Origin of the sequence: Actinomadura sp. NPDC023710 (assembly GCF_040639875.1) — a bacterium.
GTDB classification, from domain to species: Bacteria; Actinomycetota; Actinomycetes; order Streptosporangiales; family Streptosporangiaceae; genus Spirillospora; species Spirillospora citrea.
Map to the genome: position 1 here is coordinate 56,857 of NZ_JBFAGB010000024.1, position 97,332 is coordinate 154,188.

The window sequence follows — 97,332 nt, forward strand, 5'->3', positions numbered from 1 at the left end:
CTCCCCGTCCAGCCATGCCCGCAGGGCCTGGCCGAGCTCGGGATCGGTGCGCTCGTGCTCCAGCATCTCCTCGGCGATCGGGCGGGCCGCGAGGTCCCATTCGCGGGCCCTCTCCGCGGCGACCTCGTCCAGGGCGACCGGCGGACCGGGAATGCCGCCGCGCCTCGGATGGATGTGCTCACGCCACTCGACCGGGATCTCCACCGTCTCGCCCATGGCCCCGCAAACTAGCGGCGGCGTCCGACATCCTGATCACCGATCGCGCACGCGGCGCGGGCGCCGCGGCGCTTCGCAGAACACCCGCTCTGTGGGGGTATTGGCGTTTTGTGGCTTATGGACCGGATCGTGCGGCGGGTGCACACTGCGTCCATGGCCAATGCGCGGCATCTGCTGGGGCCGGACGGGATACGGGTCGACGTGGTCGCCCTCGACGACGTCGACCTGGTCTTCGCCCAGGCCCGCCACCGCGACGCCCGCGCCGGCCAGCTCTGGTTCGTGGTGACCCGGCGGGGACGCCTGGTGGCGTACTGCCGCGACATCGAGGCGGTCGCCGAGCACGTCGAACTCGCCGACCTCCAGGGCCCCGAGGAGGCGTCCCAGGACACCGGCTAGCCGCGGCCCCGGCGGCGCCTCGGCTCAGGTCCTCTCGCGGGACTTGTGGTCCCATCGCGCCGGGTCGGCCTCCAGCGCGGCGCGGTCCCAGCCCGCGAGATCGGCCGCCGCCTCGTAGGTGCCCTGCAGGAACTCCAGAAGGGCCCGGTCGGGGTCGGGGTCCTCCCGCACCACCTCGTACGGGAGCAGGAACTGGCCGTTCTCCCTGCTGTAGAAGGCGCCGGACGGGCCCACGGGACGGTCGGCGAACCCGGCGGGCTCGGGATAGGCATAGGCGTAGAAGGACCCCTCCTCGCCGCCGCCCGGCCAGAACCCGCAGCTGCTGAGCTCCCGCGAGTACCCCTCGACCATCACCCAGTCGCCGCAGTTCGGGGCGCCGCCCGGGTGCTCGGGCGCGTCCCGCCCGGAGAAGCGCGTGCAGGCGAGGTCCATGGCGCCCCAGAAGAAGTGCACGGGGCTGACCTTGCCGATGTAGCGGGACCGGAACTCCCCCAGCACACGAGCGGCCTGGAGGAGTTGGCGCCAGAACAGGTGCGCCGCATCGGGATCGTAGGAGGCGTGCTGGTCGTCCTCCTCGAACGGGATCGCCGGGTCGACCTCGTTCGGGCGCGCCTGGATGTGCGTCTCGATCCCCAGCTCGTGCAGGGCGGCCATCGTCCGGGCGTAGAACCGCGACACCGGCATGGGCGCGAGCTCGAACTCCCGGAGGCTGCCGTCCGAGGTGCGCAAGCGCAGCCGGTGGTCGACGAAGTCGAACTCGATGTCGAACGCGCCCCCGCCGTACGGGATCGCGGACGTGGTCAGCCCGCGCGGGCTGACGTACAGCGTCACATTCCACCAGTGGTTCACCAGCGGCGCGTGAGCCAGCCGCACCTTGCCGATGATCTGCGTCCACATGTGCAGCGTGTCGCGCGTCCGCGTCCAGTCGGCGACGCGCAGCCTTGGCCAGGCCTGTCGTTCCACCAGTGCCCCCTTCCAGCCGGAACACCCGGGTCATGCCCCGGATCCGGCCTCCGCAACAGTGCGGGACAGGGCATTCCGCATGAGGCTTCGGCCGGGTCGTGGCCGCGGGAGCGTCAGTCCGGTCGGGCGCCCGGCTCGAGGTCCCGCCGGATGGCCTGCCCTGCCGCGCGGTGCTCGGCGGCCGCGGCCGGGTCCGTCGCGTCCAGGACGGCGGCGATCCCCTCGCGGGCCAGCGCCTCGGCGTACCGGTACCCCAGCTTCGGGGCCAGTTCCAGCGCCTGCCGGTGCAGCCGCAGGGCCTCCTCCGGCAGGCCCGCCAGCCGGCACGTCTCGGCATGGCCGTGGAGGAAGTGGATCTTCCAGTGCTCCTCGAAGAGCTCGTCCAGCAGGGCGAAGGCCCGGCGGTGCGCGGCCAGCGCCTCCTCGTACCGGCCCGCCTGCCGCAGGGCGACGCCCAGGCAGTTCAGGCACCAGGCCTCGTTGTGCCTGTGCCCGTCCTCGCGGGCCAGCGCGAGCGCCTGCTCCAGGTGCCCCATCGCCTCGCCGGGCTCGTCGCCGGCGATGGCGACGCCGAGCGTGATCCGGGCCGTCAGCGCGGGAGGCCAGGCGGGGTCGGCGTGCGGGATCTCCAGCACGGTGCGGGCGAGCCGCGCCGCCTCCTCGCGGTGCCCGAGTTGCAGCGTCGCCCACGCCTCGTACGCGGTCGCGTGGGCCGTGCCCGTCGGGCAGCCGGCGTGCTCGAACAGCCTGCCCGCCCGCCGGAAGAGGTCGAGCGGCTCCTCGACCAGGCCCTCGTCCCACTTCAGGTAGCCCCGGCGCATGGTCAGCTCGGCCTCGGTCCTGACGTTCCCGGCCCGGGACACCAGCGGTTCCGCCGCCTCGTACGCGGCGTCCGCCTCCGCCATCCGCCCCGCGTTGTAGCGGGCGAAGCCGAGGTCGCTGTGCGCCTCGGCCAGTTGCAGCGGATCGTCCAGGCGCCGCGCGGCGACCAGCGAGTGCTCGAAGAGGACGTTGAGGTGCGTCGTGCCGCAGCGCCGCGCGAAGAAGGCCCGCATGTGGCGGGGCAGCTCGCACACGTGCGCGTCGGCTCCGGCGGCGACCGCCGCCTCGAAGACGGCCATCAGGTTGGTGTACTCGGTGGCGAACCAGAGGAGCGCCGCGTGCTTGCCGGTGAACTCCGGCAGGTCGGCGGGCCGCCGGCCCGCGGAGACCTCGGCGCCGGGGGGCAGGTACGACACCACGGCGTCCGCGGCGGCCGCCGCGTGCACGTAGTAGTCGAGGACCCGGCCGAGGGCCCGCTCCCGCTCGGCGGGCGCGTCCTGCTCGTCGGCGGCCCGGCGCGCGTGCTGGCGCACCAGGTCGTGCAGCCGGTAGCGGCCGGCCGCGGGCTGCTGGACGAGGTGCGCGTCGAGGAGGTCCTCCAGCATCGTCCGGGCGCTGCGCAGCGGCACGTCCGCCAGTGCCGCCGCCACGTGCTCGTCGAAGGTCGAGCCGGGCACCAGCCCCAGCAGCCGGAAGAAGCGGCGCCGCTCCCGGTCCAGCTGCCGCACCGACATCGCGAACGCCGTGTCGAACTCCGTGGCGCCCTCGGCCATCCGCTCGACGAGGATGCCCACGGTCCAGCCCGGGCGGTGCCGCAGCCGCGCCGCCGCCAGGCGCAGCGCCAGCGGCAGGTGGCCGCACCGCCGCAGGACCTCGGCGGCGGCCTCCGGCTCGCGGGCCAGGCGGCCGTCGGATCCGCCCGGGTCGCCGCTGGCGCGGGCCAGCAGCTCGGCGCCCTCCCGCGGAGTCAGCACGTCCAGCGACACCGGGGGCACCTCCTCCAGGCCCAGCAGCCGGTTGCGGCTGGTGATCAGCGCGACGGACGGGCCGGCGCCGGGCAGCAGCGGGCGGACCTGGTCGGCGTCCACGGCGTTGTCGAGGACCACGACGGCCCGCCGGTGCGCCAGTTCCGACCGCCAGCAGGCGGCCAGCGGCTCGATGCCGCCCTCCTGCGGGATCTTCTCCGACGGCACGTCCAGGGCGGCGAGGAGTGTCCGCAGCGCGGGGTCGGGGTCGAGCGGCTCCCTCCCGGCGGTGAAGCCGTGCAGGTCGACGTAGAGCTGGGCGTCGGGGAAGTCGGCGGCGAGCCGGTGCGCGGCGTGCACCGCCAGGCAGGTCTTGCCGACGCCCGCCATGCCGTCCAGGGCGACCACACGGCCGTCCTCCACCGCGGCGAGCACGGCCGCGAGCTCGGCCCCGCGTCCGGTGAAGTCGGGGACGTCGCGCGGCAGATCGTTGCGGGGCGGGCGCGGCAGGCCGGCGGGCGGCGCCGGGGGCTGGACCTGGCGGCTGGTCTTCGGCGGCGCGGGCAGCGGGCTGGAGGCCCGCTCCCAGAGGGGTCGCAGCGGGCGGGGATCGCGCTTGAGGAGTCGGCAGAGCGCGATCACCGCCGTCCAGGGCGGCACCGTCTGGCCGCCGAGGTAGCGCGACAGCGACGACGAGCTGAGCCCGGCGTCCCGCGCGAGGGCCCGGACGCCGCGTCCGGACACTTCCTGCAGCATGCGCAGCCGGGCCGCGAGCTCCTCCTGCGGATCGGCCTTCTCCGCCCGATGCTGGTGCACGACCACCGCTCCCCCGCCTTCCGTCCCACCGCGGCCGGACTCCTTCGGGGTGCGTCGCCGCTGCTCAAGGCCGTTGCAACTGTCCCACGGTGTCCCACCGACGTCGTCATCGTAGGCCGCTGCGGCTGTGATGGGGACATGCCCCCGAGGGAAGGGGGCGCGACCGCAGAGGAGAGACGCAGATGCAGTCCCGTATGAAGAACCCCGCCATGGTCCTGTCCGGCGCGATGCAGCCCATCCAGGAGATCTTCAAGGCCGTGCACTCCGGCGGCGTCTCGGCGGAGACCCTGGAGCTGGTCCACCTGCGGGTCAGCCAGATCAACGGCTGCAGCGCCTGCGTGGACGCCGGCGCCAAGACGGCGCGCAAGGCCGGGGTGACCGACGAGCGGCTGGCCACCGTCGCCGCCTGGAGGGAGGCCCCGTACTTCACCGAGGAGGAGCGCGCGGCGCTGGCGCTGGCGGAGGCCGCGACCCGGCTGGCCGACCGCGCCGACGCCGTGGGCGACGACGTCTGGGACACCGCCGCCACCTACTTCGACGAGAAGCAGCTGGCCGCGATCGTCCTGATGATCGGCGTCACCAACATGTTCAACCGGCTCAACGCCACGACCCGGCAGATCGCCGGCGCGTGGGGCTGAGCGCCCCCGACCGAAGACGACTCACTCGCCGACCAGGAGGATCCCGCCATGAGCGACACGAAGAAGGCCACCGCGAGCACCGCCGCCGGCGCGAAGTTCGACGGCTTCACCGACGAGGAACGGGCCGCGATGAAGGACCACGCCCAGGAGCTGAAGAAGGCCGCGCGCCGCAGCCCGGGCAAGGCCAAGGCCGACGGGGAGAGCGACGTCCTCTCCAAGATCGCCGAGATGGAGGAGTCCGACCGCGCCATCGCCGAGCGGGTGCACGAGATCGTCCGGGCCGCCGCGCCGGACCTCGTGCCGAGGCTCTGGTACGGCCAGCCCGCCTACTCCAAGGACGGCAAGGTGCTCTGCTTCTTCCAGGCCAAGGCGAAGTTCAAGACGAGGTACGCGACCCTCGGGTTCAGCGACGTCGCGGCCCTCGACGACGGCGCCCTGTGGCCGACCTCCTTCGCCCTGCCGGAGCTGACCGCCGAGGGCGAGGCGCGGATCGCCGACCTGGTGAAGCGGGCCGCGAGCTGAGGACGCGCCGGACGCGGCGAGCGGCGCCCCGCTCGCCGCACCGCGTGCCGGTACAAGGCACCCGGGCCTCCTTGCTACGCTGACTTTAGATCTAAACTCAAGAAGGTTCGACATGGCGCGCACGATCGTGGTCACCGGCGGCGGCACCGGCATCGGCAGGGCGGTGGCGGCGCGCTTCGCGACCGGCGGTGACCGGGTGGTCGTCATCGGCCGCCGCACGGAGGTGCTGGAGAAGGCGGCCGGAGAGATCGGGGGCACGGCTTTGCCGGCGGATCTGGGAGACCCTGCCGAGGTCGAGCGCGTCCGCGCCGAACTGGCCGAGCGCTTCGGCTCGGTCGACGTGCTGGTCAACAACGCGGGCGGCAACGCCGACAACCACGGCGGGTCCGCCGGCGTCGCGGAGCGGTGGACGAGCAACTTCCGCATCAACGTCCTGACGTCGGTCCTGCCGACCGAGGCGTTCCGCGACCTGCTGAACCCGTCCGGGACGGTCGTGTTCATCTCCTCGATCGCGGCCCTGCGCGGCTCGGGCGGCACGTCCTACGGCCCGATGAAGGCGGCCCTGCACCCCTACGCCTGCGATCTCGCCGCCGCCCTCGGGCCCCGCGGCGTCACCGTCAACGTCGTCGCCCCGGGCTTCATCGAGGACACCGAGTTCTTCGGCGACGTGATGAGCGACGAGCGGCGCGCGGCCCAGATCGCGCAGACCCACACCGGGCGGGCCGGGACGCCGGGGGACGTCGCCGAGACCGTGCACTGGCTCGCCTCGCCCGGCGCCGGGCACGTCACCGCACAGATCATCCAGGTCAACGGCGGGGCCGAGCGTGGCCGCTGAGCCGCCGCGCGACGGCGCCGACGCCATCCAGGACGCCTGGCGGCGCGAGCTGCCGGGCGTCCCGGTGGAGTCGATCGGGGTCGTCACCAGGATCTGGTGGGCCGCCAAGGTCTTCGGCGACGAGCGCCGCCGCCTCCTGGCGCGTCTGGGGGTGGACGTCGCCACGCTGGACCTGCTGTCCACGCTGCGCCGCTCCGGCCCGCCGTACCGGATGAGCCCGGGCGAGCTGGCCGACGCCTGCATGGTGACGCGCGGGGCGATCACCCAGCGGGTGGAACGGGCCGCCGGTGCCGGTCTGGTCGAGCGGACCACCGCCGGATCCGGCTACCACGCGCGCGCGGTCACCCTCACCGCGCAGGGCAACGCCCTGCTCGACCGCGTCGTCGCCGACCTGCTCGCGGCCGAGGACCGGCTCATCGGCCACCTCGCCCCCGACCGCCGCGAGCAGCTCGCCGGACTGCTGCGCGACCTGCTCGCCGGGCTCGGCGGCCCGAGCCCGGCGGGGCAGGTCGGGGACTGACCCTCGGGCGCGGCGGTGTCAGCCGCTCGTGAGGCGGTGTCAGCCGCTCGTGAGGATGACGAGTTGCCGGGTCGCCCGCGTCATCGCGACATAGCGGTCGACCGCGCCTTCGATGCCCTCGCCGAACCCGTCCGGGTCGATGAGCACGACGAGGTCGAACTCCAGCCCCTTGGCCAGCTCCGGGGTCAGCGACCGGACGCGGGGCCTCCCCGGGAAGGCGGGGTGGCCGATGACGCAGGCGACCCCGTCGTCGTGCGCGGCGAGCCAGGCGTCGAGGACCCGGTCCAGGTCCGCGACCGGTCCGTGGCCGACGGGGACGCCGCTGCCGCGGATGGAGGTCGGCACGTTGGCGTCCGGGAGCGCGGCCCGGATGACCGGCTCGGCCTCCGCCATGATCTCCTCCGGCGTCCGGTAGTTGACGCTGAGGGACGCCAGCTCGATCCGGTCGAGCCCGACCCGTTCGAGCCGTTCCCGCCAGGACTCGGTGAACCCGTGCCTGGCCTGTGCGCGGTCCCCGACGATCGTGAAGCTCCGGGACGGGCAGCGCAGCAGCAGCATCTGCCACTGCGCGTCGGTCAGCTCCTGCGCCTCGTCCACGACGACGTGCGCGAACGGCCCGGCGAGCTGGTCGGGGTCGGTGCTGGTCAGCGCGCTCTCGTCGACGAGGGCGTCATGGAAGTCCTCGCCGCGCAGCATCGTCACCAGCCCCGTCCCGTACTCGTCGTCGGCCACCTCGATGAGGTCGTCCACGACCCTCTCCATGCGCTCGCGCTCGGCGGAGACGGCGGCCACGTGGCGGCGCCTGCGCAGCGACGCCTCCGGGTCGCCGAGGCGCTGCCGCGCCGCGTCCAGGAGCGGCAGGTCCGACACCGTCCAGGCCTGGGCGTCCTCGCGCTGCAGCATGCGGATCTCGTCCCTGCCGAGCCAGGGAGCGCACAGCCGCAGGTAGGCGGGCACCGACCACAGGTCCCCGACGAGGTCGGACGCCTCGATGAGCGGCCACGCCCGGTTGAAGGCGGCGCGCAGTTCCCGGTCCTGGCGAAGCGACCTGCGGAGCAGGTCGGGCGACACCGCGCCCTCGTCCTTGTCCGCGCCCTCGTGCTTGTCAGCGAGGATCGTGACCAGCTCCTCCCAGATCTGGTCGCGCGCCTCGTTGTGCGGCGTGCCGGGTTCCGGCGCCTGGAACGCCTCGGCCCAGTCGGCGGGGCTCAGCCAGACGTCGGACCAGTGGGTGGTGACCTCCATCCCCTCGGTGGGCGGGTTCTCGTAGAACCCGACGGCCTTCTCTATCGCCTTCACCAGGTCCGCGGACGACTTGAGCCGGGCCACCTCCGGGTCGGACTCGACCGCCGCCCCTGCCCCCTCGGCGACGAGGTCGCGCAGGGTGCAGATCTGCACGCCCTCCTCCCCGAGGCTGGGGAGGACGTCGGACACGTAGGCCAGGTAGGGCTGGTGCGGCCCGACGAACAGCACGCCGCCCCGGTGGTGGCCCAGGCGGGGGTCGGAGTAGAGGAGGTAGGCGGAGCGGTGCAGGGCGACGACGGTCTTGCCCGTCCCCGGGCCGCCGTCGACGACGAGGGCGCCGCGGGACCCCGCGCGGATGATCGCGTCCTGGTCGGCCTGGATGGTGCCGAGCACGTCGCGCATCCGGTCGGACCGGTCGCTCCCCAGGCTCGCGATGAACGCGGACTGGTCGTCCAGGGCGGCGTGTCCGGCGAACCCGTCCGCGGTGAACACCTCGTCCCAGTAGTCGCTGATCCGGCCGCGGGTCCAGCGGTACCTGCGGCGGCTCGCCAGCCCCATCGGGTCGGCGTGGGTCGCCCCGAAGAACGGTTCGGCCGCGGGCGAGCGCCAGTCGAGCAGCAGCCGGCGGCCCGTGCTGTCGGTGAGACCGAGCCGTCCGATGTAGACGGGCTCGGAGCCGTCCGCGACGGCCATGTGCCCGAGGCAGAGGTCCAGGCCGAAGCGGCGCAGCGTGCGCAGGCGGGCGGTCAGCCGGTGGATCTCCATGTCCCGGTCCATCGCTCCCTGGCCGATCCCGCCGGGCGCCCTGCGCTCGGCTTCGAGGCGGTCGGACAGGTCGGAGATCGTCTGGTCGAGGGTCTCCGCGATGGCCGCGAAATGCCGCTCGTCACGCTCGATCAGCGCCGGGTCGGCCTTGGGGGACAGACGCTCGGGGAGGTCGAACACGCTGGCGGTCAAAGGATTCACGTATCGGCTCCGGCTCGTGATCGCTGGTCGTGGTTCCGGCGAGTCCCCGCGACCGCCCGGGAGCTCGCAGGCGGACCGCCGTCCCCGCGCGAATCGCGCGGCGACGACGCCCCCTGCACTGCGCCCCCAGGTTCCCGCAGGTTCTGGCCTCGGCCGACGATTCTGCGGCACGACCCGGGTCTTGCCGCAAGCCCCCGGGTGCGCTATACGTTGAGAGTGGCGGGGAGAGTCCTCCTTCTCGCGCCCTCCGCCGCCCCTCCCCCCGGATCCCCGGCCGCCTGCTCAGACCATGTACTGGTCGTGGCGGTGGTAGAGGTCGGCCCACTCTCGCTCGCTGAGCTGCCGCCCGCTGCCCACGATCTCCGCCAGCTCCTCGAAGTAGGCCTCACGCGGAGCCCCCGGAGCGAACAGGACCAGCATCGAAGCCGCCCCGTGCGGGTTGTCGAACGCGTGGATCCCGCCCGGCGGGACGAACAGGAAGTCGCCGGGAGGGGCGTCGACCCAGCGGTCCCCGTCATACAGGGCGACGGTGCCGGACAGGACGAAGAACGACTCCGACATCGTCTTGTGGAAGTGCGCGCCCGCGCCGCGACCGGGCTCGGCGCCCATGTCCCACCGGTAGAGCCCGTACTGCCCGCCCGTGGACTCGCCCGTGGCCAGGTAGTGCACCTTCGAGCGCGTGCCGATCAGCAGGTCGGGTGCGGAGCCGCCCTTCCACAATGTGCCGCTGACCTCGCCCTCGTCACCGTGGAAGAGCTCTTTCGGGTACGACATTCCGGCCTCCTCGTCGACTGTCCCGCCCCATCGTGGCGTCCGGCCCTGACAAGCATGCGCGACAGCACGGGCCTGTGACGTACACCACCGACCGGGCCACGCCCCGGTTGACGGACGTGCCGGGCGTGGTCGTTAGAGCCGGGTGTGGCCGGGTAGCCGTATGCGGTGGCCGGAGGAGCCGGCGACTCATTCGACACCGAGGGGGCGGAGTTGACCACGCCGGAGGAGAACGCTCCGAAGACCGAGGACACCGATCAGGTGGAGCCCGACGAAGAGCGCGAGTCGCGACCCGACGTGCGCACCGAACTCGGCGCCGAACTCGAGGACAAGATGGCCGAGAAGGGGCTGTCGCGGGACGACTTCTCCGAGTCCTGAGGTGGTCCCGGAGCCCGGAGCGCACCTCGACCTCGCGACCTGATCTCACCGGGGGCGTCGGAGAAGGTCCGCGGGGGACGACGGTACGGGTGAGGGACGAGGAGGACCGCGTGATCGGCACGTTGTACGAGCGGTGGCTGCTGGAGATGTGGGCCGGGGACTTCGGACTCGCCCGCGAGCTGGTCACGCCGGATTTCGTCGGGCACTGGCCGGGTCAGGAGGTGCGCGGGGCCGAAGAGCTGATCGACATTCTGCGGCAGGGGCACGCACCCTTCGAGGGCGTCACCGTGACGCTGGACGTGGGCCCGATCGTGGACGGGAACCGGGTCGCCGCCCGGTGGACGTTCGCCGGACGGTTCAGGGGCGGCATGCCCGGAGCGACCGCCCCCGAGGGCACGGCGGTGTCGTTCAGCGGCCACGACGTCCTGCGCGCCGAAGACGGCCGGTTCGCGGAGTACTGGGTGATCTCCGATACCGAGTCCCTCGCCCGCGCACTCGGCATGGAGTGATCTCCGCCGAGCACTCCCCCGGGCCGTCACTCGGGCAGGGGCTGAAGGGTCGGGTCGCAGAGGCGGCAGCCCAGCATGCCTTGGTAGATGCCGTGCTCCGGGCAGCGCTCCAGGAATCCGGGAGGTGGCGGGACGCTCCAATCGGGCCGCGTCGCCGGAGTCCCCACGGCGACGGGGGCGGGCCATCCGTCCACCATCGCGCGGTATCGGCGCAGGTAGTCGAGGGCGAAAGGAGGCTCGTAGGTGAGAAGGCCCCAGCCGTGCCGTGTCATCGCCAGGTCGAGGACGCGCAGCAGGAACGCCTTCTCGGCCGGCCAGTCCGCCGTCCACGGCAGGGAGTTCAGATCGAATCCGTCCGTACCGCGGCCGAGGCGATGTCCGTCCGCGAACAGCAGCACGAGATTGCTCTCCCAGACGGACTCGGCGAGGGCGCACCCGGCCAGGGTGAGCACGTCGAAGAAGACGTCCGTCCCGCCATTGGACAGATACAGATCGCCCCCGGACGTCCCCAGCGCTTCGAAGGTGTTGCCCACGCCTCGTCACCTGTCTCTCGGGGTTGCATGGACGGCCTCGGCTGTTCCGGCGTTCCGCGGGTGGCGGGTGAAGCGGGTGGGCCACCACACCTTGGGGCCGATCATCCGGACGAGCGCCGGGACCAGCAGGGACCGCACCACGAGCGTGTCCAGCAGCACGCCGAACGCGACGATGAACGCGATCTGCGCCAGGAACGACAGCGGGATGACGACCAGGGCGGCGAACGTGGCGGCCAGCACGACTCCCGCCGAGGTGATGACGCCGCCGGTCGCCGTCAGGCCGCGGAGCACGCCTTCCCGCACGCCCCAGCGCCGCGTCTCCTCCCGGACCCGCGACATGAGGAAGATGTTGTAGTCGACGCCGAGCGCGACCAGGAACACGAAACCGTAGAGCGGCACCGAGGCGTCCAGGCCGGTGAAGCCGAACAGGTGACGGAACACCAGGGCCGCGACACCGAGCGTGGCGACGTAGTTCAGCGCGACGGTCGCGATGAGCAGGACGGGCAGCGGCAGCGAGCGCAGGAGCAGCACCAGGATGACCAGGATGATCGCCAGGACGACCGGGATGATGACCGTCCGGTCGTGGGCGGCGGTCTCCTGGGTGTCGTACTGCTGGGCCGTGTAGCCGCCGACCAGCGCGTCCGCCCCGGGGACGCCGTGCACGGCGGCGCGCAGGCGCTTGAGGGCGGCCTTCGCGGCGTCGCTGTCGGCGGCCGCCTTCAGCGTCGCGTCGATCCGGACCCGCCCGTCCACGACCTTCGGCGGCCCGCCGGGGCGGCCGGACTCGCCGACGGGCGCGGCGTCCGCGACGCCTTCCGTCCGGACGGCGGCATCGGTGACGGCCTGGGCCCGCGCCGCGTCGGCGATGATGATCGCCGGCTGGCCGGAACCGCCGGGGAAGTGCTCGGAGAGCGTCCGCTGCGCGGCGACCGAGGGCGCGTCGTTGGTGAACGTCTCCTCCAGCGGGACGCCGTGGGCGCGCAGCCCCGGGGCGAACGCGGCGCAGGCGATGAGGGCGATGCCCGTTCCGGCGACGACGCGGCGCGGGTGCAGGTCGACGAGGCCGGCGACGCGGGCCCAGAGGCCCCTTCCCCCGCGGGCGCCTTCGGCCGGGGGCCGGGGTTTCGCGGGCCAGAACGCGATCCGTCCGAGCACGACGAGGACCGCCGGGAGGAACGTCAGCGCGCTGAGGACGGCGCAGGCGATGCCGATCGCGCCCACCGGCCCGAGGGCCCGGTTGTTGGTGAGGTTGCTGAGCAGCAGCGCGAGCAGGCCGAGCGCGACGGTGGCTCCGCTGGCGACGATCGCGCTGAACGATCCGCGCACCGCCGCCCACCCGGCGGTGAAGCGGTCCCGGCCGGCCGCCGCCTCCTCCCGGAAGCGGGCCGCGAGCAGCAGCGCGTAGTCGGTGGCGGCGCCGATGACCAGGATCGACAGGATGCCCTGGACCTGGCCGTCGACCCGGACGAGGTCGTTCTTGGCCAGCGCGTAGACCACCGCGCACGCCAGGCCCAGCGCGAACACCGCCCCGAGGATGATCACCAGCGGGAGCAGGACGCTGCGGTAGACCAGCAGCAGGATGACCAGGACGGCGATGAGCGCGACGCCCAGCAGCAGGCCGTCGATCCCGGCGAAGGCGTCCGACAGGTCCGCCCGGGTGGCGGCCGGCCCGCTGATCTGCGCCGTCGCCCCGGGGACGGTCTTCGCCGCCGCACGGACCCGGTCCAGCACGGCCGGCAGTTCGTCGTCGAGGTCGGGGCTGAGCGGGACGACGCCCTCCATCGCCCGGCCGTCGTCCGAGCGCAGGGCCGGCGACGGTGTCCCGAGCGTGCCGGGCGCGCCCCGCAGCCCGGCGAGCGCGCGGGTCGCCGCTTCCCGCTGGGCGTCGGAGACGCGGCCGTTCACCGTCCACACGACGATGGCGGGGACGGTCTCCTTCTCATCGAAGGCCTGCTGCGCCCGCAGGACCTGGGTGGACTCGGCACTGCGCGGCAGGAAGGCCGCCTGGTCGTTGGTGGAGACCTCACCGAGCTTCCCGGCATAGGGGCCGAAGGCGCCGCCGACGGCCAGCCAGACCAGGAGCAGCACTGCCGGGATCGCCCAGCGGATCGGGCGCGGCGGTGTTCGCATCGGTTCCTCCCAGCGAGTTCGACCTGCCGCGGCCATACCCACAAATACCTCAATCATTAACTATCTCAATGATTGAGTTATTGTAATCTGATCGGCATGGCCGAGGGAGCGGAGGAGACGGAGGGTCCCGCCGGCCTCCGGTCGTTCGCCGTCGAGCTGCGCCGGTTGAACTCCGAGTTCAACCGGATCGCGCACGAGTTCGCCCATGCCAGCGGCCTGCACCCGACCGACGTCCAGGCCCTGGTCGCGATCATGGACGCACGGCAGCGCACCCCCGACCGGCCGATGACCCCGGGGCGGCTGCGCGAGGAGCTGAACGTCACCTCCGGCGCGGTCACCGCCTGCCTCGACCGCCTCGAACGCCTCGGCCACATCACCCGGGCGCGCGACCCGGCCGACCGGCGGGTCGTCCATCTGCGGTACGAGCCGTCCGCCATGACCATGGCCCGCGAGTACTTCCGCCCGCTGGCGGAGAGCACCGAGGCGGCGCGGGGCGGGTTCAGCGAGGAGGAACTGCGCCTCATCCTGCGCTTCCTCCGCGCGATGAACGAGGAACTGTCCAAGCTCCGCGCTCACGGTTCGGGCCGCTAGGCCGACGGCGCGTTCTGGGCGGGACCGAGCAGGTCCCAGCGGTTTCCGGCGAGATCGAGGAAGACGGCGACGCGTCCGTAGGGTTCGGATCGGGGCCGGGTGACGAACTCCACGCCCGCGATCGTCATGCGTTCGTAGGCGGCGTCGAAGTCCTCCACCCGCAGGAAGAACCCCACGCGCCCCGCGACCTGGTTCCCGACCACGGCGGCCTGGTGCGGGCCGTCCGCGCGGGCGAGCAGGATGCCCGTCTGAGCACCCGGCGGCCGGACCACCACCCACCGCTTGGGACGGCCGTCGTTGGTGAGCGAAGGCGAGTCCTCGACCATGTCGAACCCGAGAGCGCCGGTGAAGAACGCGATGGCGTCGTCGTAGTCGTCCACGACGATCGTGATGAGATCGAGCCGCACCGTCATGAGGGTACGGTGCGGTCGTCCGAGCGATCACGCGGCCATGGAACGAAGGGACACCCGGCATGGACAAGACGCAGGGCAGCCGTACCGCCGTGCTCGTCTGCCAGGCCCGGGCCGTGGCGCACGGCCGTCTGGCCCCCGACCGGTTCGACGATCCCACCGCGTCGGTGCTGCTCCGCCCCGAAGAACTCGTCGCGGTGGAGCAGGCCCGCTCGGGCGTGCCTCCCGAGGGCTGGGGACCCCGGCTGGAGTACGAGTTCCTGCGGGCCACGGCCGAGGGGCTGGTGCCCCGCACGGTCGCCATCGACGACGCCGTCAGGGAGCGCACCCACCCGCAGGTCGTGATCCTGGGCGCCGGCCTGGACGGACGGGCGTGGCGGATGCCCGAGCTCGCCGGAACCGCCGTCTTCGAGGTCGACCACCCAAGTTCCCAGCAGGACAAGCGGCAGCGCGCCGCGGCCCTCTCCTCGCCCGCCGGGAAGGTCACCTTCGTGCCCGTCGACTTCACCGCCGACAGGCTCGACGACTCCCTGAAGGCGGCCGGGTACCGGACCGGCCGGCCCACCACCTGGATCTGGGAAGGCGTGGTCCCCTACCTGACCCGCGCCGAGGTGACGGCCACGCTACGAGCCGTCGCCGAGGCCTCCGCGCCGGGGAGCCGGCTCGTCGTCAACTACCAGTCACCGTCGCTGGTCGCCTCGCTCGGCCGGCCGGCGGCCCGTGCGATGAGGCGGCTGTCCCGGCAACCCGACCCGATGGCGCGCGAACCGTGGAGGTCGGCCTGGACACCGGCCGCCATGCGCGAGCTGCTGACCGGGCAGGGCTACGCGGTGGCCCGCGACACCGACCTGCTCGCCTTGGCCGGCGCGCTCACCATGCCCGTGCGCGGCCGGCGGTCCCTCCGTTCCGGCCGCGTCCTGATCGCCGACCGCTAGCCCCGGCTGCCGGGCCGGGCACGTGGCCTTCCGGTTGCGCTCGGCCTTCCTCGTATGCCGGGTGACACGCGCACGGCCGGTGGCGCGAAGGAGATGTCGGCGGCCGGTCGCGTGGCCCGCCGGCGCGGGCCCCGCCTCCCGACACCGCCGGTCAGGCGTGGGACAGGGCGAACGCCGCCAGGAACCCCACGACGATGATCAATCCGGTGAGCAGGTGCGTGTCCTCGTAGGCCTCGGGGATCATCGTGTCGGTGATCATGGTGAGGATGGCGCCGCCGGCCAGCGCGGTGATGCCGGCCAGGACGTCGGCGGAGGCGTCGCCGAGCACCGTGTAACCGAAGACCGCCGCCAGGGCACTGATCACCGCGATCCCGCTCCACAGCCCGAAGACGTAGCCGCGGCCGCGTCCCGCCCGGCGCATCCCCGAGGCGCTGGAGAGCCCTTCGGGCACGTTGCTGATGAACACCGCGACCACGGTGACCAGGCTGACCGCGCCGCCGCCCAGAAGACTCGTGCCGATCACGATGGACTCGGGGACGCCGTCCAGCAGCGCGCCCAGGGCGATCGCGCTCCCCGATCCGGGCTGCTGCTCCTCCGACGGCTGCTGACCGCCCGAGCGCTTGCGGTGCCGCGCGCCCCTCCAGGCCAGGACGGTGTCGGCGCCGGCATAGAGCACCGCGCCGATCAGCGCACCGATCACCGTCGGGGTCAGCCCGCCCCGCTCGTTCGCCTCGGCGATCAGGTCGAACGACACCGCCGACAGCAGGACACCGCTGCCGAACGCCATCACGCCCGCCACGATCCGCGCCGGAACCGGCACGAGGAAGCCGGCCAGGGCGCCCATCACCAACGCCGACCCGGCAAGCAGGCCCCACCCGCCGGCCTGCAACGCTCCCTGCACGGCTCTCCCTTCGACCATGACCCGAACGCCGGACGCGATGCCGTCCGACGCGCCGCATCGGCTACCCGGCGGGCTCGGCTGAAACGTCCCGGAGCTCAGACCCGGTCAACGGCGCCGGCCTGGACGGGGGTCACCCGTAGGCGTATTCGTCGACGTCCAGTTCGGCTCTCGTCAGCCGGAGGAACTCCAGCGTCCGCCCGTCGAGGTGCCAGCCCAGCAGCCGGTGCTGACCGGCGAGTTTCTCCAGGCCCTCGACCGGGCCGGTCAGGTCGTCCTCCTCACCCTGCGGATCCTCGAACACCCGGACCACCTGCAGCGTGCCTGCATGGATCTCTCCGTCCGCGCGGTCGAGCTCCGCTACCAGGGTGCCGATGGTCCCGGCGTGCTCGAACAGCCTGTCCACGACCCGCGCGATCTGCTCGTCCACGGTCAGGTGCGGCTTCCGGCAGACGACCCGCCAAACGTGCCTGGCCGGACGGGGCGGGCGCGCATCGCGGCCGCCGCGCACGACCCTCTCGTCCGGATCGATGCCCAACCGCGCCGTGATCTCGTCCGCTGACATCCGTCTCGATTTCACGGCGAAGTAGGCGTACTGGGAGATCCGCACGCGGGCACGATACCGGCGTCCGGCGCCGGGCTCCGCGGCGAAGCGGGACGGGGCCGGGCGCCGTCGGCTAGTAGGGTCGGCCGCATGCCCGCTCGTACCCACGCCTCTTCCCCCGTGAGAGAGCCCAAGACGCCGCGGATCCCCCGCAGGCTCACGCCCGCCGGAAAGGTCGAGCGGCACATCCGGCATGACGGGAAGTACCTGTCGCTGGAGTACGGCGCGGACACCCTGTCCATGGACGACCCGGACGGTGTCGAGGACGTCGGGTTCGAACGCTGCCGGTTCACCCAGACCGTCTTCTCCGGGCTGGTCCTGCACCGGGCCGGGCTCGCGGACTGCGCGTTCAGCGACGCGGACCTGGCGAACCTGCGGGCGTTCAACTCCCGGATGTTCAACGTGCAGATCACGAACGCGCGGATGACGGGGATGCAGCTCGCCGAGAGCGGCCTGCGGGACGTGCTGGTCGAGGGATGCCGCGCCGACCTCACCGGCTTCAGGTTCGCGCATCTGCGGGACGTGGTGTTCCGCGACTGCAACCTGACCGAGGCGACGTTCCAGTCCGCCGAGATGACCGGCGTCCGCTTCGAGAACTGCCGGCTCGGCGGCGCCCAGTTCTCCGGGGCCGAGATGAGAACGGTCCGGTTCCGCGGCTGTGACCTGCGCGGCGTCGCCGGCCTGGACTCGTTCCGGGGGGCGATCGTCGCGAGCGGTGACGCGATGAGCCTCCTGGACGCGTTCGCGGCGGAACTCGGCATCACCATCGAGGACTGACCGGCCCCGGGCATGCGTCGCGGGAGCTCCACGGGGAAGGCACCTCTTAGGGGGAGCATCATGAGCTACGCGATCAGCGTCCGGCTTCACCGGCCGTACGGCGAGGCCGTCGAGCAGGTGCGCGCGGTCCTGAAGGTCCAGGGCTTCGGCGTGCTGACCGAGATCGACGTGCGGGCCACCCTGCGCGAGAAGCTCGGCGAGACGATGGACGACTACCTCATCCTGGGAGCCTGCAACCCCCGGCTCGCGCACCGGGCACTCGGCGTCGACCAGCGGATCGGCCCGCTGCTGCCCTGCAACGTGGTGGTGCGCGCCGACGGCGACGACACCGTCGTGGAGGCGTTGGACCCGCAGGTCATGGTCTCGGTCAGCGACCGTCCCGATCTGGAGCCGGTCGCCGACGAGGTGGCGGAGCGGCTCGCCACCGCGCTGAGGCGGCTGGACGCCTGATCCCGGCACCGCGCTCAGCGGTCGGGGAACTCCATCTCGGCGGCCTCGTCGGCGGCGAGCAGGAAGTACCCGAGGAAGGTCACGCCGTCCTCCTCGGCGTCGAAGCGCGCGATGCGGGCGCCCTCGGGCTCGTGGAACACGTCACCGGGGCCGAGGACGGCCGCCGCTTCGCCTTCGATCTGGTAGACGGCCGAACCGGTCTCGATGCTGCCGAACACCGGCCCGTTGTGCACGTGCAACCCGGCCGCGTGGCCGGGCGCGATGGTGATGCGCCGGACCTCGACCCGGTGCGTGCTGCGGGGTCGCGACAGCGGCTGGTCGAGCACCACCGTCCGGGTGACCTGCGGGACGTCCTCCGCGAGGCCGCCGTGGTACTCACTGTCGCCGACCGGCTCCCCGGCCTCGGCGGAAGTACCGTCGTCCGGTATCGGCTCGATGGCCAGATGCGTCATCGGGACGGCGGGTGCGGCTCCATGCCAGTGCCACTCGCCGGGCGCGATGCGCACGATGTCGCCGGCCCGGATCGTCTCGACCGGCCCACCACGGCGCTGCACACGCCCGGTGCCCTCGGTGACGACGAGCACCTGTCCGAGCGGGTGCCGGTGCCACACGGTGCGGCTTCCGGGGGCGAAGCGCACGCTGTCGCCCTGCGTCCGTGCCCCGGGTTCGGCCACCGGCGCGATCCAGGCGTCACCGGTGAACCATTCCGCCGGGGCGGCGGTGCCGCCGACGGGTCCACGGGTTATCTGCATGCGTTTCTCCAAGGTCAGCGGACGGTGCGCGCGGCGAGCAGCGCGAGGATTCCTTCGATCGCCTGGTCGAAGGGCTCCGGGGAGTCGGCGGCGCGCGCGAGGACGTAGCCGCCCTGGAGTGTGGCGACGATCGCGGCCGCGGTGGACGCAGGTGCCACCGAAGACTCCAGTTCTCCGCGATCCACCCCTTCCTGCACCACCGCCGCCAGTCGGGCTCGCAGCCAGGCGAAGGTCTCCTCGACGGGTTCGCGCAGCGTGGGCGTGGCGATGACGTCGGGGTCCTGAGTCAGCCGACCCATGGGGCAGCCCCGCAGGACGTCCCGTTCCCGGTGCAGGTAGGCGGCGATGCGCTCGACGGCCGCACCCGGCTCGGACAGCTGGACGTCGATGGCGGCCCGCATCTCCTCGGCGGTGCGGTCGATCGCGGCGCGAGCAAGTTCCTCCTTGCCCGCGAAGTGGTGGTACATGCTGCCCTGACCTGCCTCGGCCCGCTGCTGGATCGTCTTGGGGCTGGTCCCCACGTACCCGCGCTCCCACAGCAACTCGCGCGCACTCTCCACCAGCCGTTCTCTCGCACTCACCCCGCCAGTGTACATACCAATAGGTACAGAAGCGAGCCCGTGTCGACGTTCCCTTCCCGATCACCGCGGCGGGGCGGGGCGCCCTCCCCGCCGCGGACCCGTGCCCGGGCCGCTGATCGAGGGCTACGGCGCGGAGGCCGTCGACCGCGAGGCACCCCTCCCGCGTCGCGACGGCACTGGACGCTTGTTGATTATCCGCCAATAGTGCGCGGCGACCATGACGTCGCGAACCCGCCAGACCTGCGCGGGCGACGCCTGTTGAGTGGGCGATCACCACAACTGCCCCTCACAGGACGGAACCGATGTCCACAGCGACCTCTTTGACCGAAGGCTCCTCCGCGTCGAGGCGGTCGGCGGTGGCCAACTGGCCGGCGGTGCTCTCGGTGATGATGGGGATCTTCGCGATCGTCACCACCGAGATCCTGCCGATCGGGCTGCTGACGTCCATCGGCTCCGGCTTCACCGTCTCCGACGGGACGGCCGGGCTGATGATGACCATGCCCGGATACCTGGCGGCGGCCGCCGCGCCCACGGTCACCGTCGCGACGGCGCGGATCGACCGGCGGCTCATGCTGTGCGCCTGCATGTTCCTGCTGGCGTCGGCGAACTTCATCGCCGCCGCCGCCCCGGCGTACTGGGCGATGCTCGTGTCACGCGTCCTCGTCGGCGCGGTCATCGGCGGCTTCTGGTCGATCGGGGCGGGCCTGGCCGACCGGCTGGTCCCGGCACACGCGACGCGCCGGGCGACCGCGGTCGTCTTCTCGGCCGTCCCGCTGGGATCGGTCCTCGGCGTGCCGCTCGGGACGCTGATCGGAGATCTCGCGGGGTGGCGGACCAGTTTCGCGGTGATGGGCCTGCTGTCGGTGGCGGTGCTCATCGCGCTCGCCGTGCTGGTCCCCCCGCTGCCCGCTGAGAGGGCCACCCGCCTCACCGCGCTGCGCACCATGATGCGGGGCCTCGACACCCGGTTCGCGCTCGTGGTGACCGTCCTGGTCGTCCTCGCGCACTTCGGCGCGTACACCTACGTCACGCCCTTCCTGGAACGGGTGACGCATGTGTCCTCAGGGCTGATCACGGTGTTCCTGCTGGCCTACGGCGTGGCGGGCGTCCTGGGCAACTTTCTCGCGGGCACGGCTCTGGCCCGCCATCCGCACGCCACCTTCGCCGTGGCCGGAGGTCTGATCGCCTTCGCCACCCTGGCGCTTCCTCTGCTGGGGCGGTGGGATCCGGCCGCCATCGCGCTGCTCGTCCTGTGGGGTGCCGGCTATGGCGCCGTTCCGGTCTGTTCGCAGACCTGGTTCGCCAGAGCGGCCCCGGACGCCCCGGAGGCGGCCTCCGTACTGTTCACGGCCTCGTTCCAGGCGACGCTGTCGACCGGCGCCCTCCTCGGCGGAGTCGTCATGGACCGCACATCCCCCTCGACGATCATGATTCTCGGCGGAGCCGCCGCGATCGTCATGGTCGTGACCGTGGTCAGCCGGGCCTGAGTGATCGGCTCACGTCGGCGGGACGGGGGTGTCGCCGGTCAGCCAGCGATGGAGGCCGACGAGGGGGACGTCGGCTCGGACGATCTCCAGCAGGGTGATCTTCAGGCCCCACTCGCCGACGGCGTCGTCGAGGTCGGCGGTCAGTGGGGGCGTCCGGCCCGGGATCAGGTCGCCCAGTTCGTTCAGGCGCCGCTCCGCCACATGGCGGCGCAGATGGCCCTCCACGATGACGCTGATCGCCGCCGCCTCTGGAACCGGCCGCAACGCGTAGCGGGCGGGGTCGAACACCGAGATCAGGGCCACGGCCTTCAGCCGCAGGAGCACCCCGTCGCGCGTGGGGGCCTCCAGCCATATGTCGAGGGGATCCCACTTCCTCGGGACGCGGACCCATCGGTCGATGCCCGGCACCACCAGCATCCGGCCGGGTCCGCGCACCGTGGCGGGACCGCCGAGGCGGGAGATCACGAGGCGTTCTCCTTCAGGGACCACCCGCAGCGACGCGATGGCCAGCACCGTGATCAGGACGAGGCACGTGAGGAGGGCCAGCGACGTCCAGGTGAGGAAGCCGGGCAGCAGTTGGTCTCTCGGAAGGCCCTCGGTCACGCATCCTCCCCTGCCGGTCCGGTGGCTGGCGGCCTGTGCTTCCATCGTGACCGCCGGGCGGCCGCCTGGCCATCGGGTGCGACCACCAAATCAGCGGGACCGGCCCTGCAGAAGCCCGCCGTCAGTCGTGTCGGCGTCAGGGTGGTGTGGCTCGGGCGCGAGGGTCACGCCGCGCCGGCGGTGACGCGGTCCTGCTGTGGCGCTCCCCTGTCTTGGGGGCGCTGGGGAAAGGGGGCCCAACCATGGCCGGAACCCCTTCTCAGAGAATGCGCGCCGGCACTGCGGCACACACAATCTGACGCGCAGTCGGGTCAGTTCTCCCAGAAGTAGCTGACCCGGACGCGCAGGTTGGTGTTCCATTCGATGTTCGCCCAGACCTGTACGCCTCCCTGGTACGGCCGGACGTTGTGAATGGTCATTCGGGCCGATCCGATGAACGGGACGCCGGCATTGTCGATCTCGACGATGGAGGCGACGACGCGCGTGCCGGCGGTGAACACGTTCGAGGTGGCGTTGAGGATCACCTGGCCGTGCGCGACGAAGACGGCGGTGCCGGTGAAGACGGCGTCGGCGGAGCGCTCGGACGGAGTCTCGACACTCGACTGGATCGTCTGTAGGTCCATAAGGTTCCTTCCTTTCGGAGTGTAGGAACATTATGCGCCCATGCCGTTACTCACAGTTATACCCTGCAGGTCACAATACGCTCGCGCCGTCCAACGGAGTGGTGAGCGAGGTCCACCGGAAAGGGCGCGCTCGATTTGGCTGGGAAAGGATTTTCCTCAGCGGGCCACCGGTGCTCCAGTGGCATGAGTTCCTGGTGCGGCAGTCGTCAGCGGAGGAGGGGGTGGCGGCGGATCAGCGGGAGCCGTTCCCAGAAACGTCCGAGCCCGAGCGGCCTTCCGGCGTCGGCGAGCGCGGCGGAGATCAACATGGCGGCGTAGATCCAGTGCATGTCCATGAAGGGATTGGCGTCCGGCCAGAGGGACGCCGCCCACAGCATGGCGAGGAGGACGGTGCCGCCGATCGCGGCGAGGCGGAGGCAGATCCCGAGGAGCAGCGCGATGCCGAGGCCGCCGAGCCCGAACATGAAGAGGGCGTCGACCCAGACCATGCCGGCCATCGCGTGAAAGATCTCCTTGAACGGGCCTTGGGTGTGGCCGAGGAAGCCCTCGGACGGCGAGACGCCGGCCAGCCAGCCCTTCTCCGCGGGCCTGCCGAGGCCGAAGAGCTTGTCGACGAAGGCCCAGAAGAAGGTCCAGCCCAGGAAGAGCCGTCCTGCCGCGAGGGCGTAAAGGGCCGGGCGCTCGGATGCCACGGGCGGCGAGGGCCGCAAGGGAGTCTCTACCGACATGGGGAGTCCTAGGGGCGGGGGGCTATTGATAGTTAAGTTTCCTATTAATAGCCCGGCAGGACAAGCAAATCGAGAGAATTCGATGCCCCATAACCGAGTATTGGTCGGTCCGCTCCTATTAAGACAGCCGGTTCAGTTAAACGAACCCCTCCAGTGCAGCCCCGATGTGCGGCATCGCCCTGCCGCCGAACACGTGATCAGCGGATCAGGCAGATCTCGGCGCCGTTGGTCACGGGCCGACCGGGGCTGGCGTTGAGCGCGGAGACGGTGCCGGGTTTGTGCGCGGTCAGGGGTTGCTCCATCTTCATCGCCTCCACCACGACGATGGTGTCGCCGGCGGCCACGGTGTCGCCCTCTTCGACGAGGACCTTCACGATGGTGGACTGCAGCGGGCAGACCAGGGCGTCGCCGTTGTCCTCCTTGGCCTTGGCCCTGCGGGGCCGGGGGCGGGAGGGCGCCGCCGGAGCGTCGGCGGACGAGTGCAGGACGACCTCGACGCGTTTGCCGTCCACCTCGACGGTGACGGGCTTGCGGACGGGCGGGGCGGGGGCCTCGGAGGAGTCCGGGCAGGGAGGGACCGAGGGCGACTGGTCGGACTCGATCCAGGCCGTGTGGACGTCGAAGGGCTCGCCGGTGAAGGCCTTCTCCTCGACGACCGCGCGGTGGAAGGGCAGGACGGTCGGGATCCCGGCCACCTCGAACTCCGCCAGGGCGCGGCGGGCGCGCTGCAGGGCGATGTCGCGGGTCGGGCCGGTGACCACGAGTTTGGCGAGCAGGGAGTCGAACTGGCCCGGGATCTCCTGGCCCTCGGCGCAGCCGCCGTCCAGGCGAACGCCCGGGCCGGAGGGGGGCCGCCAGGCCGCGAGCGTCCCGGTCGCGGGCAGGAAGCCGCGGCCCGGGTCCTCGGCGTTGATCCGGAACTCCACCGCGTGGCCGCGGGGGGCGGGGTCGCCATAGCCGAGCGCTTCACCCTCGGCGATCCGGAACATCTCCCTGACCAGGTCGATGCCGGTGACCTCCTCGGTGACCGGGTGCTCGACCTGGAGCCGGGTGTTGACCTCCAGGAACGACAGCGCGCCATCGGCGGCGACCAGGAACTCGCAGGTGCCCGCGCCCACGTAGCCGGCGGCCCGCAGGATCTTCTTGGACGACTCGTACAGCGTCCGCCGCTGCTCTTCGGTGAGGAAGGGCGCGGGGGCCTCCTCTACGAGTTTCTGGTGGCGGCGCTGCAGGGTGCAGTCGCGGGTGGACACCACGACGACGTTCCCCTGCCGGTCGGCCAGGCATTGGGTCTCGACGTGCCGGGGACGGTCGAGGTAGCGCTCGACGAAGCACTCGCCGCGCCCGAACGCCGTCTCGGCCTCGCGGACGGCCGACTCGAAGCGATCGGGGATCTCGTCGAGGGTGCGGGCCACCTTGAGGCCCCGGCCGCCGCCGCCGAACGCGGCCTTGATCGCCACGGGCAGGCCGTGCTCGCGTCCGAACGCCACGGCCTCGCCGGCGCCGGACACCGGCTCGGGCGTCCCTGGGGCGAGCGGGGCGCCCTGCTCGCGGGCGACGCGGCGGGCCTGCACCTTGTCGCCGAGCAGGTCGATGGCGGACGGGGGCGGACCGATCCAGACGAGGCCCTCGTCGATGACGGCCCGGGCGAACTCGGCGCTCTCGGACAGGAACCCGTAGCCGGGGTGCACGGCGTCGGCGCCCGCGTCCGCCGCCGCCTTGAGCACCTTGCCGATGTCCAGGTAGGTGTCCGCGGGGGTGGCGCCGCCGAGCGCGTACGCCTCGTCGGCCATCCGCGCGTGCGGCGCCCCGACGTCCGGATCGGCGTACACGGCCACGCTGGCGAGGCCCGCGTCGCGGCACGCCCGCACGACGCGGACCGCGATCTCGCCCCGGTTCGCGATCAGGATCTTGCGCACGGTCTCCTCCGGATCAGGCTCGGCAGGGCAGCGGGCCGCCGTGGTAGGTGATCATTTCTTCGAACATCGCGGCGACGTCCATGCGCTCGCCGGGCGGGGCGCCGCGCTCCTCGGCGCAGGCGCGGCGCAGGTTCGGGACGAGGCGCTCGGGGTCGAGCAGCCGCCGGTCCGGCTCGGCTCGGCGCGCGATCTCCAGGGGGTCCAGCCCGTCGGAGAGGCCCCGCTGGGCCAGTTCTCGCGTCCAGCGGAGGTAGTGCTCCGTCTCGTCCAGCAGCTCGGGCCCGCCGACGGGTCCGTGGCCGGGCACGACGACGGCCGGCTCCAGGCCGCGCAGCGTCTCGATCGCGCGCAGCGAGCCCTCGACCGAACCCATCATGCAGAACGGGGTGACGCCCGACATGACGAGGTCTCCGGCGAACAGGACGCGCTGGTCCGGCAGCCACACGACGGTGTCGTCGCGGGTGTGGGCGGGGCCGAGGCGGAACAGCTCGGCGCGCAGGTCCCCGGCGTGCAGCGTCATCCGCCGCTCGTAGGTGAGCGCCGGCGGCTCGAGGCGCAGGTCGCCCCACTCGACGTCCGGCCAGAGGCCCGTGAGGTGCAGGTCCGCGAGGATCGCCTCCTCGCGCGTGCCCTGGTGGGCGAGCACGACGGCCTCCGGCGTGAAGACGCAGTTGCCGAAGGTGTGGTCGCCGTGGAAGTGCGTGTTCACGACGAGGCGCGGCGGCGCGGACGCCACCCGGCGCACCGCGTCCCGCAGGGCCAGGGCGCGTCTCATGGTCGCGGCGGTGTCCACCACGATCGTGGTGTCGCCGGAGGCGATGACGCCGGCGTTGTTCAGGCACCATCCTCCGTCCGGCTGGACGTAGGCGTGCACACCGGCGGCCAGCCGTTGCAGTCGCGGCTCGGTCATCGTGGTCTCCCGAAGATCTCGTCGAGGAAGAAGGCGCGGAGGTCGGCGGCCAGCAGGTCCGGAGCCTCCAGCGCGGGGAAGTGGCCGCCCCGCCCGAACTCCGTCCACCGGACGACCGTGTTCGCGCGCTCGGCGAACGGCCGGACGGCGTGGTCGGTCGGGAAGACCGCCACCGCCGTGGGCACCGGGGAGCGGCCGGCAGGCTCCCCCTGGTCGTGGAACCGCTCGTAGTAGCTGTGCGCCGCCGAGCCCGCCGTGCCGGTGAACCAGTAGACGCTGACGTCGGTCAGGACGGCGTCCCTGCCGAGTGCGTCGTCCGGCAGGTCGGCGGTACCGGACAGGTCGCGGTACCGCTCCGCGAACCAGGCGAGCAGCCCGGCGGGCGAGTCGTGGTGGGCATGCGCGAGCGTCTGCGGGCTGGTGCCCTGGACGCGCAGGTAGGCGCCCTCGTTCTCCTGCCACCGCCGCATCGCCTCCAGCCTCTCGCGGTCGGCGGCGTCCAGCGCCTCGACGTCCTCGTCGTCGCCGGGCACCGTGACCAGGGCGTTGACATGGACACCGCGGACGCGGTCCGGGGCGTCCATGCCCATGCGCGGCGCCACGAACGCGCCGACGTCGCCGCCGTGCACCCCGTACTCGGCGTATCCGAGGCGGCGCATCAGCTCGTTCAGCGCCCTGGCGGTCCGCTCGTCGGTCCATCCCGGTTCCGGCGGCGGCCCCGGGAACCCGAAGCCGGGCAGGGAGGGCACCACCAGGTGGAAGGCGTCCCTGAGAGCGCCGATCAGGGTGTGGAAGTCGGCGACCGACCCCGGCCAGCCGTGCAGCAGCACCAGCGGGACGGCGCCGGGGTTCGCGGAGCGCTCGTGCAGGAAGTGCACGGCGGTCCCGTCGATCTCGGTGACGAACTGCGGGTGGGCGTTCAGGTCCGCCTCGTGCCGCCGCCAGTCGTAGCCGTCGGCCCAGTAGGCGGCGAGGCGGCGCAGGTAGGCGGTGGGGACGCCGCGCGACCAGCCGGTGCCGGGCGGATCGGGCGCCCACCGGGTGGCGCGCAGCCGGCGTCGCAGGTCGTCGAGCCGGGACTCGGGGACCGCGACCCGGTACGGCCTGATGTCGGACATGCGGGACTCCCTCGGTGAGCAGGGCTACGGCGCGGTGAGCACGGCCGCCGAGGCGAAGCCGCCGCGCCCCCGGGCCAGGACGAGCGCCGTCCCGAGCTCGGCGGGCCGCGGCTCGTCCACCACCAGGTCGATGCGGTCGTCGGCGCGGCCGGGACGGGTGCCGACGGTCGGCGGGATCACCGCGTCCCGCAGGGACAGCAGGGCGGTCGCCAGGTCCAGCGCCGCGCCGCCCGACAGCAGCCGCCCCGTCATCGACTTGGGCGCGGTGACCGGGACGGCGCGCGCCCCGAACAGCCGGGTCAGCGCCGTCGCCTCCCCGTCGTCCAGGTCGCGGCGCCCCGCCGCGTCGGCGAACACCACGTCCACGGCCTCGGCGGGCACCCCGGCGTCGTCGAGGGCGGTCCGCGCGGCCCGGTACAGGCCGTCGGCGCAGCCGGGCTCCGGGTCGAACGCCGCGCCGTGCCCGGCGACGGCGCCGTAGATCTGCGGGGCGCCGCGCTCCCGCGCGTCGTCGCGGTCCTCGACGATGAGGATCGCTCCGCCCTCGCCCGGGACGCAGCCGCCCGCGCCGGCGTCGAACGGCAGGTAGGCCCCCTCGGGGTCGGTGCACGGGCTGAGCTCTCCGCTCGCGGTCTGGATCGCGATGCCGTAGGGGCAGAGCGTGCCGTCCACGCCTCCGGCCACCATCATCGTCGTGCCGGCACGGATCTTCCGGCGGGCGAAGGCCAGCGTGTCCAGGCCGCCCGACTGCTCGGAGGCCAGGACCCCGCCGGGGCCCCGCATCCCGTTCTGGATGGAGATCTGGCCGGTGTGCACCGCGTAGTACCAGGCGAAGGACATGTAGGCGCTCACGTCGCGCCAGCCGCTCCCCCACAGCTTCTGCAGTTCGCGCTGCCCGAACTCCAGGCCGCCGGACGTGCTCGCCGTGACGACGCCCATCTGGTATTCGGGCACGTCGCCCGGCTTGACCGCCGCGTCCCGCAGCGCCTGCTCGGCGGCGACGAGGGCGAGCCTGGTCACCCGGTCGCTCTGCGGCAGGAGCCGCTCGGGCAGGTCCCGTTCGGCCGCGCACTCGGGGATCTCCCCCGCCAGCGCCACCGGGTAGCCGGACGCGTCGAACCTGGTGATCGGGCCGATGCCGCTCCGCCCGCCGCGGACGGCGTCCCAGTAGTCGTGGGCGCCGATGCCGTTCGGGGCGGTCACACCGATGCCGGTCACCACCGCCTGGCCGCTCATGCGCCACTCCCTTCCTCGTCGCGGGCTCGCTCCGGATCGCGGAACACCATCGCGCTCTGGAACCCGCCGAACCCGCTGCCGACGGTGAGCGCGCCGCGCACGCGGTGTTCGCGCGCGTCGAGCGGCACGTAGTCCAGGTCGCATTCGGGGTCGGGCTCGCGCAGGTTGGCGGTCGGCGGCACCACGCCGTGCGCCATCGCCAGCGCGCACGCGGCGATCTCGATGGAGCCGATCGCGCCGAGCGAGTGGCCGACCGCCGCCTTGATCCCGCTGACCGGGGTACGGCGGGCGTGCTCGCCGAGGGCGCGCTTGAACGCCGCCGTCTCGTGCCGGTCGTTCTGCTTGGTGCCCGAGCCGTGGGCGTTCACGTAGTCCACGTCCTCGGGGTTCATCCGGGCCTCGCCGAGCGCGGTGGTGATCGCCTCGCCCATCTCCCGGCCGTCGGGCTTGAGGCCGGTCATGTGGAAGGCGTTGCACCGGGACGCCGCGCCCGCGACCTCGGCGTAGATCCGCGCGCCGCGCCGCCGGGCGTGCTCGTACTCCTCCAGCACCAGGACGGCGGAGCCCTCGCCGAGGATCAGTCCGCGGCGGGTGCGGTCGAACGGGCGGCAGGCGCGCGGCGGCTCGTCGTTGTAGACCGACTGCGCCTTGATCACGTCGAAGCAGGTCACGGTGATCGGCGAGATCGGGGCGTCGCTGCCGCCGGTGACGACCACGTCGGCCGAGCCGTCCCGGATCACCTCGGCGGCGTGCGCCACCGAGTCGATGCCGGAGGTGCAGCCGGTCGACACGACGGTGGCCGGCCCGCGGGCGCCCGTGGTGAGCGCGACCTCGGCGGCCACCGAGCTGGGCAGGAAGTAGTCGTACATGTGCGGGCTGACGTAGGCCGGGTCGACCTTCCAGTGCGCGCCGCCGTCGCTGAGCACGACGTACTCGCTCTCCATGCTCTTGGTCCCGGCGACCGCGCTGCCCATCGCGACGCCGGTCCGTTCGGCCAGGCGCCCGTCGATGGACAGGCCGCTGTCGTCCACGGCCTCCCGCGCGGCCACCTTCGCGAGCTGGACGAACCGGTCGCTGCGCCGGATCTCCCGCGGCGTGAGGCCGGCCTCGGCGGGGTCGAAGTCGCACTCGGCGGCGACCTGGCAGCGGTGCGCGGACGGGTCGAACTGGGTGATGCGGCGCGTCGCCGTCCGTCCCGAGGTGATCAGCTCCCAGAAGGGCCCGGTGCCGATCCCGCCGGGGGCGACCACGCCGATCCCGGTGATGACGGTTCTCCTCCTCGACATCAGACGGCCTCCCGCAGCGTCTCGGCGAGCAGGTCGAGCTGCTCCTGCCCGGCCGCGCAGGGCACCAGCACGAGCTCGTCGCATCCGGCGTCGGCGAAGGCGCGAGCGGCCTCGCGCAGCCGCTCGGGCGTCGTCAGAGCGCCCTTGATCATCATCTCGGCGAGCCGTCCCGCGAAGGAGTAGTAGTCGCCGAGGTGCTCGCGGACGTGGGCGTCCGCGTCCGGGCCGAGGGCGTAGTACGCCTGCGCGACCACCCGCGGGGCGCCGGGGCGCCCGGCCTCCTGCCAGCGGCGGCGGACGTCGCCGGCGCGCTCGGCGAAGGTCTGCGGCGGCCCGGCGGCGGCGAAGTAGCCGTCGCCGTGCGCGACGGCCCGGCGCAGCGCGCCCGGCGCGCGGCCGCCGACGAGGATCTCGGGATCGCCGCCGGGCGGCTCCGGGCCGATATCGCCGCCCGCCCAGATCTTGCGCATCTCGGCGAGCATCGTGTCGAGGCGGCGGCCCCGGTCGCCGAACTCGGCGCCCGACGCCGCGTAGTCGTCCGGCCGGGCGCCCACCGCGACGCCGAGGGTGAGCCGCCCGCCCGACAGGTGGTGGACGGACGCGGCCTGCTTGGCGACCAGCGCGGTGTTGCCCCGGTACGGGGCGATGAGGATCCCGGTGGTGAGCCGGATCCGTTCGGTCACGGCCGCGGCGGCGGCCAGGGTGACCAGGGGCTCATCGTTGCCGTACACCAGGCGGTCGAGCACCGCCAGGTCGGCGAGCCCGGCCGTCTCGGCCCGGCGGGCCCAGTCCAGCAGGTCACGCCCCTGGACGCCCCGGACCATGGTGGGCAGTGCCACTCCGTATTCCATCGTCGACTCCTTTCCGGGTCACTTGTGGGGGGACGACCCCCGATCGACGTCGGGGGGTCAGGTGCGCTTGGCCAGCGCCTCGACGAAGCCGGACGCGGCGCGTTCGGGGCGCAGCGCGGCGTGCGAGCAGCCGACGGTGACGTCCCGCCAGCACCGCTGGAGCGGCGCGCTCCGGTCCTGTGCCGCGGTGCCCGCCGACTTCATCAGCGCGTTGACCGCCTCCACCAGCAGGGACGCCGCATAGGAGGCGCGGTTGGCGTTCTCGAACGCGCGCGGGCGGCCCTCTCCGGCGTCCAGCGCCGACACGACCTGGTCGATCAGCAGTTCGGCCGCCTCGATCCGCGCGGCGGACGTCGCGAGGTCCACCGACGCCGCGTCGCCGGCCGGCGGCGGGCCGCCGGTGCGCGGGGCGCCGGCCGGCGGGCCCGACGCGCGCTTGGCCGCGGCGGTGCGGGTCGCGGACGCCAGGGCGCCGCGCGCCGCGCCGATCAGCGCGGAGATGCAGGTCAGGCCGCCGACGGCGGGGAGCGGGGTGTTGTGCTGCGGCGCCTGCGAGGTGTGGTTCATCCCGCCCATCACCTCCTTGAACAGCGCCGTGCGGTGGGCCGGCACGAACGCCTCGTCCACCACGAGGGTGTGGCTGCCGGTGGCGCGCATGCCGACCGCGTCCCAGCTGGGTTCGAAGGTGAAGTCGGCGCGGGGCACCGCGAAGAAGCGCGGCTCGATGCCGCCGCCCGCGGGCCCGGAGATGAACGCCCAGTCGGCGAACTCGACGCCGCTGACGTAGCGCCAGCGCCCGCGCAGCAGGAAGCCCCCCTCGGTCTCCTCGGCGGAGCCGGCGGGCACCAGGCCGGGGACGAGCAGCGTGCCCGGCGTGCCGTCCCACAGGTCGCGCTGGCCCTCGATCGGCAGGTGGGCGGCGAACCGGCCGGTGTAGGCGAGCATCGCGGCGCACCAGGCGGTGGACGCGCACGCCTCGCCGAGCCGGACGACCGCGGCGGTCAGCTCACGGAACGTGGACTCGGCGCCGCCCCAGCGGGCGGGCACGAAGTGGCGGGGCAGGGCGGTCGCGGCCACGGCGGCGACGGCCTCGTCGCTCAGCCGGCCGGTGCGGTCGGCCTCGTCGGCGTGGTCGGCGGCGGCCCGCACGGCGGCGTCCAGGGCCGTGCTCTCGTCGGTCATGGTGGTGGTCACGTTCATCACTCCAGACGGGTCACCAGGTGACGGGCAGCGCCTCGACGCCGTACACGAGCCCGCCGTCCTTGAAGGACAGCTCCTCGAACGGGACGGCGAGCCGCAGTCCGGGCAGCCGGCGGTAGAGGGTGCGGAAGACGACCTCCAGCTCCAGCCGGGCCAGCTCCGACCCGAGGCACAGGTGGCGGCCGTGGCCGAAGGCCAGGTGCTTGCGGGACCCGCGGGTGATGTCGAGCTCGTCGGGGCGCTCGAACGCCTCGGGGTCCCGGTTGGCGGCGGCGGTGAGCGGGAAGACGCCCTCGCCCTCCCGCACCGGCGTGCCGGAGATCGTCAGGTCGGTGCGCGCGACGCGCGCCGTGGTGAGGTCGGTGACGCTGAGGTAGCGCAGCAGCTCCTCGACGGCCTGCGGCGCGAGGTCGGGGTCGCCGCGCAGCAGGTCGAGCTGGTCCGGGTGGCGCAGCAGCGCGAGCGTGCCCACCGCGATCATGCTGGCGGTGCTCTCGTGCCCGCCGTTGAACAGCAGCCGCGTCAGGTGGACGAGCTCGTCGAAGTCGTCCTCGCGCGGGAACGCGCCGGTGAGCTTGGAGACGAGGTCGTCGCCGGGGTCGTCGTACTTGGCGGCGACCAGGTCGCGGAAGTAGGCGTCCAGCTGGTTGACCGCCTCCTTGCGCTCGGCGGCCGTGGCCGTCCCGCCGAACATGGTGCGGGTGCGCACGTGGAGGAAGTCCTTGTCGCGCGGCGGGATGCCCAGCAGCTCCATGATCACCGAGATGGTGATCGGCAGGGCGAAGCCGGCGAGCAGGTCGCACGGCGGGCCCGCGTCGGCCAGCGCGGCCACCTGCCCGTCCACGATCTCCTCGACGCGGGGCCGCAGCAGCTTGACGCGCCGGACGGTGAAGTCCTTGGCGACGCGCTTGCGGTAGTCGGTGTGCCGGGGCGGATCCATGCCGAGCAGGGACGAGTTGAGCGTGAAGTCCTTGGGGATCGGGAACGGCGCGGGGAACCCCGGGCGGCCCCGGTCGTTGCCGAGCCGCTCGTCGTTCAGGGCCTCGCGGACCTCCGCGTACCGGGTGACCACCCAGGTCGGCTCGCCCGCCGACCGCGGGACCCGGGTGAGGCCCGGCGCCTCGCGGCACTCGCGGTGCCGGTCGGGCGGGGCGAACGGGCCGGGGCGGCGCCAGGGGAAGGGCGCGCCGCGCGCCTCGGCCTCGTGCGGGTGCTCCTGGTCGGGCATGTGCTCGTGGTCAGGCATGGTCTTCTCCTGAGGTGAGGGTGGCGGCGAATCTCGCGAGCGTCTCGCCGGGGCTCGGGCCGTCGATGGCCGCGCGGATGCGCCCGGCGGCCTCGCCGTGCCGCGCCAGCTCGACGTGGGCCAGTTCCACACGGGTCGACCCGGGCCCGCGCGGGGTGAAGGTCACCTCGACGCGGCTGGCCCGCTCGTCGCCGTCGATGGGACGGAAGGCGCCGTCGATGCGCCACGTCAGCACGAGGCGGCGCGGCGGGTCCCAGGCGAGCACCCGGCCCCAGTCGAGCTCGGAGCCGTCGGTGGAACGCTCGTACCAGCGGCCGCCCACCCGGGGTTCGAAGATCACCCGTTCCCGCCGGGCGACCAGCACGTGGCTCTCCGGCCACCAGTCGGTGGGCCGGCGGGTGAAGTGCGCGAAGGCCCGGTCCGCCGGCACGGAGACGTCGACGGACTTGCGGACGGGAGGGACCGTGGTGGAGGTCGCTGACTGGCTCGCATCCATGGCCCCAATCTCGCCCGCGTCCGTCGACGTCCTGTCGGGATGCTGTCGAGGCGGGGTCAGCCGCGCGCGGCCCGCTCCTCGTCCGGGCGGATCCTCGGGACGGCGAGGGCGGCGGCCACGCCCAGCAGCGGGAACAGCGCCGAGACCAGCAGGGCGCGGTCGAAGCCCTCGGCGAGGGCCCGGGTGGTGACGTGGGCGCCGTGCGCGACGTCGGAGGTGTGCGCGGCCGCGACGACGGCGAGGATGCCGAGCCCGAGCGCGCCGCCGACCTGGCGGCTGGTGTTGAGCAGCCCGGAGACGAGGCCCTGCTCGCGGTAGCCGACCTCGGACGTGCCCGCGACGGTCATCGACGCCGACACCAGGCCCTGGCCGATGCCGAGGACGAGCGTCGGGCCGAACAGGTCGGTCAGGAAACCGGCGCCGGCTCCGGCGCGCGACAGCCAGGCCAGGCCGGCCGCCGACAGCAGCAACCCGGCCACCAGCAGGGGGCGAGGGCCGACCTTCGGCACCAGCGGGGCGATGCCGCGCGCCGCCGCGACGATGCCGAGGGACAGCGGCAGGTAGGCGAACCCGGTCTCCAGGGGGCTGTAGCCGAGGACGAGCTGGAGCAGCAGGGTGAACAGGAAGAACGTCCCCCACAGAGCCGCGGTGCTGGTGAACGCGACCAGGTTGGCCACCGTCACCGAGCGGTTGCGGAAGATGCCGAGCGGCACCAGCGGGTGGCTCCTCCGGCGGGCCTCGTTCACCGCGAACAGGGCCAGGAGGACGACGGCCACACCCAGGCTCGCGACGATCTGCGGCGAGTCCCAGCCCTCCTTCTCGGACCGGACGATGCCGTACACGAGCAGGATCAGCCCGGCCGTGATGGCGAGGGCGCCGGGCAGGTCCATCCGCCGGTCGTCGTCCTCCTTGCGGGACTCGGTGACCGCGTACACCGCGCCCACCGTCAGCAGGACGCCGACGGGGACGTTGACGAGCAGGATCCAGCGCCAGGAGAGCCACTCGGTGATGGCCCCGCCGACGAGCGCGCCGATCGCGCCGCCTCCCGCGGCGACCGCCCCCCAGAGCCCGAACGCCCGGGCGCGACGCTCCCGGTCGGTGAAGGTGGTGCCGAGGACGGTGAGCGTCGCCGGCGCCATGATGGCCGCGCCCAGTCCCTGGACGCCCCGCGCGGCGAGCAGCGAGGCCGGGTTCCAGGCCAGGCCGCCGGCCAGGCTCGCGAGCGTGAAAACGGCGATGCCGCCGAGGAAGACCCGGCGCCGCCCGTAGATGTCGGCGAGCCGTCCGCCGAGCAGCAGGAAACCCGCGAACACGATGGTGTACGCGTTGATGATCCATTGCAGCGAGTCGGTCCGGAAGTGCAGCGCGGTCTTGATCGAGGGCAGCGCGACGTTCATCACCGAGGCGTCCAGCACCACCAGGAACTGGCCGGCGCAGCAGACGGCGAGGACGAGCCCGAGCCGCTCCGACGTGCCCTTCTCGGCAACCGTCGTTTCTGTCGTCACCGAGGATCACTCCTCTTCGGTCGACGAGGCGTTCTCTGACGTCGCGCTTGATAACCGAGCGCCGAAGGCGGAAACGCGTTCGCACCGACCGCGGAGTACTCCTTTCGATACCCCCGCTCGGACCGGAAGGAGCATGCGGCGGTCGACGTTCGGGTCCCATTCCCCACCGAACGACGATGGCGCGGTTAGAAAGCGTCTTCCTGGCAAAAAGCGGCGAATGCCGTGAATAACCGCGAACAGATCGACGGAGGGCGAAACTCAGATGCTCCGCTTCAAGCTGCTCGGCCCGCTGGAGGTCGTGGGCGGCGGCGGATCGGCGTTCGCACCGACCGCGCCGCGCGTGCTGAACACGCTCGCGCTGCTGCTGGTGCGCGCGGACCGCGTCGTGCCGCTCGACACGATCATCGAGGAGCTGTGGGGCGATGACCCGCCGCGCAGCGCGGCCCGCACCGCCCAGACGTACGTGTACCAGATCCGGCGCTGGCTGACGGCCGAGGCGACGCCCGAGCGGGACGGTGACGGGGACAGGGACGTCCTGCTCACCCGCCCGCCCGGCTACATGCTGGGGGTCTCCCCCGAGCAGCTGGACCTCAGCCGGTTCGACCGGCTGCTCGCCAGGGGCCGCGGGCTGCTGCAGGACGGCCGCTCCGCCGAGGCCGTGGAGCCGCTGTGCGACGCGCTCGACCTCTGGACCGGTCCCCCGCTGGCCAACGTCGAGCTCGGCCGGGTGCTGGAGAGCCACGCGGCGGCGCTGGACGAGCACCGAGCGCACGCGCTGAACCTGCGCATCGAGGCCGACCTGCGGCTCGGCCGGCACCGCGAGCTCATCGGCGAGCTGCGCTCACTGGTCGCCCTCAAGCCGTACGACGAGTGGTACCACGCTCTCCTGGTGTGCGCGTTGGCACGTTCCGGGCGCCGCTACGACGCGCTGGAGGCCTTTCACTCGGCCCGCACCATCCTCGCCGAGGATCTCGGGCTCAGCCCGTCTCCCGAACTCAACGAGGTGCACGCCGCCGTCCTGCAGGGCGAGCAGCCCAGGACGCCGCTGACGTGCACGGCGCCCAAGGCGGCGACGGCCCCCGGGCCGGCGCCGGCCGCGACCGCCGTGCCGAATCCGCGGGCCCCGCGAAACGCCGGGCACCCGCCCGCGCAGACCGTCCGCTGACGGGAACGCGACCCCGCGGCACGACTCCCGCAACACGACTCAAGGAAGGACGCAGCATGCCGACCACCGCGCCGACCACCGTCGCGCCCGCCGAACTGCGGGCCGACATCGACAACTTCTACGCCTGGCACATGCAGCTCCTCGACGCCGGAAGGGTCGAGGAGTGGGCGGGCGCCTTCACCTCCGACGGCGTGTTCGACGCCCAGGGCCATCCCGAACCCGTCCGCGGGCGGGAGAACATCCGGTCGGCGTCCCGAGCCGTCGCCGACAAGCTCGCCGAGGCGGGGATCGTCCGGCGCCACTGGCTCGGGATGAGCCACATCTCCCCCGGGGACGGGAGCGTCCGGGTCGTCAGCTACGCCCTGGTGTTCCAGTCGAGCAAGGAGAAGGGGACCCTTCTGCACGCGAGCACGACCTGCGAGGACATTCTGGTTCCGGACGGCGGTTCCTGGCTGATCCGGGAGCGGGTCGTCCGGGTCGACGGGATCTCCTGACCGGCGATTCCCCGATCATCGGGAAAGGCGCGCGAAAGAGCCGGTGGCCCGCACGGGCCACCGGCTCTTTCGCACGCAGGGATCCTCAGGATCCGAGATCTACACCGTCTCCCCGATCCTGGCGTTGACGAAGTCCAGGTATTCCCGCGGCGTCTTCAGCTCGGCGGTCTCCTCCTCGGGCAGTTCGATGCCGAGCATGCGCTCGACCTGCGCGGTGGTCTCCATGACGGCCAGCGAGTCGTAGCCCAGCTCGGAGAACGGCACCTCCAGCAGGTCGGCCGGATCGTCGAGGTTCTCCGCCTCGCCCGCCGCCGCGCGCAGGGCGTTCTTCAGGTCGTCCAGGGTCAGTTCCTTCACTTTCCGCTCCTCTCGTTCTCCGCGTACCGCTTGGCGGCGCGCAGGGTCGCCCTGCTGTTGGCGCCGAGCGTTTCGCGGATCTTCTCGCGCACCGCCGGCAGGTCCATCCCGCCGGCGGCCGGTCCCGGCAGCGCCTCCGGGTCGATGACGACCGTGTGCCGGGACGTGACGCGCACCGCGCCGCCCCCGGCGTCCTCGAACAGCCACTCGCCGTTGTGCGTGCGCATGACCGGCGGCGTCGTGGTCTGCTTGTAGACGATGCGCTCGCCGGGCACGCACACCCGGCCGGACGCGGTGGTGTGCGCGGAGCCGTCCGGCGACCGGGTGTCCATCTCCATGAACTGGAGGCCGGGCTCGTCCTCGGTCAGGGCGACGCGCAGCACGTGCGGAAGCCTCTCGGGCCACCGGTCGCACTCGTTGACGAAGTCGTACGCCGCCTCCAGCGGTCCGTGGACGAGCTCGCCGTCGCTGAACTCCAGGGTCAGGCCGTCGCCGTCGCCGTCGCCGATCTCCGCCGCGCGCCTGAGCGCGTCCAGCTCCGCGGTGCTGTTGCCCTCGACGGCCCGGTCGATGAGTGCGAGGGCGTCCGGGTCGTCGTCCACGGCGGCGTAGTCGTGGATCAGGGCGACGCTGGAGCCGCCGTCCCCGTCCGGCGTGATCCGCCAGGTCCCGCGCATCTCGGCGACCGGGGCGCTCGGCTCGGCCTGCGCGAACTCGACGGTCCGCGCGCCGGCGTCGAGGGCGCGCCGCGACACCCAGGTGCGGAGCGCGCCGTTGGCGAGCGCCCAGATCCGGATGCGCTCCGCCCGGTCGTCGCCGGACACGCGGACGGCGTGCACGGTCGGCGGGAAATGCACCGGCCAGGACGTCACGTCCGCCACGATCCGGTAGACCGCGTCCGGCGGCGCCGCGATCCGCGTGGTGTGCTCGGTGTGCCGGATGGTCGCCGCGGTGTCTTCTCGCAGGGTCATACGCCGCTCCTCAGAAGTTGCCGAGCCCGCCGCAGACGTTGATCGCCTGGGCCGTGACCGCGCCGGTGTCGGGACCGGCCAGGTAGGCGACCATCGCGGCGACCTCCTCGGGCGTGGTGTAGCGGCCCAGCGGGATCTTCGCCTCGAACCGGGCCAGCACCTCGCCCTCGGTGACGTCCCAGTAGCCGGCGTAGCCGCGCCGGATGTTCTCCGCCATGGGCGTCTCGACGTAGCCGGGGCAGACGGCGTTGACGGTGACGCCGCTCTTGGCCAGTTCCAGGCCGAGCGCCTTGGTGAAGCCGACGACGCCGTGCTTGGACGCCGAGTACGGCGCTCCGAGGACGACGCCCTGCTTGCCCGCCGTGGACGCGATGTTGATGACGCGTCCCCACCCGGCGTCCTTGAGACCGGATGCCAAGAACGCGCGCGTCACGCGGAAGACGCTGGTCAGGTTGGTGGCGATGACGTCGTCCCACAGTTCGTCGGGGATCTCGGCGGTCTGCCCGCCGCCGCCCCTGCCGACGTTGTTGACCAGGACGTTGACCCGTCCCGCCGCGTTGGCCTCCTCGACCACGGAACGGACCTGGCCGGCGTCGCGGACGTCGCAGGGGGCGCCGTCCACGTCGCCGCCCGCGTCCCGCAGCTCCTTGATCGTTCCGGCGACGGCGTCGGCGTCGCGCGCGCAGATGAACACCCGCGCGCCCTCGCCGGCCAGCCGCTCGGCGACCGCGCGGCCGATGCCGCTGGTCGCCCCGCTCACGAAGGCGTGGCGGTCGCGCTGCTCGCTCATCGTCCCTTCTCCTTCCCATCGGCGTCCGGTTGCCCGGGCGGTAGCGCCGCCCGGATGACCCCGGCCAGTTCGGCGGGGGTCGGGTTGTCCATGACCGCGGTGGTCGGCAGCTCGATCCCCAGCTCGCGGTTGACGCGGTTGCGCAGGTCCACGCTGAGCAGGGAGTCGAAGCCGAGTTCCTTGAACGCGTCGTCCGGTCCGACGCCGCCGGGCTCGGGGTACCCGAGGATCTCCCCGGCGGTGTCGCACACGGCCGCGGTCAGGACGCGTTCCAGGTCGTCGCCGGACGCGCCGCGCACGCGCTCGGCCAGGCCGTCGCCCGACGCCTCCTCCGGCCGGGCCGGCTCGGGTTCGTCGCCGACGAGGTCGGCGAGCATCGGGACGGTGCCCGGCCGCACCTCGCGGACGTCCAGGTTCACCGGGACCAGGTGGTCGCGCGACGCCCGCAGCGCCGCGTCGAACAGGGCGAGCCCGCGTTCGGCGGGCAGCGGCGCGATCCCCGTGCGGCGCAGCCTGCCGACCTGGTCGTCCGACAGGTGCCCGGTCATGCCGCCGCGCTCGTCCCACAGGCCCCAGGAGAGCGAGACGGCGGGCAGCCCCTCGGCGCGCCGCCGCTGCGCCAGGGCGTCCAGCCAGGTGTTGGCGGCGGCGTAGTTGGACTGCCCGGGCGCGCCGAGCACGCCGACCGCCGAGGAGAACGTCACGAACGCCGTCAGGTCCATCTCCCGGGTCAGCTCGTGCAGGTGCCAGGCGGCATCCACCTTGGGGCTCAGGACGGCGTCCAGGCGTTCACCCGTCAGCGTCGCGGCCAGGCCGTCGTCCAGGACCCCGGCGGCGTGCACCACGGCGGCCGGCGGGTGCTCGGACAGCAGGCGGGCCACGGCGTCGCGGTCGGCGGTGTCGCAGGCGGGGAAGGCGACCTCGGCGCCGAGGCCGGTCAACTCGGCTTCGAGCGCGGGGACGACGTCGGCGGAGCGTCCGCGGCGGCCCGCCAGGACGAGCCTGCGCACGCCGTGCTCGCGGACGAGGTGCCGCGCCAGCAGGGCGCCCAGCGTCCCCGTGCCGCCGGTGATGAGGACCGTTCCGCCGGGCGCGAAGGGCGCCGGGGGCGGGACGGCCAGGACGAGCTTGCCGACGTGCTCGGCGTGCCGCAGGGTCCGCAGCGCCTCGGGCGCCCGCCGCACGTCGTGGACCTGGAGCGGGAGGGGCCGCAGCGCGCCGTCCTCGTGCAGGGCGAGCACGGTCCGCAGGACCTCGCCGACCCGTTCGGGCTCGACGCTGAGCAGGTCGTACGCGGCGTACCGCACCTGGGGGTGTTCGGCCTCCACCGCGCCGGGGTCGCGGAGGTCGGTCTTGCCGATCTCCACGAAGCGGCCGCCGGGGCGCAGCACGCGCAGCGAGGCGTCCACGGTCTCGCGGGCCAGCGAGTTGAGGACGACGTCGACGCGTCCCCGGAACCGCTCCTCGAACGCCACGTCGCGCGAGGAGGCGATGTGGTCCTCGTCGAGGCCGAGCCCGCGCAGGACGTGCTGCTTGCGCGGGCCGGCGGTGGCGTACACCTCGGCGCCCAGGTGCCGCGCGAGGTGGAGGGCGGCCAGCCCCACGCCGCCGGTCGCCGCGTGGATCAGCACGCTCTCCCCGCGCCGCAGCTCGGCGATCTCGACCAGGCACTGGTAGGCGGTGGCGAAGACGATCGGCACCGACGCGGCGCGGGTGAACGTCCAGCCGGGCGGCATCGGGACGACCTGGCGGGCGTCGGCGACCGCGACGGGACCGTGGGACCGCTCGAACACGCCCGTGACCCGGTCCCCCGGGCGGAGCGCGGTGACGCCGGGTCCGGTCTCGGTGACGATCCCGGCTCCTTCGCTGCCCATGGTCCGTTCGGTGGAGACCAGGCGCAGGGCGACGGCGATGTCGCGGAAGTTGAGTCCGGAGGCGCGGACGGCGATGCGGACCTCGCCCTCGCCGAGCGGCCTTCCGGCCTCGGGGGCGGGGACGAGCGCCAGGTCGCGCAGCGAGCCCCGGCGGGTGACGTCCAGCCGCCAGGCGGTCCCGTCCGGCGGGGTGAGGTCGTCGTCGCCGGGCCGGGCCAGCCGGGGCGCGTACAAGCGGCCCCGCCTGACCGCCAGTTCGGATTCTCCGGTCGCGAGCGCCTTGGGCAGCGCCTGTTCGGAGAGCCGGTCGCCGTCTCCGTCGATCAGGACGAGGCGGCCCTGCCGTTCGGCGCGGACCGAGCGCACGAGCCCGGTCACCACCGCCTGGGGCAGCCCTGAAACCTCGTCGCCCGGGAGGACGCGTTGCGCGTTCCTGGTGATGACGACGACGGCGTCGGAATCTGGGGTCTTCTGGAGCTCGTCCAGGACGGCACGTGCGGCGCGGTGAGCGTCGTCCGGCATGAGGCCGTCCAGGTCGGGGACGCGCACGACGTGCACCTCGGACGCGTCGCCGTCCGGCTCGTCCGTCACCTCACGCCATTGAGTCCCATAAAGGTCGCCGGACGCGTCCTCGGCGAGCGGCCGCAGGTCGAGCGACTCGACGGCGGCGACCATGCGTCCTTCGGCGTCGGCGGCCTCCAGACTCACCGTCCCGTCGCCGTCGCGGCTCAGCCGCACGCGCAGCGCGGACGTGTCGGCGGGACGGCAGGTGACGCCCTTCCAGACGAACGGCACCTCCGGCGGTCCCTCACCGGGCAGGAGCAGCGGGTGCAGGGCCGCGTCCAGCAGCGCGGGATGGACGCGGTGCGCGCCCCGGTCCTGCTCGGAGACGACCTCGGCGTAGACGTCGTCACCGTCCCGCCAGGCACGGCGCAGACCGCGGAAGGCCGGGCCGTAGGCGTAGCCGCGTTCGGCGAGCCTGTCGTAGGCGCCGTCCAGGGACACCGGTTCCGCGCCGGGCGGCGGCCACTCCTCGGCGCGCCCCGCGGGCTCGGCGTCGTCCTCCAGGCTTCCGGTGGCGTGCCGCGTCCAGTCGCCCCCGTCGCCGGGGCGCGACTCGATGACGACCGACAGGTCCGCGCCGGCCAGCAGCCGGACCTCGACCTCCTCGGAGGCGGGAACGGTCAGCGGGCGTTCCAGCACCAGCTCGCGCAGGCGCCCGTGGCCGACCCGCGCGCCCGCCGAACAGGCCATCTCGACCTGGGCGGTCCCCGGCAGCAGGATCGCCCCGGCGACCTCGTGGTCGGCGAGCCACGGGTGCCGCGCGACGGACAGCCGGCCGGTGCGCAGGAGCCCGCCGCCGGGCAGTTCCACCTCGACGTCCAGCAGCGGATGCCCTGCCTTCGCCGCACCCGCGACGCCCGCCGCGCCCCCGGTCCCGGCGGACCGCCAGTACCGCTGGGGCTCGAACGCGTAGGTCGGCATCGGCACGATCCGGCCCTCGGGGACGAACGCGCCCCAGTCCACCGGCATCCCGTCGACGTAGGCGGCGGCGACGCAGGTGAGGAACTGCGCGAGCCCGCCGTCGTCGCGCCTCAGCGTGCCGAGGACGGTCACCTCCCCGTCGCCCGCCGTGCCGGCGATCGCGCGGGCCAGCACGGGATGAGGGCTGACCTCGACGAACCGCGTATGCCCGGCGTCGACGAGCCCGCGCACCGCGTCCCGGAACCGCACGGTTCCGCGGATGTTGTCGAACCAGTAGTGCTCGTCCATCGTCCGGTCGAGCGGCCCGCCGGTCAGCGTGGACCACAGCGGGACGTCCGGGGCGGCCGGTGCCAGCCCGGCCAGGTCGGCGAGGAGCGGGTCGCGCATCGGTTCCATCGCCTCGGTGTGGGAGGCGTAGTCCACGTCCACGCACCGGGCGTCGACGCCCTCGTCCTGGAGCCGGGCGACGAACTCGTCGAGCGCGCCGGCGTCCCCGGCGACGACGGTGGAGGACGGCCCGTTCACCGCCGCCGTCCACACCCGGCCGGGCAGTTCGATCTCATCGGCGGGCAGCGGCACCGAGGCCATGCCGCCGCTGCCCGCGACCTTCCGCAGCGCCCGGCTGCGCAGGCACACCACCTTGGCGGCGTCGTCCAGCGACAGGGCCCCGGACACGCAGGCCGCCGCGATCTCGCCCTGCGAGTGCCCGACCACCGCCCCCGGACGCACCCCGGCCGACTCCCACAGGCGGGCGAGCGACACCATGACGGCGAACAGCGCCGGCTGGACGACGTCCACCCTGTCCAGCGGGTCGTTCTCCAGCACGTCCGCGAGCGACCAGTCGCAGTGCTCCGACAGGGCCCGCTCGCACTCGGCCATCCGCTCGCGGAACACCGGGGACTCGCGCAGCAGCTCCAGGGCCATGCCCCGCCACTGCGCCCCCTGGCCGGGGAACACGAACACCGGATCGGAGGCGTCGCGCGCCTGGGCCCGGACCAGGGCGGGCGACCGGTAGCCGCGCACGGCCGCCGGCACCTTGCCCTCGCCCGCCAGCGTCTCCAGGCCGTCCATGAGGTCGTCGCGGGTGTCCCCGACCACGGCGGCGCGCCACCGCATCGGCGTGCGGGCCGCCAGCGTCCGGGCGATGTCGGCCAGCTGCTCCTCCGGATGCGCGGCCATGAACTCGCGGGCCCGTCCGGCCTGCGCGCGCAGCGCCGTGTCGGTGCGCGCCGACAGCGGCAGCGCGAAGGCGGCGGGACGGTCCGGCTCTCCGGCGGGCCGGTCCTGCCGTCCGAGCGGCCCGGCCTCTTCGACGATGATGTGCGCGTTGGTGCCGCTGATGCCGAACGAGGAGACGGCGGCGCGGCGGGGGCGGTCCGCGCGCGGCCACGGCACCGGCTCGGTCAGCAGGGCCAGGCCGCTGGCGTCCCAGTCGACGTGCGGGGACGGCGCGCGCAGGTGCAGCGTGCGGGGCAGCCGCCCGGCGCGCAGCGCCTCCACCATCTTGATCAGGCCGCCGACGCCCGCGGCCGCCTGCGCGTGCCCGATGTTGGACTTGAGCGAGCCCAGCCGGACCGGGTCGCCTCCGGCGCGGGCGGCGCCGTAGGTGCGGGCCAGGGCGCCCGCCTCGATCGGGTCGCCCAGCGCGGTCCCGGTTCCGTGCGCCTCGACGGCGTCCACGTCGGCGGGGCCGATACCGGCGCGGTCCAGCGCGTCGCGGATGACCTGCTCCTGGGCGGTGCCGTTCGGTGCGGTGAGCCCGTTGCTGGCCCCGTCCTGGTTGACGGCGCTGCCGCGCAGGACGGCCAGGACGGGACGTCCCGCCCGCCGGGCGTCGCCCAGGCGCTGCAGGACGACCAGCCCGGCGCCCTCGGCCCAGGCCGTCCCGTCGGCGTCGGCGGAGAACGCCTTGCAGCGGCCGTCGGCGGCGAGCCCCTGCTGGCGGCCGAAGTCCAGGAACATGCCGGGGGTCGCCAGTACCGTCACGCCTCCGGCGAGCGCGGTGTCGCACTCGCCCTGCCGGATCGCCTGCGCGGCCATGTGCACGCTGACCAGGGACGCCGAGCACGCGGTGTCGACGGTGACGGCGGGACCGCGAAGCCCGAGGACGTAGGCGATGCGTCCGGAGGCGACGCTGGGGGTGGTGCCGGTGAGCCGGTGGCCGCGGGTGCCGTCCTCGGGTTCGGCGAGGCGCGGGCCGTAGTCCTGCGCGGTGGCGCCGACGAAGACGCCGGTACGGCTGCCGCGCAGGGTGTCACGGTCCAGCCCCGCCCGCTCGAACGCCTCCCACGCGGTCTCCAGCAGCAGGCGCTGCTGCGGGTCGATCCCCGCGGCCTCGCGCGGCGAGATCCCGAAGAACGCGGCGTCGAACTCGGCGGCGCCGTCGAGGAACCCGCCCATGGCGGGGCCCTCCCGCAGCTCGTCGAGATCCCAGTCCCGGTCGTCCGGGAACGGCCCGATCGCGTCGGTTCCGGCGTCCACCAGCCGCCAGAGATCCTCCGGCGAGCGCACGCCGCCCGGATAGCGGCAGCCCATCGCGACGACCGCGATGTCGTCCTCCCGCTCGCCGGACGCGTCGCGCTGCCCGGGCCGGGCGACGGGGGGACGGGGCGCGGCGGGACGGGCCGCGGGTTCCGTCCGCAGGGCGTCGGCCAGTTCCGCGGCGGTGGGATGGTCGAAGAGCAGGGAACCGGGCAGGTCCCGGCCGAGGGCGGCGGCGAGGCGGTCGCGGATCACGACGGCCATCCGCGAGTCGACGCCCAGTTCGCGGAACGGCACGTCGGGGCCGGCCTCCGCGCCGGTCCCGAGCACCTGTTCGAGGGTCTCGGCCACCAGCCGCCGGGTGTCGGCGTCCGGCGCCGCCGGAGCCGGTTCGTCGTCGGCGGTGTCGAGCCAGTGCCGGTCGCGCTGGAACGCGTACGTCGGCAGGTCGACCGGGCGGGCGCCCGTCCCGAAGAAGGCGCGCCAGGCGACCCGGCCACCGGCCAGGTGGACACCGGCCAGGGCCGTCACCACGCCCTGCACCTCGTCCTGCTCGCCGGGCATGCAGGGCAGGGCGGTCACGGCGGGATCGGAGACGTTCGCCGGCAGCAGGTCGGTGAGCGCGGTGCCCGGGCCGGCCTCCACGAACCGCCGCGCGCCCAGGGCGTGCAGTGTCCTGAGGGCCTCGCCGAACCGGACGGTCCTGCGCGCGTTGGCGGCCCAGTGTTCGGGGTCCGCGAGCCGGTCGGCGTCCGTCCGCGTGCCCGTCACCGAGGAGACGACGGCCGGGCCCCCGTCCGGCCGCCGCCAGTCGAGCCCGGCGGCCACGGAGCGCAGGTCGTCCAGCAGCGGTTCGACGAGCGGCGAATGGACGGCGCGTCCGATGCGCAGCCGCTTCGTGCGCCGCCCGGAACCGGCGAAGCGCTCGGCGACCGCGGTCACGACCGCCTCCTCCCCCGAGATCACCACCGAGCGGGGGCCGTTCACGGCGGCGACGTCGGCGTGGTCCGGACGGTCCGCGAGCGCGGCGCGGGCCTCGTCCTCGCCCGCCTCGACCGCGACCGCGAGGCCGGGCGGCAGCCCTGCGAACAGCCGTCCCCGCGCCGCGACGAACTCGGCCGCGTCGGCGAGCGGGAGCACCCCGGCGACATGCGCGGCGGTGATCTCGCCGAGGGAGTGGCCCGCGACGGCCTCGGGCCGGACGCCCCACGACTCCAGCAGGCGGAAGAGCGCGACCTCGACCGCGAACACGGCGGGCTGCACCAGCTCCTGGCGGTCCTGCCGGTCGTTCCACATCGCCTCGGTGATCGGAGCGCCGATCGCCGGCTCCAGCGCGGCGCCGACCTCGTCGAGCGCCCGCGCGAACGCCGGATACGTCTCGTACAGGTCGCGGCCCATGCCCGCGCGCTGCACGCCCTGGCCCGGGAACACCAGTGCGGTGCGGCCGTCGCGCCGCCTGACCCGGACGGCTCCGGGCGCGTCGCGCCCCGCCGCGAGGGCGCGCAGGCCCGCCAGGTGGTCGCCGGTCACGACGGCGCCGTGCTCGAACGCGGTCCGCGAGAGCGCGAGCGCGCAGCCGACGTCCCAGAGGTCGGGTCCCGTCTCGGCCAGGTCGGCGAGCCTCCCGGCCTGGGCGCGCAGCGCCCGCTCGGATCGTCCGCTCACCACCCACGGGACGGGCCCGCGGGACGGCGCCGATGCGGAGGCGCCCCCGGCGCCGGCGCGCGGCGGCCCGGCGAGGACGAGGTGGCAGTTGGAGCCGCCGAGGCCGAACGCCGAGACGCCCGCGACCCGCTCCCCGCCCGGCCAGTCGCCGGGACGGTCGTGGACCCGCAGGTTCAGGCCCGCGAGGTCGATCTCAGGGTTGGGGGCGACGAAGTTCGGCGTCCCGGGGAGCCGCCCGCGCGACAGTCCGGCGGCCGTCTTGACGAGCCCGGCGATCCCGGCCGCGGCTTCCAGATGGCCGATGTTCGACTTCACCGACCCCACCAGCAGCGGCTCGTCCGGCGGACGCGCGGCGCCGAGCACCCGGCCCAGCGCGGCCGCCTCCACCGGGTCGCCGCGCCGCGTCCCGGTGCCGTGCAGCTCCACGTACCGGACCGCGCCCGGATCCACGCCGGCCCGCTCGCAGGCGAGCCGCAGGACCTCTTCCTGCGCCTCGGCACTGGGCGCGGTCAGACCGGGCGTGGCGCCGTCGTTGTTGACCGCGCCGCCGAGGATCACGCAGTGCACGCGGTCGCCGTCGCGCAGCGCCGCGTCGAGCGGCTTGAGCACGACCGCGCCCCCGCCCTCGCCGCACACGAAACCGTTGGCCTCCGCGTCGAAGGGACGGCAATGCCCGTCCGGTGACAGCGCGCCCAGCTCCCGCAGCGCCTCGTGGCTCTCCCGCGCCAGGTTCACCTGCACGCCGCCCGCGACGGCCAGCTCGCAGTCGCCGTCCCGCAGGCTCTGCGCCGCCTGGTACACCGCCACCAGGGAGGACGACTGGGCGGTGTCGACGGTGACGCTGGGGCCGCGCAGGCCGAACACGTGCGACACGCGTCCGGAGATGAAACCGCGGCGCGTTCCGGTCAGCGTGAAAGGCGACGCTTCGGCGTCGCCCCTGCGGGCCTGGAGGAGCCCGTAGTCATCGGCCATCGCGCCGACGAAGACGCCCGTACGGCCCCCGCGCAGCGAGGCGGGCAGGACGCGGGCGTCCTCCAGCGCCTCCCAGGTGAGTTCGAGCATCAGGCGCTGCTGCGGGTCGAGTTCGGCGGCCTCCCGCGACGGGATCCCGAAGAACGCGGCGTCGAAGCCGTCCACCCGGTCGAGGAAGCCGCCGCGGCCGGGCGCGCCCTCGCGGCCCTCGGGGGCCGGGCGGATCGCCTCGTCGCCCCGCCACAGCAGCGACCAGAACTCCTCCAGGCCCGGGCCCCCGGGGACGCGGGCGGACATGCCGATGACGGCGATGGGGGTGCTCATTGCGGTTCCAGCTCCTCCGACGTCTGGCGAGATCGGGCCCGGCGGCGGGCCCCGGGGTCAACGGCGCGTCAGCACCCGTTCGGTCGCCGACCGCACGGCGTCGCGCTCGGCGCCGTCGCCGCGGCGGTCGGGCGACATCGCGATCACCTGGCTGCGGCCGGCCGCGACGCGGGGATGGCGGCGGGCGAGCATCGTGAGGCTCTGCCCCGGGCCGGTCTCCACGAGCAGGTGGTCGCCGTCGTCCAGGAGCCGGTCCAGCGCCCCGGCGAAACGGACGGTCCGGGCCGGCTGCCCGATCCAGAAGGACGGGTCGCACGCCCGCTCGGCGGTCAGCGGCGCGGCGTCGTAGGCCGAGTACAGCCGCACGGCGGGCGGCCGCAGGGTGACGCCGGTCCAGCGGTCACCGGCCTGGGCGGACGCCGCCTCCACGAGCGGACTGTGGAAGGCCTGCCGGGCGGGGACGCGCCGGACCGTCCTCCCGTCGGCCCTGAGCCTGGACATGGCCCGCCGGAGCGGCGCCTCCGCCCCGGCGAGCAGCAACTGCCGCGGCGCGTTGACGGCCGCCAGGTGGACGTCCTCGCCGAGCAGGGGCTCCACGTCCCGCACCGAGGCCGCCACCGCCAGCATCCCGCCCGGCTCGGTCGCGGCCAGCTCCGGGAGCCGCTCCATCATCAGCCGCATGCCGTCGGCGAAGTCGAAGACCTCGGCGAGCGCGCCGGCCACCATCTCGCCGGCCGAGTGGCCGAGCAGCGCGTCCGGCCGCCCGCATCGGTCCACCAGCGTCCGCCCGAGCGCGTACCCGACCGCGTACAGCAGCGGCTGCGCCACCGTGACGTCGTCGAACTCCGGCGGCGGCCGCTCGGCGAGCCACTGCGCGCGCACGTGCGGACCGCGCGGCCCCATGAGCTCGAACGCCTCGTCCATCGTGCGGGTGAAGGAGGGGACGGTGCCGTACAGGGACGCCGCCATCCGCGGATGCTGCGCCCCCTGGCCGGGGATCAGCAGCGCGATCGGCAGCGGGCGTCCGGCGCCGGCGGAGCGGTCGCCTGTCATGCCGCCTGTCCCTGTCATGCCACCCGCCCCTGTCCTTCCATCTGCCCGAGTCATGCCCCCATGTCTAGGCCGCCCGCGTCGAGGCTCGGCCTAGGGTCATTCGGGCTCGGCGGTGCGGGAGGGCCGGGACGACCTGTCCTCGACAGCTTCCTGACGGGCGGTTGCGATCCTCGCGGCATGGAGTACGAGGACATCCACGTGACGGGAATCGGCCGTCACCTGCCCGACGCGATCGAGATCGCGGACGCGGAGGCACGGGGCCTGTGCGCCCGCAAGGACGTCTGGCGCACCGGCATCGAAGCCGTGTGCGTCGCGGAGGAGGCCCCACCGGACATGGCCGCGGCCGCCGCGCGGCGCGCCCTCTCGGACGCCGGCGCGAAGCCGTCCGACATCGAGCTGATCCTGCACGCCAGCGTCCACTACCAGGGCCACGACCTGTGGGCGGCCGCCTCGTACGTGCAGCGCGAGGCGGTCGGCAACACCTGCCCCGCCGTCGAGGTGAACCAGCAGTCCAACGGCGGCATGGCGGCGATCGAGCTGGCCGCCGCGTTCCTGGCGTCGAGACCCGGGGGCCGCGGGGCGCTGGTGTCCACCGGCGACCGGTTCGCCCCGCCGGGCTTCGACCGCTGGCGCACGGACCCGGGAACGATCTGCGGCGACGGCGGCACCGCGATGGTCCTGTCGCGCGGCGGGACTCCGCGGGACGGGCGGGGCGCCCTCAGGCTGCGCAGCGCGGTCTCCGTCTCGGACCCGGACCTGGAGAGGCTCGGCCGGGGCGCGCGGCCGTTCGCGGACGCGCCGCTGGAGGCGGCCCGCCCGATCGACGCCGAGACCCCGCGCGAACAGGCGGTCTCCGAACTCGGGTTCGCCGAGGTCCTGCGGCGGCTGCAGGAGGGGCAGGCGCGCGCCGTCGAGGACGCCCTGTCCGAGGCCGGCGTCAAGCAGGCCGACGTGGACTGGTTCGTCCTGCCCCATCTGGGCCTGCCGAAGATGAACGTGCAGTTCTTCGAGCCGCTCGGGATCGAGCGGGAGCGCACGACCTGGGACTGGGGGCGCCGGATCGGCCACCTCGGCGCCGGGGACCAGATCGCCGGGCTCGGCGAGCTCGTCGAGTCCGGCCGCCTCGCACCCGGGCAGCGGTGCCTGCTCGCCGGGGTCGGCGCGGGCTTCACCTACTCCGCGGCCGTCGTGGAGCGGACGCGGGACGCGGCGGGCTGAGACCCTCGGAGTCCCAGCGCGGCCCGGGCCGCCGCTCCGCCTCCCGCGGAGCGGCGGCCTCCTTCCCGCCGGGGCCCTCGTGCGCCCCGTGCTCCACGAGCACGGCGACGAGCGCCGCCAGCTCCCGCTCGTCCAGACGGCCCTTCACGATCTCGAAGTCGGCGCTCATCGCTGCCCGCTCCCCCACCGGACGGTGCTCACTGCGGCTGGTTGCCGTGCTTGCGGCCGGGACGGGGCACGTACTTGTCGGCGAGCATGTCCAGCGCGTCGACGATCCGGGCGCGCGTCTCGGCCGGGTCGATCACCTCGTCCACCAGGCCGCGCTCGGCGGCGTGGAAGGGCCCCATCAGCTCCCGCCGGTAGTCCTCGACCCGGGCCCGGCGCTCGGCCTCGGGGTCGTCGGCGGCGGCGATCTCCCGCCGGTACACCACGTTCACGGCGGCCTCGGCGCCCATCACGGCGATCTCGTTCGTCGGCCAGGCGAGGGACACGTCCGCGCCGATCGACCGCGAGTCCATCACGATGTAGGCGCCGCCGTACGCCTTGCGCAGGACGAGCTGCACGCGGGGCACGGTCGCGTCGCAGTAGGCGTAGAGCAGCTTGGCGCCGTGCCGGATGATCCCCCCGTGCTCCTGGTCGACCCCGGGCAGGAAGCCCGGAACGTCGACCAGCGTCACGAGCGGAATGTTGAACGCGTCGCAGAACTGGACGAACCGGGAGGCCTTCTCCGCGGCCGTGATGTCCAGGACCCCGGCCGTCTCCGCGGGCTGGTTGGCCACCACCCCGGTGACCCTGCCCGCGAACCGGACGAACGCGCACACCACGGTCGTGCCCCACATCTCGTGGATCTCGAACGTCTCGCCGTCGTCGACGATCTCCTCGATGACCGCGCGCACGTCGTAGGCGGCCTTGGGATCGACGGGCACCATGTCGCGCAGCGCCGGGCAGGGCCGGTCCGGCGGGTCGTCGGTGGGCTGCTCGGGCGCGAACCGGGTGTTGTCGGCCGGCAGCAGCGTCAGCAGGTGGCGCACGTCGGCGAGGCACTCCTCCTCGTCCTCGTACATCGCCTCGGCCACGCCGGTCCGCGACGCGTGCACCTCGGCGCCGCCCAGCTCCTCATGAGTGATCGTCTCGCCGGTGACGGCGCCCACCACGTCCGGGCCGGTGATGAACATCTGCGCGGTGTCGCGCACCATGAAGACGAAGTCGGTGAGCGACGGCGAGTACGCCGCCCCGCCCGCGCACGGGCCCAGCATCACGCTGATCTGCGGGATCACTCCGGAGTTGCGGACGTTGCGCCGGAAGATGCCGCCGTACCCGGCGAGCGCGGTCACGCCCTCCTGGATGCGGGCGCCCGCCCCGTCGCACAGCCCGACCAGCGGCGCGCCCGCCCTGGCCGCCAGATCCATGATCTTGTGGATCTTGCCGGCGTGCGCCTCGCCGAGGCTGCCGCCGAAGACGCGGAAGTCGTGGGCGTAGGCGAACACCCGCCGTCCCCCGACCAGGCCCCAGCCGACGACGACCCCGTCCGTCGGCGGGCGCCTGCGCTCCATGCCGAAGCCCTGCGCGCGGTGCCGCCGGAACGTCTCGATCTCGGTGAAGGTGCCCTCGTCGAACAGCAGGTCGAGCCGTTCGCGCACGGTCAGCTTCCCTTTGGACTTCTGCGCCTGGGTGGCCCTGTCGCCGCCGACCTCGGCGGCGGCCCGGCGCTCGGCCTCCAGCCGGGCCACGCGATCCCGCATCTCAGACACTTCCATAACCTCCGTCGGCGAAGACCAGCGGTTTGGCGTCCCGGAGGCAGCCCGCCGCCACCACCAGCCCCACGACCACGCGGTGGTCGCCGAGCTCGGCGGCGTCCACCATCCGGCAGTCGACGAAGCCCGCCGCCTCGGCGAGCACGGGCGAGCCGGTCGCCGCGGTCACGACCTCCTGCCCGGCGAACCGGTCCACGCCGGGCGCCGCGAACCGGCGCGCGAGGGGCTCCTGGTCGGCGCACAGGAAGCTCACCGCGAAACAGCCCGCCCGTTCCACCACCGGCCACGTCCGCGAACCGCACCCGATGCAGAACAGGACGAGCGGCGGTTCCAGCGAGACCGAGGTGAACGAGTTCATCGTCGTTCCGGTGGGACCGTCCCCCGAGTCGGCGGCGGCCACCGTCACTCCCGTGGCGAAGCCGCGCATCACCGAGCGGAACTTGCTGGCCTCCACGGGCTGGATCTGGCGAAGCACGGCGCTCCCTCCGCTGGGCGAACGGTCGCCGACAACGTAGGCCGCCCGCGTCGAGCCCGGTTCGCGTCCCGTCAGAGCCCGCCTCTAGGGCTTGGTGCGGGGCGGATCGATGAGCCCTGCGAGGGCCGCGCGGTTGACCGCGTCGAGCCGCGATCCCGCGCCGAGCTTGGCGAAGATGTTGCGCAGGTGGCGCTTGACCGTGGCCTCGGTGAGCGAGAGCCGGTTCGCGATCTGCCGGTTGGTCAGCGCCCGCGCGGTGAGTTCGAGCACCTGCCGCTCCCGCTCGGTCAGCTGGACCGGCTGCGCCCCGTCGTCCTCGGGAAGGCTGCGCCGCGAGACGCTGAGCACGATGCGCTCGGGGTCCTCCACCGCCTGGATCGCCGCGACCAGTTCGTTGCGCGACACCGTCTTCAGCAGGTAGCCGCGGATGCCCGCCTCCAGAAGCGCGCGCAGCAGTTCGGGCCCCTCCTGCATGCTGAGGATGATGACCTTGGTGGCCGGCGAGTGCCGCCGGATGCGCCGCACCGTGGTGACGGGGTCCTGGCCGGAACCCCCGACCTCCAGCAGGACGACGTCGGGCCGCAGGTCGGCGACGACCGTCAGGGCCTCGTCGCCGTTGCCCGCCTCGCCGACCACCTTCAGACGGTCGTCCTCTTCGAGGATCTCCCGCACGCCCTGCCGGACGAGGGTGTGGCTGTCGACGATCAGAATGGTCCGCAGCGTCAAGACCGCCCCCGGAATGCGGCGGGCTCGCGTTCCGGGCGAGGGCGGCGCTTCACTAAGCATCCGGCGGCATGCTCTTTCGGCCATTCGCTCATGAAGGCTCCGATCGGCGCGGTCTGGTCGCAGTCCGAGTCCGGATGCGGCCGCCCGCCACCCATCCCACCGTATTGCGAAATTCAATCTTCAACCGACTGGAGAAACACGCCCCGTTGCCCGTCTGCGAGGCAACGGTAACACGCACCGATCTGGTCCGCCACCCGCCGATCGCCATTCCGATTCCGGCCCGGATACCGGTCGGCGCGGCCTTCTGAACGGCCGACTTCTCCGCGGCCGGCCCTCTCGCCAAACTCCCGCCCGCAGTCGACGGTCCCGGGCGCGGCGGCGCCTCGGCACGGGTCGCCCGGACGCCCGGCCGACCCCGTCTCGGGATGCGGGGCCCGCGCGACCGCCGCCTCATCGCCACCAGCACGCCCACCACCTGCCGGAACGCCGGTCAGCACCCTGAATGGGCGCCTCTCGACCCGGATCCCTCGCTCATCTCACCAAGGCACCTGTTGCCAATTCTGGCCTCGTCAATCATCCATCCGGAAACCGATCACGGGTCACAGGATGGCCTCGACAGTGCGCACCGCGTGACATCTCGCAGACTAACGAACGTCCATCGCCGGCCGGGGTTCCCCTCCAAGAGCCTCGATTGCCACTCCGGACACTGAAATCCTGTAAGTCCCGCACCCCTCTTCGCGGACGTTTCCCCTTGCGCGAAGTGACGGCATCCGGTAATACCGCCTACCGCTGCGGCCGCGGCCCTCACGTCCTCCGCGGGGCCCCCGATAAAGATCGAAATTCTCCGGCCGGCGCGCGTGATCCCAGGAGGGCGCCGCACCTGGGATCACGGGGGTCCGGACGGCGGGACCGCCCGGGGGGTTCAGCTGCCCGTCGCCCACAGGTCTGGGCCGAAGACCTCGTAGTGAACGCGTTCGTCCGAGACTCCGGCGCCGGCCAGTCCGCGCCGGATCTCGCGCATGAACGGGATCGGCCCGCACATGAAGACGCGGGCCTTGCGCGGCAGCGGCAGTCGGGTGACGTCGATCCGGCCGGGCCGGACGTCCTGGTCCTCTTCCCCGCCTGTGTCCTCGTACCAGGTCAGCTGCTGGAAATCGGTCATCCTGGCGCCCGCTTCGGCGATCTGCCGCCGCAGCGCGTGGGTGCGGGCGCTCCGGTCGGCGTGCACGGCCAGGACGCGGCGGCCCGGCTGCTCAGCCGCCAGGTGGTCGATCATCGCGGCGACCGGGGTGATGCCGATCCCCGCGCTGATCAGGACGAGGGGATCGCCGTCGTCCTCCATCACCACGTCGCCGAACGGCGGGGACATCTCGACGACGTCGCCGACGGCGACGTTCTCGAACAGGAACGTCGAGACGGCGCCGTCGGGGGCGGTGGTGTCGCCGCGCACGCGCCGCAGGGTGATCTGGACGGTGTCCCCGGTCGCTCGCGACAGCGTGTACTGGCGGGGCTGGCGCAGCCCGTCCGGCAGCGTGACCGCGAGAGAGACGTACTGGCCCGGCCGGTGCGCGGGCACCCTGCCGCCGTCGGCGGGGGCGAGGACGAGGGAGACGGTGTCCTCGGCCTCGTCCCGCCGCTCGGTGACCCGCCACGGCCGGAACGGCGCCGCCGGGTCGCAGGCGGCGTCCCGGTACAGGCGTGCCTCCTCCGCGATCAGCAGCGTCGCGAAGAGCCAGTACACCTCGGACCAGGCCGCGTGCACCCGCGGTGTCACCGCGTCGCCGAGCACCTTGGCGACCGCGTCCATCAGGTGCCGGCCCACGATCGTGTACTGCTCGGGGCGGATGCCGAGCGAGGCGTGCTTGTGCGCGATCCGCGAGAGGATCTGCTGGAAGGGGATGGCCGACTCCTCCGTCACCAGGTGCTCGGCGAACGCGGCCACCGAGCCGGCCAGTGCCCGCCGCTGCTCGCCGTTGGCCTGGTTGCCCTGGTTGAACAGGTGCCGCAACTCGGGGTGGGCGGCGAACATCGCGGTGTAGAACTCTCCGGTGATCGCGGTGCCGTTGGCGGTGACGGCGGGCAGCGTGGCCCGCACGATCTCGGCGTGGTCGGACGAGAGCATCAGCAACCTTCCTCTGCGGGGGTCGGCGCGCCGGCGGACGCCGGCGGCGCCAGGGAGAGCAGGACCGGTCCGGTCGGATCGGCCACCAGCTCACGCAGTCGCACCTGGTCCAGCGACGCCAGGAAGGCCTCCTGCGCCGCCCGCAGCGCCCCGCGCAGGCGGCAGCCGCCGCGCAGCGGGCAGGGCGGGCTGTCGCACTCGACCGCTTCGCCGGGTCCTTCCAGTACGCGGACGATCTCGCCGACCGGGAGGTCGGTCACCCCGTCGGCGAGGACGACGCCGCCTCCGCGGCCGCGGGTCGTGCTGACGTACCCGTCCCTGCGGAGCCGCTGGACGATCTTCGCCATGTGCTGCGGCGCGACCCGCAGGCGCTCGGCCATCTCGGCGGCGGACCGCCGCTCGTTCCGCGCGCCCAGCAGCATCAGCACGCGCAGGGCCAGGTCGGTCGACTGGGTCAGGTGCACGGCTTGATCATAGTTTTAATCGGAATCACAAAGTCTGATTTAGCTCTGTGGGGATCGCCACAGGCCCGGCCGTGTACGTCGTGACGTGCGGCGGTACCGCGGGTGCGCGTCACCGCCGTCCCCGGCCGGCCCACCTCCCCTGGTTTCGGTCGGATCCGCGAGGCGGATTCGGGCATCCGGAGCCGGGTAGGGGACCGGCGCGAGAGTCACGGCGGGGGAAATCGCGAATCAGGATGAGTCTTCTCGGAATGGCCGTCGCGGTGGTGGCGGCCTGCCTCATCGGTCTGGGCTTCGTGGCGCAGCAGCACGCGGCCTTCCAGGAGCCGTTGGGACGGATCCTGCATCCGAGCCTGCTGCTGGACCTGCTGCACAGCCGGCTGTGGCTGGCCGGGATCGCGCTGATGATCGCCGGTCAGCTCGTCTTCGCGTTCGCGCTGGACCTCGTCGGCGTCTCCCAGGCCACGCCGGTGCTCACCGTCAACCTCGTCTTCGCTCTGATCGCCGCGCATGTGATCTACCGGGAGCCGTTCGGCGTCAGGGCACTGGTGGGGTCACTGATGCTGACCGGCGGGGTCGCGCTGTTCCTGGGCGTCGGGCAGCCGCACGGGGGCACGCCGCCCGGCACGCACTCCCTTCGCTGGTTGGGCGGGGCGGTCGTGCTGGTCCTCGCCGTGCTGGTCGCGGTGGGAGGAGGCCACCGGGACCTGAGGGTCCGGGCGATGCTGCTCGCCTCGGCCGCCGGGCTGCTCTTCGGCCTCCAGGACACGCTGACCCGCAGCGTCGTGCTGCTGTTCGCCGGTGGCGTGGCCGATGCCTTCAGGACGTGGCAGCCCTATGGCCTGGTGTGCGTCGGGGCTCTCGCCCTGCTGTTCGCGCAGTCCGCCTTCGACGCGGCGCCGCTGCGCATCTCGCTGCCCGCCAGTACGGCGGCCGAGCCGCTGACCGCGATCGCGCTGGGTGTCGTGATCTTCGACGAGAAGATCCGGCTGTCCGCTCGTGACCTGGCCCTGGAGGCGCTGGGCCTGGCGGGCATGGTGGCGGGCATCGTCGTCCTCGGCCGGTCGCCGTATCTCGGCAAACCAGGCGAAATGGCATCGCGGGACGGGAGTGCGGGCCAATGATCGCCGTCATCCTGGGACTGCTGGCCGGCGCGGCCAACGCCCTGGCGTCGGTGCTCCAGCGGCGGGCCGCCAGGACCGCGCCCGAAGCCGACGCCTTCAAGCCGTCCCTCATCCTCGACCTGCTGTGGCAGCCCCTCTGGCTCGGCGGGGTGGGCGCGCTCATCGCCGCGTTCCTCCTGCAGGCCGCGGCGCTGTCGATCGCGGGGCTGGCGCTGGTCCAGCCGCTGCTGGCCTCCGAACTGCCGTTCACCATGATCCTCATCGCCCTGCTGCCGCCGCGCGGGCTGCGCCAGGTGCCGTGGACGGGGGTCACCGTCCTCACCGTGGGCCTGGCCGGGCTGCTCGTCGCCGCCGCTCCCAGCGAGGGCCTGGGCGCGCCGGGCCCCGGCGAGTGGCTCATCGCGACGGCCGCCACGGTGGGCTGCGCCGCCGCCCTGGTGGCGGCGGCCTGGTCCATCCGCGGGCCGATCCGCGGCGTGCTGCTGGGCGTGACGACGTCCCTGGGCTTCGCGCTGACGGCGGCGTTCATGAGGACGGCCACGCGCGCCTTCTCCGGCGGTTTCGTCGCCGTCCTCACGACCTGGGAGCTCTACGCGATGGCCGTGGCGGGGGTCGCGAGCCTGTTCCTGCTCCAGAACGCGCTGCAGAGCGGCAGCCTGGTGGCCGTGCAGCCCGCCCTGACGGTCACGGACCCGGTCGCCAGCATCCTGCTGGGGGTCGGGCTCTTCGAAGAGAGCATCCGGACCGGTCCGTGGATCGCCGCGGAGATCCTGAGCATCGTGCTGATCCTTCTCGGCAGCGGCGCCATCGCCCGGTCCCCCCTGCTGCACGACGACCGCGCCGTCACCCCAGCGCGGCGCGAATGACATGCTCGGCCCGGACGGCGTCGAACAGGACGTCCACCCGCCGTGCCCGGGCCCTGCGGACCCGCTCGTTCCCGAGCCCGTCCAGCATCTCCAGGAGTTCGGCGGGCGACCGCGCGAGAGCGCTCAGCCCGGCCCGCTCCATCGCCTCGGCGCCGTCGCGTCCGTGGCCGGGGATGGGCCGGTAGGAGACCACCGGCAGCCCGCACGCGAAAGCCTCCCGGCACGTCTGCCCGGCCGCGTTGTCGACCAGCGCGTACGCGCCCGACATCAGGCCGGGCATGTCGTCCCGCCAGCCGAGGGCGTGCCCGGCCCCGGCGGCCCGGATCCGGGCGCGCAGCCGCCGGTTCCGTCCGCACAGCACGACCGGCAGGTACCGGCCGGACGCCGCGAGCCCGCGGGCCGTCTCGGTCACCCGGCCGACGCCCCAGGCCCCCGCGGAGATCAGCACGATCCGCTCCCCGGGCCGCGCGCCGACCGCGTCCCGCAGCCGTCCGCCGTCGTCCGCACGCCCGAATCCGGGCCGCACCACGGGCGCGACCCGGCCGGCCGGACGTCCCGTCCGCTCCGCCACCGCCCGCGCCGAGGCCTCGTCCGGGCACAGGAAGCGGTCGTTGCCCGGGTGCGCCCACATCCGGTGCGCGACGAAGTCGGTCACCAGCACGAGCGACGGCGCATCCAGCCGCCCCCGCAGGCGCATCCACCCCGCGACCTGCGCCGCGACATGAAAGGTCGACACCACCACGTCCGGCGGCGGTTCCGACGCCCGCCGCTCCAGCCTCCTGGCGATCAACACCGTGAGCGGCGACGCGGGCGGGGGGTGCGGCGCCACGAAGAACGCCCGGTAGATCCACTCGTACAGCCACGGCGCCCCGCGGAGCATCGCCCCGTACGTCCGCCTGAGCCCGCCCCCGAGGCGCAGCGGGACCAGGTCCAGCACGTCGACGACGCACACCTCCACGCCCCACGGCGCGATCCGGCGCGCCAGTTCCCCGGCGACCGCGTCGTGGCCCGCGCCCATGGCCGCCGTGAGGATGAGGAGCCGTTTGCCCATGCGATCGTTCCCCCTGTGAGACTGGTCCCATGTCGCATCTGACGCGGGGTCTCGCCGGGGTCCTCCTGGCGCACGCCCTGCCCGCCGCGACCTGGCTTCCGCCCGTCCGCCGCCTGACTCCCCGTCTCGCCGGCCGCGGCGGAGCCCGCCATGTCGCGCTCACCCTGGACGACGGGCCCGATGCCGCCTCCACGCCCCTCTTCCTGGACGAACTGGCCCGCCTCGGCTGTCATGCGACCTTCTTCGTCCTCGGCGCGATGCTTGAGCGCAACCCGTCCCTGGGGCGGCGCATCGTCGCCGACGGCCACGAGATCGCCGTCCATGGATGGCACCACGACAACGCCCTGAAGACCCGCCCCGGCCGTGTCTCCGCCGAGGTGCGCCGCACCGTCCGCCTCATCGAGGACGTGTGCGGCGCCACCCCCTCCTGGTACCGCCCCCCGTACGGCGTCTTCAGTGCCGAAGCCCTCTTCGCGGCCCATCGCGACAACCTGCGGCCCGTCCTGTGGACGGCTTGGGGCAGAGACTGGACGGCCTCCGCGACGCCTCGTTCCGTGTTGGCCACGCTCTCCCCCGGCCTGGACGGCGGCGCGACGCTTCTTCTGCACGACAGCGACGCCACCTCGACACCGGGCGCATGGAGAGCGTCCCTCGGCGCCCTCCCCGGCGTGGTGGCGACCTGTCGCGCCACCGGCCTGACCGTCGGCCCGCTGCGCGACCACGAGGTCTACTCCTCAAGGACGTCACCTGGTCACTCATAACCAGACGGCGTCCGTCCATGCTGGCGTGCCGCCGTGGCCTCCTCGGACGGTTCCCGCGGCGCGGCCTCCGCGGGACGGGTCAGCGGGCCGCGGGGCAGGAGCACGCCGCAGACGAGGGCGCCGGCCGCGAAGATGCCGGCGCACCACCAGAACACCGTGGTGTAGCCGTGGACCGCCGCGAGCTGGAGCATCTGCGGCGTCGGCCGCCCGTGCAGATGGTCGGCCAGGTAGCCGCTGGTGGCGCCGGCCGCGATCGTGTTGAGCAGCGCCGTGCCGATCGAGCCGCCCAGTTGCTGCCCGGTGTTGATGCTCGCCGAGGCCACCCCCGCGTCCCGCGGCTCCACGCCGAAGGTGCCGGTGGCGGCCGCCATGCCGAAGATGAGGCCCATGCCGGCGCCGATGACCATGAGCGGGCCGAGCAGCGCCGGCCCGTAGCCCGAATGGGCGCCGATCCTCGTCAGCCACACCATGGCGCCCGAGCTGAGCAGCATGCCGGCGACGACCATCGGCCCGGGGCCGAACCGCGGCATCAGCCTGGTGTTGCCCAGGACGGCCATGGCGCCGCTGAGCACCACCATCGGCAGCATGGCCAGCCCCGACCTGACGGCCGAGTACCCCAGGGTCACCTGCATGTAGTAGACGAGGAACAGGAAGACGCCGAACGTGCCGGCCCCGCTGATCAGGATGGTGAGGTAGGCGCCGGCGCGGACGCGGTCGAGCACGATGCGGGGCGGCAGCAGGGGGTGCGCGGTGCGCGCCTGCCAGGCCGCGAAAACGATCAGCAGGACGACACCGATCGCGAGGAAGCCCCAGGTCGAGGGCGTGCCCCAGCCGTGGGACGCGGCGTTGGAGAAGCCGTAGACCAGGCAGAGCATCCCCCCGGACACCGCCACCACGCCCGGAACGTCCAGGCGGCCGCCCGGCGTCCTGTGCTGCCTTCCGATCAGCAGCGCTCCCCCGATGATCGCGATCGCGGCGAAGACGAGGTTGACGTACATGCACCACCGCCAGGACAGGTAGGACGTCAGCGCACCGCCGAGTAGCAGCCCGAGGCCGCCGCCGGCGGCCGCGACCGCGCCGTAGACGCCGAACGCCCTGGCCCGCTCCCCGGGGTCCCGGAAGGTCGTGGTCAGCAGCGACAGGGCGGACGGCGCCAGCAGGGCGCCGAAGGCCCCCTGGCAGGCGCGCGCCGTCACCAGCATCGAGAAGTCGACCGAGGCGCCGCCGACGGCGGAGGCGGCCGCGAAGCCGACGAGCCCGGTCAGGAAGGTCGCCTTGCGGCCGGCCAGGTCGGCCAGGCGTCCGCAGAACAGCAGCAGACTCCCGAACGACAGCGCGTACGCGGTCACGACCCACTGCCTGTCGGCGGTCGAGAAGTCCAGCGCGCGCTGCGCCGACGGCAGCGCGAGGTTCATCACGGTCAGGTCGAGGACGACCATGAGCTGGGCGGCGGCGATGACGGCGAGGACGAGCCACCGTCTCGGATCCAGGTCCGTCGTCCCGGCCGCGCCGGCCCCGGGCCCGGCCACCGGGACCGCACTGCGTGCAGGCATGATCATCTCCTTGTCGCTTCGAGCGGAGTCACGTCGAAGGTTCGACGACACGGGCCCCCGGAATGTCAGGCCCCGCGGCGACGTGACATTCCGGGGCGCCGTCTCGTCGGAGTGGTGTGAGCACATCCGAGCCAGGGAGCCACGGGGACATGACCGACCACTCGACCGACCACTCGCCACCAGGACACGACCTGCCCGACGCGGGCCTGAGCGCGATCATCAGCGAGCGGCGCCGGCTGATCGGCCTCTCCTACCGGCTCCTCGGCTCCCTGGCCGACGCCGAGGACGTCGTGCAGGAGACCTACGCCCGCTGGTACGCCATGTCCCCGCGGCGGCGGGAGGCCGTCGCCTCCCCCGGCGCCTGGCTGTCGAAGGTCGCCGGCCGGATCTGCCTGGACGTGCTCGGCTCGGCTCGCGCGAGGCGGGAGCGCTACGTGGGCGAGTGGATCCCCGAACCGCTGCCCGAGCCCGAGCGGTGGATCGGCGGGCGGCCGGGCGCCGCCGCGTCCGACCCGGCCGACCGGATCACCCTGGACGAATCGGTCGCCATGGCCTTCCTCGTCGTACTCGAATCGATGACCCCGGCCGAACGGGTCTCGCTCATCCTGCACGACGTCTTCCGCTACCCCTTCGCCGAGGTGGCCGAGATCACCGGCCGCACCCCGGCGGCGTGCCGCCAACTGGCCTCGTCGGCCCGCCGCCGCATCCGCGCCTCCACGCCGCCCGCGGCCCCGGCCGCCGGCCGCGCCGGCGTCGTCAGGAACTTCAAGCAGGCGCTGGAGACCGGTGACGTCGACGCCCTGATCGGCCTTCTCGACCCGGGCGCCGTCCTCACCGCCGACGGCGGCGGCGTGGTCAGGACCGTCCTGCGTCCGATCGAGGGCGGCGAGCGGATCGCGCACGCCATCGCCGAACTCGTCCGGCGGGTGACCGGCGTGACGCTCCTGGAGCGCACGGTCAACGGCCAGCCCGGCCTCATCGCCCAGCAGGACGGCGCCACCGTGACGGTGTACGCGTTCGAGATCACAGGCGATCGGATCAGGCACATCTGGGCGGTCCGCAACCCCGAGAAACTTCGCCCCTGGACCAGCGCCTGAGACACGACCCCACCGCAACGGGCTCGGAGTGACTATTCCGTCGTGCGGCGGCAAGGCAGTCCTGCCACCCCGTTTCGGTGGTGACCCACCGCTTTCCTGATATCACTTGCCGTGACTACAAGAGAGCGGAAGGTGACGATGGCGCATTCTGACGGAAGAGCCGGTTCCCGCAACGAAGTGCTCTGCCTGGCGGCCGGGGTCGCCGATGTGGTGGCGGAGGGGTTGCGAGGCCTGACCCGGCGCATGCCCGGTCCGGCCGACGTGCGGCAGGAGCTTCGCGCACGCGGTGAGCTCGCGCTGCGGCGCAACGGCGTGGCTCCGGAGGCGCACATGGAGGTCCTGGCCCGTCAGGCCGCCGCCCGGCCCCAGGATGGCTGACCTTCGCACCCGGGTCGACCGGGCGCTGGCGGAGTTCGTCGAGGCGGAGGTCGCCGAGCTGCTGGCCCTGGACGGCGATCTGGCGCCCGTGGCCGACCAGTTGCGGATCTCGGTCGACGGCGGCAAGCGGATCCGCCCGGCGTTCTGCTACTGGGGGTGGCGCGCCGCGGGCCAGCCGGACACCGACGCCATCGTCCGCGCGGCGGCGGCGCTGGAGCTGGTCCACGCCGCGGCGATCGTCCACGACGACGTCATCGACCGCAGCCCGATGCGCCGCGGACGGCCGAGCGCGCACGAGAGCCTCGGCGACGCCCTCGCCATCATGGTCGGCGACCTGCTGGTGGCGTGGTCCGCGCAGCTGTTCCACTCCTCGGGCCTGCCGAGGGCCTTCCTCGGCCGGGCGGTGCCGCAGTGGACCGCGATGGGCCGCGAACTGGTGGCGGGCGAGTGCCTGGAGATCCTGCGGACCGGGGCGGCGCCGGACGTGGCCCGTTCCCTGACGATCGTGCGGTTCAAGACCGGCTCCTACACCGTCGAGGGGCCCCTGCGGATCGGCGCGGTGCTGGGCGGGGCGGCCGCGCCGACACTGGCCGCGCTGGCCGCCTACGCCCGTCCGCTCGGAGAGGCCTTCCAGTTGCGGGACGACCTGTGGGGCGTGTTCGGCGACCCGCGCCGAACCGGCAAGTCGCTCCTGGACGACCTGGCGGGCCGCAAGCCCACCGCCCTGCTCGCGCTGACCCTGACCGAAGCCGGCGAACCCGACCGCCGGCGCCTGCGGGACCTGCTGGACGGACCGCTCACCCCGGCCGGCGCCGCCGAGATCCGGGAGATCATGCTGCGCGCCCGGGCGCCGGCCCGCGTCCGGCAGATGATCGACGAACGCGCGCACGCCGCGCAGGCGGCCCTCGCCGGCACCCGGCCGGACGCCGCCGACGCCCTGGCCCGACTGATCTGCGAGGTGACCGCCGATGACTGACTACACCGACCGGTACATGGACGCTCTGCGGCTGAAGGGCGACCCGCTCGCCGACGCGACCGTCGAAGCCCTGTTCAGCTCCGGGCAGGTGGGCGAGTACAACACCCTCATGCGCTGGTTCACGACCTCCGGCCAGGCGCTCCCCGACGGACTGCCCGACGCGGCGCGCGACTACCTCCAGGCGACCGCGACCCCGCCGGACTGGATCGACTGGGGCGTCATGGAACAGGCGCGCCAGTTCTTCATCGACAACGACGTGCACGTCTCCACCGCCCTGTCGTTCGCGGCGATGCCGGCCTGCTACGTCGTCCCGCACGTGGCCAAGCTGCTGTCGGCCACGCACTCGCTGGCCTACCCCTCACGCCGGATGGCCGAGACCGGGCAGTTCACCGTCTACCTCATGCAGCCCGAGGCGTTCCAGGCCGGCGGGCGGTTCCTTCCGGCGGCGCAGAAGGTCCGGCTGCTGCACGCCTCCATCCGCCGGCACCTGAAGGAGCAGGGCCACTGGCCCGAGCCCGTCGCGATCTGCCAGGAGGACATGCTCGGCGGGCTGATGATGTTCAGCATCCAGGTCCTGGACGCCCTGCACCGCATGGGCATCCACATCACCGCCGAAGGCGCGGACGCCTACTACTACGCCTGGCGCGTCGTCGGCGTCATCCTCGGCATCGAGCCCGACACCATCCCCCCGGACCTTCAGGCGGCCCGGGAGTTCTCCGACCGGTACATGGTGCGCCACATGGGCCCCTCCCCCGAGGGGGTGCACCTGACCCGGCAGCTGATCGACCTGTACGAGGAGGTCGTGCCCGGGACGCTGCTCGACCCGGTCGTGCCCGCGCTCATCCGCTACCTCATCGGCGACACCTCCGCGGACTGGCTCCAGGTCCCCCGTACGCGGTTCGACTCCCTCATCAGGATCGCCCCGGCCCTGCTGGGCGCCCTGGAATGGGTCGAGGACCGCGGGCCGTGGGCCGAGCACATCTCCGACCGGCTCGGCCACCTGGTCACCATGCTGGAACTGTCCTCCCTGACGCGGGGCCGCGTCATGCACTACGCCATCCCCCAGGAACTCAAATCCGACTTCGGGGTGCCCTCGAAGAATGCGCGCTGGACCCCGCCCCCGCCGACCCTCGTCTCCTAGCTCAGGCGGGATCGAGCGCTTCGCGCGGGGGGCGTCCCGGGTCAGGGCTCGAAGCGGTAGCCCATGCCCGGCTCGGTGATCAGGTGGCGGGGGTGGGCCGGGTCGGGTTCCAGCTTGCGGCGCAGGTGCGCGAGGTAGACGCGCAGGTAGTTCGTCTCCTTGTCATAGCCCGGTCCCCATACCTCGTGGAGCAGCTGCCGCTGGCCGACGAGGGCGCCGGTGTTGCGGACCAGGAGCTCCAGGATGTTCCACTCCGTGGGCGTCAGGCGGATCTCCCGGCCCGCCCGGGTCACCCGCTTGGCCCCCAGGTCGATCGTGAAGGCCCCGGTCTCGACCACGGTGGCGGCCTGCTCGGCCGGGGCCGCCCGCCGGACCGCCGCGCGCAACCGGGCCAGGAGCTCGTCCATGCCGAACGGCTTGGTGACGTAGTCGTCGGCGCCCGTGTCCAGGGCCCGGACCTTCTCCTCGGAGGCGTGCCGCGCGGAGAGCACGATGATGGGGACGTTCAGCCAGCCGCGCAGCCCCTGGATCACCTCGACGCCGTCCATGTCGGGCAGACCGAGGTCGAGCACCACCACGTCGGGCCTGCGCCGGGCGGCCAGGTCGAGGGCGGTGCGGCCGTCGGGCGCGGCGTCCACCTCGTAGCCGCGCGTCCTCAGGTTGATCCGCAGCGCGCGGACGAGTTGCCGCTCGTCCTCGACGAGGAGTATCCGCGTCACGGTGATCCCCTACCCTCGTCGCCGGATGCGGAGACGTCCCCGCGGGCGCCGGCGGCCGGCAGCGCGAAGACCATGGTGAGGCCGCCTCCGGGGGTGTCCTCGGCCCGCAAGGTGCCGCCCATCGCCTCGGTGAAGCCCCGGGCCACGGCCAGGCCCAGCCCCACCCCGGCGCCTCGGGGAGAGTCCCCGAGGCGCTGGAACGGCGCGAAGATCTGCTCCTTGGCGGCCTCCGGCACTCCGGGGCCCCGGTCCGCGACCCTGATCTCGACCCGCGGGGGCCGCCGGTGCGTCCGCAGCTCACCGGCCGACAGGGTGACGGCGCCGGTGCCGTACCGGACGGCGTTCTCGACCACGTTGGCCAGCGCCCGTTCCAGGAGGCCCGGATCGGCCAGGACCGGCGGGAGCGTCTCGGGGACGTCCACCTCGACGCGGCCCGCCGGCACGCCCTGGAGGGCGGGCGGCACCACCTGCTCCAGGGAGACCGGCTGGGTCAGCGGGGAGACGACCCCCGTCTGCAGGCGGCTCATGTCGAGCAGGTTGCCGATGAGGCCGTCGAGCTTGTCGGCCGACTCCTCGACGGTGGCCAGCAGTTCGGCCTCGTCCTCGGGATCCCAGTCGACGTCGGTCTGGCGCAGGCTGCTCACGCCGGCCTTGATCGAGGCCAACGGGGTGCGCAGGTCGTGGGAGACCGCGGCGAGCAGGGCGGTACGGATCTTGTCGCCCTCGGCGAGCCGCCGCGCCCGCCCCGCCTCCTCGGCCAGCCGCCGCCACTCCAGCGCGGCGGCGGCCTGGGACGCGAACGCCGACAGAACCCGGCGGTCCGCGGCGGGCAGGACGCGTCCGCGCAGGGCCAGCACGGTCTCGCCGCTCCGGTCCGCCCCCTCGCCCGCGCCGACCCCGGCCTGCGCGTCGGCGCGGTCGGGGTCGGGGCACGGGTCGGAGCCGGTCGAGCCCAGGACGGTCCAGCCGTCGCCCGCTCTCTCCAGCAGCGCGACCGAGGCCACGCCGAAGGTCTCGCGGATCCGCTCCAGCAGGGCGGGCAGCGCCTTCTCGCCGCGCAGCACACTGGTCGCCAGCATGCTCAGCGTCTCGGCCTCCGCGCTGCTCTGCGCCGCCTGCCGGGAGCGGCGCGCGGCGAGGTCGACCACCGAGGCGACCGCCGCCGCCACGCCGACGAAGATCACCAGCGCGAGGGCGTTGTCGCGGTCGCCGATGGTGAGGGTGTGGAAGGGCGGGGTGAAGAACCAGTTGGCCAGCAGGCTGCCCAGCACCGCGGCGGCCACGGCCGGCCACAGCCCTCCCGCGAGCGCGACCCCGACGGTGAGCACCAGATAGAACAGGATGTCGGTGACCAGGCCGAACTCCAGGCCCGCACCGGCCAGCAGGCCGGTCAGTGCCGGCGGGCCGGCGACGGCGAGCGCCCATCCCGTCCCCCTGCGCCGGCGGCTCAGCGCCGGACCGCTCGCGCGGGTGATGCCGGGGCGCTTCCGGGCGTGCCCGTGGCTGACGATGTGGACGTCGACGTCGCCGGACTCCCTGGTCACGGCGGCCCCGATGCCGGTTCCGAACATCCGCCGCCGACCGGAGCGGCGGCCGGCCCCCACGACGAGCTGCGTGGCGTTGACGGCGCGGGCGAACTCCAGCAGCGCCGTCGCCACGTCGTCGCCCACCACCTGGTGAAACGTCCCGTTCATGCTCTCCACCAGGGCGCGCTGCCGCGCGAGTGCCGCCGCGGAGCCCTCGTCGAGGCCGCCGCTGCGCATCACGCGGACGGCGAGGAGGTCCGCGCGCCCGGCCCGGGCGCCCATGCGGGCCGCGCGGCGGATCAGCGCGTCGCCCTCCGGGCCGCCGCCCAGCGCCACCACGATGCGCTCGCGCGCCTCCCAGGGCTCGGTGATGCCGTGCTGGTCGCGGTAGCGGGCGAGGCCCTCGTCGACGCGGTCGGCCACCCACAGCAGGGCCAGCTCGCGGAGGGCGCTGAGGTTGCCCGTCCCGTAGTAGCCGGCCGGCGCGGCGCCGGTCTCGTCCGGCGCGTGGACGTTCCCGTGCGCGAGCCGCCGGCGGAGCGCCTCGGCGGTCATGTCGACCAGCTCGATCTGGTCCGCCCGCCGGACGACGGCGTCCGGGACGGTCTCGTCCTGCCGGACCCCGGTGATGCTCTCCACCACGTCGCCGAGCGATTCCAGATGCTGGACGTTGAGAGTGGAGATCACGTCGATGCCCGCCCGCAGGAGTTCCTCGATGTCCTGCCATCGCCGGGCGTTGCGGCTTCCCGGGGCGTTGGCGTGGGCCGGTTCGTCGACCAGCGCGACCTCGGGACGGCGGGCCAGCAGGGCGTCCACGTCCAACTCGGTGAGCCACGACCCCCGGTAGGGCGTCCGGCGGGCCGGGACGACCTCCAGGTCGCCGATCTGCTCGGCGGTCCGGGAGCGCCCGTGGGTCTCGACAAGGCCGACGACCACGTCCGTGCCGCGCCCGGCACGCCGTCGGCCCTCGTTCAGCATGGCGTAGGTCTTGCCGACCCCGGGCGCCGCGCCCAGATAGATGCGCCATGTGCCCCGCCTGCCCATGCCGAGCGCCGCCTCCCCTCGCCTGAATCGTCCCTTTATGGGGCCTGGCGAAATCTAGCAAAGCCTGGTGGGCGCCCCTGTGCGGTCCGTCCCCGCGGATCAGGAATTGACGTTTTCTTAACGGCCGCCGGGCTTTCCGTATTCTCCGGGAACGCTTCGAGGCGGCTCCGGCGCGGGCGACCGGCCGGTCCGCAGGGTGACCACCATGGTCAGGCCGCCGCCGGGGGTCTCCTCGGGGAGCAGGGTGCCGCCCATCGCCTCGGTCAGCCCCCGCGACAGCGCCAGCCCGAGGCCGACGCCGGTGCCGTTGTCGCGGTCGCCCAGCCGCTGGAAGGGCACGAAGACCGCGTCCCTCTCGGACGCGGGGATGCCGGGGCCGCGGTCGATCACGCGCAGCTCGACCCGGTCCGCGTGGGCGCTGGCGGTCACCGTGACGGGCTCCCCGGGCGGGTTGTGGCGGACGGCGTTGGCGACGAGGTTCGCCAGCACCCGTTCGAGCAGGGCCGGATCGGCCGACACCTCGGGCAGCTCTGCGGCGATCCGGATGCGCACGCCGGTCGCGTCGACGTGATCGAGGGAGGAGACGGCGCGGGGCACGACGTCCTCGACCGCCAGGGGGCGCGGGAGGACGCCGAGCACGCCGGCCTGCAGGCGGCTCATGTCGAGAAGGTTGGCCACCAGCCGGTCGAGCCGCGCCAGGGACTCGGCGGCGGTGTCGATCAGTTCGTCCCGGTCCTCCTCGATCCAGGTGACGTCGGGGCTGCGCAGGCTGTCCACCGCGGCCTTCGCCGCGGACAGCGGCGTCCGCAGGTCGTGGCCGACGGCGTTGAGCAGGGCGGTGCGGATCCGGTCGGCCTCGGCCAGCGGGCGCGCCTGCTCGGCCTCGGCGGTCAGCCGCTGCTGCCGCAACGCGACCGCGGCGTGCGCGGCGAAGGCCTCCAGCACCCGCCGGTCCTCGGCCCGCAGCGTCCGGCCGCGCAGCACGAGGACGAGGTCGTCGTCGATCGGGATCTCGGTCTCGCCGGCCTTCGGGGCGGTGCAGGGCGGGCCCCCGGCCGTCGACACGATGCGCCAGCGGTCCGGATCGCTGTGCATTCCGAGCGCCCCGGCGGCCTCCGGCCCGCGCTCCAGCAGGGTCACCGCCGTGAGACCGAAGGTCCGCCGCAGGTCTTCGAGGATGTCGCGCGGCGTGTTCTGGCCGCGGAGCACCCCGCCCGCCAGGCCGGACAGGACCTCGGCCTCGGCCCGGGTCCGGGACGCCTCCCGGCTGCGCCGGTAGTTCAGGTCGACGACGGCGCTGACGACGGCGGCCACCACGACGTAGACCACCAGGGCCAGCAGGTTCTCCTGCTCGGAGATCGTGAACCGGTCGAGCGGCGGCGTGAAGTAGTAGTTCAGCAGGAGGGACCCGAACACCGCGGTGAAGAGCGCGGGGTACAGACCGCCGGCCAGCGCGACCCCGATGACCACGACGAGGAACAGCAGGATGTCGCTGGGCAGGGAGAACTCCCCCCGCAGATGGTGGAGCACCAGGGTGAGGAGCGGGAGGAGCGCGGCGGCCAGCACGAAGCCCGCGGTGCGCCGCCGCCGGGTGAGGCCGCCGCGCGACGGCCGGGCCCGGCGCCCCTTGCTGACCTCCTCGTGCGTGACCAGGTGGACGTCGATGGGGCCGGAGTGGGCGGTCGTCGTCACGCCGACGCCCCGGGAGAACAGCTGCGCGACCCGCCCCCGGCGGGAGGCGCCCAGGACCAGCTGGGTCGCGTTGACGCCCCGGGCGAAGTCCAGGAGGGCGGTGGGGATGTCGTCGCCGACGACCTGGTGGTAGGTGCCGCCGAGATTCTCCACGAGGGCCCTCTGCCGCACGAGGTGCGCGGGGTCGGTGCCGGTGAGGCCGTCGCCGGGGAGGACGTGGACGGCCAGCAGGTCGGCGCCCTTGGAGCGGTCGGCGACACGGGCGGCCCTGCGGACGAGCGTGTCGCCTTCGGGGCCGCCGGTGAGGGCGACCACGACGCGTTCGCGCGCCTCCCAGGTGCCGCGGATCTCGTGGTCGGCGCGGTACCGGTCGAGCTGGTCGTCGACCTTGCCGGCCAGCCACAGCAGCGCCAGTTCCCGGAGGGCGGTCAGGTTCCCGACGCGGAAGTAGTTGCCGAGCGCGGCGTCGACCTTCTCGGGGGCGTACACGTTGCCGTGGGCCATCCGGCGGCGCAGCGCCTCGGGCGCCATGTCGACCAGCTCGACCTGGTCGGCGCGGCGGACCACCTCGTCTGGGACGGTCTCGCGCTGCGGCACACCGGTGATCTGCTCGACGACGTCGTTCACCGACTCCAGGTGCTGCACGTTGACGGTGGAGATGACGTCGATCCCGGCCTCCAGGATCTCCTCGACGTCCTGCCAGCGCTTGGCGCGGCGCGAGCCGGGCACGTTGGTGTGCGCGAGCTCGTCGACCAGCACGACCCGTGGGCGCCGGGCGATCACCGCCTCGGTGTCGAGTTCGGTGAACGCCGTACCGCGGTACTCCAGGGTCTTGCGGGGAAGCGTCTCCAGCCCGGCGAGCCGCTCGACGGTCAGGGGCCGGCCGTGGGTCTCCACACAGCCCACGACCACGTCGGTACCGCGGGCCCGCCTCCGGTGCGCCTCGGCGAGCATCGCGTACGTCTTGCCCACACCCGGGGCGGCCCCCAGGTAGATGCGGAGCCGCCCACGCGTCATGATCAGTCCCTCCTAGGCCCGGTACGGGTGGTCACGGTCCAGTGCGAGGTTGAGCCGGACGACGTTCACCACCGGCTCCCCCATGAACCCGAGCGCACGGCCGGTCTGGTCGTGCCGGACGGCCGCCAGCACCTGCGCCTCGGAGATGCCGCGCGCCTTGGCGATCCGCGGCGCCTGAAGCCTCGCGTAGGCGGGCGTGATGTGCGGGTCCAGGCCGCTGCCGCTCGCGGTGACGGCGTCGGGCGGCACCTGCGGCTTCGCGGGCGCGTTCCCTCTGACCGGGACGGTCAGGCCCGAGGCGAGGTCCTCGCCCGGCCTGGCGCACTCGACTCTGGTCCCCTTGTAGGCGGCGATGAAGGGCGCGGCGGGGCATGACTGGTTGGCGCTGACGACCCGGGTGGGCTTGGGGATGGTCCCGTCCGGGGCCCTCGTCCCGAACACCTTGAGGACCGCGCCCACCCCGTCCGGCGTGCAGTACGGCCGCCCGCCGTCCACGCCTTCGAGATCGCCGACCGCCTTGCTCCGCGAGCAGACCTGCGTGAGGAGGCTCTTCTCGGCCTCGACCCCGGTCGCCGGGACGGCGAGCGTGTCCAGGACGTCCTCGGGCCCGAGGTTGCTCGCGGCCGTCGAGGTCGGGTCGTAGCCGTCGCCGGCGGCCGAGGGGCGGCTCTGGAAGTACTGCCTGAGCGGACTCCCGTCCTTGCCGGTGAAGGACTGGCCGATGAGCGCGCTGCCCGCCGCCCTGCCGTCGGCCGTCCTCACGATGCTCCCGTCGGCCCGGCTCTTCAGCCCCGGGATCTGGGCGACCGCGAAGACGGCGAGCGGGTAGGCGACGCCGAGCACGACGGTGAGGACCAGCAGCGCTCGGGCCGCGGCCACGTGCTGGCGGATCCAGATTGGCATACGCATGTCAGGACATCCCCGGAAGGAACTGGACGATGAGGTCGATGATCTTGATACCGACGAACGGTGCGACGACGCCGCCGAGGCCGTAGACGCCGAGGTTGCGCGAGAGCAGCCGGGAGGCGTTGCTCGGCCGGTACTTCACCCCGCGCAGCGCCAGCGGGATCAGCGCGACGATGATCAGCGCGTTGAACACGACGGCCGACAGGATCGCCGACTGCGGGCTGGACAGCCGCATGACGTTGAGGGCGTCCAGGCCTGGGAAGAGCGTCACGAACAGCGCCGGGATGATCGCGAAGTACTTGGCGATGTCGTTGGCGATGGAGAACGTCGTCAACGCGCCCCGCGTGATCAGCAACTGCTTGCCGATCTTCACGATCTCGATGAGCTTGGTCGGGTCGGAGTCGAGATCCACCATGTTCCCGGCCTCCTTGGCGGCGGAGGTGCCGGTGTTCATCGCGACGCCGACGTCGGCCTGGGCGAGCGCCGGAGCGTCGTTGGTGCCGTCCCCGGTCATGGCGACGAGGCGGCCGCCCTCCTGCTCCTTCCTGATGAGGGCGAGCTTGTCCTCGGGCCGGGCCTCGGCCAGGAAGTCGTCCACGCCCGCCTCGTCCGCGATCGCCCTGGCGGTCAGCGGGTTGTCACCGGTGATCATGACCGTGCGGATGCCCATCGCCCTCATCGCGGCGAACCGCTCCCGCATGCCCTGCTTGACCACGTCCTTGAGGTGGATCACGCCGAGGACGCGTGCTCCCCCGCCGGCGGACTCGCCGACCACGAGCGGTGTCCCGCCGGAGGCGGAGATGCCGTCCACGATCTGGCCGAGCATCGGCGGCACGGTGCCGCCCTGCCGGCGGACCCAGTCGGTGACCGCGCCGGCCGCTCCCTTGCGCAGCGACCGCTTCGCGCCCTCGTCCAGGTCGACGCCCGACATCCGGGTCTGGGCGGTGAACGCCACCCAGTCGGCGTGGGACAGCTCCCCGGGCGTGCGCTCGCGGAGTCCGTACCGCTGCTTGGCCAGGACGACGACCGAGCGGCCCTCGGGCGTCTCGTCGGCGAGGCTGGCCAGCTGCGCCGCGTCGGCCAGTTCCTCCTCCGGCACCCCGGCGAGCGGGAGGAACTCCGCCGCCTGCCGGTTGCCGAGGGTGATGGTGCCGGTCTTGTCCAGCAGCAGGGTGTCGACGTCGCCCGCGGCCTCCACCGCGCGTCCCGACATCGCCAGCACGTTGCGCTGGACGAGACGGTCCATGCCCGCGATGCCGATCGCCGACAGCAGCGCGCCGATCGTCGTCGGGATCAGGCACACCAGCAGCGACACCAGCACGATGCCGGTGACCCCGTGGGCGTCCAGGGCCGGCGAGTCCGGCACTCCGGGATTGGCGTCCCTGGAGTAGATCGCCAGCGGCTGCAGCGTCGCGGCGGCGAGCAGGAAGATGATCGTCAGCGCGGCGAGCAGGATGTTCAGCGCGATCTCGTTCGGCGTCTTCTGCCGGCTCGCCCCCTCCACCAGCGCGATCATCCGGTCGATGAAGCTCTCGCCGGGCTTCTGCGTCACCTGCACCACGATGCGGTCCGACAGCACCCTGGTGCCGCCGGTCACCGCGCTGCGGTCGCCGCCGGACTCCCGGATCACCGGGGCCGACTCCCCCGTGATCGCGGACTCGTCCACGCTCGCGATGCCGTCCACGACGTCGCCGTCCGCCGGGATGATCTGCCCGGCCTCGACGACCACGATGTCGCCCTGCGCGAGCCGCGGTGCGGGGACCGACTCCTCCCGCACGTCCACGGCCGCGGGACTCCAGCCGACCAGGCGCCGGGCCGTCATGTCCCGCTTGGCCCGCCGGAGCGTGTCCGCCTGGGCCTTGCCGCGGCCCTCGGCCACCGCCTCGGCCAGGTTGGCGAAGACCACCGTGAGCCACAGCCAGACGACGACCAGCCATGCGAACCAGGTCGGATCGGTGGCCGCCAGAATCGTGGACCACACGGCGCCGATCTCGACGATCAGCATCACCGGGTTCCGCCACAGCGTCCGGGGGTCGAGTTTCCGGATCGCGTCCGGGAGGGACCGCAGCATCTGCCGCGGGTCGAGCAGGCCGCCCCGGACGCGGCCCGAGGGTTCGGGAACGGGTGACTGCGCGGGCGTCCGCGCGGTCTGCGTCGTGGACATCAGTGGATTCCTTCTGCCAGCGGCCCGAGCGCGAGCGCGGGCAGGAACGTGAGCGCGACGAGGACGACGGTGACGCCCGCGACCAGCCCGACGAACTGGGGCCGGTGCGTGGGCAGGGTGCCGTCCGATTCGGGGGTGTGCCCCTGGCGGGCCAGCGAGCCGGCCAGCGCGAGCACGAAGATGATCGGCAGGAACCGGCCGAACGCCATGCAGAGGCCCAGCGCCGTGTCGTACCAGACCGTGTTGACGGTGAGGCCGGCGAACGCCGAACCGTTGTTGTTCGACGCGGAGGTGAAGGCGTACAGGACCTCCGACAACCCGTGCGGTCCGGAGTTCAGCAGGCCCGCGCGGCCGCTCTCGGTCGCCATCGCCGCGGCGCTCCCGGCCAGCACGAGCGCGGGCGTGACCAGGAAGTACAGCGCGGCGAACTTGATCTCCCGGGATCCGATCCGCTTGCCCAGGTACTCGGGCGTGCGGCCGACCATCAGCCCCGCCACGAACACCGTGATCACGGCGAGGACCAGCATCCCGTACAGGCCCGCGCCCACGCCGCCGGGCGCCACCTCGCCGAGCATCATGTTGAACAGCGTCATCATGCCGCCGAGGCTGGTGTAGGAGTCGTGGAAGGAGTCCACGGCGCCGGTCGACGTCAGCGTGGTCGCCGCGGCGAAGACCGCGGAGTCGAGCACCCCGAAACGCGTTTCGGTGCCCTCCGTCGCCGCGCCGACCGCGGTCGGCACCGTGCCGTGGTGCATGCTCTGGAAGATCATCGTGAGCGAGACGCTCACCAGGGCGAGGACGCCCATGACCGCTGCGATCGCGTACCCCTGCCGCACCTGGCCCACCATGCGGCCGAAGGTCCGGGTCAGCGCGAACGGGATGACCAGGATCAGGAAGATCTCCAGCCAGTTCGTCCACGACACCGCGTTCTCGAACGGGTGCGAGGAGTTGGCGTTGTAGAAGCCGCCGCCGTTCGTCCCGAGTTCCTTGATCACTTCCTGGGACGCCACCGGGCCGCCCGTCAGCGTCTGGGTGCCCCCGGCGATCGTGTCCACCGTGTGGTGTGCCGGGTCCCAGAAGTTCTGCACCAGTCCGCCGGACACCAGGACGACGGCGCCGACGAAGGCGATCGGCAGCAGGATCCGCAGCGATCCCCTGGTCAGGTCGACCCAGAAGTTGCCGAGGTGATCGCTCTTGCGGCGCGCGAACCCGCGCACCAGCGCGACGGCCACGGCCATGCCCACGGCGGCCGAGACGAAGTTCTGCACCGCCAGCCCGGCCATCTGCACCAGATGGCCCATCGTCGACTCGCCCGAGTACGACTGCCAGTTGGTGTTGGTCACGAAGCTGACCGCGGTGTTCCATGCCTGGTCGGGCTTGACCGGGTCGAACCCCAGGCTGAGAAGGAGGTGGTTCTGCACCCGCTGGAAGCCGTAGAGGAACAGGACGCCGACGACCGAGAAGGCCAGAACGCCGCGCGCATAGACGCCCCACCTCTGCTCGGCGTCGGGATCGACCCCGACAAGCCGGTAGAGCACGCGCTCCACGCGCGAATGCCGGGTCCCGGAATAGACCCTGTGCATATAGTCGCCCAATGGCCTGTACGAAAGGGCGAGGGCGAGCAGGAGAGAGCCGAGGAAAAGGACCCCGGCGGCCGTCGGACTCACTAGAAACGCTCCGGGAAAAGAAGGGCCGCGACCAGGAAGGCGACCAGCACCACGGCCAGCGCCAGGCCGATTCCGTTCTCTACGGTCACAGTCGCTCGACCGCCTTCACGACCAGTGCGAACACGGTGAAGACCGCCACCGTGAGCAGGATGAACGCCAGATCTGACATCTCTCGGTTCCTTGGAAGGCGGCGCGCGGCCGCCATGGAGCGCCGGGTGCTCGTCGCACCCGCACCCGCTGTGGGGGTGCATCAGGAAGTAAACGGCACTTTCCCGGCATCTCCCCGAGCCGTTGACGCGTTCTTAGCGCGCAGGACGCCGCGCTTAACGCATCTTTAACGCCGCCGCATTCCGGCGTCCGCCGAGGGCGCGGTCCGGCTTCCTCGACCTGCCGCCGGCCCCTCTGCTCCCCCGCACCCGCCTGCCGGCTTCAGGCCCTTTCCGGCATCGCGATGAAGCGGTCGCTTTGCGGGACGGCGGTCACCGCTGGTCGAAAAGGCGGGTTCGGTGGGCCCAGGCGGCGGCTTCCAGACGGGTCGTCACCGTCAGCTTGGCCAGGATGTTCGACACGTGGACGCCGGCGGTCTTGGCGGAGATGAACAACCGCTCGCCGATCTGGCGGTTGCTCAGGCCGGCCGTCAGGAGTTCCAGTACTTCGAGTTCGCGGCCGGTGAGCCCGGCCGGGGTCTCCCGCCGGGCGGGTGAGGCGGTCGCGCCGGCGGGCAGCCGGGAGCGCTTGGCCAGCTTCTCGACCTCGGCGCGCAGAGGTGCCGCCCCGAGGTCGGCCGCGATCGCCGCCGCTTCGGCCAGGAGCACGGCGGCCTGCTTCCTGTCCCGGGCGGACAACGCGGCGCGGCCGGCGCGCAGCAGCGTCTCGGCCAGGGCGTGCGGCTGCTCCAGATCGCGCCATGCCGCCGTCGCCCGGTGCCACGCGTCGAGGCCGTCCTGCCACGTCTCGGCGTCGAACGTCACCCGGTACGCCCGCTGGAGCCGGCCGGTGACCGTGAGCTTCCCGCTCCAGGTGATCAGCCGCTCCATCGGGCCCCCGCCCCGCCGGTGGTCGTTCAGGCCCTGCGCGGCCGCGAGCAGCAGAGGCCAGCCGTACCGGGGGCTGACCAGCAGATCGTGGTCGTCCAGGACGTGGCCGATGATCGCGGTCACCGCGCCGGCGTCCTGCGTGACCCGGGCCAGCCTGCAGTCCAGCAGGTCGGGCTCCAGGCACGACTCCTCGCCGCGGCTGTTGCCGCGCAGGGCGGCCCTGGCCTGCCCGGCCGCCGCCCGGGCCCGGTCGAGGCGTCCCGTTCTGAGGTCGACGGTCGCCTGGATGACCCGCAGGTACGCCTGGTAGAGCGGCGGCGGCGCCAGACTCAGCGCGTTCCGGTCGACCTTGCTCGCCTCGGCCCAGCGGCCGAGCGAGAGCAGCGACTCCGCCAGGTTCGGCGCCAGGAGCGTGCCGCGGGTACGGCCCAGTCCCAGGCCGTCCGCGAGGGCCATGCCCTCTCGCGCGACCTGCGCCGCGCGGGCGTGCTCGCCGGCGGCCTCCAGGGCGTCCGACTCGGTGACCGCCACGAGGAGCCGGGTGTCATGCGCCCCGGCGTCGGAGGCGGCCGCGGCGGCCTGGCCGAACAGGTCGCTCGCGGTCGCCAGGTCCGCGTTCGCCGCGGCCAGCGCGGCGAGCGTGACGAGCGCCTTCGCCTGGACGACGCGGTCGTGGGTCCGTCGCCCGATCTCCAGTGCCTCCTCGGCCGACGCCCGGGCCGGCGCGAGCCGACGGTGGTTGCGCTGGGCGGTGGCCAGTTCGGCCAGCACCCGGCCGCGCACCGCCGTGGGCGGGGCGGGCGGCAGCAGCCGGGCGGCCCTCATCAGGTCGGGCAGCGGATCCTCGCCGTTGCGGTCGCGCAGCGCCGCCCGCGTCTCCAGCAGCGCGGCGGCGCGCTCGGGGTCGGGCGACCCGTCCAGCGCGGCGGTCGCCACCGCGATCCCGGCGTCCAGTTCACCTGCGTTCAGGCAGGCTTCGGCGGCCATCTCCATGACCGTGGACCGGTCGGCGCCGATCCGGTCCGGCAGGTCCGGCAACCGGTCCCACAGCCGCAGAACGCGGTCGAGCATGCGGTGGCGCTCCGCGTACGCGTACGCGCGGCCGGCCGACTCGGCGGCCCGCCAGGCGGCCTCGGCGGCGCGGGCGTCCTCGCCGGCCGCGTGCCAGTGCACGGCGATCTCGACCGGTGCGCGATCGGCGGGGACCAGCCGCCGGTCGGCGCTGATCGCCTCGGCGCAGCGCCGGTGGAGCCGTACGCGCTCGCCGGGCAGCAGCCCGTCGTAGACCGCCTCGCGGATCAGGTCGCGGCGGAAGGCGTACCCGCCCTCGACCACGTCCAGGAACCTCCGGCGCACGAGCGGCCGGAGCGCGTCCTCGAACTCCAGGTCGTCCATCCCGGTGAGCGCGGCCAGCAGGCCGTGGTCCACGGGCCCGGCCGCCACCGCGGCCGCGTGCACGACCCGCCGGCTCGGCTCGGGCAGGCGCTCGACGTCCGTCCGCAGCAGTTCGCGCAGCGACCGGGCCGGGGTGTCCCCGGCGTCCACCAGCGCCTCGACGAACAGCGGGTTCCCCCCGCTGCGGCGGAAGATCCGCTCCACCCGCGGCTCGTCGGGCTCGTGGCCGAGCAGCGCGCCGACCTGCTGCGCCACCGCGTCCCGGGGGAGCCCGGTCAGCGCGATCCGGTGGACGTTCTCCACGCGCGAGACCAGCGGCCGCAGCGGATGCGTGGCAGTGATCTCGTCGGGCCGGTACGTCCCGACCAGCAGCAGGCCGGGACCGCTGACGTTCTGCGCGAGGAAGGCCAGAAGTTCGCCGGTGGACCGGTCGGCCCAGTGCAGGTCCTCCAGCACCACGACCAGCGGCCGGTCGGCCGCACCGCCCTCCAGCAGCAGCAGGACCTCCTCGAAGAGCCGGGCACGGCCGAGGGCGCGGTCCGGATCCCCGTCGTCCTCGCCCAGCTCCGGCAGCAGCCGGGCCAGCCCGCGCCGGCCGCCGCCCGGAAGCAGGCTCGTCGCCGCGGGGACGCCCATCGCCCGCACCAGCCGGCGCAGGGCCGTCACGAAGGCACCGAACGGCGGCCCGTCGACGCCCAGGTCGGTGCACCCGCCCGCCACCGTGCGCGCGGAGGAGCCCAGTCCGGACGTGAACTCCCGCACCAGCCTGGTCTTTCCCATGCCGGCCTCGCCGCCGACGAGCACCACGGTCGCCGCATGCCGGGCCTCGCCGTGCGCGGTGAGCAGTGCCGCACGTTCCGGCCCTCTGCCCACCAGAACCGGGCTCACCAAACGGCTCGCCATGGCCACAGAATAGCCCGTGCCCGAAATCTAAAGAGAGGTCGCCGGTTCGCCTTGGGCATCAGCCCAATGTGCCCGGTCCCCGCGCCCGAGATCCTGGACGGACACCAGACCGAAAGGGACACCTCATGCGCATCCGTACGCACATCGCCGTCAGCGTCGACGGTTTCATCGCATCGGCCGAGGGGCTGCCCACCATCCTGACCGCGCCGGACTTCGAGTCCGGCGTCTCGCACGGCCATCCGGAGTTCATCGCCGACTGCGGCGCGGTGGTCATGGGCCGCAACACCTTCGCGCCCGCGGTCGGGTCGTCGCACTGGCCGTGGCCGAACCTGCGGGTCTTCGTGCTGACGAGCCGGCCTCTGCCGGAAGGGACGCCGGCCGAGGTCGTGTCCGCCTCGGACCCGGCCGAACTGCTCCGCCTCATGCGGGAGGCGGACTTCGCCGGCGACGTGCATCTGGTCGGCGGCCGGCAGACCGTCCAGGCCTTCCGCGACATCGACGCACTGGACGAACTCGGCGTGGTCGTCATGCCCGTCCTGCTCGGCGACGGCCTCCGTCTGACCCTGGAGAAGAGCGCCACCACCCCCCTTCAGCTCGCCGGCTCCCGCACCTTCCCGGACGGCTCCGTCGAGCACCGGTACACCCTGGTCCGCGACCGCGACTGACCCGGTGACAGGAGCGCGGGACCGCGGTGGCCCGTCGAACGGGCCGCTGCGCCGGCCGTCTCGGGAGCGTCCCGCCGTGTCGCCGATAAAGGCGTCACCGCAATCAACGCATGGCGCCGAGGGTGGTGACGGTAGCGGAATTCGGGTTATGTTGATCTCCAATTCCGCGCGGACGGGTCCACCTTTCCCGAAGATGTGACGGTGGTGCAGACATGGCCATGACCTCCGCGAACTACCGCGACCGCGGCTGGTGGCGGGACGAGACGTTTCTCGACGACCTCCGGCGGCATGTGCGCGACAGGCCGGGGAAGACGGCGGTGGTCACCCGGCGCCAGTCCGACAGTCGGACGCACCGGCTCGACTACGAGCGGCTCGCCGCCGCCGCCGACAGGTGCGCCGGCGCCCTGGTCGAGCTCGGGCTGCGCCCCGGAGACGTGTTCGCGGCCCAGCTCACCGACCGGTGGGAGCTCGCCGCGATCACGCTCGGCTGCATCCGGGCCGGGGTCGTGTACTGCCCCCTCATGAAGACCTACCGGCGCCGCGAGCTCGACGTCATGCTGCGCGTCACCGAGGCGCGGGTCCTCGTCACCATGGAGGAGGACAACGGCGACCGGCTGGGCGAACTGGGCGCCGAACTGGCCGCGGAGCTGCCGTCCCTGGAACGCGTGTTCGTCGCGGACGGCCAGGGGCCGGAAGGCACCGAGGACTTCGAGTCCTTCTTCTTCGGGACCGCATGGGAGGAGCGGCACGGCCACCTGCTCGACGAGCGGGAGCTCGGTCCCGACGACCCGTACCTGGTGCTGTTCACCTCGGGCACGACGAGCGATCCCAAGGGTGTCCTGCACAGCCAGAACACGCTGTACGCCGCCATTCGCGGCGAGGCGGAGACCTTCGGCCTCGACGAGACGCTCGTCATGTACACGACCGCGCTCTACACGCACTACACCGGTGTCGTGCAGGGCATGCTGATGCCGCTGGCGCTGGGCGGCACGATGGCGTTCCAGGACGCCAAGGACCCCGGTGACGCTCTCGACCTCATGGCCCGCCAGGGGGTCACGTTCTTCTACTGCGCGCCCTTCTACCTGCTGAGCCTGATCAAGGAGCAGCGGTCCGCGCCGCGCGCCCTGCCCGCGTTGGCGTGGCTGGTCAGCGGTTCCGCGCCGATACCCCCCTACTTCATCGGCGAGACCGAGAGCGTCTTCGGGCTCCGGTTGTACTCGCTGTGGGGCATGACCGAGAACGGGCCGGTGACGATCACCCGTCCGGACGACCCCGAGGACTGGGCCGCCCACAGCGACGGGAGCCCCATCTCCGACATGGAGCTGCGGATCGACCCCGTGTCGGACCGCACCGAGGGCGAGGGCGTGCTGTGGGTGCGGGGGCCGACGCAGTGCCTCGGCTACTACCGGCGGGACGAGCTGTACGCGGCCGACCTCGATGAGGGCGGATGGTTCAACACCGGCGACCTGGCCCGACCGGACGGTCGCGGCGGCATCCGGATCACCGGCCGGGCCAAGGACATGATCCTGCGCAACGCGAACATCGCGCCGGTCACCGACCTGGAGTCGATCATCGGCAGGCACCCCGGCGTGCGCGACGTCGCGGTCATCGGCCTTCCCGACGAGCACGAGGACGAGACGATCTGCGCGGTGGTGGCGCCGGTCTCCGCGACCGCCCCGGTCACCCTGGAGGAGTTGCAGAGCTCGCTGGACGAGGCCGGGATGACCAAGGCGTACTGGCCGCGGCGGCTGGAGCTCCTGGAGGTCCTGCCCACGACCGCGACGGGGAAGATCCGGAAGGAGGACCTGCGCCGGCGCTACTCGCGAGCGGAGCGGACACGATGACGGCCGCGGCGCCCGCGGCCGTCCGGCGTCACGTCACGACGCGGACCCGGGTGAGCCACCGGTTCAGTTCGAGGAGGTAGGACAGGCCGATCGCGGAGGTACGGGCGGTGATCGGGCCGGGCAGCGCGTCCAGGTCGGAGGTGACCGCCTGGCGGACCTTCGCCCGGTCCATGAGGTCGAAGAGCGGGGCTCCCGGTTCGTCGATCGTCTCGATGACCAGGTTCTTCAGCGTCTCGACGTAGCCGGGGTCCCGGCTGGCCGGGTAGGCGCTCTTGGGCCTGTTGACGATCTCCTCCGGCAGCAGGTCCGCGCACGCCCGGCGCAGCACCGCCTTCTCCGTCCCCCCGTCGGCCTTCATCTCCGCGGGCACGTTGAACAGGTACTCGGCGAGCCTGTGGTCGGCGAAGGGGACCCGCACTTCGAGGCCGACGGCCATGCTCATCCGGTCCTTGCGGTCCAGCAGCGCGCCCAGCCAGCGGGTCAGACCGAGGTAGAACACCTCCCGCTGCCTGCGTCCGGTGCGGTCCTCGCCGTCCAGGTGCGGGACCTCCCCCAGCGCCTCCCGGTAGCGGTCGGCCTCGTACTCCTCCGGCCGGATCGCGCGCCTCACCTCCTCGCGGAGCAGGAACTGCGGCTGGCGACGCGCGTACATCCAGGGAAACGACGTGTGCCGGACGTACCTGTCGTCGACCTGCCAGGTGTAGCCGCCGAACATCTCGTCGGCGGACTCCCCCGACAGCGCCACCGTGCAGCCTCCCCGGACCCCGCGGAACAGGTGGTACATCGAGATGTCGAGATCGCCCCAGCCGGGAAGGTCGCGCGCCCGCAGGCCGCGGTCGATCCCCTCGACGAGGCTGTCGGTTCCGACCTGGACCACGGAATGCTTGAGGCCGAGCCGGTCGGCGACCAGGCGCGCGTACGGCTCGTCCGGGCTGGGCCGCCACAGGTCGCTCCCCGGCCGGGCGGGCGCCGGGACGCTCACCGAGTAGCTGGTCAGCTCTCCCTCGAACTCGCGGGCGGCCAGGGCCGTGATCGCGCTGGAGTCGATCCCTCCGGACAGCAGCGTGCCGACCGGCACGTCCGCCACGACCTGGCGCCTGACGATGTCGGTGAGCAGGGAGCGGATCTCGGCCGTCGTCGTGCGGAAGTCCTCGGTGTGGGGCCGGGCCTCCACCTGCCAGTACCGGCTCTCGCGGCATCCGGAGGGGTCGGCGACGACGAGGCATCCCGGCTTGAGCTCCCGCATCCCGCGGTAGACGGCGTGGCCGGGCGTCCTCGCGCGCGGGACGGCCGTCAACTCGGCGAGGCCCTCCAGGTCCACTTCGGCCTTCATCTCGGGATGGGCCAGCAGCGCCTTGGGCTCCGAGCCGAAAATGATTCCGTCGCCCAGCCGGGCATAGTAGAGCGGCTTGATGCCGAGCCGGTCCCTCACCAGAAGCAGTTGCCGCGCGTGTTCGTCCCAGATGGCGAACGCGTACATTCCGTTGAGCCGCGTGACGAGATCCGCGCCCCACTGGAGATAGGCCGTCAGCAGCACCTCGGTGTCCGATCGGGTGCTGAACGACCAGCCGGCCGAACGCAGCTGCGCACGGAGCTCGTGGAAGTTGTAGATCTCGCCGCTGAACGTGATGACGACCGGCTCGCCGCCGCGCCCCTCGCGCAGCATGGGCTGCCGCCCGCCCTCGATGTCGATCACGGCGAGCCGCCGGTGGCCGAGTGCGGCGTGGCGGGAGAGCCACGTCCCCTCGTCGTCCGGGCCCCGCGGGGCCTGCGTTCGCGTCATGCCGGTCACGACGGGGCCCTGCTGGGAGAGGTCCCGCGTCCAGTCGGCCCATCCGGTTATGCCACACACGTGCGCTCCTTCCGTTGTCCTCTTGGTGGTGCGCGCAGATCAGGCGGAAAGGAGACGGCTCCGCGCGAACGCGAAGAGATCGGGAAGGCCGGCGTTGACGAACTCCCAATCGTGCCCGCCGGGCCGTTCCCGGTACCGGTGGGGAACGGAACTGGCCGCAAGGGCCTCGCGCATTCTCCGGTTCATGTCGATCATCCGGGGATAGTCGTCCAGGCCGACGTCGAGATGGACGTCGATCGGGTACTTCGCGTCCCGGTCCCGGACCGCGCGGTACGGGTCGTACTCGCGCCGGACCTCGCTGCCGACCGGCCCCCAGACGCGCTCGTGGTCCCTCGTGGTCGGCATGGCCAGCCTCTGCCCGTCCCGCAGGTGGCCGTAGGGATCGCCTTCGCGCAGGGGGGCCTCGAAGGCACCGGCGTTGCTGCACACGACCGAGAACACCTCACCGTGCCGCAGCGCCTGGTAGAGGGCCGCCGCCCCGCCCATGGAGAACCCTCCGATGCCTCGCCCGTCCCGGGACGCCACGGTGTTGAAAGCGTCATCGACGTGGCCGACGACCTCCTCCACCAGGTAGTCCTCGTAGCGCCGCCCCCGCGCGTCGTTGATGAACCACGAGCGTCCGGACTCGGGGAGGACCACGACCAGCCCGGCCGAATCCACAACGGTCGACAGATCGTCGCACTGGAGCCACGTGCTCCGGTTCCCTCCGAAGCCGTGAAGGAGGTACAGCACCGGAAAAGCTCGGCCGGCCGACGAGTACCTGGACGGCAGAAGGACGTTCACCGACTTCTCCCGGCCGATCGACTCGCTCCGCCAGGTCTCCGTCAGGACCTTCATCGCGGATCCGCCCGGGTCTCCCCCAGCCGCTTCCGGTCGATCTTCCCGGTGCCGGTGACCGGGAACGCGGTCCTGACATGGAACCGCTCCGGAACCATGTAGCGAGGGATCTCGGTCAGGCAGTGCCGGCGCACCGCGGAGACATCGAGCGGGGGCGCCTCGGGCACCAGGTACGCCTCGATGACCCGTTCCCCGGTGCCGTCGTCGACCGCGACGCACGCGGCCTCCCGGACATTGTCCGCGGCCGACAGGACCGCCTCGATCTCACCGATCTCGACACGGTGCCCGCGTACCTTCACCATGTCGTCCTCACGGCCGCAGAACACGTAGTTCAGCTCGTCGTCGAGCCGGACCAGATCCCCGGTCCGGTACGCGTCCAGCGGCTCGGCGCCGTCCCGGGGAATCCGCACCGTCTTCGCCGCCGTCTCGTCGTCGTCCCGCCAGTAGCCGAGCATCACCGAGTCCCCGGCGACGCAAAGCTCCCCGGACGCCGCCGGCTCGTGCGCCACCGGGCGTCCGGCCGCGTCGACGATGAACGTCGCCGCGTACGGGCAGGCACGTCCGATCGGCACGGGGTGCCGGCGCTCTTCCGTGACGTCCGACCCGCGGACGCGGTGGAAGACGCAGACGTTGGTCTCCGTCGGGCCGTAGAGGTTGTAGAAGTCCGCATCGGCGATGAGCGAGTGCAGTTGCCGGAGCCGGGCGATCGGAAACGTCTCACCGGCGAACAGGACGACCCGCAGCCGCGACCCGGCCAGCAGCCCGCTGTTCTTCGCGGCGAGCATCCGGGTCAGCGCGCCGGGGACCGAGTACCAGACGGTGATGCGCTGCTCGACGACGAACCTGTTGAGGGCGCCCCCGAGCCCGACCTGGCTCTCCGGCACCAGCACCACGCAGCCGCCCGCCATGCACGTCGCGAACAGATCCAGCACGGACAGGTCGAAGTGCAGGGGCGCGTGGCTGGAAACGCGGTCGGAGGGGCCCAGGCCGAATTCGGCGACCGCCCATTCCACGAACGCGCGAGCATTGCCATGGGAGAGCACAACGCCCTTGGGGACGCCCTTCGATCCCGAGGTATGGAGGATGAAGGCCGGGCCGTGGAGATCGGGGAGCGGTCCGCGCGCGTCTTTCGCCGGGACGGCGGCGAGCGCCTCCTCCCAGCCGATGACGGACGCGTCCGCCGCCGGGCCGACGGACACGATCCGGCAGGAGGAGTTCTTCCGCAGCCATTCGACCCGGTCGTCCTGGGCGATCACACAGGCGACCTCGCAGTGCGCGATGATGTGGCCGGCCCTCTTGAAGGGCGCACTCGGGTCGATGGGCACGTACGCCGCACCGGCCTTCAGCACTCCGTGAACGGCGATGACCGACTCGATCGACTTGTGCAGCCACAAGGCGACCCTGTCACCGGGAACGACTCCGCCGTCGATCAGCGTCCGGGCCAGTGCCGAGCTGCGCCGATCCAGCTCGCCGTAGGTGATCGCCTCGCCCTGGAACTCGACCGCCGGAGCCTCCGGACGCTTTGCGGCCCAATGGCGCAGGCAGTCGCCGAGACCGTTCACCTTTCCTCCCCGCCTCCCCCGGTGTCCGGCCAGGCGAGGCCGAGCTTCCCGGAGATGATCACTCGCTGCATGTCCGACGTGCCCGACGAGATCGTCATGCCGAGGGCGTCCCGGAGATTGCGTTCGGCGCGCCCTTCGGAGGAATAGCCGAGCGCCCCGTACACCTGCATCGCGCTGGTGAAGATCTCCGCTGCCGCCTCGCTCGCGTACAACTTGCCGACCTCGGGAAAGATGGTCGCCTGCGGGCCGTCGAGTTCCGCCGCGGCGCGGCGCACGAGCATGCGGGAGATCTCCCAGCGGATCCGCATGTCGACGATCCGGTTGGAGACCGATTGGTAGCTCCCGATGTGCTTGCCGAACTGGCGGCGCCGCCGGCAGAAGCGCGTGCATTCCTCGATCTCGCGCTGCATGACGCCGAGCCACGGTGCCAGGAGAAGCGCCCGCTCCCATGCCATCGTCCGCGCGAAGACGGCGGATCCCTGCCTCTCGGCACCGAGCCGCCGAGAGGCGGGAATCCGGCACGCGTCCAGCTCGACCTCTCCCCAGCGGGCGGTGCGAAGGCCCATCTTCCCGGCCTGCTCTTTCACCGAGACGCCGGGATCGCCCCGCTCCACCAGAAAGGCGGTGACGCCGGTGAATCCGAGCTCCGGGTCGACGGTCGCGTACACGATGAAGACATCGGCGACCGGCGCGTTCGTGACGTAGCGCTTGCGTCCGGTCAGAAGGTAGGAGTCGCCGTCGCGCTCGGCCGTGGTGGCGAGCGCCAGCGCGTCCGACCCGCTTCCCGGCTCGGTCATCGCGTTGGCCCCGATGAGGCGGCCGGCGGCGAGCTCGGGCAGGTACCTGCGCCGCTGCTCCTCGTCGCCGAACTTCCACACCGGCACCTCGACGGCCAGGATGTGGGCGCCGATCGCCATCATGAGGCCGTTGTCGAGGCAGCCGTGGCCGAGCCCCTCCATCGCGTGCACGTAGTCGAGGGGACCGCATCCGGATCCCCCGTACTCGGACGGCAGGATCAGGCCGAGCACGCCCTGTTCGGCGCAGCGCGACCAATCGTCGCGGCCGAACACCCCGGCCCTGTCCCGCTCGGTCACGTCCTTGCTCAGCGCTTCTTCGCCGAACGCGCGGAAAACGCGGTACAGCCCGTCCTGGCCACCGTCCCATTCGAACCGCATGGCTCTCCAATCCCCCAAGCGGGATGTCATGCCATATCGAGAATCGCCGGATGACCGCCTGCTTTACAACAGCGGCGTCACGGCCGTGTACCCGGCGACGCACGGGCTGCACATTGGCGTGACGGTGCCACTACCGCGCGGAATCGCAAGCGTCGCCCCTCCGGTCCGCCAGGCGGCCACGGGAAACCCGGCCGCGCCGCACCGATCGCTGTCATTGTGCATCCGTGAAGCGATCTTGAAAAGCCCAACTTCTGCCAAATGGGCTCTGCGGGGAGCTCCGTACGGCCTCTTGCGCCCCCTGGGCGCCTGTCGTACGGTACGGACCGTCAACCAATCGAAGCGGAAAACGTTCCGGCCATGGACGGCCCGCCACCGGTTCGTCGGCGAGAACCGAGGTTCGGACGGCCAGGTCGCCGGTAAACGATGCGCCGTTCCCCCTAGCGGGCACCCTCGATCCGCGAATATCGATTCCCGCCGAGCCGACTCGCCTTTACCTTTCCCGGGCCGACGCCCAGACGAGGTGCATGCCATGGATCGTGCCAACAACGTGGACCTGGCGGCGCGGATCAAAAGCATCATGATCCGCGTTCTCGATTTGGACATCACTCCCGAGCGGCTCGACGAGAAGGTCTCGCTCTACTCGCCGATCGTGGGAATGGACTCGCTGAGCCTGCTGCACACCCTCGTGGAGATCGAGAAGGAGTTCGGCATCGAGATCGACGACGAGGACGTCATGCTCGCGGAACTGAGGAACGTGGGAAGCCTCGTCGACATGATCAGCGGAATCATCGAGGCGGAGGGCGGAAAAGCGTAACATGCGCGAGGCTTTCGAACTGGACCGGGACCGGGTTCCCACGCACTGGTACAACATACTCGCGGACCTTCCGATCGAGGTGCCCCCGGCGCGGCCGGCTCCGCCGAGAAGCGGCGACGCGGCGCCGCTGCAGCCACAACTGCCGTTGTCGATGTACCGCCAGAGCATCGGCCGTGAACGCTACGTCGAGATCCCCGGCCCCGTTCGGTCCGAATACCAGCGCTGGCGCCCGACGCCCCTTTTCCGCGCGTCCAGGTTGGAGAGCGCCCTCGACACCCCGGCGCACATCTACGTCAAGTACGAAGGCACGAGCCCGTCCGGCAGCCACAAGATAAACACCGCGCTCGCACAGGCCTTCTACTACGGCAGGTCCGGCGTCAGGGAGATGGTGACGGGAACCGGCGCGGGCCAGTGGGGCACCGCGCTCGCGATGGCATGCCACCCGTACGGCATGGCGTGCACCGTCTTCATGGTGCGGTCCAGCTACGAGCAGAAGCCGTACCGGGGCACCCTGATGCGGTTGAACGGCGCCGAGGTCATCCCGAGTCCCAGCACGAGGACGGAGGTGGGCAGGGCCGCCCTGCGCGCCGACCCGCGGTCGCCGGGCACCCTCGGGATCGCGAACGCCGAGGCGATCGAGTACGCGAACGGCCGGAGGGAAGCACGCTTCTCGATCGGCAGCGGAGAGAACCACGTCCTGATGCACCAGACGGTCATCGGTGAGGAGGCGCTGCTGCAGATGAAGCTGGCAGGCGAGTTCCCCGATGTCGTGATCGGCGCCATGGGAGCGGGCAGCAACTTCGCCGGCCTGACCTTCCCCTTCTACCGGGCGGCGCTGACCGAGAACACCGGGACGCGGTTCCTGGCGGTCGAGCCCGACGCGTGCCCCAAGATGACCAGGGGCAGCTACATGATGGATTACACCGACTACTCCGGTGTGACTCCCGCGGTCAAGATGTACACCCTCGGGCACACGTTCACGGCCTACCACATCCACGCCGGGGGGCTGCGCTACCACGGCGCCGCCCCGATCGTCAGCGCGATGTACGACCACGGCATGGTGGAGGCGGCCTCCTACTCCCAGAGCCGCGTCTTCGAGAGCGGCGCCGCGTTCGCCAAGGCCGAGGGGCTCGTTCCCGCCCCCGAATCGGCCCACGCCGTCGCCGCCGCGATCGACGAGGCGGTACGAGCGCGCGAAGAGGACCGGGAGCGGGTCGTCCTGGTCGGTCTCAGCGGCCATGGGCTGCTGGACCTCGGCGCCTACGAGAGCCACCTCTCCGGAGAGACCGTCGACGTCGCTCCCACCGACGAGGAGATCAAGGCGTCCCTGCGCCTCATCGAATCGCTGTGACGCCCGCGTGCCGCGCGGTGCCGATCAGGGGGCGGCCGGGAACGGGCCGGCGCGGCCGAGCAGGGCCGGGACGGGCTTGCCGAGGCGTTCGCCCAGCCAGGCCGCCGTCTCGGCGACCGCGGACATCCGGACGCCGGTGTCGACGCCCGAGCGGTCCAGGGCGTACAGCAGATCCTCGGTCGCGATGTTGCCGGTGGCGGCGGGCGCGAACGGGCAGCCGCCGAAGCCGCCGGCGCTCGCGTCCAGCGCGCTCACCCCGCAGTCGAGCGCGGTGAGGGCGTTGGCGTAGCCGGTGTTGCGGGTGTTGTGGAAATGGCAGCGCAGCGGGACGCCGGGGGCGATCCCGGCGGCGCCCGTCAGCAGCGCGCGGACCTGGGCGGGGACGCCGACGCCGATCGTGTCGGCCACGGCGATCTCGTCGGGTTCGCTTTCGGCGACCCGACGGACCAGGTCGAGCACGCGGCTCGCGGGGACCTCGCCCTCGAAGGGGCAGCCGAATGCGGCGGCGATCGTGACGGTGCGGCGGACGCCGGCGGCGCGGGCGTCCGCGGCGATGGCGGCCCAGGCCGCGGCGCCCTCCTCGACCGTGCAGCCCTGGTTGCGGCGGCTGAACTCGTCGGTGGCCACCACGACGACGTTGATCTCGTCGACGCCGGCGGCCAGCGCGCGGTCGAGCCCGCGCCGGTTGAGGACGAGCCCCGCGTAGCCGACGCCTTCCGGCCTGGGGAGCCGCTCCATCACCGCCTCGGCGTCGGCCATCTGCGGCACCCGCTTCGGGTTCACGAAGCTGACGGCCTCGATCCGCCGCAGTCCCGCCTCGACGCTGCGCTCGATGAGCCGCACCTTGTCGGCGGTCGCGAGGACCGCGGACTCGTTCTGCAGCCCGTCCCGGGGCGCCACCTCGATGAGTTCGACCATGAGCTTCCTTTGTATGCAATCTGGAGTCATCTGCAGGATTGTCCTGGGAAGTCTCTTGTGTCAAGGCTCACGTTCCGCCTATGTTGCATGCAATCGACCGAGGGAGGTTCGGATGGTCCGTGCCGTGGACCGTGTCTACACACGGCTGCGCGCCGACATCCTGGCCGGCGTCCACCCACCCGGGGCACGACTCGGCGAGGCCGAGCTGGCCGAGGCCACCGGCTCCAGCCGGACGCCCGTCCGGGAGGCGCTGCGGCGGCTGGAGGTCGAGGGCCTGGTGGAGGTCCTGCCGCACCGCGGCGCGCGGGTCCCGGACTGGACGCCGGAGGACCTGGAGGAGATCTACGACCTGCGGATGCTGCTGGAGAGCGCCGCCGCGGGTCGCGCCGCCACCCGCGTGACCGCCGCGGACCTGGACCGGATGGACGAGCTGTGCCGCCTGATGGAGGCGGCCGTCGAACCGGGCCCCGGCCAGGACCTGGACCGGGTCGCCGAGTTCAACGCCGAGTTCCACGACATTGTCCGCGCCGCCGCCTCCAGCGGCCGCCTCGTGTCCATGCTCAACGCGGTGGTGCAGCTCCCGCTCGTGATGCGGACCTTCCACCGCTACTCCCCCGCCGACCTCGCCCGCAGTTCCGCGCACCACCGGGAGTTGGCCGCCGCGCTGCGCGCCCGCGACGGGACGTGGGCCGAGTCGGTGATGCGGGCGCACGTGCTCGCCGCGAAGGCGGTGCTCCTGCGCGCCGCCCGCGCCCCGGACGGCCGGGACGATCCGAGCAAGCGGAACGACCCGAGCAACCGGAACGACGACACGGAAACGAGGACCGGCTAGATGTCAACGCACGACGGCGCCGCGCCGGACGCCAGGGGCCCGCTCGCCGACCTCCGCGTCGTGGAGATGGGGCAGCTGCTCGCCGGACCGTTCTGCGGCCAGCTGCTCGGCGACTTCGGCGCGGAAGTGATCAAGCTGGAGTCGCCCGGCGCGGGCGACCCGATGCGCCAGTGGGGGCGGGAGAAGCCGCACGGCAAGTCCCTGTGGTGGCCGGTGGTCGCCCGCAACAAGAAGTCGGTGACCTGCGACCTGCGCACCCCCGAGGGCCAGGACCTCGCCCGGCGGATCATCGAGCGCGCCGACATCGTGGTCGAGAACTTCCGGCCCGGCACGCTGGAGCGCTGGGGCATGGACTTCGACCGGCTCCGCGAGACGAACCCCGGCCTGGTCCTGGTGCGCGTGTCCGGGTTCGGGCAGACCGGCCCCTACGCCCCCCGCGCCGGGTACGGGTCGATCGGCGAGGCGATGGGCGGCATCCGCTACGTGACCGGCGATCCCGGCGGAGCGCCCGCCCGCGCCGGGATCTCGCTGGGCGACTCGCTGGCGGCGGTGTTCGCCACGATCGGCGCGCTCGTCGCCGTCCACCACCGGAACGCCACCGGACGCGGCCAGGTCGTCGACTCGGCCATCTACGAGGCGGTGCTGGCGATGATGGAGTCGCTGCTGCCCGAGTGGGCGGTCGCCGGGTACCAGCGCGAGCGGACCGGGTCCGTGCTGCCCAACGTCTCGCCCAGCAACGTCTACCCGACCGCGTCGGGCGAGATGATCCTGATCGCCGCCAACCAGGACACCGTGTTCGGCCGGCTCGCCAGGACGATGGGCAGGCCCGGACTGAGCGCCGACCCCCGGTACGCCGGGCACGCCGACCGGGGCCGGAACATGGCCGAGCTCGACGAGATCATCTCGGCCTGGTCGGCCCGGATCGAGACGGAGGACCTGCTGGAGCGGCTGCACGCCGGCGGCGTCCCGGCCGGCCGCATCTACACCGCCAAGGACATGTTCGACGATCCCCACTTCGCCGCCCGCGAGGCGATCGTGCGCCTCGTCCACCCGGACTTCGGCGAGCTCCCGATGCACAACGCGTTCCCCAGGCTCAGCGAGACCCCGGGGTCGGTCCGCCGGCCCGGCCCCGGGCTCGGCGAGCACAACCGGGAGGTCTACGGCGGCCTCCTGGACCTACCAGAAGACGAGATCGCCGCGCTGTCGGAGCGCGGCGTCATCTGAGCACAGCACCAGGAGAGCAGATGGGTTATCGACTGGGCGTCGACGTGGGCGGCACGTTCACCGACGTGCTGCTGGTCGACGAGCGGACCGGCGTCAGCCACCGCGCCAAGACGGCGTCCACTCCGGCCGACCAGTCGGAGGGCGTGCTCAACGGCATCCGCAAGGTGTGCCGGGACGCCGGGATCGGGATGCACGAGGTGGCGCACGTCCTGCACGGCACCACCGTGGCGACCAACGCGATCCTCCAGGGCCGGGGCGCGCGGGTCGGGCTGGTGACCACCGAGGGGTTCCGGCAGGTCCTGCAGATCGGCCGGTCGTTCGTCCCCGGGGGCCTCGCCGGCTGGATCATCTGGCCGAAGCCCGAGCCGCTGGCCCGGCTGGAGCACACCGTAGAGATCCCTGGCCGGATCGCCGCCGACGGCACGGTCGTCGCCCCGCTGGACGAGGACCGCGCGCGTGCTGAGCTGCGGCGGCTCGGCGGGGCCGGCATCGAGGCGCTGACGGTCTCGCTGATCAACTCCTACGCGAACGACGCGCACGAGCGGCGGGTGGCCGAACTGGCCGCCGAGGAGCTGCCCGGGGTGCCGGTGTCGCTGTCCAGCCATGTCCTTCCGGAGATGCGGGAGTACGAGCGCACCGTCACCACCGTCGCGAACAGCTATGTGCAGCCCGAGGTGTCCCGCTACGTGGGCAACCTGGACCGGTCGCTGAGCGGCAGCGGGATCGACGCGCCGCTGTCGGTGCTGCGCAGCGACGGCGGGCTGACCAAGGCCGCCAAGGCGGCCGAGGACCCGGTGTCGCTGCTGCTGTCCGGCCCGGCCGGCGGGGTGACGGGGGCGGTCTGGTTCGCCGAGCAGGCCGGGTTCCCCGACTTCCTCACCTTCGACATGGGCGGCACGTCCACCGACGTGGCGCTGGTGCTCGGCGGGCGCCCCCGGATCGGTCGGGAGACCACCGTCGGCGACCTCACCGTCCGCGCCACCAGCGTGGACGTCCGCACGGTCGGCGCGGGCGGTGGCTCGATCGCCCACGTCCCGGAGCTGACCAGGGCGCTGCGGGTCGGCCCGCAGTCGGCGGGCGCCGACCCCGGCCCGGCCGCCTACGGGGCCGGCGGCACCGACCCGACCGTGACCGACGCCAACGTCGTGCTCGGCCACCTTCCGACGCGGCTCGCCGGCGGGGAGATCGCCCTGGACGCCGAGGCCGCCCGCAAGGCGATGCGCTCCGTCGCCGACGCGATGGGCCTGCCGAGCGTCGAGGCGGCGGCCGCCGGCGTGATCGACATCGTCAACGAGAACATGCTCGGCGCGCTCCGCCTGATCAGCGTCCGGCAGGGCTACGACCCCCGCGACTTCGCGCTGATGTCGTTCGGCGGCGCGGGCCCGCTGCACGCCAACGCGCTCGGCCGGCTGACCGGCTCCTGGCCGGTGATCGTGCCGCCGTCGCCGGGCGTCCTGTGCGCCTACGGGGACGCGACCACCTGCCCGCGCGACGAGAGCGCCCGCACCATGGTGCGCCGCTTCTCCACCCTCGACGACGACGAGCTGCGCGCCGCGCTCGCCGAACTGGCCGACGCCGCCGCCGGGCGGCTGGAGGCGGAGGGCGTGCCGCGCGAGAGCCAGACCGCGACGTACCAGATCGACCTGCGCTACCACGGGCAGGGCTTCGAGATCCCGGTCGAGTTGGACCGTGCCACTGTCGACGGCGACCTTCTGGCCGGGCTCGGCGCCGCGTTCGACGCCGAGCACGAGCGGCTGTTCTCCTTCCTGCTCGGCAACGAACGCGAGGTGATCAACCTGCGGGTCACGGTGAGCGGGCCGCGCCCGGAGGTCGCCTGGCGCGTGCTGCCCGAGGGATCGGGCGACCCGTCCGCCGCGCTCGTCCGCGAGACCGAGGTGTGGATGGACGGCGCCACGACGTCCGCCCGCATCTACGACCGTTCCCGGCTGCTCTCAGGGGACGTCGTGGCCGGACCGGCCGTGGTGGTCGAGATGGACTCCACCACCCTCGTGCTGGCCGGGCACGCCGCGACCGTGCACCCGAGCGGCAGCCTGCTGATCCGTCCGCTGAACGAGGAGGGCTGATGGCCGAGATCCTGCAGACCGCGACCGCGCCGGCCGGCCGCGTCGACGTCGACCCGGTGACCCTGGACATCATCGAGAACGCGCTGCGCAACGCCCGCCACGAGATGGACGAGGTGCTGTTCCGCACCGCGCTGTCCCCGGGCATCCGCGAGCAGCACGACGAGTTCCCGCTGATCGCCGATCCGTCCGGGAAGATGGTCGTCGGCCAGTTCGGGCTCTCGGTGCCCGACTTCCTGGAGAACTTCGACGGGACGATCGGCGAGGGCGACATCCTGATGACGTCCGACCCGTACGCGTGCGGCGCGGCGATCAGCCACGCCAACGACTGGCTGCTGGTGGTGCCGATCTTCCACGAGGGCCGGCTGGTCGGCTGGTCCTCGATGTTCGGGCACATGTCGGACGTGGGCGGCAAGACGCCCAGCTCGATGCCCGCCGACGCCCGCACCATCTACGAGGAGGGCGTGGTCGTCCCGCCGTTCAAGCTGTACGAGGGCGGCCGGCTGAACGAGCCGGCGCTGCGCATCATCCTCAACCAGGTGCGCATGCCCGACTGGAACCGGGCCGACCTGAACGGCCTGGTCGCCGCGTGCACCACGGCCGCCCGGCGGGTCTCCGAACTGTGCGCCCGGTTCGGCGTCGAGACCTACCTGTCGGCGCTGGACGCCCTGCTCGACCGCAACTACCAGGCCATGAAGGTCCTGCTGGCCACCCTCTTCGAGGACGGCCGGACGCTGGAGTTCGCCGACTACATCTGCGACGACGGCTGCGGGTACGGCCCGTACGAATTGAAGATCTCACTCACCCGGACCGGCGAGAAGATCCATCTGGACTTCTCCCACGCGGCTCCGCAGGCCGTCGGACCGGTGAACTACTTCATCAACGAGAACCTCGTCCGGATGTTCTTCGGGATCTACGTGATCACCGTCGCGGACCCGCAGATCCTCTGGAACGACGGCTTCTACCCGCTGATCGACGTGACGATCCCGGAGGACTCGTTCTGGAAGCCGCGCCACCCGGCCGCGCTGAACGCCCGCAACCACGGCATCGGCCGGGTGTTCGACCTGTTCGGCGGGCTGCTCGGCCAGACCAACCCGGAGATCCTCAACGCGGCCGGCTTCTCGTCCTCGCCGCACTTCATGTACTCGGGCCACTACGGCTCGGGGCCGCGCGAGGGCGAGTGGTTCCAGCTGTACTCGATCGGGTTCGGCGGCGTGCCGGGACGCCCCGTCGGGGACGGCCCGGACGGGCACTCGCTGTGGCCGTCGTTCGTCAACATCCCCTGCGAGTACCTGGAGTCGTACTACCCGCTGCGCGTGGAGCGGTGGGAGACGATCGCCGACTCCGGCGGCGCGGGCCTGCACCGGGGCGGCAACGGGGTCGACGTCGCGTACTGCTTCGAGGAGCCCGGCACGATCGCGATCCACGACGACCGCTGGCTCACCTACCCGTGGGGGGTGAACGGCGGGCGTCCGGGCGAGCGGGGCCGCAAGTGGATCGAGCGGGCGGACGGCACCCGGGAGGTGCTGCCCAGCAAGATCCACGACGTCGTGGTCGGGCCCGGGGACGTCCTGCACTTCGTGACCTGGGGCGGCGGCGGATGGGGCGACCCCCTCGCCCGTCCCGCCGAACTGGTCGCGCTGGAGGTCCTGCGCGGCCTGGTCACCGCGGACGGCGCCCGCGCCGGCTACGGGGTCGTCTGCACCGCCGAGGGCGTCCTCGACGAGGAGGCCACCGGCCTGCTGCGGGCGAGGATGGCCGAGGAGCGGACGGAGATCCCGGTCTTCGACATGGGCCCGCCGCTGGCGGAGATCCTCGCCCGCTGCGAGGAGGAGACGGGCCTTCCCGCGCCGCGCCCGCCGGTCGACGTCCGGTCCGCCGCCGCGCTGCGGGACCGCCGGTGAGCGACGACCTCGCCGCCGGCTACCGCGCCTCGGGGTTCGGCCGCGGCCTCGGCTGCGGCCGGTCGCCGGCGGTGCTGGCCGTGGACCTCGTCCGCGCCTACCTGGTGGACGGGTCGCCGCTGCGCGCCCCGGTCGAGGAAGCGGTGGCCGCCGCCGTGACCCTGGTCGACGCGGGCCGGGCGGCCGGGCTGCCCGTGCTGTTCACGCGGGTGAAGTACCAGCCGGGCGGCGCGGACGGCGGCCTGTTCCGCCGCAAGATTCCCGCGCTCCGCGTGTTCGAGGAAGGGAGCCCCCTCGGCGACTTCGCCGAGGGGGCGGCCCCCCGTCCGGGCGAGACCGTGGTCACCAAGCAGTACGCCAGCGCGTTCCACGGCACGTCCCTGGCGGCCACCCTGACCGCGTCCGGCATCGACACCGTGCTGATCTGCGGGCTCACCACCAGCGGCTGCATCCGCGCCACCGCGACCGACGCGCTGCAGCACGGGTTCCGCCCGCTGGTGGTGGACGAGGCCTGCGGCGACCGGGACCGCCGCCTGCACGAGGCGAACCTGCTGGACCTGGGCGCCAAGTACGCCGACGTCCTGTCCCTCGACGAGGCGCTCACCACCGTGCGCGGGTCCTCATCGGGCCGTGGGGAAGGCCATTGAGGACGCCCCGTCGGCCACGACGGGGGCGGGCCACCGGGACGTGACGGCCTTGGCGCGCGTGTAGAAGCGCACCCCTTCGGCCCCGTGGACGTGGGTGTCACCGAACAGGGACGCCTTCCAGCCGCCGAAGGAGTAGAACGCCATCGGCACCGGGATGGGGACGTTCACCCCGATCATCCCGACGTGCACGGCCCGCTGGAACCGCCGCGCCGCCTCCCCGGACGAGGTGAAGATCGCCGTCCCGTTGCCGTAGGGGTTGGCGTTGATCAGCGCGATCGCCTCGTCGAGCGTCTCGGCGCGCAGCACCAGCAGGACCGGGCCGAAGATCTCCTCCTGGTAGGCCGCCATGCCGGTGGCGACGCCGTCGAGCAGGCAGGGGCCGACGAAGAACCCGGGGCCGGTCGCGCCGCGCCCGTCCACGACGAGCTTCGCGCCGGCCCGCTCGGCGTCCTCGACATGGCCGGTGACGCGCTGCCGCGCCGCCTCGCTGATCAGCGGCCCCATCTCGCTCGCCGGGTCGGCGCCCGGTCCGACCCTGATCGCGCGGGCCCGGCCGGCGAGCCGCTCGATCAGCGGGTCCGCGGCGGCCCCGACGGCGACCGCGACGGAGATCGCCATGCAGCGCTGGCCCGCCGATCCGTACGCCGCCGCCGTGATCTGGTCCGCGGCCAGGTCGAGGTCGGCGTCGGGCAGGACCACCGCGTGGTTCTTCGCGCCGCCGAGGGCCTGCACACGCTTCCCCGCGGCGCCCGCCGCCTCGTGGACGTGCCGCGCGACGGGCGTGGACCCGACGAACGACACCGCCGCGACGCCCGGGTGCGTGATCAGCGCGTCGGCGGTCTCGCGGTCGCCGTGCAGCACGTTGAACACCCCGTCCGGCAGCCCCGCCTGCGCGTACAACTCGGCGATCAGGTTGGACGCCGAGGGCACGCGCTCGCTCGGCTTGAGCACGAACGTGTTGCCGCACGCGATGGCGATCGGGTGCATCCACAGCGGGACCATCACCGGGAAGTTGAACGGGACGATCCCCGCGCACACGCCGAGCGGCTGCCGGAACGAGAACGCGTCCACCCCGGACGACACCTGGTCGGAGTACTCGCCCTTGAGCACCTGCGCGATCCCGCAGGCGAACTCGACGACCTCCCGCCCCCGCACGACCTCTCCGCGCGCGTCGTCCAGGACCTTGCCGTGCTCGGCGGTGACCAGGCGGGCCAGCTCGTCCTCGTGCCGTTCCAGCAGGTCGCGCAGTGCGAACATGATCTGCGCCCGCCGGCTCAGCGACACCTCGGACCACGACTCGAACGCTCGTGCCGCGGTCCCCACCGCCAGGTCCACCTCGGCGCGCCGCCCGAGGACGACCTCGCCCGCCTGCCGGCCCGTCGCGGGATCGTGGACGGCGGCCGAGGTGCTCCCGCCCACGGGGACACCACCGATCCAGTGCTGGATAGAGCGCATCGGGTTCCTTTCAGAGGTAACGGCGCTTCAGAGGTAACGGCGCTGGGTCTTCTTGTCGTCGTCGTAGCGAGCGCGTGCCCGCCGTGTGCCGTCCAGCGCGGAGACTTCGGCGACCGGGACGTCCCACCACGCCTCGCTGCCCGGCCCCGCGACCAGGGGGTCGGTCTCCACGTGCACGACCGTCGTGCGGGGCGACGCGATCGCCCGGCGGAGCGCCTTTCTGAATCCGTCGGCGTCGTCGGCGCGGATGACGTCGGCGCCGAGGCTGGCGGCGTTGGCGGCGAGGTCGAGGGGGATGGGGTCGCCGTCCAGGCCGGTGGGGGTGCGCAGGCGGTG

The 97,332-nt window shown here is 73.1% G+C and carries 84 protein-coding genes (1 of these 84 only partly in view); 31 read left to right on the forward strand and 53 right to left on the reverse strand.

Annotated features, from left to right (window positions below; genetic code table 11):
- Positions 1–216, reverse strand: the start of a protein-coding gene (locus AB0H37_RS26365) for a hypothetical protein (RefSeq protein ID WP_360615891.1). 537 nt of this gene lie to the left of the window's left edge; 216 of the gene's 753 nt are visible here — the first part of the coding sequence; it begins with the start codon at positions 214–216; the stop codon falls past the left edge of the window.
- A 153-nt stretch (positions 217–369) separates the two neighbouring features.
- On the opposite strand from AB0H37_RS26365, the gene AB0H37_RS26370 reads away from it, so the two are divergent.
- Positions 370–612 carry a hypothetical protein gene (locus tag AB0H37_RS26370; protein WP_360615893.1) on the forward strand — a complete coding sequence of 81 codons (243 nt, stop codon included), beginning with the start codon at positions 370–372 and terminating at the stop codon, positions 610–612.
- Positions 613–636: 24 nt separating this feature from the next.
- Here the strand turns inward: AB0H37_RS26370 and AB0H37_RS26375 are convergent, their stop codons facing one another.
- Positions 637–1,575: a DUF5996 family protein gene (locus AB0H37_RS26375; protein WP_329089888.1), complete on the reverse strand. Its 939-nt coding sequence runs from the start codon at positions 1,573–1,575 to the stop codon at positions 637–639.
- A 113-nt stretch (positions 1,576–1,688) separates the two neighbouring features.
- A complete protein-coding gene (locus tag AB0H37_RS26380) occupies positions 1,689–4,178 on the reverse strand; it encodes a tetratricopeptide repeat protein (RefSeq protein WP_329089886.1) in 2,490 nt (829 codons plus the stop codon).
- Between the two features lie 182 nt (positions 4,179–4,360).
- Here AB0H37_RS26380 and AB0H37_RS26385 point away from each other — a divergent pair, with 182 nt between their 5' ends.
- The 4 genes from AB0H37_RS26385 (at position 4,361) to AB0H37_RS26400 (ending at position 6,693) form a co-directional block, all read left to right on the forward strand.
- The gene (locus AB0H37_RS26385; RefSeq protein ID WP_360615895.1) at positions 4,361–4,816 is read left to right on the forward strand and encodes a carboxymuconolactone decarboxylase family protein; all 456 of its coding nucleotides are present in this window, start codon (positions 4,361–4,363) and stop codon (positions 4,814–4,816) included.
- Positions 4,817–4,864: 48 nt separating this feature from the next.
- Entirely contained in the window at positions 4,865–5,338 is a 474-nt protein-coding gene (locus AB0H37_RS26390) for a DUF1801 domain-containing protein (RefSeq protein ID WP_329089883.1), read from the forward strand.
- 112 nt (positions 5,339–5,450) lie between these two features.
- Positions 5,451–6,173: an SDR family oxidoreductase gene (locus AB0H37_RS26395; RefSeq protein WP_360615897.1), complete on the forward strand. Its 723-nt coding sequence runs from the start codon at positions 5,451–5,453 to the stop codon at positions 6,171–6,173.
- A complete protein-coding gene (locus tag AB0H37_RS26400) occupies positions 6,163–6,693 on the forward strand; it encodes a MarR family winged helix-turn-helix transcriptional regulator (protein WP_179835387.1) in 531 nt (176 codons plus the stop codon). Before AB0H37_RS26395 ends, AB0H37_RS26400 begins: the two co-directional genes overlap by 11 nt.
- Before the next feature lie 39 nt (positions 6,694–6,732).
- Here the strand turns inward: AB0H37_RS26400 and helR are convergent, their stop codons facing one another.
- Both helR and AB0H37_RS26410 read right to left on the reverse strand, forming a co-directional pair.
- The gene (helR, locus tag AB0H37_RS26405; RefSeq protein WP_360615900.1) at positions 6,733–8,904 is read right to left on the reverse strand and encodes an RNA polymerase recycling motor ATPase HelR; all 2,172 of its coding nucleotides are present in this window, start codon (positions 8,902–8,904) and stop codon (positions 6,733–6,735) included.
- A gap of 282 nt (positions 8,905–9,186) precedes the next feature.
- Positions 9,187–9,678 carry a cupin domain-containing protein gene (locus AB0H37_RS26410; RefSeq protein WP_360615902.1) on the reverse strand — a complete coding sequence of 164 codons (492 nt, stop codon included), beginning with the start codon at positions 9,676–9,678 and terminating at the stop codon, positions 9,187–9,189.
- 210 nt (positions 9,679–9,888) lie between these two features.
- Between AB0H37_RS26410 and AB0H37_RS26415 the strand changes: the two genes are divergently transcribed.
- Together AB0H37_RS26415 and AB0H37_RS26420 are read left to right on the forward strand one after the other, a co-directional pair.
- Positions 9,889–10,053, forward strand: coding sequence for a hypothetical protein (locus AB0H37_RS26415; protein WP_360615904.1), 165 nt, complete (start codon positions 9,889–9,891; stop codon positions 10,051–10,053).
- A 110-nt stretch (positions 10,054–10,163) separates the two neighbouring features.
- Positions 10,164–10,562 (forward strand): nuclear transport factor 2 family protein, encoded by a 399-nt coding sequence (locus AB0H37_RS26420; protein ID WP_179835390.1) that lies wholly within the window; start codon positions 10,164–10,166, stop codon positions 10,560–10,562.
- A 26-nt stretch (positions 10,563–10,588) separates the two neighbouring features.
- Here the strand turns inward: AB0H37_RS26420 and AB0H37_RS26425 are convergent, their stop codons facing one another.
- Together AB0H37_RS26425 and AB0H37_RS26430 are read right to left on the reverse strand one after the other, a co-directional pair.
- Positions 10,589–11,095 carry a hypothetical protein gene (locus AB0H37_RS26425; protein WP_360615906.1) on the reverse strand — a complete coding sequence of 169 codons (507 nt, stop codon included), beginning with the start codon at positions 11,093–11,095 and terminating at the stop codon, positions 10,589–10,591.
- A gap of 6 nt (positions 11,096–11,101) precedes the next feature.
- Complete coding sequence (locus AB0H37_RS26430) at positions 11,102–13,225, reverse strand: MMPL family transporter (protein WP_360615908.1); 2,124 nt, start codon at positions 13,223–13,225, stop codon at positions 11,102–11,104.
- Positions 13,226–13,321: 96 nt separating this feature from the next.
- On the opposite strand from AB0H37_RS26430, the gene AB0H37_RS26435 reads away from it, so the two are divergent.
- Entirely contained in the window at positions 13,322–13,816 is a 495-nt protein-coding gene (locus AB0H37_RS26435; protein ID WP_329089866.1) for a MarR family winged helix-turn-helix transcriptional regulator, read from the forward strand.
- Here AB0H37_RS26435 and AB0H37_RS26440 read toward each other — a convergent pair.
- Positions 13,813–14,229 carry a VOC family protein gene (locus AB0H37_RS26440; protein WP_329089865.1) on the reverse strand — a complete coding sequence of 139 codons (417 nt, stop codon included), beginning with the start codon at positions 14,227–14,229 and terminating at the stop codon, positions 13,813–13,815. The two genes, AB0H37_RS26435 and AB0H37_RS26440, sit on opposite strands and share 4 nt — an antisense overlap.
- 59 nt (positions 14,230–14,288) lie before the next feature.
- Here AB0H37_RS26440 and AB0H37_RS26445 point away from each other — a divergent pair, with 59 nt between their 5' ends.
- Complete coding sequence (locus tag AB0H37_RS26445) at positions 14,289–15,161, forward strand: class I SAM-dependent methyltransferase (RefSeq protein ID WP_360615910.1); 873 nt, start codon at positions 14,289–14,291, stop codon at positions 15,159–15,161.
- Positions 15,162–15,312: 151 nt separating this feature from the next.
- On the opposite strand, the gene AB0H37_RS26450 is transcribed toward AB0H37_RS26445, so the two are convergent.
- Entirely contained in the window at positions 15,313–16,062 is a 750-nt protein-coding gene (locus AB0H37_RS26450) for a ZIP family zinc transporter (protein WP_360615911.1), read from the reverse strand.
- A 130-nt stretch (positions 16,063–16,192) separates the two neighbouring features.
- Positions 16,193–16,669 carry a DUF4279 domain-containing protein gene (locus AB0H37_RS26455; RefSeq protein ID WP_360615912.1) on the reverse strand — a complete coding sequence of 159 codons (477 nt, stop codon included), beginning with the start codon at positions 16,667–16,669 and terminating at the stop codon, positions 16,193–16,195.
- A gap of 114 nt (positions 16,670–16,783) precedes the next feature.
- Between AB0H37_RS26455 and AB0H37_RS26460 the strand changes: the two genes are divergently transcribed.
- Together AB0H37_RS26460 and AB0H37_RS26465 are read left to right on the forward strand one after the other, a co-directional pair.
- Positions 16,784–17,440 carry a pentapeptide repeat-containing protein gene (locus AB0H37_RS26460; RefSeq protein ID WP_360615914.1) on the forward strand — a complete coding sequence of 219 codons (657 nt, stop codon included), beginning with the start codon at positions 16,784–16,786 and terminating at the stop codon, positions 17,438–17,440.
- A 60-nt stretch (positions 17,441–17,500) separates the two neighbouring features.
- Positions 17,501–17,890: a DUF302 domain-containing protein gene (locus AB0H37_RS26465; RefSeq protein ID WP_179835397.1), complete on the forward strand. Its 390-nt coding sequence runs from the start codon at positions 17,501–17,503 to the stop codon at positions 17,888–17,890.
- Between the two features lie 14 nt (positions 17,891–17,904).
- On the opposite strand, the gene AB0H37_RS26470 is transcribed toward AB0H37_RS26465, so the two are convergent.
- Both AB0H37_RS26470 and AB0H37_RS26475 read right to left on the reverse strand, forming a co-directional pair.
- A complete protein-coding gene (locus tag AB0H37_RS26470; RefSeq protein WP_329089852.1) occupies positions 17,905–18,642 on the reverse strand; it encodes a cupin domain-containing protein in 738 nt (245 codons plus the stop codon).
- Between the two features lie 14 nt (positions 18,643–18,656).
- Positions 18,657–19,223, reverse strand: coding sequence for a TetR/AcrR family transcriptional regulator (locus tag AB0H37_RS26475; RefSeq protein WP_360615917.1), 567 nt, complete (start codon positions 19,221–19,223; stop codon positions 18,657–18,659).
- A gap of 356 nt (positions 19,224–19,579) precedes the next feature.
- On the opposite strand from AB0H37_RS26475, the gene AB0H37_RS26480 reads away from it, so the two are divergent.
- On the forward strand, positions 19,580–20,710 hold the full coding sequence (locus AB0H37_RS26480) for an MFS transporter (protein ID WP_329089845.1): 1,131 nt from the start codon (positions 19,580–19,582) through the stop codon (positions 20,708–20,710).
- Positions 20,711–20,719: 9 nt separating this feature from the next.
- Here the strand turns inward: AB0H37_RS26480 and AB0H37_RS26485 are convergent, their stop codons facing one another.
- The 13 genes from AB0H37_RS26485 to AB0H37_RS26545 form a co-directional block, all read right to left on the reverse strand.
- Positions 20,720–21,313 (reverse strand): SPFH domain-containing protein, encoded by a 594-nt coding sequence (locus AB0H37_RS26485; protein ID WP_360615919.1) that lies wholly within the window; start codon positions 21,311–21,313, stop codon positions 20,720–20,722.
- 311 nt (positions 21,314–21,624) lie between these two features.
- The gene (locus tag AB0H37_RS26490) at positions 21,625–21,936 is read right to left on the reverse strand and encodes a hypothetical protein (protein WP_360615921.1); all 312 of its coding nucleotides are present in this window, start codon (positions 21,934–21,936) and stop codon (positions 21,625–21,627) included.
- Between the two features lie 206 nt (positions 21,937–22,142).
- A complete protein-coding gene (locus tag AB0H37_RS26495) occupies positions 22,143–22,664 on the reverse strand; it encodes a hypothetical protein (protein WP_360615923.1) in 522 nt (173 codons plus the stop codon).
- A gap of 197 nt (positions 22,665–22,861) precedes the next feature.
- Positions 22,862–24,583, reverse strand: coding sequence for a biotin carboxylase N-terminal domain-containing protein (locus AB0H37_RS26500; protein ID WP_360615924.1), 1,722 nt, complete (start codon positions 24,581–24,583; stop codon positions 22,862–22,864).
- Between the two features lie 13 nt (positions 24,584–24,596).
- Entirely contained in the window at positions 24,597–25,493 is an 897-nt protein-coding gene (locus tag AB0H37_RS26505; protein WP_360615926.1) for an MBL fold metallo-hydrolase, read from the reverse strand.
- Entirely contained in the window at positions 25,490–26,611 is a 1,122-nt protein-coding gene (locus tag AB0H37_RS26510; RefSeq protein ID WP_360615928.1) for an epoxide hydrolase family protein, read from the reverse strand. Before AB0H37_RS26510 ends, AB0H37_RS26505 begins: the two co-directional genes overlap by 4 nt.
- A gap of 24 nt (positions 26,612–26,635) precedes the next feature.
- Complete coding sequence (locus tag AB0H37_RS26515; RefSeq protein ID WP_360615930.1) at positions 26,636–27,847, reverse strand: ketosynthase chain-length factor; 1,212 nt, start codon at positions 27,845–27,847, stop codon at positions 26,636–26,638.
- The gene (locus AB0H37_RS26520) at positions 27,844–29,133 is read right to left on the reverse strand and encodes a beta-ketoacyl-[acyl-carrier-protein] synthase family protein (protein WP_360615932.1); all 1,290 of its coding nucleotides are present in this window, start codon (positions 29,131–29,133) and stop codon (positions 27,844–27,846) included. Before AB0H37_RS26520 ends, AB0H37_RS26515 begins: the two co-directional genes overlap by 4 nt.
- On the reverse strand, positions 29,133–29,984 hold the full coding sequence (locus tag AB0H37_RS26525; protein ID WP_360615934.1) for an LLM class flavin-dependent oxidoreductase: 852 nt from the start codon (positions 29,982–29,984) through the stop codon (positions 29,133–29,135). Before AB0H37_RS26525 ends, AB0H37_RS26520 begins: the two co-directional genes overlap by 1 nt.
- Before the next feature lie 57 nt (positions 29,985–30,041).
- Positions 30,042–31,178 (reverse strand): acyl-CoA dehydrogenase family protein, encoded by a 1,137-nt coding sequence (locus AB0H37_RS26530; protein ID WP_329089825.1) that lies wholly within the window; start codon positions 31,176–31,178, stop codon positions 30,042–30,044.
- A 19-nt stretch (positions 31,179–31,197) separates the two neighbouring features.
- Complete coding sequence (locus tag AB0H37_RS26535) at positions 31,198–32,430, reverse strand: cytochrome P450 (protein ID WP_179835415.1); 1,233 nt, start codon at positions 32,428–32,430, stop codon at positions 31,198–31,200.
- Positions 32,423–32,926: an SRPBCC family protein gene (locus tag AB0H37_RS26540; protein ID WP_179835416.1), complete on the reverse strand. Its 504-nt coding sequence runs from the start codon at positions 32,924–32,926 to the stop codon at positions 32,423–32,425. Before AB0H37_RS26540 ends, AB0H37_RS26535 begins: the two co-directional genes overlap by 8 nt.
- Positions 32,927–32,982: 56 nt before the next feature.
- Complete coding sequence (locus AB0H37_RS26545) at positions 32,983–34,431, reverse strand: MFS transporter (RefSeq protein WP_360615936.1); 1,449 nt, start codon at positions 34,429–34,431, stop codon at positions 32,983–32,985.
- 262 nt (positions 34,432–34,693) lie between these two features.
- Between AB0H37_RS26545 and AB0H37_RS26550 the strand changes: the two genes are divergently transcribed.
- On the forward strand, positions 34,694–35,596 hold the full coding sequence (locus tag AB0H37_RS26550; RefSeq protein WP_329089819.1) for an AfsR/SARP family transcriptional regulator: 903 nt from the start codon (positions 34,694–34,696) through the stop codon (positions 35,594–35,596).
- Between the two features lie 56 nt (positions 35,597–35,652).
- Positions 35,653–36,090, forward strand: coding sequence for a nuclear transport factor 2 family protein (locus AB0H37_RS26555; RefSeq protein WP_329089817.1), 438 nt, complete (start codon positions 35,653–35,655; stop codon positions 36,088–36,090).
- A gap of 99 nt (positions 36,091–36,189) precedes the next feature.
- On the opposite strand, the gene AB0H37_RS26560 is transcribed toward AB0H37_RS26555, so the two are convergent.
- Genes AB0H37_RS26560 through AB0H37_RS26580 form a run of 5 tightly spaced genes read right to left on the reverse strand, consistent with a single transcriptional unit; the run spans position 36,190 to position 48,062 of the window.
- Positions 36,190–36,447: an acyl carrier protein gene (locus AB0H37_RS26560; protein ID WP_329089815.1), complete on the reverse strand. Its 258-nt coding sequence runs from the start codon at positions 36,445–36,447 to the stop codon at positions 36,190–36,192.
- Positions 36,444–37,418, reverse strand: a complete 975-nt coding sequence (locus AB0H37_RS26565) for an aromatase/cyclase (protein WP_360615939.1) — start codon at positions 37,416–37,418, stop codon at positions 36,444–36,446. Before AB0H37_RS26565 ends, AB0H37_RS26560 begins: the two co-directional genes overlap by 4 nt.
- Before the next feature lie 10 nt (positions 37,419–37,428).
- A complete protein-coding gene (locus AB0H37_RS26570; RefSeq protein WP_329089811.1) occupies positions 37,429–38,208 on the reverse strand; it encodes an SDR family NAD(P)-dependent oxidoreductase in 780 nt (259 codons plus the stop codon).
- Complete coding sequence (locus AB0H37_RS26575) at positions 38,205–47,009, reverse strand: type I polyketide synthase (protein WP_360615941.1); 8,805 nt, start codon at positions 47,007–47,009, stop codon at positions 38,205–38,207. Before AB0H37_RS26575 ends, AB0H37_RS26570 begins: the two co-directional genes overlap by 4 nt.
- 57 nt (positions 47,010–47,066) lie before the next feature.
- Positions 47,067–48,062 (reverse strand): acyltransferase domain-containing protein, encoded by a 996-nt coding sequence (locus AB0H37_RS26580; protein WP_360615943.1) that lies wholly within the window; start codon positions 48,060–48,062, stop codon positions 47,067–47,069.
- Between the two features lie 177 nt (positions 48,063–48,239).
- Here AB0H37_RS26580 and AB0H37_RS26585 point away from each other — a divergent pair, with 177 nt between their 5' ends.
- Positions 48,240–49,280, forward strand: coding sequence for a ketoacyl-ACP synthase III family protein (locus AB0H37_RS26585; protein WP_360615945.1), 1,041 nt, complete (start codon positions 48,240–48,242; stop codon positions 49,278–49,280).
- On the opposite strand, the gene AB0H37_RS26590 is transcribed toward AB0H37_RS26585, so the two are convergent.
- The 6 genes from AB0H37_RS26590 to AB0H37_RS26615 all read right to left on the reverse strand — a co-directional run bounded on the left by AB0H37_RS26590 (position 49,231) and on the right by AB0H37_RS26615 (position 54,821).
- Positions 49,231–49,449 (reverse strand): hypothetical protein, encoded by a 219-nt coding sequence (locus tag AB0H37_RS26590; RefSeq protein WP_179835426.1) that lies wholly within the window; start codon positions 49,447–49,449, stop codon positions 49,231–49,233. The two genes, AB0H37_RS26585 and AB0H37_RS26590, sit on opposite strands and share 50 nt — an antisense overlap.
- Positions 49,450–49,477: 28 nt before the next feature.
- Positions 49,478–51,022 carry an acyl-CoA carboxylase subunit beta gene (locus tag AB0H37_RS26595; protein WP_329089802.1) on the reverse strand — a complete coding sequence of 515 codons (1,545 nt, stop codon included), beginning with the start codon at positions 51,020–51,022 and terminating at the stop codon, positions 49,478–49,480.
- A gap of 1 nt (position 51,023) precedes the next feature.
- Positions 51,024–51,509 carry a flavin reductase family protein gene (locus AB0H37_RS26600; RefSeq protein ID WP_329089800.1) on the reverse strand — a complete coding sequence of 162 codons (486 nt, stop codon included), beginning with the start codon at positions 51,507–51,509 and terminating at the stop codon, positions 51,024–51,026.
- An 84-nt stretch (positions 51,510–51,593) separates the two neighbouring features.
- Positions 51,594–52,235 (reverse strand): response regulator transcription factor, encoded by a 642-nt coding sequence (locus tag AB0H37_RS26605; protein ID WP_229810753.1) that lies wholly within the window; start codon positions 52,233–52,235, stop codon positions 51,594–51,596.
- A gap of 922 nt (positions 52,236–53,157) precedes the next feature.
- On the reverse strand, positions 53,158–54,357 hold the full coding sequence (locus AB0H37_RS26610; RefSeq protein ID WP_360615948.1) for a globin domain-containing protein: 1,200 nt from the start codon (positions 54,355–54,357) through the stop codon (positions 53,158–53,160).
- Positions 54,357–54,821, reverse strand: a complete 465-nt coding sequence (locus AB0H37_RS26615; RefSeq protein WP_360615950.1) for an Rrf2 family transcriptional regulator — start codon at positions 54,819–54,821, stop codon at positions 54,357–54,359. Before AB0H37_RS26615 ends, AB0H37_RS26610 begins: the two co-directional genes overlap by 1 nt.
- A gap of 233 nt (positions 54,822–55,054) precedes the next feature.
- Here AB0H37_RS26615 and AB0H37_RS26620 point away from each other — a divergent pair, with 233 nt between their 5' ends.
- A complete protein-coding gene (locus tag AB0H37_RS26620; RefSeq protein ID WP_360615952.1) occupies positions 55,055–55,942 on the forward strand; it encodes a DMT family transporter in 888 nt (295 codons plus the stop codon).
- Positions 55,939–56,808 (forward strand): DMT family transporter, encoded by an 870-nt coding sequence (locus AB0H37_RS26625; RefSeq protein WP_179835433.1) that lies wholly within the window; start codon positions 55,939–55,941, stop codon positions 56,806–56,808. The genes AB0H37_RS26620 and AB0H37_RS26625 overlap by 4 nt, the downstream gene beginning before the upstream one ends.
- Here the strand turns inward: AB0H37_RS26625 and AB0H37_RS26630 are convergent.
- Positions 56,786–57,859 carry a hypothetical protein gene (locus AB0H37_RS26630; RefSeq protein ID WP_360615955.1) on the reverse strand — a complete coding sequence of 358 codons (1,074 nt, stop codon included), beginning with the start codon at positions 57,857–57,859 and terminating at the stop codon, positions 56,786–56,788. The genes AB0H37_RS26625 and AB0H37_RS26630 overlap by 23 nt on opposite strands.
- A 29-nt stretch (positions 57,860–57,888) precedes the next feature.
- On the opposite strand from AB0H37_RS26630, the gene AB0H37_RS26635 reads away from it, so the two are divergent.
- Positions 57,889–58,620 (forward strand): polysaccharide deacetylase family protein, encoded by a 732-nt coding sequence (locus AB0H37_RS26635; RefSeq protein WP_360615957.1) that lies wholly within the window; start codon positions 57,889–57,891, stop codon positions 58,618–58,620.
- Here the strand turns inward: AB0H37_RS26635 and AB0H37_RS26640 are convergent.
- Positions 58,611–60,173: an MFS transporter gene (locus tag AB0H37_RS26640; protein ID WP_218935202.1), complete on the reverse strand. Its 1,563-nt coding sequence runs from the start codon at positions 60,171–60,173 to the stop codon at positions 58,611–58,613. The two genes, AB0H37_RS26635 and AB0H37_RS26640, sit on opposite strands and share 10 nt — an antisense overlap.
- Before the next feature lie 149 nt (positions 60,174–60,322).
- On the opposite strand from AB0H37_RS26640, the gene sigJ reads away from it, so the two are divergent.
- From sigJ to AB0H37_RS26660, 4 genes are all read left to right on the forward strand, one after another.
- The gene (gene sigJ, locus AB0H37_RS26645) at positions 60,323–61,270 is read left to right on the forward strand and encodes an RNA polymerase sigma factor SigJ (protein WP_329089788.1); all 948 of its coding nucleotides are present in this window, start codon (positions 60,323–60,325) and stop codon (positions 61,268–61,270) included.
- 138 nt (positions 61,271–61,408) lie between these two features.
- Positions 61,409–61,648 carry a polyprenyl synthetase gene (locus AB0H37_RS26650; protein ID WP_179835437.1) on the forward strand — a complete coding sequence of 80 codons (240 nt, stop codon included), beginning with the start codon at positions 61,409–61,411 and terminating at the stop codon, positions 61,646–61,648.
- Positions 61,641–62,624, forward strand: coding sequence for a polyprenyl synthetase family protein (locus AB0H37_RS26655; RefSeq protein WP_179835438.1), 984 nt, complete (start codon positions 61,641–61,643; stop codon positions 62,622–62,624). The genes AB0H37_RS26650 and AB0H37_RS26655 overlap by 8 nt, the downstream gene beginning before the upstream one ends.
- Positions 62,617–63,765: an oxygenase MpaB family protein gene (locus tag AB0H37_RS26660; RefSeq protein WP_179835439.1), complete on the forward strand. Its 1,149-nt coding sequence runs from the start codon at positions 62,617–62,619 to the stop codon at positions 63,763–63,765. Before AB0H37_RS26655 ends, AB0H37_RS26660 begins: the two co-directional genes overlap by 8 nt.
- Positions 63,766–63,806: 41 nt before the next feature.
- On the opposite strand, the gene AB0H37_RS26665 is transcribed toward AB0H37_RS26660, so the two are convergent.
- The 8 genes from AB0H37_RS26665 to AB0H37_RS26700 all read right to left on the reverse strand — a co-directional run bounded on the left by AB0H37_RS26665 (position 63,807) and on the right by AB0H37_RS26700 (position 77,835).
- Complete coding sequence (locus AB0H37_RS26665) at positions 63,807–64,484, reverse strand: response regulator (RefSeq protein WP_179835440.1); 678 nt, start codon at positions 64,482–64,484, stop codon at positions 63,807–63,809.
- Positions 64,481–67,054 carry a DUF4118 domain-containing protein gene (locus tag AB0H37_RS26670; protein ID WP_360615960.1) on the reverse strand — a complete coding sequence of 858 codons (2,574 nt, stop codon included), beginning with the start codon at positions 67,052–67,054 and terminating at the stop codon, positions 64,481–64,483. Before AB0H37_RS26670 ends, AB0H37_RS26665 begins: the two co-directional genes overlap by 4 nt.
- A 117-nt stretch (positions 67,055–67,171) precedes the next feature.
- A complete protein-coding gene (locus AB0H37_RS26675) occupies positions 67,172–69,763 on the reverse strand; it encodes an ATP-binding protein (protein ID WP_360615962.1) in 2,592 nt (863 codons plus the stop codon).
- A gap of 12 nt (positions 69,764–69,775) precedes the next feature.
- On the reverse strand, positions 69,776–70,666 hold the full coding sequence (locus tag AB0H37_RS26680; protein ID WP_360615993.1) for a potassium-transporting ATPase subunit C: 891 nt from the start codon (positions 70,664–70,666) through the stop codon (positions 69,776–69,778).
- 7 nt (positions 70,667–70,673) lie between these two features.
- On the reverse strand, positions 70,674–72,833 hold the full coding sequence (gene kdpB / locus AB0H37_RS26685; protein WP_360615964.1) for a potassium-transporting ATPase subunit KdpB: 2,160 nt from the start codon (positions 72,831–72,833) through the stop codon (positions 70,674–70,676).
- Positions 72,833–74,500 carry a potassium-transporting ATPase subunit KdpA gene (gene kdpA / locus AB0H37_RS26690; RefSeq protein WP_329089777.1) on the reverse strand — a complete coding sequence of 556 codons (1,668 nt, stop codon included), beginning with the start codon at positions 74,498–74,500 and terminating at the stop codon, positions 72,833–72,835. Before kdpA ends, kdpB begins: the two co-directional genes overlap by 1 nt.
- Positions 74,500–74,589 carry a K(+)-transporting ATPase subunit F gene (kdpF, locus tag AB0H37_RS26695; protein WP_229810772.1) on the reverse strand — a complete coding sequence of 30 codons (90 nt, stop codon included), beginning with the start codon at positions 74,587–74,589 and terminating at the stop codon, positions 74,500–74,502. The genes kdpA and kdpF overlap by 1 nt, the downstream gene beginning before the upstream one ends.
- Before the next feature lie 390 nt (positions 74,590–74,979).
- On the reverse strand, positions 74,980–77,835 hold the full coding sequence (locus AB0H37_RS26700) for an AAA family ATPase (protein ID WP_360615966.1): 2,856 nt from the start codon (positions 77,833–77,835) through the stop codon (positions 74,980–74,982).
- Between the two features lie 125 nt (positions 77,836–77,960).
- Here AB0H37_RS26700 and AB0H37_RS26705 point away from each other — a divergent pair, with 125 nt between their 5' ends.
- Positions 77,961–78,500: a dihydrofolate reductase family protein gene (locus AB0H37_RS26705; RefSeq protein WP_360615968.1), complete on the forward strand. Its 540-nt coding sequence runs from the start codon at positions 77,961–77,963 to the stop codon at positions 78,498–78,500.
- 212 nt (positions 78,501–78,712) lie between these two features.
- Positions 78,713–80,344 carry an AMP-binding protein gene (locus AB0H37_RS26710; RefSeq protein WP_360615970.1) on the forward strand — a complete coding sequence of 544 codons (1,632 nt, stop codon included), beginning with the start codon at positions 78,713–78,715 and terminating at the stop codon, positions 80,342–80,344.
- 28 nt (positions 80,345–80,372) lie between these two features.
- Here AB0H37_RS26710 and asnB read toward each other — a convergent pair whose 3' ends face one another.
- Genes asnB through AB0H37_RS26730 form a run of 4 tightly spaced genes read right to left on the reverse strand, consistent with a single transcriptional unit; the run spans position 80,373 to position 85,770 of the window.
- Positions 80,373–82,196, reverse strand: coding sequence for an asparagine synthase (glutamine-hydrolyzing) (asnB, locus tag AB0H37_RS26715; protein WP_360615972.1), 1,824 nt, complete (start codon positions 82,194–82,196; stop codon positions 80,373–80,375).
- A gap of 39 nt (positions 82,197–82,235) precedes the next feature.
- Positions 82,236–83,033, reverse strand: coding sequence for an alpha/beta hydrolase family protein (locus tag AB0H37_RS26720; RefSeq protein ID WP_360615974.1), 798 nt, complete (start codon positions 83,031–83,033; stop codon positions 82,236–82,238).
- A complete protein-coding gene (locus AB0H37_RS26725) occupies positions 83,030–84,595 on the reverse strand; it encodes an amino acid adenylation domain-containing protein (protein ID WP_360615976.1) in 1,566 nt (521 codons plus the stop codon). Before AB0H37_RS26725 ends, AB0H37_RS26720 begins: the two co-directional genes overlap by 4 nt.
- Positions 84,592–85,770, reverse strand: a complete 1,179-nt coding sequence (locus AB0H37_RS26730; protein WP_329089762.1) for an acyl-CoA dehydrogenase family protein — start codon at positions 85,768–85,770, stop codon at positions 84,592–84,594. Before AB0H37_RS26730 ends, AB0H37_RS26725 begins: the two co-directional genes overlap by 4 nt.
- A 529-nt stretch (positions 85,771–86,299) precedes the next feature.
- Between AB0H37_RS26730 and AB0H37_RS26735 the strand changes: the two genes are divergently transcribed.
- Complete coding sequence (locus tag AB0H37_RS26735; protein WP_329089761.1) at positions 86,300–86,584, forward strand: acyl carrier protein; 285 nt, start codon at positions 86,300–86,302, stop codon at positions 86,582–86,584.
- Between the two features lies 1 nt (position 86,585).
- On the forward strand, positions 86,586–87,935 hold the full coding sequence (locus tag AB0H37_RS26740; RefSeq protein WP_329089760.1) for a TrpB-like pyridoxal phosphate-dependent enzyme: 1,350 nt from the start codon (positions 86,586–86,588) through the stop codon (positions 87,933–87,935).
- A 24-nt stretch (positions 87,936–87,959) separates the two neighbouring features.
- Here AB0H37_RS26740 and AB0H37_RS26745 read toward each other — a convergent pair whose 3' ends face one another.
- The gene (locus tag AB0H37_RS26745) at positions 87,960–88,853 is read right to left on the reverse strand and encodes a hydroxymethylglutaryl-CoA lyase (protein ID WP_329089758.1); all 894 of its coding nucleotides are present in this window, start codon (positions 88,851–88,853) and stop codon (positions 87,960–87,962) included.
- 112 nt (positions 88,854–88,965) lie between these two features.
- On the opposite strand from AB0H37_RS26745, the gene AB0H37_RS26750 reads away from it, so the two are divergent.
- From AB0H37_RS26750 to AB0H37_RS26770, 5 genes are read left to right on the forward strand one after another with little or no spacing between them, the layout of a single operon-like run.
- Entirely contained in the window at positions 88,966–89,685 is a 720-nt protein-coding gene (locus AB0H37_RS26750; protein ID WP_329089756.1) for a GntR family transcriptional regulator, read from the forward strand.
- A complete protein-coding gene (locus AB0H37_RS26755; RefSeq protein WP_360615979.1) occupies positions 89,686–90,909 on the forward strand; it encodes a CoA transferase in 1,224 nt (407 codons plus the stop codon).
- A 20-nt stretch (positions 90,910–90,929) separates the two neighbouring features.
- Positions 90,930–92,993: a hydantoinase/oxoprolinase family protein gene (locus AB0H37_RS26760; RefSeq protein ID WP_360615981.1), complete on the forward strand. Its 2,064-nt coding sequence runs from the start codon at positions 90,930–90,932 to the stop codon at positions 92,991–92,993.
- Entirely contained in the window at positions 92,993–94,894 is a 1,902-nt protein-coding gene (locus AB0H37_RS26765; RefSeq protein ID WP_329089750.1) for a hydantoinase B/oxoprolinase family protein, read from the forward strand. The genes AB0H37_RS26760 and AB0H37_RS26765 overlap by 1 nt, the downstream gene beginning before the upstream one ends.
- A complete protein-coding gene (locus AB0H37_RS26770) occupies positions 94,891–95,541 on the forward strand; it encodes an isochorismatase family protein (RefSeq protein WP_360615983.1) in 651 nt (216 codons plus the stop codon). The genes AB0H37_RS26765 and AB0H37_RS26770 overlap by 4 nt, the downstream gene beginning before the upstream one ends.
- Here the strand turns inward: AB0H37_RS26770 and AB0H37_RS26775 are convergent.
- Positions 95,515–96,996: a CoA-acylating methylmalonate-semialdehyde dehydrogenase gene (locus tag AB0H37_RS26775; protein WP_360615985.1), complete on the reverse strand. Its 1,482-nt coding sequence runs from the start codon at positions 96,994–96,996 to the stop codon at positions 95,515–95,517. The genes AB0H37_RS26770 and AB0H37_RS26775 overlap by 27 nt on opposite strands.
- 27 nt (positions 96,997–97,023) lie before the next feature.
- On the reverse strand, positions 97,024–97,332 hold a 309-nt coding region (locus AB0H37_RS26780; protein WP_360615987.1), incomplete at its 5' end, for a thiamine pyrophosphate-dependent enzyme.

What these genes read in the sequence shown, in the direction of transcription:
- AB0H37_RS26370 (WP_360615893.1), top strand. Translation starts at nt 370, where the DNA reads ATGGCCAATGCGCGGCATCTGCTGGGGCCGGACGGGATACGGGTCGAC.
- AB0H37_RS26385 (WP_360615895.1), top strand. Translation starts at nt 4,361, where the DNA reads ATGCAGTCCCGTATGAAGAACCCCGCCATGGTCCTGTCCGGCGCGATG.
- AB0H37_RS26390 (WP_329089883.1), top strand. Translation starts at nt 4,865, where the DNA reads ATGAGCGACACGAAGAAGGCCACCGCGAGCACCGCCGCCGGCGCGAAG.
- AB0H37_RS26395 (WP_360615897.1), top strand. Translation starts at nt 5,451, where the DNA reads ATGGCGCGCACGATCGTGGTCACCGGCGGCGGCACCGGCATCGGCAGG.
- AB0H37_RS26410 (WP_360615902.1), bottom strand. Translation starts at nt 9,678, where the DNA reads ATGTCGTACCCGAAAGAGCTCTTCCACGGTGACGAGGGCGAGGTCAGC.
- AB0H37_RS26430 (WP_360615908.1), bottom strand. Translation starts at nt 13,225, where the DNA reads ATGCGAACACCGCCGCGCCCGATCCGCTGGGCGATCCCGGCAGTGCTG.
- AB0H37_RS26435 (WP_329089866.1), top strand. Translation starts at nt 13,322, where the DNA reads ATGGCCGAGGGAGCGGAGGAGACGGAGGGTCCCGCCGGCCTCCGGTCG.
- AB0H37_RS26440 (WP_329089865.1), bottom strand. Translation starts at nt 14,229, where the DNA reads ATGACGGTGCGGCTCGATCTCATCACGATCGTCGTGGACGACTACGAC.
- AB0H37_RS26445 (WP_360615910.1), top strand. Translation starts at nt 14,289, where the DNA reads ATGGACAAGACGCAGGGCAGCCGTACCGCCGTGCTCGTCTGCCAGGCC.
- AB0H37_RS26465 (WP_179835397.1), top strand. Translation starts at nt 17,501, where the DNA reads ATGAGCTACGCGATCAGCGTCCGGCTTCACCGGCCGTACGGCGAGGCC.
- AB0H37_RS26470 (WP_329089852.1), bottom strand. Translation starts at nt 18,642, where the DNA reads ATGCAGATAACCCGTGGACCCGTCGGCGGCACCGCCGCCCCGGCGGAA.
- AB0H37_RS26490 (WP_360615921.1), bottom strand. Translation starts at nt 21,936, where the DNA reads ATGGACCTACAGACGATCCAGTCGAGTGTCGAGACTCCGTCCGAGCGC.
- AB0H37_RS26495 (WP_360615923.1), bottom strand. Translation starts at nt 22,664, where the DNA reads ATGTCGGTAGAGACTCCCTTGCGGCCCTCGCCGCCCGTGGCATCCGAG.
- AB0H37_RS26505 (WP_360615926.1), bottom strand. Translation starts at nt 25,493, where the DNA reads ATGACCGAGCCGCGACTGCAACGGCTGGCCGCCGGTGTGCACGCCTAC.
- AB0H37_RS26510 (WP_360615928.1), bottom strand. Translation starts at nt 26,611, where the DNA reads ATGTCCGACATCAGGCCGTACCGGGTCGCGGTCCCCGAGTCCCGGCTC.
- AB0H37_RS26515 (WP_360615930.1), bottom strand. Translation starts at nt 27,847, where the DNA reads ATGAGCGGCCAGGCGGTGGTGACCGGCATCGGTGTGACCGCCCCGAAC.
- AB0H37_RS26520 (WP_360615932.1), bottom strand. Translation starts at nt 29,133, where the DNA reads ATGTCGAGGAGGAGAACCGTCATCACCGGGATCGGCGTGGTCGCCCCC.
- AB0H37_RS26525 (WP_360615934.1), bottom strand. Translation starts at nt 29,984, where the DNA reads ATGGAATACGGAGTGGCACTGCCCACCATGGTCCGGGGCGTCCAGGGG.
- AB0H37_RS26535 (WP_179835415.1), bottom strand. Translation starts at nt 32,430, where the DNA reads ATGCCTGACCACGAGCACATGCCCGACCAGGAGCACCCGCACGAGGCC.
- AB0H37_RS26540 (WP_179835416.1), bottom strand. Translation starts at nt 32,926, where the DNA reads ATGGATGCGAGCCAGTCAGCGACCTCCACCACGGTCCCTCCCGTCCGC.
- AB0H37_RS26550 (WP_329089819.1), top strand. Translation starts at nt 34,694, where the DNA reads ATGCTCCGCTTCAAGCTGCTCGGCCCGCTGGAGGTCGTGGGCGGCGGC.
- AB0H37_RS26555 (WP_329089817.1), top strand. Translation starts at nt 35,653, where the DNA reads ATGCCGACCACCGCGCCGACCACCGTCGCGCCCGCCGAACTGCGGGCC.
- AB0H37_RS26565 (WP_360615939.1), bottom strand. Translation starts at nt 37,418, where the DNA reads ATGACCCTGCGAGAAGACACCGCGGCGACCATCCGGCACACCGAGCAC.
- AB0H37_RS26570 (WP_329089811.1), bottom strand. Translation starts at nt 38,208, where the DNA reads ATGAGCGAGCAGCGCGACCGCCACGCCTTCGTGAGCGGGGCGACCAGC.
- AB0H37_RS26575 (WP_360615941.1), bottom strand. Translation starts at nt 47,009, where the DNA reads ATGAGCACCCCCATCGCCGTCATCGGCATGTCCGCCCGCGTCCCCGGG.
- AB0H37_RS26580 (WP_360615943.1), bottom strand. Translation starts at nt 48,062, where the DNA reads ATGACAGGCGACCGCTCCGCCGGCGCCGGACGCCCGCTGCCGATCGCG.
- AB0H37_RS26585 (WP_360615945.1), top strand. Translation starts at nt 48,240, where the DNA reads ATGGAGTACGAGGACATCCACGTGACGGGAATCGGCCGTCACCTGCCC.
- AB0H37_RS26590 (WP_179835426.1), bottom strand. Translation starts at nt 49,449, where the DNA reads ATGAGCGCCGACTTCGAGATCGTGAAGGGCCGTCTGGACGAGCGGGAG.
- AB0H37_RS26595 (WP_329089802.1), bottom strand. Translation starts at nt 51,022, where the DNA reads ATGCGGGATCGCGTGGCCCGGCTGGAGGCCGAGCGCCGGGCCGCCGCC.
- AB0H37_RS26610 (WP_360615948.1), bottom strand. Translation starts at nt 54,357, where the DNA reads ATGCTCTCGTCCGACCACGCCGAGATCGTGCGGGCCACGCTGCCCGCC.
- AB0H37_RS26620 (WP_360615952.1), top strand. Translation starts at nt 55,055, where the DNA reads ATGAGTCTTCTCGGAATGGCCGTCGCGGTGGTGGCGGCCTGCCTCATC.
- AB0H37_RS26625 (WP_179835433.1), top strand. Translation starts at nt 55,939, where the DNA reads ATGATCGCCGTCATCCTGGGACTGCTGGCCGGCGCGGCCAACGCCCTG.
- AB0H37_RS26630 (WP_360615955.1), bottom strand. Translation starts at nt 57,859, where the DNA reads ATGGGCAAACGGCTCCTCATCCTCACGGCGGCCATGGGCGCGGGCCAC.
- AB0H37_RS26635 (WP_360615957.1), top strand. Translation starts at nt 57,889, where the DNA reads ATGTCGCATCTGACGCGGGGTCTCGCCGGGGTCCTCCTGGCGCACGCC.
- AB0H37_RS26640 (WP_218935202.1), bottom strand. Translation starts at nt 60,173, where the DNA reads ATGCCTGCACGCAGTGCGGTCCCGGTGGCCGGGCCCGGGGCCGGCGCG.
- sigJ (WP_329089788.1), top strand. Translation starts at nt 60,323, where the DNA reads ATGACCGACCACTCGACCGACCACTCGCCACCAGGACACGACCTGCCC.
- AB0H37_RS26650 (WP_179835437.1), top strand. Translation starts at nt 61,409, where the DNA reads ATGGCGCATTCTGACGGAAGAGCCGGTTCCCGCAACGAAGTGCTCTGC.
- AB0H37_RS26655 (WP_179835438.1), top strand. Translation starts at nt 61,641, where the DNA reads ATGGCTGACCTTCGCACCCGGGTCGACCGGGCGCTGGCGGAGTTCGTC.
- AB0H37_RS26660 (WP_179835439.1), top strand. Translation starts at nt 62,617, where the DNA reads ATGACTGACTACACCGACCGGTACATGGACGCTCTGCGGCTGAAGGGC.
- AB0H37_RS26670 (WP_360615960.1), bottom strand. Translation starts at nt 67,054, where the DNA reads ATGGGCAGGCGGGGCACATGGCGCATCTATCTGGGCGCGGCGCCCGGG.
- AB0H37_RS26675 (WP_360615962.1), bottom strand. Translation starts at nt 69,763, where the DNA reads ATGACGCGTGGGCGGCTCCGCATCTACCTGGGGGCCGCCCCGGGTGTG.
- AB0H37_RS26680 (WP_360615993.1), bottom strand. Translation starts at nt 70,666, where the DNA reads ATGCCAATCTGGATCCGCCAGCACGTGGCCGCGGCCCGAGCGCTGCTG.
- kdpB (WP_360615964.1), bottom strand. Translation starts at nt 72,833, where the DNA reads ATGTCCACGACGCAGACCGCGCGGACGCCCGCGCAGTCACCCGTTCCC.
- AB0H37_RS26700 (WP_360615966.1), bottom strand. Translation starts at nt 77,835, where the DNA reads ATGGCGAGCCGTTTGGTGAGCCCGGTTCTGGTGGGCAGAGGGCCGGAA.
- AB0H37_RS26705 (WP_360615968.1), top strand. Translation starts at nt 77,961, where the DNA reads ATGCGCATCCGTACGCACATCGCCGTCAGCGTCGACGGTTTCATCGCA.
- AB0H37_RS26710 (WP_360615970.1), top strand. Translation starts at nt 78,713, where the DNA reads ATGGCCATGACCTCCGCGAACTACCGCGACCGCGGCTGGTGGCGGGAC.
- AB0H37_RS26720 (WP_360615974.1), bottom strand. Translation starts at nt 83,033, where the DNA reads ATGAAGGTCCTGACGGAGACCTGGCGGAGCGAGTCGATCGGCCGGGAG.
- AB0H37_RS26730 (WP_329089762.1), bottom strand. Translation starts at nt 85,770, where the DNA reads ATGCGGTTCGAATGGGACGGTGGCCAGGACGGGCTGTACCGCGTTTTC.
- AB0H37_RS26735 (WP_329089761.1), top strand. Translation starts at nt 86,300, where the DNA reads ATGGATCGTGCCAACAACGTGGACCTGGCGGCGCGGATCAAAAGCATC.
- AB0H37_RS26740 (WP_329089760.1), top strand. Translation starts at nt 86,586, where the DNA reads ATGCGCGAGGCTTTCGAACTGGACCGGGACCGGGTTCCCACGCACTGG.
- AB0H37_RS26745 (WP_329089758.1), bottom strand. Translation starts at nt 88,853, where the DNA reads ATGGTCGAACTCATCGAGGTGGCGCCCCGGGACGGGCTGCAGAACGAG.
- AB0H37_RS26750 (WP_329089756.1), top strand. Translation starts at nt 88,966, where the DNA reads ATGGTCCGTGCCGTGGACCGTGTCTACACACGGCTGCGCGCCGACATC.
- AB0H37_RS26755 (WP_360615979.1), top strand. Translation starts at nt 89,686, where the DNA reads ATGTCAACGCACGACGGCGCCGCGCCGGACGCCAGGGGCCCGCTCGCC.
- AB0H37_RS26760 (WP_360615981.1), top strand. Translation starts at nt 90,930, where the DNA reads ATGGGTTATCGACTGGGCGTCGACGTGGGCGGCACGTTCACCGACGTG.
- AB0H37_RS26765 (WP_329089750.1), top strand. Translation starts at nt 92,993, where the DNA reads ATGGCCGAGATCCTGCAGACCGCGACCGCGCCGGCCGGCCGCGTCGAC.
- AB0H37_RS26775 (WP_360615985.1), bottom strand. Translation starts at nt 96,996, where the DNA reads ATGCGCTCTATCCAGCACTGGATCGGTGGTGTCCCCGTGGGCGGGAGC.